We start from the raw sequence: 115,343 nt of genomic DNA, 5'->3' as shown, positions 1-115,343 counted from the left end.
CCATAATCATCCTGGGTGCCCATTTGCTTTTAGAAGGATTTAGAACACAGATGCTATTGGCCTATCTGGCTGAAGTTTTCATTTTGATAGGCTGGATACGAAGAAAATTAAAGGATCGCGAATCGCACGCCATGGGCAAGTGGAAATTATCATGCCTGGTTGTTGTAGTTATCTTATATATTGGAATTACAGTTACACTCAGTTCCCTACTCCCTGTGTTTACTTTACCTACTCCTACAGGTGAGTACCAGGTAGGGATGAAATCAGAAATGCTGGTGGATAAGGAGAGAATAGAGGGTGGCCAGCCAAGAGAATTGATGGTAAGTGTCTGGTATCCTGCAATAAGTTCGGAGAGTCAGGATAACACTTATCTTTCCTATCCTTATGAAGAAGTGGCAGGTGCCCTTTCTGTTAACTTTTTCGGTCTTCCATCCTTAGTATTCGATCATTTAAAGCAGGTCAAAACAAATACTCTCAACGAAGCGGAACTTTTGCCAAAGGAAGACGGCTATCCTGTTGTATTATTCTCCCATGGTTTCATGGGCACTCGAATGCAAAACTACTCTCAGATGGAAGAGCTGGCCAGCCAAGGATATATCGTCGTCAGTCTAGACCACACCTATGAGTCTGCCTACACCAGGTTCCCTGACGGCAGAGAAGTTAAGACAAAGTACAAAGCAACCGACTTTTCAGGAATGGATCATAGCAAAAATATTGCCACAAGAACTGCAGATGCAAGTTTTGTTCTCGATAAGCTGCAAGAATGGAATGAAAAAAGTGAAAGCAGCTTCCAGAACACATTGGATTTATCGAGAGTCGGAATGTTCGGTCATTCCTATGGAGGAGCTACAACGGCTAAAGTAATGGCAGAGGATTTCCGTTTTAAGGTGGGAGCTAATATGGATGGAGCCTTATATGGAAGCGATGTAGAGGAAGGCTTTACTCAGCCATTTATGAACCTTATCGCCAAATCGAGCTACGAATATACCCCATCAGAAGAAGAGTTAAAGATGAACGGAATGACGCTCGAAGAATACAAAGCTTTATCCGAACAGAACCTTCAGAACATCAATACTCTGTTCCAATCAGGGGTAAAAGATGATTCCTATAAAATTACCTTCCTGGAGGGAGATCACTACAGTTTTTCTGATATGCCATACTGGGTGCCCATCCTGGAAAACGGGTATGACAAAACCCAGAATCACCCCGTGATGAATAAGTATATCGTGGCCCTTTTTGACCAATATCTTAAAGGTGAAAACCAACAGATCCTTCAGGAAGAAAAAGAGGATCCTATATATACGGTAGAAGCAGAATTAAAATGATGAGTTCTTATTTAAGCGATCAACAGGTTATCCTATTAGTACAAAGCGGTGATAGAGTCTCAGAGTGGAGGGAATGGAGTGATGGCTTTCTTAGCAGATAAGCTCGGTTATGACATAAATGAACCACTGCAATTTTCGAACAAAAGATTATGTGGATTATGGTTAATTTGGATAGGCGTCGTGTTAATACTAAGTATTTATAAGGGAGGGGAATGGTTAGTTAACCCCATTATTTTTGTCACCAATTTTGGTGCAGGCTTTCTCCTTATTATGAATTCAAAATACGGAGAGCGAAAGCTTTCCTACGGACCAGAGTCGCTTTTTCAAAAGAAAATCGGCCAATTCTCCATTATCCTGATGTTTATTCTTATCTTTTTCATTGGCGGGTACTTTATCCCTTCAATGGATTTTAGAATGATTGGGGTCCTTTTGTACGGCTATCCCAATCCCTCTGTCCCATTCTATGTGATCGGTAAATTCTGGAACGTTCCTCGACAGCGTTCAATACATTGTTTTGGCTTTCCAGAACCAATAATGGACAGATCAAATCCTTGTTCGATAAAGATCTAATGAGGCTCCTTCCCCTCTGCGTTTTCCTTTACAGATTTCACTTTAAAATCAGGAGTATAGGTAATGGATCGATCTGAAACCTTAACGATGTTTGGATTGGACTCTAACTATCTTCTCTGTGACTCAGTAAAAATAATCTTAGACATGTCTATAACCTCGCTCGTATTAGTTAATTCGATTATAAATTGACATTCGAAGTCATGAAACAGAAAAACCACGAATCAGGGCACTTTTTTATCAGTGTCCATAATTCGGGATATAGTTCAAAAGATAGCATTCTTTCCATTTATCCATATAAACCTAGTGAAAGGAAAGAAGCATAATGGGGAATCCAAATGATCGGGGGACGATAAAATGGACATTAAATGGACATCTTTGATGCTTCCGGAACATGTAAAAATGGTTCAAGAGATATTTAAAAACAAGCGAAGTAAAGCTGCAACTAGATGTGCAGCAAATGCACAAGCTTTTGCTTTGGGGATGGCTTTAAAAGATCTTACTGTTATGCTGAACTATCATAACGGGGTAAAGTATGCTTCGGTGAGAGTGAAGGTAGTTGATATGAATAGATGCAAATTATCAGCTGCTACGATAATAAGGGGAAAGAAAAAATAAAAATTAAATTTGAAGATATTTCTCAAGTAACATTTGATTAAAGATGGAACAGATCTTTTTATTCGTTTATTACATTAAAGGGCAGGTTAGTTGAAGACTCAGTTTCGAGATATTAGAAAGTTTGAAACTAAATTGGACCAGAATCGTAAATGTAATAAGAGTTTTTTAATCCTAAGATTTTATGTTGTGGAGGGTTATTTATGATTGGAATTAGTGTGAAAGAAAAAAACGGAAATAATATTATTTCGTGGCAGCTTAGCAGAGTGGAAATACCAAAAAGCTTCTGACAGAGTTTGAGTATCCAAGCTATCCCTGAATTACGCTTGTAATGCAGTATTTGGAATTGCTGGCTCCTTAACTGTCCGAGGTATAGCTGTGTTAGTGGGACTTTCAGGAGGTACTTTTGGGGTAGTTGCTCTTATTGACGGTGCGCTAGTTGGAGCAGCGTCTAGCACATATATTTGTTAGTTTGTTGGAGGTGTTAAGTTGAGTTGGAAATTCTTTGTTTTTCCAATATTGTCCGGATTACTAGGGGTCTTGTTCCTTTTTCTGTTTAGCGGATTCCATATAGATTGGCCATCAAGTTTAGGAATATTCACTGGAGTATCTTTAGGGCAAGTAATTTTTATGATTATTCAAAGAAAAAAATCTGTTGCTTAGTAATCACGCGGAGGTCGTACGAGAATTAGACTTAGCTGAACATACCCTTCATAATTATTTCTCCTATAATCATTAAACTGATTTTCGTTGCACCTTTTCAATGTCATTGAATCCTTCATATAAAAGAAGAAAAATTCATCTAAGTCTTTTTTCTGTGCCTTTGGTTTCCTCTGCATTCTTGAAATCGAGACTTCAACTTAAGGGGGCATTTCTTTAATATAGCGAAAGCCAAATTTAGGATCGAATCGTACTCCCGATTTCTCCTTCTAAATGGAATAAACTGATCGAGCAAATCGAAAAGTCTCCCATTTCTTACAAGGTAGATGTGGTGGATTTACATGATTCCAAAGAAACTCTATTACAACAAGTGAAAGCAGCAGAAAAAGCGTTGGCTGCCTTTGAAAAGCTAGCTACCCTTAAATATCCGAATGATGTGGAACGCGATGCGGCGATTCAACGATTTAAATTCTCTTTCGAGGCTAGTTGGAAAGCGGCTAAGCAATATTTATATAACATAGAAGGGGTGGATGCCGGCTCTCCGAAGAGCGTCATTCGCAGTTGCAGGGAAGTTCACTTGTTGGAGGGTGAAGAGGCCGTTCTGGCTTTGGAAATGGTAAATGATCGTAATTTGACCGTCCATACCTATGATGAAGAATTGGCCATTAAAATCCACAAAAATTTGGCCCGGTATAATTGCCTTCTCCATCAATGGGTTGAACGGATGAATGATAAAGTAATGAAACAGTCATTAAAAGGTAAAGCCCCAGGTGTTAGCACTACATCTAGGGCTTTGATAATATAGAAGTTTGGCTTTATAGTTTCTGGTTCGCTGAGAAGTTGTGTTTGTCTCATCTATATGAATCCAAATTATCTATAGAAAATAGTGGTCTGGGAGTTTTTGGCTTTATTTCTTCATTTCAGTTGGTGAATCAGATATTTTAAAATGTATTAGTTACGGTTAAATGTGCATTTCTTTCAGTCTGTACTCTAGAAGATGTTTTAGTGCCTGGATAATGACTGGATTCTGTTCATAAAGTATTAATACTTATTGTGTATAATCAATTTAGTTGTTAAGGAAAACCTTGATATACAAGGTTCTACAGGGTCTGTTATGGTATATATAGCTAAGCGAGTGAATGGGCAGCATGATGTGATAGCGCCCAAAACCTCTTCACCATAGGGTTTGAGCACGATTTGACTGGATTTTGACTGGTTTTTAAAATCGTTTATTAAATCTACAGGCCTCTTAAGAGTTCATAAACTTTTGAGAGGCTTTTCTTTTAATAGGTGACCGGTCATATTCCTTTGGAAGATAATTAAGATAAGCTAGAAGTGAAACAAAATAACCTATTAGGATTGGGGGAGACATGTACCTATTTTAAAAAAATTTTGAGGAAAAGGCGGATTGTTCTACTTTTCACGGAAAAAAATATGGGAATCCAATGCCAATTTATTTCCTACAATATAACAGGGCGATGCTTCGTTTGGCGGACTCTTGTAAAAAACATCTGCCAAACAAACATCGCCCTGCTTCACCTTACTTTCATTCTAGCTGTCGTTCTCTTCAAAATATAAATACGCAACTAATTTTTCAAAATCTTTATCAGAAGAACATTCGATTTGTAAATCAATAAAGGCCATTACGACTTCTTCATCATTAAACGGAAAATGGCTGTTATCTACGTTACTCAGGATCTCTCTTTTGGATAGCCCCTTCTCACGTAACACCTCAACGGCTTCCTGCATCGAAGATACTTCTCGCATGTGCATGCCTCCTAAAGATTGTTTAGTTTCTTACCCTATAAACCTTTACGCAAGTTCTTAAAGCAACTAGGTTTGCGGGGAATCGCAGACGGAAAACAAAAAATCCTGAAAAAAGACCTTTATCTTTATTATTTACTACATGATTAAGCGATTTTCCTGCTTGGCTTAGTTCCTTTTTTCCCAAATAAAAAAGCACCTCCAATAAGCTGTTAAGTTTGTATACGGCTCCAGGGGTGCTTTTTCCTCTCTCATTTAATTAAGTGTCTTCACAACAAATAAAGTTAAAATAGTATAAAAACAAAAAAAGGCTGCCCCAATTTTCTTGACAGCCTCGCAAACTACGCTCTTACTTTAATCGATAATAGTGATTCTTTGTTTCTCGTACAATTTTTTAATATCTGGTTTTATTTGTTCTGTTATTAAGTACGTCAATTTATCAGTTGGACAAACGATATGGTTAGAAATCGTATCTAACTTATCGTTAGTTACCATTCCCAGAACTTCAGTAGAAATAGAGGCCATTTTTCGTTTTACTAAAGCTTCCGATAAACTTGGAACACTTATTCCTATTTGAAGATCAATCTTATAAATTCCCATTATATATAAATCTGCCCTCATGGTATGTAATGCTTCAAACGTATCCACTCCCAAATTAACCATTGACTGCTTGAATAAGGTCCCACCAATCATTATTACTTCCACATCCTTGTGATTATTGAGCGCCATAGCTATAGGTGGACTGTTTGTGATCACAGTAGCTTTTAAAGATAAAGGCAGCTGATGTACCAGTTGTAAGTTAGTCGTACCTCCATCGATAAGGATAACCATATCGTCTTTTATAAGGTGTAAGGCCTTTGTAGCCAAATTCAATTTAGTTTCATTGGAAATTTCTTGTCTCGTTGAAAAGTCTTCGACTGGAGGTCCTTTTCTCAAAGCCCCGCTATGCACTCTTTTTATAACACCTTGGTTATCCAACTCTTTCAAGTCTCTTCTAATCGTATCTTCTGAAACAGATAGTCGTTTGCTTAAGTCGCTTGCGATCACTTTGTGTTCCTCATTTAGAATATCAACAATGATTTGTTGGCGTTCTTGTTTAAGCATAAACGTATAACTCCTCCTATAATTTCTTGAATTATATCATATTTTATAGCTTTAAAAATATGGAAACAAGCAAAAAGGCGCAAAAAATATTTGAAAAGCGCAAAAACATGCTTTACATTTATTCAAACATGCATTAACATGAATAAAAAGGCACAAACAATTAATTGAGGAGGCGGAAACATGCAAAAAAAGATTACTATAGCTCCATCCATAATGTGTGCGGATCTCTGCAATTTAGAAAAAAGTGTTAAAGAAATTGAAAGAGCGGGTCTGGATACTTTACACATCGACATTATTGATGGCAGTTTCAGCCCAAGCATGCCACTCGGTATCTCAACCATTGAACAATTAAGAAAAATAACGGATATGAAATTTGACGTCCATATTATGTCGAATGACAATGAGTTTTTCATCCAGGAGATGCTTAACATAGGTGTCGATCAAATCACCTTCCATATTGAAACCAGTTCACACATTGATCGCTATATTAATTTGATTAAAAAGCATGACACCAAGGTAGGCGTTGCGCTAAACCCGGCAACTCCCCTATCTGTTCTGGAGTACGTGTTACCGCAATGTGACACAGTTTTACTAATGTTAATTAACCCAGGTTTTGCAACGGATAAAAACGAAGAGCAAGTCTCCTATGCTAAAGAGAAAGTGGAAGATTTATCGAACTTGATAAAATCTAAAGGATTAGATACCAAGATTGAAGTGGACGGACGGGTATCCTTGAATACCATAGCAGGGTTAGTAAACGCTGGTGCAGATATATTAGTGGCTGGAAGCACAAGCTTATACCATTCTGGAAACAGCCTGGCAGACAATAAAAAGTTGATAGAAGAACTCGTTCGTGAAGGATTACATGAGGAGGCTGAACAATATGAGCAACTATAATAATGCAACAAAAAAAATAACCGATGAAATTACAGCGACTTTAACCAATATCAAAAGCGATGATGTCGATCAATTATTAACTGAAATAAATAAAGCGGACAAAGTATTTTTCGTAGGTGTGGGCAGGGTTCTTTTATCCTTAAAAGCTATCGCCAAAAGATTAGCTCATATTGGCATTAAAACGTACGTGGTCGGCCAAATCACAGAGCCAGCCATTACGGATAAGGATTTACTAATTGTAGGATCAGGAAGCGGAGAAACACAGTTTCCTTTAATTATCGCAAACAAAGCTAAACAATTTAATGCCAGAGTTGCCCATATCGGCACAAACCCGAACAGCTCCATGAGCCAGTATTCAGATCTATTTATCAGAATTCCTATAAGTTCTAATGCTGCCACTCCTGAAGAAGTCCAATCTGAACAGCCGATGAAAAGCTTATTTGAGCAAAGTTTATTGTTATTGGGAGACACTATTGCATTGATGATGGTGAATGAAAAAAATATTGAGCTGCAATCACTTTGGGAATACCACGCGAACTTAGAATAAGTGTTAAAAAACGAGTCTCTTGGCTGTAAAGGAGGGTTAATTATGAAAGCGCTACATTTCGGTGCAGGAAATATCGGAAAAGGGTTAATCGGGTATTTGTTGAACAAAAGTGGATTCGAGATATGCTTTGTCGATGCAAACGAATATACGGTCAATAGTATGAATCGCAGCAACAGTTATTTTTTTGAATTATTAGATGAAGATCATACAGCAGAAATCATTTCCCCTGTACGTGCATTGCATAGTAGTTCACAAGAACAGGTCATCAATGAAATAGTTGAAGCTGACTTAATCACTACATCTGTAGGAGTTGATAATTTATCCAAAATTGCTCCTGTACTATCCAAAGGTCTGCTAAAGAGAATTCAGTTGGGCAGACGTAACATTGACATCATTGCAAATGAGAACATGATTAATGCTTCCTCTAAATTGAAAGAAGAAATACAAAGAAATATTCCTAACAGTGATATGGAAACTATCTGTAAGCACGTTGGATTTCCAAATTCAGCTATTGACCGACTTTCACTTTCCGAGGAAAGAAGTGAAGGGGTCGTTACCCTGGTAGAACCTTATTACGAATGGATGATTGAAAAGCCGGGATTGCTTAATTCAGATTTACCATCTATAAATAACGCCACTTATGTAGCCGAGTTAAAACCCTATATTGAACGAAAACTGTATATTGTCAATATGGGTCATGCGGCCACAGCTTATACAGCATTTTTGGAAGGTTATACTACGATTCAAAGCGCCTTAATGAACCCTGAAATTGAAAAGTTCCTAAGGGAAACACTTAAGGAATCCGCTAGTTATTTTACTCAAATTTATAATTTTGAGGATGCGGAAATTATTGGTTTTATTGACCAGACGATAAAACGTTTTAAAAATGATAATATAAGTGATGATATATTACGAGTTGGAAGATCGCCAATTAGAAAGCTGGGCTTTGATGAGAGATTAATCAAACCAACTAGAGTCCTTTTCGAATTGGGCTTACCAACAGAGAAACTCACAACTGCGGTCGCCACAGCATTCTTATTTCATAACACTCACGATGAAGAGTCCGTTACTATTCAATCCTACATTCGTGAGCAAGGAATCGAACAAGCTATTGACCATTTCACTGGCCTCGAGGATGCGACCTTAAAAAGAAAGATTAAAGATAAGTATATTCGATTAAAAGAGAATTACTCATCGAAATCATAAATGAAGGGTGATGTTGATATGTTAGCTGAGTATTTAGAAGGAAATATACGTTTTTTACCATCCGTTGATTCTTGGGAAGAAGGAATTAAAAAGGCAGCGGATCCATTATTGCATAATGGATCGATTACTCCTCAATATATTGAGGATATGATTGGAAATGTAAATACAAATGGCCCGTATATCGTCATTGTTCCAGGCATTGCGATGCCCCATGCCAAAAATGATGGCAGCGTAGTAAAAACAAGTGTATCCTATTTAAAGTTGGAAGAACCTGTGAAGTTTCCGAAAGACAAAGAAGTTCATACTTTTTTTGTTTTAGCTGCTGAGGATAGCACAGGCCACTTAGACCTAATATCTGACTTGTCTTCCATACTGATTGAGGACGAGATTAAGAATAAACTCGAAGAATCCAAAAGTGAGCAGGAGATATTAGAGGTGCTAAAAATGGTTGAATAGATCTGTTCTCGTTAAATGGTGAAACTGAACACCTTTTCTTTTACTTCTTGTCGTAGCTTTTAAAATCACTGAATTTTCAGAAAGGAATGAATGATATGGCTGATGCAGCACATGCAAAGGATAATGGTGTAGATACAAATACTCCTTCTACGCGCGCGAAGGTTCAAGCATTTGGTGGTTTTTTAACAAATATGGTTCTGCCGAATATTGGAGCTTTTATAGCCTGGGGGCTATTGACAGCTTTGTTTATACCAACTGGTTGGATTCCCAACGAAGAACTTGCCCAAATTGTCGACCCAGCTATTAATTACTTGCTGCCCTTACTTTTAGCCATAACAGGTGGACGAATGGTTGGAGGCCAAAGAGGAGCTGTGATGGGGGCTATTGGGGCGATCGGGTTGATCGTTGGAGCTGATATTCCGATGTTCTTAGGAGCTATGGTTATCGGTCCTCTAGGGGGCTTGATTATAAAGAAATTTGACAAAATCATTGAAAATAGAGTTCCTGCTGGATTTGAAATGATTGTTAACAATTTCTCGCTAGGAATTTTAGGATTCCTATTGATGATTCTTTCTTTCTACTTTATAGGACCTACAATAGAATCGGCAAATAACCTTGTAACAGCAGCTATTGAAGCTTTGGTTGCTACTGGTTTATTGCCTTTGCTATCTCTCATCAATGAGCCGGCTAAGGTATTATTCTTAAACAACGTCATCGACCAAGGGATCTATTATCCATTGGGTATGCAAGCTTCTGCCGAAGTAGGGAAGTCCATTTACTTCACGGTCGCTTCTAATCCTGGCCCAGGCCTTGGGTTGTTGCTGGCTTTCACTTTCTTCGGCAAAAAGACGGCTAGAAGAACCGCCCCAGGGGCCATGATCATTCACTTCTTAGGCGGAATTCACGAGCTATATTTCCCATACGTTTTGATGAAACCCCTTACAATAATTGGGATGATTGCCGGAGGTATGTCAGGTATAGCTGTTTTCAGTCTATTTGACGCGGGACTAACGGCTGGACCAAGCCCGGGCTCTATTATCGCCTATCTTGGATTGACCCCTAAAGGAAACTTCATCGGTATCATCGCTGGTGTACTAGTCGCTGCTGTCGTAACATTTTTAGTTACAGCGTTCATTCTGAAACTTGACAGAAGTTCTGATGAGGAAGATATTTCTGCTTCTGTAGAAAAGTCTAAAGCTATGAAGCAAGCAGGAAAAGAGGCTTCTGCAACTCGCCAGAAAAATGAAGAAATCAACACAATCTCTTTTGTATGTGATGCCGGTGCGGGAAGCAGCGCAATGGGCGCAACCACTTTTAGAAAGAAATTGCAAAAGAATGATATTGAAGGCCTCGAAGTTAAACATTACAGAATAGAAGATGCTCCTCAGCATTCAGACATCATTGTAGTTCACGAAGATTTACAGGAAAGAGCAAAAGGAGCACATCCTGATAAAGAAATTATCACCATAGAGAACTATTTAAATGATCCCGCTCTTGAACGGTTAATGGAGAGATTAAAAAAGGAGTAATAATAGCACAGAATTGATGACGGCAAGCATTCGTTCCATTGATTGTTTAGAGACTGCATGAAATGGGACGGATCCTGCTATCATCTCTGGAACAAACAGACAATGGGCTCCAACAGTTTTTGAGTGATTGGGAAGCTACGAAATAAAGAGGTGAAAACATGTCAAAAACAAATATGGCTATTGAACAGTTATCAATTAATACGATTCGAACGCTAACCATTGACGCCGTAGAAAAGGCAAATTCAGGACATCCTGGAATGCCAATGGGTGCCGCTCCTATGGCTTATACGTTATGGACCGAGTTTATGAATCATAATCCAAAAAACTCAAATTGGTTTAATAGAGATCGTTTCATTTTATCTGCGGGGCACGGTTCCATGCTTCTGTATAGTTTACTTCACTTATCAGGATATAACGTAACCATTGAGGATTTGAAGAATTTTCGTCAATGGGGCTCGAACACACCAGGTCATCCTGAATATGGACACACGGACGGAGTAGAAGCGACTACGGGTCCTTTAGGACAAGGGATTTCGATGGCGACGGGGATGGCTATGGCTGAATCCCATCTTGCTGCAAAGTATAATAGAGAAGACTTTAATGTAGTCGATCACTATACGTTTGCCATATGTGGGGATGGAGATTTAATGGAAGGCGTTTCCCAAGAGTCAGCATCTCTGGCAGGCCACCTTGGTTTAGGGAAATTAATCGTTTTATATGATTCAAACGATATCTCACTGGATGGCGATTTGGATCGATCATTTAGTGAAAGTGTAGAGAAACGTTATGAAGCTTATGGATGGCAGGTGATCCGTGTCGAAGAAGGAACGGATATCGAAAGTATTTCCAAAGCGATTGAAGCGGCGAAAGAAAATACGGATCAGCCGACGATGATTGAAGTGAAAACGGTGATCGGTTATGGTTCACCGAACAAGTCAGGAAAATCAGACGCTCACGGCGCACCACTGGGTGAAGAAGAATCCGCCGCAGCTAAGGAATATTACAAGTGGGAGCACGATCAACCATTCCACGTGCCTGAAGATGTATATCAAGATTTTAAAACTAAAGTCCAGCAAAACGGAGAGAAAAAAGAAAAAGAGTGGAACCATTTAATCCATCAATATGAAGATCAGTATCCGGAGCTGGCAGGTGAGTTAAAAGCAGCAATGGACGGGAGTCTTCCTGAAAACTGGGTAAAAGATCTTCCCGTTTATACGAGAGAAGATAAGTTAGCTACTCGAGCTTCTTCAGGTGAAGTGATTAATGCCCTGGCTCAGAAAATCCCCTATTTCTTTGGGGGAAGTGCTGATTTGGCAGGGTCAAATAAAACCACAGTAAAAGATGAAGAGGATTTCTCCCGCAACAACTATGCCGGAAGAAACATTTGGTTTGGTGTTCGAGAGTTCGCAATGGCAGCGGCATTAAACGGTATGGCTCTTCATGGAGGCTTGAAAGTATACGGTGGTACGTTCTTCGTGTTTAGTGATTATTTGCGCCCGGCTCTGCGATTATCCGCTTTAATGAACCTTCCTGTTAATTATGTATTTACACATGATTCCATTGCTGTTGGTGAAGACGGACCAACACACGAGCCTGTCGAACACCTTGCTTCATTAAGGGCAATGCCGAACCTATCAGTGATCCGACCTGCAGATGGGAATGAGACAAGCGCTGCCTGGAGAGTGGCCTTAGAGTCAAATGCAACTCCAAACGCTCTCGTATTAACCCGACAAGCGCTCCCGACCCTTGAAGGCACGAGTGAACTAGCTTATGAAGGGGTAAGACGCGGAGCTTATATTTTAAGTGATTCACAAAAGAGCAAGCCGGATGGCATTTTATTAGCTTCTGGTTCTGAAGTGCAGCTTGCTGTTCGTACTCAAGAAGTCTTGAAAACGAAGGGGTACGATGTACGTGTAGTAAGTGTTCCATCTTTTGATCGTTTCGATAAACAAAGTAACGATTATAAAGAAAGCGTATTGCCTTCTAACGTTAGAAGCCGACTGGCCATTGAGATGGGTTCTTCGTTTGGCTGGGAACGCTATGTAGGAATCGATGGGTCTATTATTGGTATTGATTCATTTGGAGCTTCGGCTCCGGGAGATACAATTATTGAGAATTACGGTTTTACCATTGATCATGTCGTGGAACATGCTCAAAATCTTTTAAAATAATATAAAGTGCTAGCTAATAATCCCTATAGAATAGACAATTAAAAAAGTCTACTCTATAGGGTACATTTTTGTATAATGGGGCAAATTCAATTCGTACGGAGATGGGAAAATGAGTAAAAGATTATTTAGCGATAAAGATATCCAAACACTACAAGGGACCCCTTACGTGAAAATTGTTTCTACTAAGGTATGGGGAAGATACGTTGCTAAAGATAAATATGGTGTCTGCCCCCCCTTCCTGCTAAGCACTAATGCAGTGGGGGTCAGGCACTTTCACTTTTCAAGAGGAGTAGGTTTTTCACAGAGCCTCACCCCTGCAATATTAATCAAATCCCCGAAATATACACTTAAAGTACGGCAATTAATAGTTATCACAATGCTATTACAGTTTTCTCGTGTATAGTTAAAGCATAATACAGGAAGAGTGACTCGAACCTGAATATAACCAAGGAGGAGATAGCATGCGAAGGATCATCTTATCGACCGAAAGCGGTGCTGACTTACCGGGGGATTTAGCTGAAAAGTACGATGTTCAAGTCGTTCCTATGCACATCATTATGGATGGAAAAGATTATTTAGACGGTTCTTTGCCGGTCCAGGATATCTATGACTACTATGAACGTACGAAGAAAATACCCTCCACTACTGCGACAAATACTCATGAGTATCAAGAGTTTTTTGCAACGATAAGAGAGAACTTCCCAGATTGCATCATTATCCATATTGGTTATACATCAAAAGCGTCTTCTTCTTTTCAAAGTGCTGTTATTGCTGCGGAAGAATTTGAAGACATTTTTCTCATTGATGCTTTGAACGTTACTGGAGGACTAGCTGCGATTGTATTGTATGCCGCTAAAGTTTTAGAAAACGAACCTGTCATTGAACCGGAACGCTTAGTTGAAAAAATAGAGGCAGTCGTTCCTAAAGCAAGGCTGACTTTCATCCCCGGCAGCCTGGAGTTTCTTAAAGCGGGAGGACGGGTAAGCAATATGGCTTCTCTAATTGGAACGCTGTTGAAAATAAAGCCATGCATAGAGTTGAAGGATGGAAAGCTGGTGTCTACAAAGAAGTATCGCGGGAAAATGAGTGGAGCTACTGAAAAACTCATGAATGATTACTTGAATGAATTCAACATCGATAGAGAACAGCTTTATTTTATCTACTCCATCGGACTCGACGAAAAAATCAAGCAGCGGATGGATGAGGTGGCCAAAGAGAACGGATTCCAAAATATAAGGTGGATCCAGGCGGGCGGTATGATTTCGACTCATTCTGGGGCCGGGGGCTTCGGGGTAGCAGGGTTAGAGGAATAGTTTTAAATTTAGTGCTGCCCCGTCCTGCTAAAGCACCAACGCAGTGGGGGCAGGCACTTTCAGTAAAGCCACTAGTATTAGAGTAATACTATAAGATATTCGTTGTTGCTTTAGTTCCTATGTTTCTGTTTAAAAACAAAATAAAATCTCAGTTTCTCAAAATAATATAAATAAGATAAATGATATACATAGTCAGAAGGATGAAACCCTCTGTTTTTCCAATTTTATAATGAGTCCTTGAAAATAAGAACAATAACAAGCTCAGTGCAATCATGATCATCACATCGATAAATATTTTTCCATTCACAGGTAAAGGCGAAATAAAAGCTGACGCCCCAAGAACAAATAAAATATTGAAGATATTGCTCCCCACCACATTCCCCAGTGCAATTCCACTTTCTTCAATGCAGCGGATATGGAGGTAACCAGTTCAGGGAGCGATGTACCAATCGCAATGATGGTTAACCCTACCAATGTATTACTCATCCCAAGATCATAAGCAATCGACGTTCCGCTATCGACCACTAGATCGCCGCCAAAAATAATAGCGGCTAAACCTGCTAGCGTTAAACCAGTGTTTTTTCCCCACTTTATGTTTGAAGGAATGGGTTCATCCATCGATTCTTTTCGACTTTTCATACCAACTTCAATCACGTAGTACATAAAAATAGACAAAAACAATAAAAAGATAATGCCGTCCCCGCGTGTTAGCAAGTTTTCACTTAATCCCTGTAATTTCGTATCACTGATAAGTACGAGTAAAGCTCCACTAGCCAGCAACACAAATGGGATTTCTTTTTTGGTGGTTTCACTCTCTACCATTAATGGATAGAGGAAGGCTGCAATACCTACCACTAAAGTGACATTAAAGATATTACTCCCCACTACATTCCCCAGTGAAACTTCAGCATTTCCTTGTAAAGCGGCAATGATGCTGACTGTGGCCTCAGGAGAGCTTGTTCCAAAAGCAACAATCGTTAACCCTATCAAAATAGGCGGGACACGGAGAAGCCTGGCAATGTTGGAAGATCCATCAACGAATAAATTCGCTCCTTTAATTAATAAACCGAAGCCGACAATTAATAATATGTAAGCCATAGTTACTCTTCAAACTCCTTTTTATTTACTAATCGTCTACCCATACCCTCTTTTGTTACTTGAAAAGCATAGGGATACAGCTTTTTAGTGGTAGTTAGTATGTTTTCTTACGGTATCTACTGCGCTGGAAGGTACCGGCCCACAGTTTTCGCAAAAATCGTCATTTATAAAAGAGCGCTTCAGTCACGAAGCGCTCTTTGGGTAGGACTGCCGGTCTGGGATAATTTCTTCCGGACGTTTTCGTTTAAAGCATCCATTTCTTCAATGAACTGTTCACTCGAAGCGATAATTCGCTCGGAGGACTGTTCTGTCGTTTTCAGTGCTTCGAATACGTTATCGAAAGACTCTTGAAGAGCTTCCATACTGATTGCTGGATTCTCCATCATTTGTGTCGTTTCTTCCGCATTCTCCTTCAGATTCCTGGAGTTCGAGACTAGCATCTGTTCGGTCGCTTTATTGACGCCGTTCACCGTATCGATTACTTTCCTCTGATTATTCAAAGCCAGCTGAATCGAAGCGGAGACAGTAATAATATTTTTCGTCAGCGTAACCGCATTACGAATCGATTCCTTCAACTTTTCATTGTTTTTCTTAATGATATCCACAGATGAAATACTCTGATGCAGCACACTCTTCATCTGCGTCATGTTTCTTGTACGCGTAATGATCTTCTCTTTTCCTTCGGTAAGCAGCGCCAGATCGTATTCGCCTGCAGATTCTTTTTCTTTCAAGAGTTCAAACAGTTTCTTCCCAAGGTAGATTTGCTTGTCCAGGTCATAAATACGCTTCTGGGCGTTTTCTTTGATCAGCTGCAGTTCGACGCTGTCTTCTTCCAGGCGGTCTTTCCCTGCAAGCAGACTGCGAACTACCGTATCAATCTTTGAGTCGACCGTTTCATACTTCTTCATGTAGCGGTCGATGGGCTGCTTTTTGCTAAGTTTATAGAAGAACCTCTGAATGCCGTTGCCTTCGGTGCGCTTCGGATCAAGGTCTGACACGATCGCCTCGAGTTCATTCAACGTTTCGGGAATCTCGTTATTGCCTTTGGTCATGAGGTCGTTTACTGGACGCTTTAACGTTTCCATCGTCTCCCCGGCGACACGCTGTTCCTTTTCTCCGAGGTCCCCGAGCTCTCTCATCACTTCTGAAAGGGAGTCGTCCCTGGAAGATTTAAATCTTTCTGCATAGGCTTCGGCCTCTTCATTCAGACGGTCGATATCTTCTTTTTCAATAAGAGTCATCGCTTCTCTTAGATCCTGATGGTTCATTTCAGCTTCTTTGTCTCTTAAGAAAGAATTTTTACTCATGTCCATGTCTCCTATCTGCGATTAGTTAGTTTCTAGAAAAACAAAACGGTTTACTTTTGCGAGAAGAAGCTCTCATCTTCCTTGTTATACTTAGAAGAAATAATTCCTTTGCTTCTGGCAAAATTCTGCGCATGACTTTCTTCTTCTTTTTGCTCAAGTGTTTCGATGAACTTACGCAGATCGTACATCGTTTCCACCAGTTCACCTTTCCGGTTTTCCTTATTAACCTCCGACAATCGTTGAAACGACTGGATAAAGTTAGGGACGTCTTTGTCCTTCAGCGTCTCAAGAGCGTATTGTTCTTCGATTTCAAGTTCTTCCATGCGTCTGAATTGTTTCAATGTACGTGTCTTTAAAGACGCCCATTCGTTTTGAAGATCAGGATGGTTCTCGAGAAACGGGAAGTTCCAGCCTTCCAGGACTGCTTCTTCGAGATGATCAGAAGGGTTTTCCTGACCTGATTTTCCCTTGCGCTTCACGTAGGAATCCAGATACGTAAACAAAACCTTCGAAAAATCACGCAATGTGTCTCCAAGCCCTTTTTTTCTCGTAAACTCTTCTTTCAAAAACGTAGGGGAAAACGATTTTTCTTCTTTTTCCATTTCAAACCGCCCAAGCAGCATTTGCGGCGGCTTCCCGTATATTTCAATGGTAGCCTTGAACGTGTTAGAAGTTGGAATAACTGCGGTAAAAAAGACACCGTTCCAAAATCCATCTAATATATATCTCATGTTCATCTCTGCCAGTTCTTTTATATCCAGATCGAAGTGGACAGGGTGTTTCCCTTTGATGACCTGCTTCATGTCTCTCATCGTGTGAAAGTCGATGTAGCGCTGGTATTCGGAGGTATGCGGCATGAATGTTCTTTCCAAATTCTCGAGCGCAGAGTAGAGGTTTTCCATGTTCGTCAGCCCCTTTGGAGTCCTTCCTTTTCCGTGACAAAACGTTTCCATTTATACTTCAAGAATACCACAAATCGGAGTTTGATATTAAGAAATGCCTATGTACTCTCTATTAGAAAAGGAGGAAACCCATTTGTATGACTTCTCTCTAATGCCGGTGCTGCTTCTTGCTCATTAATTTATAAAACAGCATTCTGAACTATGGAGAGGCTTTTTGCTTGTGTATTTTTCCATTCGTTATGTAAAAAATAGGTAATTATATAGTATTTCAAACTTTAGTTATGTTCTCAGAAACGTAACGGATAAAATGAATAAACACATTTACAAGGAATGAAAAAGTCATTTTCATGAGGGCAAACCCTGCAGTAGCGAGGGAAGTTTGAGTTACGCAGTACTTGAATAAAGGTAAACCATTCCATAAATATAAGGGCCATTCGACACATTTTTTGAAATATTCAGAAAATACATTGACTTTTGTTTATTTTTTAATGTACACTCTACGAAAGCGCTTTCGAAAGATGCGTTGTAAAAGCATGATTTCAACGTTATGAGCGAGATTACGAAGGGTGAGCCTGAATTATCAGAGATTGGTATTTATTAAGTAGATGTGTTTTCAACATCTACTTTAAATTTTTAAACAAATCGAAAGCGCTTTCGGAAGAATTTTGTAAATCAAGGGGGTGATGTTTACTGGTGCCTAGCAAAATGGACTGCCTCATTTCACTTGAATTTTAAAAAATGGAGGGTCATTATTTATGAAATTAAAGGGCTTTAGTTTATTCATGGTATTTTTACTAATGCTTCCTATGTATGTCAATGCGAATGACTACGAAACAGGGGCAACCAATTTAGTTAACTTTGACGAGGACGGCGTCTCCTATGTTGTAGACGGATTTGAAGGAGCGAATTCAGAAATTGTTGAGGATCCAACGGATAGCTCAAATCAGGTTGCTCAGTTTAACAAAATGGATGAAGCAGCACCTTGGGCTGGAACAACCTTTGGGGAAGAACCCGATAATACAATTCCTGCTGTATCCTTTACGGAAACGGATACTAAAATGTCAGTGAGAGTTTATTCACCAGATGAAGGGATTGAAGTAAGGTTAAAGGTCGAGCAGGCAGATGATCCTACTCGCTCTGTTGAGACTGGAGCAACAACGACAACAGCAGATGAATGGGAAACGTTAGAATTTGATTTTTCAAACGAGTCAGAAGGGACAGAACCGCTTAATTTAGATTATACGTTTAATATGGCTACTATCTTTTTTGATTTTGGAAACGAAGGTACTGGTAAAACCTATTATTTCGATGATTTGAAAGTCATAGGTGATGGGTCGACTACAGATGGAGATACAGATGGAGACACAAATGATAATTCCAATGTGTTTTATCTCATTGGGGGAGATGAATCAAAAGCATTATCTTTTGAACCTGGATCTTCAGCTGAGGATGATACATTGCTTGAATCCGGAGAGAAATCGACATATGTAATTGATAATGTATCAGGAGAGTATAACGGCTCTGGAAATACATTGGCTCATTTATACTTAAATGGTTTAGATATCGCATTAGACTTTGTAGCTAAAGCTTCCTACGATTTTAATGGCGATGGGAACTGGGACCGCACAGAAGAAACAACATGGTTACCAACAGACGGAAATACAGAATCAGGAGCTTATGAGGAATTTACACAGGAATTCACTCAAAATGTATCAGGCGAGGAGTATAGCGATTTTACAAATGGAACCATTCAAGTGGAAGTATCGCTTGCTATTGGCGGGAGTGATGGTGAACTGAAAGTTAATGCACCTGAAGAGGCATCACGAATCGAACTTCCATATACTTTGTCCGTGGAAGATGGAACTTCTGAAGATCCGAGTGAACCAGGAGATGTGGATGAAACACCAGATCCAACAGACCCCTCAGATCCAGTTGATGGAGATCGAGATTGGGAGTTAGTTTGGAATGACGAGTTTGATGGAAATGAATTGGATACAACGAAATGGAAATATGATATAGGAAATGGTTTTTATAGTGGCGACGAATGGGTAGGAGGCTGGGGGAATGAAGAATCCCAGTATTACTCTGAAGATAATGTGAAAGTGGAAGATGGAAAACTCATTATTGAAGCCCGGGAAGAAGCTGCAAGTGATGAGCATGGAAGCTATGATTATACGTCTGGAAAAATTCTGACGGATGAATTATTTAGTCAAGCTTATGGAAAGTTTGAGGCAAATATTAAACTTCCAGAAGGACAAGGTTTCTGGCCTGCATTTTGGATGATGCCGCAAGATGACGTTTATGGAACCTGGGCAGCTTCAGGTGAAATTGATATTATGGAAAATCGAGGCGCTGATACAGGATCCATAGGAGGAGCTATTCATTATGGTGGTGAATGGCCAAATAACTCATATTCAGCGAATGATTATCATTTCCCAGAAGGTCAATCAACGACCGATTTTAATGTTTATGGTGTAGAGTGGGAACCTGGTGAAATTCGTTATTACGTCAATGGTGAACTATATCAGACATTAAATGAATGGAATACGCCAAATGGTGAATACCCAGCGCCGTTTGATCAAGAATTCTATATGATTTTAAACTTGGCTGTTGGTGGATGGTATGGGGGAGAACCTGATGAGACTACATCTTTCCCAAGTCAAATGGAAGTTGATTATGTCAGAGTCTATGAAGATATGGCGGCTGATTATCCAGAACCTGGTGAGCCTACAGATCCAGGAGATGGAGACGAGGAAGAGCCTGGCGACGGAGACGGTGATGGAAACGAGCCCGTAGACCCATCCAAAGACTGGCAGGAAGTTGGCGACAACTTAATTGAAGATGGAACATTTGAAACGACAACTGAGTTTGGCGATGAAAATAATTCTATCGTATGGAACGTGTTCAATTTCGGTGATTATGAGACATGGGCAGGGTTAGCTGATTTCTCTATCGTAAATGAAGAATTGAAAGCAACGATTGAGCGAGTTGGTCAAGAATGGTGGCACATGCAGTTCATGCAAGATGTAACGGTGCCGAGTGGCATTTACAAGATTGCGTTTGATATGCGATCGGATCTCGACCGCAATGTGAATGTCGAGCTTACAGGAACAGATTCAGGTATTAATGAATTCGAAGTAGGAAGTACAATGGAAACGTACGAAGCCTATATCGAAGTAGAGTCTGATGGAGACTATAATTTAATGTTCGGCTTAGGAAAAGGCGAAGATGATCCTGAACTAGCCGTTCCTTATGACCTCTACCTTGACAATGTAAGGTTAGTAGAAGTTGTTGAAGGGGACGAAAATGAAGAAGAGCCAGGCGATGGAGACGGAGAAGAACCTGGAGATGGTGATGAAGAAGAACCAGTTTCTGTAGAAGAACTTTATCAAGCTATTGAAGATTTAGAGGAAAATGGAGAAATTAAAAAGTCAGCTAGTAAACAATTAACGAATACTCTTAAGACAGCTGACAAGCACTACCAAGCTGGAAGACAGAAACAAGCCACTAAACATTTGGAGAAATTCATTTCAAAGGTTGATGGAAAGCAAATGAAAAGTGCTGCTGAAGAAGTGAAAAATGATATGAAACATAGCGCAGAACAATTGATGGAAAAATGGTCTTAAACGAAACCACAGGTCTTCACCGCACTAGCAGCAATCGTTCAGTACGACATGTGATGTATTCAAGTAATTAAAATAGTCCTCCGGTAAGCATATTGAGCTTGCCGGGGGACTATTTTCGAGTTTTGATTCGAAGTACGTTCATTAACTGAACATAAAAAAGCAGTTGCTCGTCATCTTTTTTGTTCAGGAGAAAATGTTGTAGGGGAATGGATTTTCTCTCGTTGAGTAATAATTCTAATCTCCTGGGGTTGTAAAAACGAAAGTTAGTGACTTTCAAAGGGGACGGTGCTGCCCTATGTGTGGAGGCAGTTCTTTTTATATTCGTTTGTTTTACCGGCAGCTTTGGGTAGTTTATAATGAGGGGCAAAATAAGTAAAGACAGGAAGTGCCTATGAGTAAAAGAAAGAATCTTGGCTATAAGAAATCTAAAAAGAAACCCAACCGCTCTGAAAAAACATACGGGAAACAAAACTCGTCACGCTATAGACAATCTAAAGGCAAGCGTAAGGAAAGCAATGGACCTCCGCGTGGCCGGAAATCCGTAACCGCAGAGGTGACCTGTTCAGACCTGTCGTTTGAAGGCAAAGGCATTGTACAGTGGAAAGGAAAGCAGCTGGAAGTACCTCTTCTGTTGCCTGGTGAAAAGGCTGAGGTGACCGTGTTCCAAAAAGGGCAATCCGTAAACGCGGAGTTAAAGCGAGTGATCACTCCAGCAAAAGACCGGGTCGACCCGCCGTGTCCATATTATTACGAGTGCGGGGGATGTCAGCTCCAGCATATGAGTTATCAGTCACAATTACGATTCAAGCAAGAAACCATAGATGCTCTGATGAAGCCGTTTCGAAAGCCGGAGCCTATTTTGGCGATGGATCACCCTTATGACTATCGGAACAAGAGTCATACGACATTCGGCCTGGATCAAAATCGTAAAGTCATTGGCGGGCTGTATGCTCAGAATACTCATGAAATTATCCCGATGGACCGGTGTCTCATTCATGATCCGAAAGCGGACGAAATCGTGCAGAGCATTAAGGACTACATGAAGAACTCGAAAATGCAGCCGTATAACGAAGACACCGGACAGGGCTTCTTGCGGCACGTGTTAATCAAAGTTGGCAAGGTCACTGAGGAAATCATGGTGGTGCTGGTCGCAGCATCCTCTGAGTTTAAGGGTAAAAAGAATTTTTTGAAAGCTCTAAGAAAAGCTCATCCAGAAATTACGACGATGCTGCTGAATGTCAATAAACGAGACACCAGCGTAGTTTTAGGCAATCAAGAACACGTGCTGTTTGGTAAGGGAACGATTACAGACATGTTGTGCGGACTGAAGTTTGAGATCTCGGCAAAATCCTTTTATCAAATCAACCCGGTTCAGACGGAGAAGTTGTATGGAAAAGCCATTGAAATGGCCGAGTTGACTGGAAAGGAAACTGTGCTCGATGCCTACTGCGGGGTTGGTACGATAGGTCTGGTTGCCAGCCAGAAAGCCGAAAAGGTTATTGGCGTAGAGATGAATAAGGAGGCGGTCCGAGACGCCATCCAAAATTCGAAACGTAACGGCGTGAAAAATGCACGATTCTATCAAGGCGATGCTGGAGAATTCATGATAGAGATGGCTGAGCGCGGGGATCAAGCCGATGTCGTGATTATGGATCCACCGAGAAGCGGGAGTGATGAAGCGTTCTTATCAAGCGTCGTGAAGCTTAAACCTAAGCGGATCGTATATGTGTCTTGTAACCCGGAAACCCAGGTGCGGGATTTAAGGTACTTGGTAAAGAACGGATATGACGTTGAAGAGATTCAGCCGGTGGATATGTTTCCACAGACTTATCATGTAGAATCAGTGGCAAAGTTAGTTCTCAAAGTGTAACTGGCTAAAAAATTTTGACTACAATAATAAATCCTGACGAAATCGGATGATTTTTTTGAAAAAGATGTGTGAAATAGCAACGTTCATACTCACCTTGATTGATGTTGCTTTAGGAGATTCAGCTCTGCCGTTTCTGATTTTTAGTAGGAGAGTACTAAGGGAAAGTATTATGCTATGTTAATAAGGAAAAGGCGATCCACTAGTGAAATGAGGATTATAAGTATTTGTTAAATAAAGAACAAAAAAAGACTCTCCACTTCTCGCAGTGGAGAGTTTTCGTATTTTTTAAGAGGCGGGGGAGAAGCGGCTGTTTTATTCATATTCTTTCATCGCCGCTTGTATGGATTCCACATACAATTTGAACTCTTCCGTTTCATTGGAGGAGTCTCTCCTGGATGAAAAGCTGATGTCGTCGTTTTTATAAAAAGCTTCTCTCTGAGCTCTTGTTATCTCGAGCTGCACTCCTCGTTCTGTCTTCGTTTTATTGACGTAGTTTTCGGGGTGGTCGCCGTCAAGGTGTTCAGGGGCATCTGCGACGTCGAACCCATTTTCTTCTAAGTTCTTCCTGACAATTTTCTTCAGCTCTTTATCCAGCCCACCGATCATCGTTTTCGGTTCTTCTCCGGATGCACCGTGGACGGCTATGTGATACTTGGCGTTTGCAACCATCTCTAACGCCTGAGGCTCATCGAAACGAGTGGAAGTTATATGTAAGTTGCTGAAATTATTCGCCTTTAACCTTCCTTTAAATGAATAAAAGGGGTAATTTGAGCCGGCAACCGCCTCTGTTAATGAAGAGGTCGTTTCTTCAATCCCGCCGCCATGAATCGCACTTACGAGCCAACGCGCATCGCCGTCTGAGCTTTTCACAATTTCCCAATCCTCACCTTCCTTATATTCTTTTCTCAACTCGTCAAACGAGCAAAATCGGTCTTCCGAGCAGTCCTCTTGTGTCGAGTTTGTTTGTTGTTTTTTCCCCCATTCATTTTGAAACAGCAGGGTCGCCAGTACTAAAGCTACCACCATTACTGTTAGTTTCATAATTCAGACAGCCCCCTTTCTCTTCAAGGAACACGTTTCAACAGTTTTTTTTAGACAGATACGATCGTCTATTATGTTTGAGGTTTTGCAAATTAGTCGATGCCTATTTAAGGGGTGACGGTGTCGATAGAACTTCCGTTTATAGGCGGTCCAAATAAATTTCAACTTCCTCTAAACCCCGCATTTTCGTCTTTCCTTTTATCTAAGAATTTTTACTACTGTTCATTATAATAGACAAATCAAACATTTGCCAAAATCTGCTGAAATATAAAAGGGAGGGTTAAGTCTTTTTTAGTAAAGCCATTGTAAGAAGTCTAAGAGAGTAAATTATTTTGTGTCTTTATCATCTTTTTTTCAGGAGTATTATATTTGGCTGAATGCCTCAAAGTGTTCATTTACCAGGGGGGTTACCGCAATTAAATGGAGCCTGCTAAAGAGGGGGGAAATCCCTATTCATGTTTCAGCAGCATTTAAGTGAGGGCTTAACTAGTTAAATTTATTGAAGAGATTGTATTTGAAAATAGAAGTGATAAAAAAAGAAAAGTCCAAATTGAAGATGGAGATCCTAAAAAAAGGTCTCTGACTGTTGAAAAAGCTTAGATGTATATAATATGGGAGCATATGGAGTTGTTCTTTAGCCTTTTACTTTGGAACGGGTAGGCAATACTTCTTGAGGAAATATTTGAACATACGAATGGGTTTTTAGATTGATCTCTGTTGATGCCACGATGAGCGTTCGGTGGTGACACCTGGTCGATTAAAACCGGCCACGTCCTGTGGCCAACATCGACATTAGCACGTCCGGTGCGTCGCGGGAACAGCGCGAGCCGAATATCCACTTGGTCAAGTGAACTTCTTGACCAAGCTAGCTGAGGCTCGTGCCCGCGGCAAGCATCCACCGACAAGCGATTCGTGAGATTCAACTACAAACTTTAACAGCTCGTTTAGATTAGAAAGGACTTTTTCAGTGGTTTCTTGAAAATGGACTTTTCTTTTAAAAATTAATCATAACGAAGTAACTAAAATTATTCATTCATTAATTGAATGAACCATTTTTTTAAGTCAACGATCCTCATATATTCAGGAAGAGTATCTGTTCCGGTGACAACCATGGGGATCAACGAATCTGCTTTATGCAAGGAACCATGAGAGGCACCTCCCTTATGGGTGGGGCTTCCTTCAACAGCAAATTCAAACCCTGGCTTTGCATCTACAATTAAAAAATCCCCTTCATGTGAATAGAAGGCACCCATTAATCTTGCGAAAGCATCCGGGTAATTTCCATACTCAATATGTTCGTTGTGTATGGTCACACCTAATACCTCAGGCGCTCCATCCATATCCCACGATTGACCATACTTATCATTGTAATTTCTACCCTTACGAAAGGATAAGGTATCTTCTATTTCTCCGGATACTGCTTTGATATATTCTTCATCACGCCAGGCAGCAAATCCAATTCGTTCATCCTTCTTAAGCTTATCAGCTATGGAGCTTAATCGGATGCTCTTATCTAACACGTAAATATATGCCATTCGTTCATTAAGTCCAAGTACAATTTGGGCATCATTTTTTACATCAGAGTTTAATTTAGGAATATGATAACCCTTTAAAAGAGATGGTAAGTCAATTAAATGATCGCTATGTTTCCCAATAGAGGCCTGCCCGCTATCTCCCATAATCACCCATTTGGCACTATTTAAGGCTTCATCCCATGATTCGTACGTATCTAGAACTTTTTGCAGTTCGCAATCTACTTTCTTTATTCCAACAGTGGTCAAGGGTCCTTTTTTATGCACCTTTTTATCATTTGTCGGTAAATAAGCAATTGTAAACTTTGGTAAATTATTTTGTTTAATTAAATAGATGAGTTCAGCCGTACTAAATTTATCGTTAAAACCGAAAGCTTGCCAAAAATGCTGGTAGCGATTGAGTGGATTAATTTGTGCTAATGCACCATAAGAAAAAAACGAAGGAGCCTTTGTATTTATCACAGGGGGCAAAAATTTAAAGAGTGTTGTTAATTTTGGACTTATGAGCTGCTTTGTTTCGCTTCCTCTATAGATGAGAGCATTAATTGATGCAGATTTGTATTTCATTTGGTCTATCTCTTCATGTATCGTTGAAACATTTGAGCTGATATGTTTATTGTTCAAGTCACATAGCGCACTCCCTAAAACGTTTCTAATCCCTAACATCATGATTTCTTTACGGGCGCTTCCGTAGCTGATCAGTTTTTTGTTCTTCGCATCATACCAGACTAGGCCAGGAATGCTATGCTTGTCTGGATAAGTTCCTGTTAACAAAGTAGTATCGATCGTCATGGACATCGTGGGATACGCACTAACCATTTCCGGATAGTAATGTCCCTTATCCATTAGAAATTTTAAGGCGGGGGCGTTACCTTCACTTATAGCTTTTTGCAATGGTTGAGCCATGAGGGAGTCCACTACAATCACTACCACTTTCCCTGAGGTTTCGATTAGAGAAGGTTGGTAAGTTTGAATTTTCTTTCGCTTGCGTCTTATATACCAATATGCAGTGAATAGCAGGATAGCGAGCAATAGTAACAGAATAAGTCCCATAAAATCTCTGACTCCTTTTCCTTTAAATAAATCTGTCTCAAATTATGATTATAAAGCGGCGTAATTTTGCCAATGAAATTTGTTTAAAAGCCTCCTCAGGCTGAGGAGGCTTTTGAATTATTTCCCATCCATATCTGGGAGAGCTTTTTGCATGTTTTGAGCAGGTTGACTCTGTCTTGCTCTTTGAGCTAATTGCTGAACCCCGCCGTTGCGGTTCATTCGTGAAATTCCATACATAGCTGCAGCACCAATAGCCCCAGCAGTACTTAAAGCTAACCATGATCTGCCATTTTGTCTGCCATTCATCTGTGATCACCCTCTAAAGAAATTTTAAGCCCTTGTTAGGAACAGGTTTAGTTTATCAATTTAAGGGACCTTTAAACCGGCAATATATTTCTAAAAATTGAGTTTATTTCCAGTTTAATTTTAACAACGAACTTGAGGATCACCCATTCGGTTTAAAAAAAGCAGCCAGGGCGAGAACCCTGGCGAAATGGAGATTAGGGGAAATGAGCCAACACATTGAATATATTTCCTATTTATTTGAAATTTATACTAACAGGCGTGAGATTAATGATACTTCGCCTTTTTCATAAAAGTTTTAAAACTGCATGGTATCTTAACAACCCAATGAAAGTACATATATTTAGGTTATTAATGAAGAAACTCTTTTATAGGGTGTGGCGCAAAATAAGTTAGTGATACAAACAGATGTGTAAATTACCCTCGTGATCAACAGTAGCTAGAAGAATATCTTGCATGGAGACATTTTTAATTTTAATTTGGTTGGAGAGCCATTGTGCATCTTTTCCAAGTTGTTCGAGTTCACGTTGATGTATCTTTCCCTCTCTGATGATAATGCGTGGCAGATCGAAAGGTTTAGTTGATAGCCCCATATCAGAAGGGGTTAGAGGTTGATGTTTAGGATCTAAAAATATCGAGATTGTTCCACCAGGTTCCCATAAAGCCAAAGCGACTTTTTGAATATCATTATTTTTTTCTTTTCTAAGTTCTGTTAGTAGATTTTCAATTGTAATTCTTGCTTTTTTTAAGCCTTGATAATTAATCTGACCTTTTTCAATAAGCGTAATGGGAGGAGGATCAAAAAGTTTCTTTAAAAGCCCCCATCTTAATGTAAAAAAGACCCCGAGGAGATAAAGACTGACCAATACACTCATAGTCACTATGGAACCGGTTAACCCCAGTCCTTCATCTGATAATGGGTGAGCCATAATGTTTCCGATTAATAAAGCGATGACAAAATCCAGAAATCTCAATTGTGAAATTGATCGCTGGCCCATGATTTTGGCGATAAACACTAAAAAGATAAAGCCCACCAGAGCACGTAATGCCCACTGGACAATAGTTAGTGATTCCTGGCTACTGAAAAAATCCATCAAGGTCTTCACTTCCTAATCGAATCCATTTTAAAAACGAAAATCTTTCTTATCTATTTTTTACTTTTTCCTTAATATCTATGTACGCTTAAAACATAAATGGAAGAATGAAGAAACTCGATTTTATAAAAGCTTGGATCAGAATTTTCCCGAATTACCTTAATTTATATTTGCCTAAATCCCTGAATGTATTGATTTAACAGGTTACGCAATGCTGCCTAATTAGGGTGCTGCAACAGCCTTCTAAGCTGGAAAATACCTTGTTGACGAATTTGGACCGAATTCGTCAACAAGTAGCATCGGTTATCCGATCCTAAGGTTAATTTAATGAATGGAATTCTATCAATGGTTTTCAGAATTAAACGTTTAACTCCTTAATCCAAATTATTTTTTAGAAACGTTACTCATGTACCTCGTTCTAATTGAATACAATTTTCCATGTACGAACTTTAAAAAGGGGTGTAAACGATGCAGACTAAAAATATATCTGCACTGACCTTGTTTGGTAAAGGTTTGAATATTGAAACTATAAGCAGGCGAATAAAAGTTTATGATCTCCCAGAGGATGTTCCTGGATTTATGCGGAAGCTTACAAGAATAGCAGCCAAAGTGGATTGTGACAAACTGATCTTTTATGTAAAACCAGCGACTGGAGAAGAAGCAGCTGTAAAGAACTTAGCATTTCAATATGAAGGGAAAATAGAGGGTTTCTTTAGAGGGGAAGATACAAAAATTTATGCTAAATATTTAAATCCTGCAAGAAACAAGCCGGATCAGGGGAATGTAATTACTCGGGTACAGAAAAGGAATGCTATATCCCAAAGAAGAAAAGAAAGTCTGTCAGATGATTATACCATCAAGTGGGCGGAGGAAGTGGATTCAGAAGAAATGGCTGAACTATACAATTCCGTATTTTCAAAGTATCCTACCCCTATTCATGATCCTTCCTATATTGTCAAACTTATGAGGAGTAATGTTTATTTTTCGCTTATATATGAAGGTGACCTATTAGTAAGTGCATGTTCCGCAGATGTTTTACCAAAATATGATGCTGCTGAATTTACCGACTGTGCTACGTTACCTTCTCAAAGGGGAAAAAGGCTTCTTTCTTATCAGTTCTCGCGTCTTGAAGAAAGAATGAAGAAGTTAGGTATCCGCACGATGTTCTCCTACACAAGAGCTACTTCCATGGGAATGAATATTATAAATGCTCAGCAGGGTTTTACATATGGGGGTTGTATGATTCAGAATAGTTACATCGGTACAGGCTTAGAAGATATGAATATTTGGTATAAATCATTATAAAAAAATCAGGGGGGCTTTCATGGGCCTTCCTGATTTTTTTTATTATTCGACTTCAAGGACGAATTAACTAAGATGAATTCGGCAAAGATAGGAGGTGTCATAAAAATTGATGAACAACTGATAAATAGATAGGAGGATTCTTTCATTTGACTACTAAGAAACAAGACAGAAAAATAGCCCTTATAGGCTGGAGCTTGCAATCAATTGAAGCTGTTGAAGAACTACAGCGACCGTATGTAGTCGTTAGCATGCCAAGTTTTGAGGGGTATGCGAAAAAGTATGGTATCCCTTTTATTAGCTGGGACTTCGAAGAGATCATGAAAGAAACACCAATGGAGCAAGTATATGAGAAATCTAAAGAATTAGCACAAATACTTAAGGAGGCTGGTGTAGATCACGTTATTCCTATATTCGAAGATACGGTGGAATGGGCAGGAGCACTGAATGCCTTATTAAAAGAGAATAAGCGAGACTTCCATCACTCTCTTCTGTTTAGACATAAAGCAAAAATGAAAAGAAGAGCTCAGATCGGAGGCCTGAAAATAGGTGTATTCGAGGAAGCGCGAAGTAAAGATGAGGTTAGAGAATTCCTAAGGCGTGTGAACGATGTTCTTTTGAAAAATGATGGAGAGGAATATGATCCGATCCATATTAAGCCATTTTCTAAAGCTGGAGCTGTAGGGCACCATGTGATCCGTAAAGAGGATGAAATAGATAACAGTCTGACGGATGATCTATTTCCTTGTCTGATGGAAAGTCATTTAGATGGGTCGCAACTTTCGTGCGAAGTGTTTGTTCACAAAGGAAAGATTAAATTTTTAAATATCACTGAATATGTAGAGTTTGGATATTCCATGATGGTGCCGCCTTCTCCAACGATTGAAGGGAAACGCCCTTTAGTCCGCAAAGTTGTGAAGCAGCTTGTAGAAACTTTTGAAATAGAAAATGGTTTTATCCATCCGGAATTTTTTATTACGGAAGATGGAATTATTAATTTTATAGAAGTCGCTTATAGAATTCCAGGAGGGAATATATTTGATTTGATTCAAGAATCTTACGGGTTTAACCCATTCAAAGCCCATATCCTGTGCTGTGATCCGAATACGACGGAAAAAGAACTAAAAAACTTCTTCCCTAACGAAAAGAAAGTTAAAGGATATACGGGGAGCTTAATGGTGTACCCACGGGTTAACCAAATCAAAGCGCTTAATATTCCTAAAGAGCTGGAAACTCACCCAGGATTTCATAAACATACAATGTTTCCTCCAGAAGAGCGTAAGGTGCCGGAGATGGAAGGGTTTGGAACTCCTCATGGTGTCGTGTTCTTTCATCATCAAGACAGTGAGCACGTGAAACCACCGTTAATGGATTTCAATAATCATGATTTCTATATATAAAGGAGAAAATTGAAGTGGAAGTTCAAATAAATCAAGAAGATCGTTACGAACAAGCATTTAACAAGTTAAACAATGCAAAACCATATGCCAAAAGACTGTATCAGAATGATTTATTTCAAGAAACAAGCCGTCTCGCCAGATCGTTTGAGGGAGTGCAGGTGCTATATCGTTATGCTGATCAATTTGATCAGGCGGGAGTATTTGAAGGGGGACCATGGGAAGACCCTTCTAAGCTGCAGCCTAACTTAGTTAATCTTTCCTTAAGGATTGAAGGAATTGAATCCATCGTGACGCTATTAAGCGAATTACGGATGCTATCCATCGCTCAGGGAAGATATGAACATGAAAAAGTAAGTGCTGATATGGCTAAAGCCTACTTAAATGAAGTAATGGCATTAAATCTTGATTTTATTTTTCCGGAAGAATCGGAAGAAGCACGTATTGAGAGAAGTGAAGAAACAGATCGTGCGGAAAATCTGTTTAAATTGCTTGTTGAGGAAATGACATTAGTTGCTGTTTCTGGTACTCTGCTGGAAGAAATTAACCGGTTAACAGCACAGCGTCCTATTATGGTCAATCGAATATTACTCATGATTCAAAAAGCAGAACAGCTGCTGCACAGTGATGTCGATGAAGACAAGCGCAAGGAAATTCAACGTTACCATGATGCAACATCTCAATTGACACCCATTAGTCAAGAATTTCCCAAGTTTAGTGATTACCGAAACAAATTAAAAGAGATGACAGACAAGGAATTGGAAAAAGAGTCTAAGGCTTTTGGGCAATCCATGAGAGAAACAGGACTCGTTTCCCCATACCATGTAGTTTTAGTGCGTTTTCTAAATTGCTCGAAGGCTGAACTTGTTCCGGCAGCTCTTTTCTTAAATGAAAAAGGAGCAGCCAGTCTGTCGGAGAATGCTGTCCTCGTTAATGAATTAATTAAGGTGGCCATTCACCTTCCGACACGCCAGTCATTATATGGGCTTGCCCGCATGCTGGAAAGAGGTGTTTTATCCCACCACCCTGTGGCCCCTGGTTTACGCAGGCTTGTTGAATTGGATATAAAGCCGGATATGGCTCAAACTCTTTTAGAGGCGTTTACTGAACATGAGGGGATCACAGCTAATAATGTCATGGTCGCAGGTGTTCTAAGTGTGCTTGGTCAGCCTTTAGGGATCGGGCAAGGATTAAATCCAACTTGCCAAAGTGCACGGGCGCTCAGCCTCTGGTCCATACATGACCCTGGGTATCTTCTTGAACAGATTCCTCGAGCTGCCCGAGACGGAGATATTACTATGACCTTTGAGGGACAGGCTATTCATTCCAAAAATTTAACGGGTGGTTTAGCTCCTGATCTACATAAGGAGCTAGATCCAGTTTCCTTAATTTTGGTGCCGCACCTTGATCGGATTTATGCGGAAATGATAAACCGCGTACAGTTTAGAGGAGATGACCCTCATAGATGGGTGAATCCGCCTTTTTATGGTGATTGGGTACCAAGAGGATTTGGTAAAGTATTTGATCATTTGACTAGCAACATTACGGATTATGGGGGATTTGTCCGGTTGTTCTATGCTACCCACCACCCTGATTATAACGAAGGTCATGAGTTAATTTATCCGAACCCTGTAGGTATCTGTGTCACGACAGTATATGGGAAAATGCTTGGGTTTCATGCGATTACTATACAGCGTGTGGCCAAAGATCCAAAAGGGGAGTATCGCGTGTATTTCTACAACCCTAATAACGACAGTTCTCAAAATTGGGGTCAGGGGATTGAACCGAAAGTAAAGGGTAATGGTGAATACGAAGGAGAGTCTTCGCTGCCATTCCACGAATTTGTCTCCCGGCTATATGCTTTTCATTTTAATCCTTATGAACAGGGAGACGCTTCTTCTGTGGAAGATGAGGTAGTAGAAAAGATTGAAACACTCGCTCGTGAAAGTTGGGGACAAGAATATCTTTGGATTAATTAATTATGTAAAAAGGCGCTTTCCTTGTTAAGGGAAAGCGCCTTTTTATGGATAATGACTTCCTGTTTAAGTTAGTTGATAGTTGAAAATCCGTAAAGCTCCTTACAACTCATGGACTTTACAATATGAAAGTTCCTGTCCCCCGCTCTGCTAAAGCGGTAATGCTCGATGGGGGTCAATCAATTTCTTGAATTAATTTTGACAGCATGAAAAAGTCATGTTAGTGTTAAAAACGTTAAATAAATTCTTAACAAACTTAACTTACTTCAAAACTGGAGTTGATCAAATTGAACCTGAACCTCAAATTAAAACAATACATTAATGGTAAATGGGTGGACGCAAACTCAGAGAATACACGTGAAATTATTAATCCATTTAACCAGGAGATTATCGCCGTTGTTCCAGAAGGGGACGAATCGGATACAAAAGAAGCAATCGCTGCAGCGAGAGAAGCATTTGATTACGGAGAATGGCCTTCTACACCGGCAACTGAGCGCGGGGCAGTCGTCAGAAGAATTGCTGAATTAATTGAAAGAGACAAAGAAGAACTTGCTTATCTAGAGTCATTGGATACTGGTAAAACAGTAGAAGAAAGCCGCGGAGATATGGATGATATCGCTGGTGTGTTTCGTTATTATGCAGAAATTGCAGATAAAGACGGCGGCGAGCTTATCGATTCTCCAGTGCCGAATTCGATTAGTAAAGTCGTTCATGAACCAGTTGGTGTTTGTGGGCAAATTACTCCTTGGAATTATCCTTTACTACAAGCCTCCTGGAAACTAGCACCAGCGCTTGCGACTGGAAACACGTTAATTATAAAGCCAAGTGAAATCACGCCGCTTACTCATATAAAAGTATTTGAACTCATGGAAGAGGCGGGCGTACCTGCTGGTGTTGCGAACTTAGTTCTTGGTGCAGGCGACAAAGTTGGCGCAGAGCTATCTAGTAATACGGATGTAGACCTTATTTCTTTCACAGGAGGCATCGTGACAGGAAAGAAAATTATGCAGGCAGCAAGCTCAAATGTGAAGAAGCTCGCTCTTGAACTTGGCGGGAAAAACCCGAATGTGATCTTTGCTGATGCTGATTTTGATATTGCTGTCGATCAAGCGTTGAACGGCGTATTTTTCCACGCCGGACAAATCTGTTCTGCTGGTACGAGACTGATTGTGGAAGAAAGCATTCACGATGAGTTCGTGAACGCGCTTGTAGAGCGAGTGAAGAAATTCAAGCTGGGAAGTGGATTTGACGAGGATACTCAAATGGGACCGCTCATTTCAGCTGACCACCTTGCGAAAGTAGAAAAGTATGTAGAAGCAGGGGTTAAAGAAGGCGCCACCTTAGCCGTTGGCGGCAAACGCCCGGAAGATCCGGAATTGCAAAATGGCTTTTTCTACCTGCCTACGATTTTCACCGACTGCACAACAGACATGACTGTGGTGCAAGAGGAAGGTTTTGGTCCGGTTATCACGGTTGAGAAATTCAGTACAGAAAAAGAAGCCGTAAAGCTTGCGAATGACTCCATCTATGGACTTGCTGGCGGGGTTTTCACAAACGATATTGCAAAAGCTGAACGCTGTGCCGCGAAGATGCGCATGGGTACAGTTTGGATCAATGAATTCAACCTGTATTTCCCACACGCCCCGTGGGGTGGGTTTAAGCAGTCTGGTATTGGACGCGAACTAGGCCGACTAGGTATTGAAGAATATACAGAAACGAAGCATATTTTCCAAAACCTTAAGCCTGAAACGTTTAACTGGTTCTAAGCAGACGATCTATTTCTTTTCTTTATATAAAACGTGAACTGAATTTGATAAAGGTAGAAGGGTTATCATCGATAGCTTTCAACCCTTCTTTTCAAATTTAACATCAAGGAGGAACTGAATATGAGTGAGTTTTACGATATTGTAATCATTGGCGGCGGTAGTGCGGGTTCCGTACTCGGCAACCGTCTAAGTGAAGATGGGAAAAAAAGTGTTCTTGTTTTAGAGGCGGGACGCAGTGACTATTCATGGGACCTGTTGATCCAAATGCCGGCTGCTCTGCCGTTTCCTGCAGGTAAAAGCCTTTACGACTGGAAATATGAATCTGACCCTGAGCCTTATATGAATGGACGACGCATCAAGCATGCCCGAGGAAAAGTACTTGGAGGTTCCAGTTCCATCAACGGTATGATTTATCAGCGTGGAAATCCGATGGACTATGAACGCTGGGGCGCCGATTCAGGTATGGAAACATGGAATTGGGCTCACTGCCTTCCATATTTCAAACGCCTGGAAAATGCTTTAGCATCACCAGACGATGATCTTCGCGGCCATGATGGTCCGATTAAATTGGAACGCGGCCCAGCTAAAAATCCATTATTCCAGGCCTTCTTTAATGCAGGAGTAGAGGCTGGTTATTCACGAACTCCTGATGTGAATGGTTTTCGCCAGGAAGGATTCGGACCGTTTGATAAGCATGTGTACAAAGGCCAGCGAATGTCCGCTTCCCGTGCCTATCTGCATCCGGTAATGGACCGGGAGAATCTAACAGTGAAGACTCGTGCATTTGTTTCAAGTATTGACTTCGATGGTACTCGTGCGAAAGGGTTGACCTATCAGCGAAACGGAAAAACGCATCAAGTTGAAGCAGGTGAAGTCGTCCTTGCTGGTGGTGCCATTAACACACCGCAGCTGCTTCAATTGTCAGGTGTAGGAGACGCGAAACACCTTCGCTCCCTTGGCATCGAACCAGTTGTCGACCTTCCAGGTGTTGGAGAAAACCTTCAGGATCACCTTGAAGTTTATGTTCAGCACGCTTGTCCACTCCCTGTTTCCGAACAGCCCAACTTGAATAAAGCACGTATGCCATGGATTGGTTTACAATGGATGCTTGGACGCACAGGACCAGCAGCAACGAACCACTTCGAAGGCGGAGGATTCGTCCGTTCGAACGAAGAGGTTGACTATCCAAACTTGATGTTCCACTTCCTTCCAGTAGCGGTGCGTTACGATGGACAGAAAGCGCCAACGGATCACGGGTTCCAGGTACACATCGGACCTATGTACTCTGATGCACGCGGTTCATTAAAAATTCGCTCGAAAGATCCGAAAGAGCATCCGAGCATGGTATACAACTACCTTTCTACAGAACAGGATAAACGCGAGTGGGTGGAAGCGATTAGAATTACTCGTGAAATTATGTCACAGCCTGCGATGAAAACGTACAATGCAGGGGAAATCTCGCCTGGTCCTACCGTGCATACCGACGAAGAAATCCTGGACTGGGTAAAAGAGGACGCTGAGACTGCGCTTCACCCGTCTTGTACAGCCAAAATGGGACCTGCTTCAGATCCGATGTCTGTCGTAGATCCTAATACAATGAAGGTTCACGGACTTGATAACGTACGCGTAGTTGATGCATCTGCCATGCCTTACGTAACAAACGGCAACATTCATGCACCTGTATTAATGCTCGCGGAAAAAGCAGCAGACCTTATCCTTGGACGTAAACCACTGGATCCAATTGATGCTGACTTCTATCGTCATGGAGTGCATCCAGCCGATGCGGGTACAGTAACTGAATAACACTTTGATGGAGAAGGCCCCTTTCTAAATGTATTTGCTCGTGAAGCATGCATTTATGATTGAGTGCCTTCTTTTTTTGATAGCTTTACAGACGCAGGACTGTTATTTATCCTAACTTGCAAGGGGATTCTGATGTATAATGTCATTAATAGACTGAAAATTTTAAACCGGTTTCTACTCATATGTAAAAGTGGATGGTGAATAAAAATGACCAAGAAACGGATCGTTGTCAAAATAGGCAGCAGCTCCTTAACAAATACAAATGGTGGATTAAGTAGTGAAAAGCTGCGTGAGCACGTAGATGCGCTTGCGCGTTTAAAGCAGCTGGGGCATGAAGTGATTTTGATATCATCCGGAGCCGTTGCAGCTGGCTTTACAGACATTGGCTATTCCTCACGTCCTGTAACAATTGCGGGTAAACAAGCAGCCGCAGCCGTAGGTCAGGGGCAATTATTAAGAGGTTATACAGAAGAGTTTAAAAGGCATGGCGTTGTGGCAGCACAGTTACTATTATCGAGGCAAAATTTCTTGTACAAAGATCAATATCAAAATGCTCATGCCACCTTATCTGAACTTTTAAAGCGGAATGTCACACCGATTATTAATGAAAATGATTCAGTATTAGTTGAAGAATTAACCTTTGGCGATAATGACATGTTATCAGCTCTCGTTAGTGGACTTGTGCATGCAGATTTATTAATGATCCTAACGGATATCAATGGGATCTATGACCAAAATCCTCGGACACATCCAAACGCCAAAAAGTATAATTACCTTCATGAAATTGATGATGATTTAGTAAATGGTGCGTCTGGAGCTGGTTCAAAAGTTGGTACGGGCGGGATGAAATCAAAAATAGAGGCAGCACGTACAGCATTGCGTTTAGGGGTGAAAGTATTTATTGGATCGGGGACGGGCGATGAAAAGCTTGTTGATATTTTACTTGGGAAAGGGGATGGGACTTATATCGGCGGCAGTTCACAAGCCAGTATGAATCAATCTAAACAGTGGCTGGCGCTGCATTCCATTCCTAGTGGAAAAATTGAAGTTGATCACGGTGCTGAAGCTGCTATCGTAAGAAATGGTAAAAGTCTTTTACCTGCTGGTGTAACAAATATTAGTGGTAACTTTAGCGTCAATGATGTCGTTGAGGTAGTGAACCTAAAGGGGCAGCTAATTGGGAAGGGCAGTGTGAATTTTTCTTCTCATCAATTGTTAGAAATTAAGGGATTGTCAAGCACAGAGGCTATGATCAAAGCCAATAGTGATCAAAAGGTTGTTATTCATCGGGATTATTGGGTAAGTTCGAGCTAGTTAGATAAGAATAGGATTCTATCCATACAGGCTGGGACAAAACTGAATAAAGCATAAAATCATCCGAACAATTCTGTAGGAATCAGTTCGGATGATTTATGTTAAAGAGCATTCAAACCATCGCTCTGTCAAAATACTCCGCTTTCCGTGGGCGGGACCTTAGATTCCTCAGAAAACAAAGAGTGATTTCCTGCATCTTCGGCTCGCGCTGTTCCCACGGGAGTCTTAGCATTTTGACTGCACTGAGGATCTGCAGTTTATACGAATATTCGGTTTTCTCACTGCTTTACTAATGTCCCGGTCTCTCTATTTTTATTTATTCATATGCATATGTTCAAAATTCTTACTAGGTGCAGCCCCATTTGTCCCATGCACCGACTGATACATCTGCTTCATGTCTTCGTTACTCCATTCTGGATGCATGTCACTCATGAATTTCTTTACCTGGCCAAAATTCATTTCCCCATTCGAATCGATCATTTCTTGATGCATTTCACTCATTTCCATCATATGTTCATTTTCTTCAGCTGGCATTTCCATCTGTCCACTTACAGCCTGAACACTAGTAACGCCGGCAGCTGCCACCAATCCTAAGGATAATGCGCCAATCATGAATTTTTTCATAGTAATCAGCTCCTTTACTTTATACTTCTATCATGAACGTAAACTATCAAGAATTCATGGAGAAATTGTGAAGGATTATTGACAAGTGTCTTTGGTCCTTTTGAGATAGGGTGAAGATGACTACTCCCATAATGAGGTGAGGAACATTTTTTGGTTTTTATGAAAAATAAAGAAAATATAGTAAAAATGTGGTAAAATAGATTTTGTGTTCTACAATTTATTAAAGGTAAATTTGTCTCTTTGTAAGCGTTTTATCAAATTTAGAAGAGGTTGATGAAAAAGTGACAATGCAAGTAAAAGAAGCTTCAATTTTTGACCACACTGGAAACAAGATTATGACCGAAGACCGTGAGATAGCGATTATCGCAAAAATGGAAGATCCTAAAATCGCTATCCTGGGAAACGTGGTAAGTGAGGCAGAGTGTGAGGAGCTCATCCGTCTTTCGAAAGATCGCGTGAACCGATCAAAAATCGGCTCAAGACACGAGGTGAGCGATATTCGTACGAGCAGCAGCACGTTCTTGCCTGAGGATGATGTCACGAACAGAATCGAAAATCGGATCGCGCAAATTATGAACGTACCCGTAGAACATGGAGAAGGACTTCATATACTGAATTATAAACAAGGCCAGGAATATAAAGCCCATTACGATTATTTCAAATCAAAAGTCAGAGCGGCGAACAACCCAAGGATCAGCACGCTTGTCCTTTACTTAAATGATGTAGAAGAGGGAGGGGAAACTTACTTTCCACACATGAATCTATCGATCTCGCCTCATAAAGGAATGGGCGTCTATTTTGAATATTTTTATTCAGATCCTGTGATTAATGAACGTACACTCCACGGCGGATCTCCAGTTACAGCCGGTGAAAAATGGGCAGCGACGATGTGGGTACGGAGAAAACAGTATCGATAAGCTTAAGTGTATGGAACCACAGTCCAACGAACATCTCGTTTTATAATAGAAGAGATCAATTCCAACCGTTTGGATTGATCTCTTTTTACGTTTTTTAGGCTCCTTTTAATTCTTTGTTGAATTCCCCTCACATCCCTTGCTTTCCTTTTCTTCCCATAGTAATCTTGAAGTTCATTGAAGGGAGTGGAGAGACCGTGACACGAGTGGTCATCTTAGCCGAAAAACCCTCTCAGGCAAAAGCTTATGCAGAGGCTTTTACGATACAGGAAAAAACGAAAACGCATATACAGTTAAAGCCGGATGAGACATTCCCGAATGGTGCGACGATCACGTGGGGAGTCGGTCACCTGGTTGAATTAAAAGAACCTCATGATTATAAACCAGAGTGGAAGCGATGGAAGCTTGATCAGCTGCCGATCGTCCCTGATCGTTTTTTAGAAAAAGTGTCTAAAGGGAAATGGGAGCAGTTTCAAGCGGTTAAGAAGCTGTTCCAGCAGGCGGACGTGCTCGTGAATGCGGCCGACGTCGACCGGGAGGGCTCGAACATTTTTTACAGTATTCTCCGCTTAACAGGGGTAAAAGGAAAGCCGATTCAACGATTGTGGATCAATTCTCTTGAGAAGGATGAAGTGCGCAAAGGATTTAAGAATTTACAAAGTAACGACAAGGACTTGCGTTTATTTGATGAAGCGAAAGCCCGCCAAATTAGTGATTGGATGGTGGGGATCAATGCGAGCCGCCTGTTTACCTTACTTTTGCAGAAGAAAGGTTTTTCTAGCTATCTTTCAATTGGTCGCGTGCAGTCTCCGACGGTGTATTTAATCTATCAACGACACAAGGAAATAGAAAACTTTGTCTCCGAGCCTTTTTATCAGATCGAGGGGCTTTTTCAAGCGGAAACAGGTGCTTATAAAGGCCTGGCTGAAATTAAGGAAAAGGATAAGGCGAAAGTGCAGGAACTTATGGACAAGCATGGGCTGAAAGAAAAGGAAGACCTGACAGGTATTGTTGAGAAAATCGATCAAAAGACAAAATACCAAAAGTCACCGAAACTGCATTCCTTGTCCACTCTCCAAAGCGTTGCGAATCGACGGTGGAAATATACGCCGTCACAGGTGTTGAAGACGATGCAGAAACTTTATGAGAAGCGGCTGGTTTCCTATCCACGGACAGACTGCAACTTTATAACGGAAAGTGAATTTAGCTATGTAGTGAACAATTTGAATGCCTATCAGAAAGCGTTAAATGTTTCTTTTACCCCTGTGTCTTTAAAACCAAACAAACGGTTCGTCAACTCAAGTAAAGTCCAGGAGCACTATGCCATCATTCCAACGAAGACCGTACCTACCGAGAAGAAGCTGAATGGACTAAGCCGCGAGGAGCGCAACATTTACAATGAAGTGCTGGCGACAACGCTTGCGATGTTTCACGCCGACTACGTATATGAAGAGACGGTGATTTTCACTCATGTTCACGACCTGCCTTTTAAATCGACGGGCAGAAGAGAAGTGAAAAGGGGATGGAAGGAGCTTTTTCCAAAGCCGACTCCATCAAAACAGGAGAAAGAGGCTTTTCTTCCAAATGTTCAGAAAGGGGAAGAGGTAGGTGCGCGTCTTCATATTAAAGAAAGCATGACGCTGCCGCCGAAGCCTTATACCGAAGGGCAGCTCATCAACATGATGAAAACGTGCGGGAAGCTCATGAATGATGAAGAAGACGTGGAGATTTTAAAGGAAGTTGAAGGCCTGGGAACTGAAGCCACCCGCTCCAGTATTATTGAAACGATTAAGGCGCAGAAATACATTGAAGTGAATAATAACAACGTGTATGTCACAGATAAAGGGATTATGCTTTGTGAAGCAATTGAGGGAACGCTGTTATCAAGCCCTTCCCTTACAGCGAAGTGGGAAGCCTACTTAAAGAAAATCGGCAGAGGCGAAGGATCTAAACAAGTTTTTCTTAAGCAGACTGGACAGTTTATTGAAAAGTTAATTCAAGAAACTCCCGACTCCATTCAACAGGTGAACGTTCGAACCACCGGAGAGAAAAAGAAGTGGAACGAACCGATCGCTAAATGCCCGGCCTGTGCTTCTGGTTCGATTATGGATCGATACAAATTTTATGCGTGCTCCAATTATAAAGAAGGGTGTAAAGTCACCTTTCCTAAGAGGTTAGCAGGGAAAACGTTAACGAACAATATGATTAAAACGTTATGCGAGAAGAAGCGGACAAGGGTTCTAAAAGGCTTTAAAGGAAAGAAAACGTTTAGTACCGCTTTAACATTGGACGAAAACTACAAGATTACGTTTGATTTTAAAAAGAAAGCTTGAATTCTGGTGCCCGGCTTCGTATGACGAGGGTCGGGCATTTTTTAAAAAAAACATGTTACGATACCTCTAGGAACTTTGAGGAGGAAATGACAATGACGAGAAAGCTGTACTACATAGATGCCTATCAAATGGAATTCGAATCTAAGGTTACAAAAATAGATCAAGACGAGCACGGATTTTATGTCGTGCTCGAAAAAACAGCATTTTATCCGACAGGCGGCGGGCAGCCGCATGATCAAGGCACGCTGAATGAAATCGAAGTCATTGATGTGGAAGAAGTAGAAGACGAGGTGCGTCATTACATAAAAGAAGCGTTTCCATCTGAGACAGGCATGGTGCAGGGAAGAATCGATCAAGCGCGTAGAATTGACCATATGCAGCAGCACTGCGGCCAGCATATCCTTTCAGCGATATTCCATGACCAGTTCGGCATTCCAACAACGAGCTTCCATCTTGGAAAAGACACAGTGACGATCGATTTAGATACGAGTCATCTCGATGACGATCTTTTGAAGAAGGCAGAGGAACAGGTGAACAAGATCATCTGTGACAACGTTCCGGTTGAATCGAAATGGATGTCCGTTAAAGAGGCGGCAGAATATCCGCTTCGCAAGCCGATCGCCGTCGATGGGGAAGTCCGGCTTGTGATTATTCCAGGAATTGATTACAACGGCTGTGGAGGCACACACCCGAACGTCACGGGTGAAGTGATGGCTGTTAAGTTCCTCGGATGGACAAAAAACAAGAAACAGGTGCGTCTGGAGTTTGTCTGCGGTCAGCGGGTGCTGGATAAGCTTAGACAGAAGCATCAAGTAGTAACAGAAATGAAGCGGCTCGTACCAAAACCCGAACATCAGCTTGCAGAGGAAGTCGGAGAGATCATCAAGCTAAGCAAAGAGAAAGACAAGCAAATCGCTGAGCTGGAAGAACAGCTGCTTCAGCATGAGGCACGTGAAATCATTTCAGCGTCACAGGGAGATAAGGTAATTCACCGCGTGTTCAAAGACCGGCTGATCAATACGCTTCAGTCTTTAGGAAAAACCATCATCGAAGAAGCCTCTGATGCCTATCTTATTCTGATTAGTGAACAGGAACATCAGCTGCAATTCGTGCTGGCTCGTGGAGAAAATATCGGCCGGAATATGAATGAGATCGCTAAACAAATCCTCCCCCTGATTGAAGGAAAAGGCGGGGGCAAACCGAATTTCGTCCAGGGAGGCGGGAAAAAGGTCATAGACGGTGAGGATTTTGCTGAGAAAGTCAAAAAACTTTTATAAATTTAGTGCATGGTTAACTTAGCACGGGCAGGCACTCTTTATAAGTAATTTTATTTAAAACTTCCTTACATGAACAGGATCCACAGTACTGGAAAGAGGATATTTAACCCGGAACTTTCGATTGATGGCATGAATTAACTCATGCTTTGCTTCCTCTGAGGCAATTTCTCCTTCTTGAATATCTTGATGGTTCATCTTCACTTCAAAGTCAATCTGGTGATGCTTGTAATGGATCTTCCCTGAAACAATCATAGTTCTCCTCCTTATGTATCTTTAAAACTAGTCAGCAGAAAGTTAATACCCGCAGGTCTCTATACTCAAACACCCACCATTCACGAGGTTTGCTTAGAACTGTTCACTTTAGGATAGACTAACTTGTGCTTTCGCGTGTTATAATGAGAATCTTGGAATTTGGATTGGAGGCTTAGTAATGGATAATAACGATATACTAATCAGGTTAAGATATGCCCAGGATATAAAAGATCAGGATATGATTGAAATATTCAAACTTGGCGGCGTTCATTTAACAAAAGAACAAGTGTTAAAGGTCCTTACAAGATCAGACGAAAGTTACGATGATGATTATGACGATGAGGAAGTAGAAACTGAAGATCACATCAAATGTACAAACAGTATGTTAGAATCCTTTTTAAATGGCTTCATTACCTTCAAAAGAGGGCCGCAGGAGCCAAAGCCCGGGCAGCCGAACAAGCCTGATCGGTCGATAAAAAATGCTTCAAGTGTAAATAACGTCATGCTGAAAAAAGTAAAAATCGCGCTGAAATTAACGAGTGAGGATATCATCGATATTTTAGAAGAAGCAGGAGTTAAGATAACAAAAGGGGAAGTAAGCGCGTTATTAAGAAAAGAAGGACACAAGAATTATAAAGTGTTCGGCGATCAATACGCGAGAAATTTCCTGAAAGGATTGGCTATAAAATATAGAGGCTGATCAATTATAGATTATGTATAAGGAAGACAAGCGGTGCATATATTGTATGCTCGCTTGTCTTTTATGTTTATATTAATAAAAACACAATTTCTCACTTGTTATTTTAAGAAGTTAGTGATAAATTAGTTTCTAACCAACTAAATAGTAATGATTACTATTTAGTTGGTGGAATGATTTTCCTTATAAGAGTCTCTGTATGGTGAAGAAATAGAAAGAGTGTTGGAGAAGAAGAGGTTTGAGTTTAAAATTGATAAACGCTGAGGTGAAATTATGAGTGATTATTTAATTAAGATGCTAACGAATAAAATTGTAGCTTCTTTGCCTAAGGAGAAGAGAGAGATTTATGCCTACGTAATTAATATGGAGGATGAATTTGCGGAAGAGGCCGACTCTGCGGAAGAATTTATGGTTCGGCTTAAAAGTGAATCCCCGCACAAACATGCGGCCAAACACTTTGGTATGACCTTTTTTGAACTTTTGCAAACAATTAACCATATTGATCGAGAGATTGCTGGACAGCTTGAAACGAGGATCCAATTGGTCAGCTGGAAAGACTATACAGAGGTCGCTCGGGCGAAAATGGGGATTCCTCTCCACCAAAAAGTGTTTCTTTTATCACTCTAGAGCTGTTACATAATGTAATAGGTGAACGCATATTAAGGAGGATTTTCATGCTGGACGATTTATATCGCCAGGTGGTGTTAGACCACGCAAAATATAAACGAAACTACGGGGAATTATCTGAGCAGAATAATATAAGTAAGGTTTATTATAAAAATCCTACGTGTGGTGATGTAATGACCTTGTATTTACGAACAGGACCATCAGGTATTGAAGATCTATCCTTCGAAGGGGAAGGCTGTAGTATTAGTATGGCGTCTTGTTCAATGATGACAGATCTTCTTAAAAATCAATCGATGGAAGCAGTTTACAATAAGAGAGATGCTTTTGAACGTTTAATAAGAGAAGGCGAAATAGAGGAAGATATCGATTTAGGGGATGCAGCAGCTCTCCAAGGCGTGCATAAACTAAGGGCCAGACATAATTGTGCGCTGATGCCGTGGCAGGCTTTAGACAAATGGTTAAAGGAGCAGGAAAATGAAAGAGAATGAGTCAAGAATTCCTGTGACAATCGTAACAGGGTATTTAGGAGCAGGGAAGACAACGTTTCTTAACCATCTCCTCAAAAATACTGACGAGAAAGTCGCTGTCATTGTCAATGAGTTTGGAGATATTGGAATTGATGATCAGATCCTTGAGAAAACGGAAGAAGAGATTATAGAAATTAATAGTGGATGTATTTGCTGTAATGTTCGTAAAGATTTAATTGATACTTTATCGATGCTTGCAATCTCTAGAAAAGAGAAAATGATAGAGTTTGACCGTGTTGTAATAGAAACGACAGGACTTGCCGACCCGGCTCCAGTAGTTCAAACATTCTTAATGGATAAGGAAATGATTGAAGACTTTGTCATAGACAGCGTGTGCGCCTTGATCGACGCCAAACATATTTCAAATCATTTAGATCAAAAAGGTGAAGCACTAAGCCAAATTGCTTTTGCAGATATGATCCTCTTAAACAAAACAGACTTAGTGTCAAATGATCATTTGACCTGGTTAATCAAGCGTTTAGAGAAAATAAATCCTAAAGCTGTGACGTATTTATGTGAAAACAGCCAGATTGAATTGGAAAAAGTGTTAGGGATTTATTCTTTTAACCTGCAGGAAAAAGTGGAAGTAACTCCCGATTTATTAATCAACGATCACCATTCCCATGATGACGAAATATCTTCTTTATCCTTACAAGAACATAGAGCTCTCGATTTACGAAAGCTCAATCTCTGGGTTTCGTTTCTTGTTCAAATGCAAGGAGAAAGATTGTACCGTTATAAAGGTGTGCTGAACATAGAAGGAATAGAGAAGCGCTTTGTTTTTCAAGGCGTTCATATGCTTTTTGCAGGCGACGAACTGGGTCCATGGGGAAGCGATCCTCGTATGAGCGAACTCGTATTCATCGGCAAGAACTTAAACAAACAGAAACTTGAGGAACAATTCAGAAGATGTGTATAGGAATAAAAAAATTTCGCTGTTTTTAAATCGTAATGATTACATTTAAATGGGGGGGTAATTAATAATCCAGGAACATGCTTAATGAAGCGCCCCCACAGAAGAAGATAATGCAAGTACATGGTTAGTGGGAATGCTTTTATTTGATTTTTTAATTAAAGGTGGAGTGATGAAATATGAGTGAAAAAATTCCTGTTACTGTGTTAAGCGGATATTTAGGATCAGGAAAAACGACGCTGCTCAATCATATCTTAAACAATCGTGCGGGGATGAAAATTGCAGTCATCGTGAATGACATGAGTGAAATTAACATTGACGCAGATTTAATAGAGAAGGAAGGGCATTTTTCAAGAACAGAAGAGAATTTAGTGGAAATGTCTAACGGGTGTATCTGCTGTACGTTAAGAGAGGATTTACTCATTGAAGTCGAAAAGATTGTAAAAGCCGGCAATATAGATTATATCGTCATTGAATCTACAGGGATTAGTGAGCCTGTACCAGTCGCCCAGACCTTTTCTTATATAGATGAAGAAATGGGCATTGACCTTACCCAGTTCTGTCGTCTTGATACGATGGTTACTGTTGTGGATGCCTATCGTTTTTGGCATGATTACGAGTCTGGTGATCGCCTACTTGACCGAAAGCAGGCTCTTGGTGAAGATGATCAGCGAAACCTTGCCGATTTACTAATAGACCAGATCGAATTTTGTAATGTTCTCCTGCTCAATAAATGTGACATGGTGACAGAGGAGCAGGTGAATTCACTGACTCAAGTGATTCAAACCTTGCAGCCTGAAGCGGAGATCATACGCACAACTTATAGTGAAATTGATCCAGCAAAAATTTTAAATACGCATCTTTTTAATTTTGAAACAGCAAGTCAATCGGCAGGCTGGCTAAAAGAGTTGATGGCAGGGCCGGAAGAACATACCCCGGAAACTGAGGAATATGGCATTCACTCGTTTGTGTATGAAAGAAGATTGCCATTTCACTCGCAGCGATTCTATAACTGGATCAGTCAAATGCCAGCATCAATTGTCCGTGCAAAAGGAATCACGTGGTGCGCTACTAGAAATCAATTAGCCCTTTTATTATCACAGGCAGGTCCGTCTGTTTCTATTGAACCTGTCTCTTACTGGGTAGCTTCCCTCCCTAAGGAACAAAAAGATCGTACCATCAAACAGAATCCTGAGATCTTAAACGATTGGGATGTTGAATTTGGCGATCGTAAGACGAATCTAGTATTTATAGGAGTGGACCTTGAGAAAGAAACCATAATTAAAGAGCTCGATCAATGCTTATTAACTGCCGGGGAAATGGACCAGGAATGGTCTGAATTGCAAGATCCTTTTACGTGGGAAACTCAATAAGAAAATTCAAGCGTAATCACTACAATATAATGTTGAAGAATAAAAGGAGGAGAGAAATTGTTTAAAAAATTTGCAGGGTTACTTAGTTTATTTATTGTCATCTTTACCATGGCTGCGTGTGGTGATGAAGAGACAAAGAGTGATGAAAGTGAAAAAGGATCTCAAGATTCAACTGAAGAGTTAACGGTGTTTACAACGGTTTATCCTCTTCAGTTCTTTACTGAACAAATCGCAGGGGACCTAGCTTCTGTAGAGTCTATTCTGCCGCCGGGGTCAGATTCTCATACTTATGAACCAACCACGAAAGAAATGATAGAAATCGCTGAATCGGATGCTTTTATTTATAATGGAGCAGGTTTAGAACCTTATGCAGACAATATCTCTGAATCTATTGAGTCAGAAGACGTACAAATACTTGAAGCCTCAAAAGGAATTGACTTAGAAGAGCATGGAGACAGCCATGAAGAAGAGAGTCATGATGAACATGCACACGACGAAGAAGATGGTCATGAGGACGAACATGACGGGCATGACCATGGAGATCAAGACCCACACGTTTGGCTGGATCCTGTTCGAGCCATTGAAATGGCAGAACATATAAAAGAGACACTAGTTGAATTAAATCCTGAGCAGGAAGAAGGATTTAACGAAAACTTTGAAGAACTGAAATCAAGGCTTGAGAGCTTAGACGAAGAGTTCCATACACAGCTTGAAAGCTTACCTGGGAATAAAATTATCGTTTCTCATGCGGCTTATGGATATTGGGAGAAAAACTACGGAATTGAGCAGGTGGCCGTCTCTGGATTAAGCCCTGAGAATGAGCCTTCTCAAAAAGAATTGCAAAATATTGTGGAAACAGCTGAAGAGCATGGGTTAAATCATGTGCTTTTCGAACAGAATATAACCCCTAAAGTAGCAGAAGTTGTTCGAAATGAACTTGATGCCGAGACTTTACGCATACACAATTTATCTGTTCTAACAGAAGAAGATATTCAAAGTAATGAAGATTACTTTACTCTCATGCAGAGTAATTTAGAAGTACTTTCAACAGCTCTATCTGAGCCTTCCTCAGTCTCAGATGAATCTAAAGAATCAGATGAGCATAATCACGATCATAGTCATGCTCATGATGAAGAATCAGAGAAAATTTATGAGGGCTACTTTGAAGACAGCCAAGTGGAGGACCGAGAACTTTCCGATTGGGAAGGAGACTGGCAGTCCGTATATCCATACCACCAAGATGGAACGCTGGATGAAGTATATGCTCATAAAGCAGAACAGGAAGGGGACAAGACAGCAGAAGAATACAAGGAATATTATGAGGAAGGGTACCAGACAGATGTTGATCATATTGTTATAGACGGAGAGACCGTCACTTTTAATAAAGATGGAGAAGAGCGTTCGGGGGAATATGTTTCTGACGGATATGAAATTTTAACCTACGATGCAGGTAATCGAGGGGTAAGGTACATTTTTAAACTAAAGGAAGAAGTGGAGGAACTTCCGAAGTATATTCAATTTAGTGATCATAGTATCTATCCGACGAAATCCGATCACTATCACTTATATTGGGGCGACGACCGTGAGGAATTATTAGATGAAGTGAGTCACTGGCCGACTTACTATCCATCAGATATGGATGGTCATGACATTGCCCATGAAATGATGGCACACTAGAATCAACAAGTTACTGTCCCATAAAAAAAGACATGCGCCTTCTCTCTTTTTCATGAGCAATTATTAAAGAATTAATGCTTGTCTTATATAAAAGAGAACCCTAAACTTTGTGGAATTTGTTTAGGGTTCTCTCTATTAATTATGCTGAGGTTCTTTTAAGAGATTTTTCTGTTCGTGACGAATCGTCGCCTGAGCTGCTGCAAGCCGTGCAGCGGGTACGCGGAAAGGAGAGCAGCTTACATAATCGATTCCTGCATCATAGCAAAATTGGATCGATTCTTTTTCTCCTCCATGCTCCCCGCAAATCCCTGTTTTCAGTGCAGGTTTTGTTTCTCTGCCCAGTTTAACCCCAGTTTCTACAAGTTTTCCTACACCTTCCTGATCTAACGAAACAAATGGATTTTGCAGGAGGACGTCATTTTCAACATAATGCTGGAGGAACTTTCCTTCTGCATCGTCGCGGCTGAATCCAAAGGTGGTTTGCGTTAAATCATTGGTTCCGAAAGAGAAAAAGTCTGCCTCCTGGGCAATTTGGTCAGCGGTGAGTGCAGCACGCGGGGTTTCGACCATGGTCCCAATGAGGTAATCGAATACCTGACCTTTTTCTTCCTGAATCTGGTTACCGGTATTGATGACCAGCTGACGCATTTCTTTAAGTTCATGTACATGGCTGACCAAAGGGATCATGATCTCGGGTTTAACTTTAATTCCTTTTTTCATAACGTTGGACATGGCATAAAAGATAGCTTTTGCCTGCATTTCGTATATTTCAGGATGAATCATCCCCAGCCGGCAGCCGCGATGACCTAACATGGGATTGGATTCTTCTAGTAATCGTACTTTGCGTAATAGATTTTGCTTTTCTTGTAATTCGTTTGCGTTTGAGTTCGTCATTTGCAGTTTTGTCACGTCAACGAGCAGTTCTTCTTTATCCGGCAAAAACTCATGAAGCGGCGGGTCTAATAACCGCACGGTAATTGGAAGGCCCTGCATCGTTTCAAATATTTGCTCAAAATCCTGCTGCTGCATAGGAAGGAGCTGATCGAGAGCGTCTTTACGTTCCTCACGGGTTTCAGAAAGGATCATACGTTGAACCGTTGGGATACGAGATGGATCCATAAACATATGTTCTGTGCGGCAAAGTCCAATTCCTCCTGCTCCAAATTCGAGTGCTTTCGCAGCATCGGCAGGGTTATCCGCATTTGCCCTTACTCCCATTTTCGTCTCTTCATCTGCCCAGCTGAGCAGCAATTTGAATTCCTCAGAAAGCTGAGGTTCGATCATTGGAATTTCTCCTAGGAAGATCTCACCTGTGGAACCGTCTATTGTAATGATATCTCCATGACTGACAGTCGTAGACCCTGATTTAAATTGTTTGGCCTCTAAATCTATCTTTATAGAATCACAGCCGCATATGCACGCTTTGCCCATGCCTCTGGCAACCACGGCGGCATGGCTTGTCATCCCTCCCCGGCTCGTAACGGTCGCCTGGGAAGATACGATGCCATGGATATCGTCCGGTGTCGTTTCAGGGCGGACAAGAATCACTTTTTTCCCGCTTTTTGAAAGTTCTTCTGCTTCATCCGCATCAAAGACGACTTTACCTGTGGCTGCCCCCGGAGAAGCTGGCAGACCTGTGGTTAATTTCTTCTTTTTATGTGATGGATCGATGCGGTGATGGAGGAGCTGGTTAAGCTGGTCAGGATCTACGCGTAAAAGAGCCTCTCGTTTGTTTATAATGTTTTCTCTAACTAATTCAACTGCGATTCGAATGGCCGCCTGGGCGGTACGTTTCCCATTCCGCGTTTGGAGAATATATAGTTTCCCGCTTTCTACTGTAAATTCAATGTCCTGCATATCCTGGTAATGATTTTCTAACAACTGGCACGTATCCACCAATTGTTGATAGACGTCCGGCATGTCTTTTTGAAGGGCAGCAATTGGCTGCGGCGTTCGAATGCCTGCCACCACATCTTCTCCCTGGGCATTAATTAAGTATTCTCCATAAAGTTTGGACTCCCCGGTTGATGGGTTGCGGGTAAAAGCAACTCCTGTACCAGAGTCATCCCCCATATTTCCAAACACCATGCTTTGAATATTTACAGCTGTCCCAAGGTGGCCCGGTATCTGGTGAAGTCGACGATACAACACAGCTCTTTGATTATTCCAGGAGTCAAACACGGCGTTGATGGTAAGGAATAGTTGCTCCTTAGGGTCTTCGGGAAAGCTTCGTTTCGCTTGATTTAGTACAATCTCTTTGAATTCTTTAATCACTTGCTTCCATTCATCAGCTGTTATTTCTGTATCGGAATGGTATCCTTTGTCTTCGCGGATATGGTCTAACCGTTTTTCGAAATGGTAGTTGTCGACTTCCAGGACGACATCACTGAACATTTGAATAAACCTGCGGTAGGAATCATAAGCAAACCGAGGGTTATTTGTAAGCTCTGCCATTCCTTTTACGGTTTCATCATTCATTCCAAGATTCAAAACAGTATCCATCATTCCAGGCATGGAATGTACGGCGCCTGATCGCACGGAAACGAGAAGTGGATTGGATGGATTACCTAACTGTTTCCCTGTTTTTGTCTCAAGTGCTTCCAGTGCTTCCAGAACTTGAAATTCGGCTTCCGGCGGGATGACCTGTCCGGCATCGTAATAGGAATTACAAGCTGTGGTTGTAATCGTAAAACCATAAGGAACAGGTAAACCGATCCGAGTCATTTCGGCTAAATTAGCCCCTTTCCCACCTAAAAGTTCCTTTTTGCTGCTGCCGGTTTGATCAAACATGAAGACAAATTTTTTATCCATTATGCAAAACTCCCCCTTTTGTTAAACATCGCTAAGATGACATCAGCCGTCTCCTCAATAGCCTTATTGGAGACATCAATGATTGGACAGCCGATTTTTTTCATAATTTGTTCAGCACTATCTAGTTCTTCAAGAATTCTATTTAATGAGGCATAATTCGCTGGAGTCGTTAACCCCAGACTTTTTAAGCGTTCTTTGCGGATGCTGTTTAATTTTTCAGGTGTAATGATTAAGCCAACGCATTTTTTTCTTGGAATCGTAAAAAGCTCTTGAGGAGGCGGGATCTCTGGGATGAGAGGTACATTGGCTACCTTAAATTTTTTATTGGCTAAATACATGGAAAGTGGGGTCTTTGATGTTCTGGAAACTCCTACGATGACAATGTCTGCTTGTTTTAACCCCCGTGCTTCCTGCCCATCATCATACTTCACGGCAAATTCAATCGCTTCCACTCGTTTAAAATAGTTCTCATCCAGCTTTCTCATTTGTCCCGGTTGATGATTAGGTTCGATATTAAATTTTTGAGTGAACGCATCCATCAGTGGGTGCATCAAATCAACCGCAATAATGCCCTCTTCTTCTGCTCTTTGATCAAGATATTGCTTTAAAGTTGGAAGGACGATGGTGTAAGCAATGATGGAGTGAGTATACTTTGAGACAGTGATGACATTATTAATATCCTGTTGGTTCTCTACATAGGAAAAATGCTTAATGTCAACATCCTGACCAAGAAATTGACTCGTCACAGCTTTAACCATCATGTCAGCTGTTTCTCCGACTGAATCAGACACGACATATACTGTTTCTTTTTTAGACACTATTCATCTCCCTATTCTTTAAGTAATAGAAGCTGCCGTATATAACAGCATGGGTAAGTATAAGTTCATTAAATTTCCTTATGACTGCCTCCCTTTATGGAGTTGCTCTGTTGAATTAATATGACATACTATTTATTTTAATTTACGTCTAATGTGTCATACTATTTGCTTGAATAGTATATTATCATTATTTAGAATTTGTTACAACAAAAAGTTCGTTTCTGCTTGGATCAATTTGAACGAAAAAGAACCTTACACTGGTTTCTATACTTTTGTAAGGTTCTATTTTTTTATAGTTAGGCTTCTAGATATGCTGAGTTTGTCCAATCATTGATGGTGAGTCCAACTGCACCGCAATCAACCTTTTGCCGTTTTCGTGTTCGGGCACGACGTGTGCTAATGAAGTGCTTTGTTATGCTTCGGTAGAAGATTCAGGCTCATGCCCGCTCTTTTATAGAAGTTCCGCTTGTCTTTTTCGAAATTAAAAGTCCACAAATTAACCCACATGATTCTCCACCTTCTACTCATACTAGCAGTAGGAGGATGCCGGTATGAAAATTGCACTTTTATCTTTATGTTTACTCTTAGCTCAACCCGCTATTCAAGAAGATGACCTCTCCATAACGGATGAGGGGAAGGAAGTCCTTAACGTGAACCGAAAGGATTTTGAACTAGAGCTGCTTGGGAACCCCTTTGTGGATCAGGCTGAAATCCAGCAGCTCATTGATCATCTGGATGATCAAATAAGGGAGGAACCTGTAAATGCAAAAATAGATGAGTCAGGGGAAATTATACCTGGAGAGGATGGATCCCAGGTATATCAAAAGAAATTCATGGAGAAATTCTATGCGTATCTCTATGGCACTAAGACGGGTACGCTCTCTGTGCCGAAGCTTTCTGTACGTCCTAAAGTAGATAGTGAATTACTCGCCAATATCCGCACGCAGCAGATCGGTCATTATGTAACTTATTTTAATTCGAATAATAAAGCACGCTCTCATAATATTCGTCTATCTGCAGAAGCCCTTGATAGTTATGTGGTATTTCCAGGAGAGGTTTTTTCTTTTAATAAGGCCGTTGGTAAAAGAACCAAGGAAAAGGGATATAAAAATGCGCCAGAGATTGTGAAAGGGGAGGTGACCGAAGGAATTGGCGGAGGAATCTGTCAGCTTTCTTCTACGCTGTTTAACTCTGTTGATAAGGTGGGCGTAAAAATTTTGGAGCGCTTTTCTCATAGCAAGCGGGTGCCCTATGTACCTTCTGGAAGAGATGCGACCGTGAGCTGGTATGGTCCTGATTTTACGTTCAAAAACCAGTATAACCAGCCGCTTTTAATTCGGGCAAGGGTAGATGGGGGACAAGTGAGTGTAACGATTTATTCTTCAGATGTGATTAATTTTGATCCGCAAAAGGTTGCTGATGCTAAATGGAGAACAAGGGACAGATAGGTATATCAACCTAAGTGGAGCCATAGATCACCGGGGTTTTTTAATCAATACAAAGGAATGAGATCTCCTCTCTTTATTAGTGTGCTATGATATTTTATAGCCATTACTAGCAAAGGAGGACCTCCGAACATGTTCACGTTACGGAACGCTATAGGGATGCGGTTAGAGGATATACAAGAGGAGAAAAAGCATCTGCGGGAAATGATTAAGCAGCTGACCGATGAACAACATGAACTCATAGCCCGCCTCGAGCGTATGGAAAGGAATGGAGAGGGTCTTACGGATACTGAGGATGACTTAAAAAGTGTGGAGGCTGACATACCAGCAAGCCTTTCCATCGATGAAACCGAGGAGACGTTGAAAAATGACTATATCCTGCCGACTGACCCCATAGCCTTTTCAGCGGATCGATCAAAAACCATGACGTATAAGGAACTCACTCATATTTTGATTAACTATGCGAAGGAACATCATAACCAGGTCGACCACGAAGCGTTTGAGCAATTTTTGATCGATCAATACAATTTTACCCCTGCCAACTTCTCTCATATTATTTGGAGAGCACGGAAAATGGATCGGCGGTTAAGAAGCTTAATTAGTGGAAATAGGAAAATAACCATATTGGATAATGAAAGTGATTAATACAACGGTAATTCAGCCTCTCTCAGGTCTTTGAACTTGGGAGAGGCTGTTTTTTTGGCCTAAACGCTCCCCCTTTTACAACGATGCTAAAAGTAGTCAGAAGTCTACAATCTTCATCGAAGGAATTAGGTCAAATATATAGAATTTAAAAGTTAAACGAACGACATGGAGGTTGATGTATGAAAAAATATTTAGCCCTATTCGGTTTAGCTGCTCTGATCGGCTGCTCCCAGGATACCAGTGCAAGTGATAGTAATAAGGAGGAACAACCTTCTCCGCAGGATTTGGAAGACCAGCTGAGAGAAGAAGCGATTCCCCTTGAATTTGCCTTTGTCAATGCCGGGGAAGTAGAAGGGGGAGAGAAGGTATCCATTCAAGGAACGATATCCGCTGAAGAGACTTCGGATGAAGGAACCGCATTTACGGTAACAACAAAGGAAGAGAGTGGGTATGGGTCATATACGGTGGAAAAAGAGGATGAAGATGCAGAGTACACCGTTCAGGATATCGTAGAAGTGTATGGCACGTATCGAGGGACAGATGAGGCAGGCACCCCGGTTATTGAAGGTACGATCATTGAGGGCATTAAATAACTACCTGAATCCAAACGTAAACAGTGGGATATGTGTTTGTTTTTAACAGCTTTCTCTAATTGGAGAGAAGGCTGTTTTTTTATGAATAGCCAGCTTTTGGAGAAAATAATCAAAGAGGTGATTTAAATGATTTTTGGCAGTCATGTGTCCATAAGGGATGGTTATTTAGGCGCTGCAAAACGAGCCGTGTCTCTGAATGCTGATGCTTTTCAATATTTTCCGAAAAACCCGAGAAGCTTATCGGTTAAAACTCATAGTCAAGAAGATGCAGCGCTGTGTAAAGACTTCTGTGATCAGAAGGGTCTTGTATCTGTCGCTCACACGCCCTACCCGACAACGTTAACGCCTTCTGATGAACATAAAAGAGAGCAGGTCACCGAGTCGCTGTTGAATGACTTAGCGATTGCTGATGCGTGCGGCTCTCTCGGAGTCGTCGTCCATTTCGGAAAAGATATTTTCAAGGGAGATCAGCTGGCCAGCTATCGATTAATGATCGGAGTGCTGAATGAAGTGCTCAGCCAGTGGCTGGGAGAATGCAGGATCCTCTTGGAAAACATGGCAGGGAAGCCTGGAACGATGGGAACGACGTTGGAAGAGCTGGCGCAGCTTCGAAGATTATCGGATCATCCAGAAAAAATCGGTTTCTGCTTAGATACGTGCCACGCTTTTGCGAGCGGGCTGTGGAGCGGCGACAATTGGAAGGAGGTTGTAAAAAAGGGGGAGGAACTCGATTATTTTGCGCATTTAGCCGTGATTCATCTCAATAATTCCAAGTACGACACTGGTTCAGGGAAAGACCGGCATGCCAATATTTTTGATCATGGGTATATAAAAGAAAACCAGTTTGATCAGCTCATGGATTCTCCCCTTTTAGAAAATATCCCGTTTATTTTAGAGACCCCTAAGGAAATCGTTTCTCATAAAGAAGAAATCCGCCAATTACAGCAAAAATGGGGTAAAAAATAAAAGTACGCCGTTTAAGCGTACCTTCAGGTGGCCGAAAAAGCTTGGAAGGATGAAAACTTGCGATGATAAATTCCTTCATTTTAGCTCTGAATAAAGGAACTGAAAAAAGTGCCGCTTTCCGCGAAGGGTTTTGGAAACGTCGACACTCCTATGGGAGATACGAATAAGGTGTGACCCCGGAAGGCATTAGCCTGAGGAGGCACACCATTCGCCCATGGAAAGGGAGTCGTTTCCTAAAACCCTTTTCTCTTCCTAACACAAGACATGTGTGCACTGGTTAAAAAGAGATTTCATGCTTCTCTACAAGCTGAAGGCACGCCGTTACAGCGTGCCTATGAAGCATTTTAGTTTTTATTAACAGATGCATCGAATATTGAATCGACCGCATCCTTTAATGTCTCATCAAACTGATCGTCTGACTGGTCAGCCTTTAAATCAGCAGCCAGCGCACGGGAGAAGCTCGCCACCAGACCGTCGTTTTCTTTTAATTTCTCATTGGCTTCATCACGTGAATACCCTCCGGAAAGAGCAACGACGCGCACCACGCGTGGGTGATCAACAAGCTCTTTATAAGCATTTGCTTTCGTAGGAATCGTAAGCTTCAGCATAACATGCTCGTCTTCAGGTAACGCATTTAAGTGTTTCAATATTTCTTCACGCAGCATTTCCTCGCATTGTTCCTTGTTCTCACTATTAATATCCACTTCCGGCTCTATAATCGGAATGAGGTCATAGTCGATAATTCGTTTACCAATGTCAAACTGCTGGTCGACCACGTCTTTAATCCCGCTTTCATTTGGTTCATGAATCACCGATCGCATTTTAGTACCGAAAATATTTCGTTCGTTGGCACGGCGAAGCTTTTCATCCAAATCGTCAATCGGCTTCATGAGCTGGACGCCATTTTCCTGATCAGCCAGGCCTTTATCCACTTTAAGGAAAGGGACAATGTCTATTTCAGCAAGATAATCTGCCGTATATTTCCCTTCAATCTTGCGGTCCATCGTTTGCTCAAATAGAATCGCACCAATAATACGGCTGCCATCAAAAGAAGGCGACGTAATGATTCTCGTCCGCATCTCGTGCACTAAATCAAACATTTCATCCTCACCTGAATAAGAATGGGCGGGTACTCCATAGGTTGCCAGAGCTTTAGGCGTACTGCCGCCGCTTTGGTCGAGTGCGGCGATAAATCCTTGTCCGTTTTTGATTTTTTCGAACTGACGGTTATTCATGATTCCACTCCTTTTTTAATAAAGCATCCAACTATACTCTTCCCACTTTTCCTTCGAACGTAACACAAAGTGGAGGCAAAGTTCGCGAAGAGTGGTAATATGCTGGAATGATCTATTGGATGTTTCAATTTCCTAAATAAAGGATACAGTCTCATCAAGCTCATTAAATATAATTTTTTCATATAAAAGGAGAATGAAGTCATGCGAAACTACTTGAAACATTACATCAACGGTGAATGGATAGAATCTACAGGTTCAGAAACCGAAGAAGTCATCAATCCGGCGACGGAAGAAGTGATCGGAAAAATCAGCTTAGGTACGAAAGAGGATTTAGATAAAGCGGTGAAGGCAGCGCGTGATGCATTTCCGTCGTTTTCCCAAACAACGAAAGAAGAACGGGTAGAAATGCTTGAAAACATTGCAAAAGAATATGAGAATCGAAAAGATGAAATCATTGAGACCATTACGGACGAACTAGGGTCCCCGCTTGAGATCTCAGAAAATATTCATTTTATGATGGGGTACAACCATTTTTCTCAAGCCGCCGAATCACTGAAGGAATTCTCCTTTGTTGAGGAGCATGGCGGACATACCCGCATGAAGGAATCAATTGGCGTCAGCGGTCTGATCACCCCATGGAACTTCCCGACGAATCAGACCTCAACAAAAATTGCGAGTGCGTTTGCGGCAGGAAGTCCCGTAGTCTTAAAGCCGGCTGAATTAACGCCGTTTGCTGCGATTATTTTAACGGAAATTTTCGATAAAGTCGGCGTACCTAAAGGCGTGTTTAACCTCGTGAATGGGTCAGGGTCAGTGATCGGTGACGGAATCAGCTCTCACCCGGACATTGATTTTGTATCATTTACCGGATCTGGTGCTACAGGTGAGAAAATCATGAAAAATGCGTCAGAAACGATTAAGAAAGTGGCGCTTGAGCTTGGAGGTAAATCACCGCTCGTCGTGCTTGAAGACGCGGATGTTGAGGGTGCAGCGAAGGCAGCGGTCAGTCACATCGCGACGAATTCGGGTCAAGTATGTTCGGCAGCGACACGGACATTAATTCCATCCTCTATGAAGCAAGAGTTTGAGGAGGCGATGAAGAAAGCCTTAGATGACTTCCCTGTCGGTGATCCGCGTGAAGGAAATTACATCGGCCCGCTCGTTTCCAAAAAACAGTGGGATACAGTACAATCCTATATTGAAAAAGGGATTGAAGAGGGAGCGACTCTGATTGCTGGAGGCACAGGTAAACCAGAGGGACTTGATAAAGGGTACTATACGAAGCCGACAATCTTTACGGATGTCGACAATCAAATGGTGATCGCTCAAGAAGAAATCTTCGGTCCTGTTATGACGGTAATCACCTATGATTCGATCGAAGAAGCGCTTGAGATTGCAAACGAAACGATTTACGGTCTGGCAGGTTACGTTTACGGCAAAGATCCAGAGACGCTTCGAAAAGCGGCTTCAGGCATTCGCGCAGGACGTGTGAAAGTCAATGATGCCGACGCGGACTTTTCTTCACCGTTTGGCGGCTTTAAACAGTCCGGTATCGGAAGAGAATGGGGCGATTACGGAATTGAAGAATATCTAGAAGTGAAAACCATCCTAGGTTACCCATCATAAATGGGTAGCGGCCTGCTCCTTATTGTGGGATAAGGGGCAGGTGCTTTTTTTGAAACAGAAAACAAGTAATTCTGACGGGGGAGCAAGCTCTCTTTCTAGACATTATTTATCATTCCGATTTACTATAAAGATAATATTTTACTTAGAAAGGATGAAGGAAATGAAAGTTCTTGTTGTTGGAGCTAATGGTCAAATTGGAAAACATCTCGTTTCATTTATTCAGGATAGTGAGAACCTGGAAGCAAAAGCAATGATCCGTAAGCAGGAGCAAGCTTCTTATTTTGAAGAGTTAGGCGCAGAAACTGCAGTAGCCGATCTTGAAGACGATATCGAAACAATTGCAAAAGTTGCTGAAGGAGTCGATGCGATTGTATTCACAGCAGGTTCCGGGCCACATACGGGACCAGACAAAACCATTTTAATTGATTTGGATGGTGCTGTAAAAACCATTAAAGCGGCTGAAGCTGCCGGTGTGAAGCGGTTTGTCATGGTTAGCTCGTTTGATACGAGCCGTGAAGCCATTCAGGCTGCTCCTTCATCCTTCGCACCATACGTTGCTGCCAAACATTATGCAGATGAGTGGTTGAAGAGAACGGATCTGAATTATACAATTATCCATCCCGGCCGATTAACAAATGATCCAGGAACTGGACAAGTCGAGGCAGCCTACGAAGTGGAGAGAGGTGAAATTCCTCGCGAGGACGTAGCTTCTGTGATTGCGGAAACCTTGGAGGATCAATCGACGATAGGGAAAGAATTTCAAGTTGTAGGTGGAACGACTCCGATTAAAGAAGCTGTCAAATCGATTTAAGAGAAAAAGAACAATTCGCCCGCGCGGTGAATTGTTCTTTTTTTGTTGATAATAAGAGAAGGTATACTGTTTTTCCGCTGATCGATCTACACCACTCATAAGAAGGAATGATACACTCTATTTAACAACCTCATTCGATAGAGGAGAAATCTAATGAAAAATTCACGGTTTAAGCTGAGTACAATGATTATCTTTTATGTGCTCTTAGTGGTCTTATTTTCGCTATTAATTACCGACTTGCTGATCACGGAAAACACGAGTGATGATATTCGTGATCAGCTTGAAGAGAAAGCACTCATCGTTTCTCGTTCTGTTGCTGAATCTCAGGTCGTTCAAGAAGAATTAGAAAATCAATCAAATGATCAAACGATTCAGGATTATGCGATGAGAATGCAAGAGGCGGCAGATGTTCTATTTGTAGTGGTGATGGACATGGAGGGAATTCGCCAATCTCATCCGAATCCTGAACGTATAGGAAAGAGTTTTGTCGGTGGGGATGAAGAAAGGGTCTTAAATGGAGAAGAGTATATATCCATATCTGAAGGAACGTTAGGGCATTCCGTTCGAGCGTTCACTCCAATTTACGGCGCAAATGGCGAGCAAGTCGGCGCGGTTTCCATTGGTATTTCGCTCGATGCGGTGGAAGCGTCGCTGCAAAGAAGTCATCGAAACATTTTAATTGGGTCATTCATCGGGATCCTTGTTGGCGTCATCGGGGCGTTTTTACTAGCGCGATATATAAAGAAGAGTTTGTTTGGATTAGAACCCGCTGCTATCGCAAGAATCCATGAAGAGCGTAATCGGATGCTTCATTCGGTAAGAGAAGGAATTATTGCGGTGGATGCAGATGCGAAGATCACACTCGTCAACAAATCGGCGCGTGACATTTTTCAAAAAGCGGGCATACAGGTCGACGATCCTGTGGGTCTTCACATTAGTGATTATCTTCCCCATTCGATGCTGGAGAGAGTTTTACAGACAGGGGAGGCAGAGCTTGATGAGGAGCAGGTTATTAATGGTTCATCGATTATCGTGAACAGGGTGCCGTTAATTGTGAATGAAGAAGTAGTTGGTGCGATCTCGACGTTTCGTGATAAGACCGAGGTCAATCAGCTGGCTGAACAGCTGACGGGTGTTCGTTTGTACGCGGAGTCGCTGCGGGCGCAGTCGCATGAGTTTAAAAATAAGCTTCATGTCCTGCTTGGGATGATTGAAATGCAGTCCTACAAAGACGTAAGATCTTATATTAAACAGCTCGTGGATCATCAAGTTCATGAAACGGATACGATCACTAGTAAAATAAAAGATCCGGCTCTTGCTGGGTTTATGATTGGCAAATTAAGCTATGCCAGGGAACAGCAAATTCAATTATCGGTAAACTGTGAAACAATTGTGCCGGCACCAAATGATTCCAAGTTAACCCATGAATTAGTGACGATTATAGGGAATCTATTGGACAATGCGATCGAAAGCTTAGCTTCAAGTGAAGAAAAAAGAATATCGCTTCTGTTGTCTTATGTAGATGAGTTATTGACCATTGAAGTCATCGATACAGGGGCTGGAATGGATGAGGACATTCAAGAAGAAATATTTAAAAAAGGAATGTCTACTAAAGGAAATGATCGAGGGTACGGATTACACTTGGTCAAAACAAGTATTGAAGACCTGGAAGGCTCTATAGAACTGCATTCCAAGGTGAATAAAGGAACAACATTCAGTGTCATCATTCCTTATGAATCGGAGGTGGAAAAGGAATGATTCAAGTACTTATTGTAGAAGATGATCCCATGGTGGCCGATTTAAATAAAAGGTATGTAGAACAAATACAAGGTTTTGAATTAGTAGATGCTGCTGCAAATGTAGAAGAAGCGTATCAATGCTTAGAGCAAACAAAGGTAGATTTAGTATTGTTAGATGTGTATATGCCAGGAAGAAGCGGCTTGGAATTACTAAAGGAATTAAGAGAAAAAGACAAGCAATTGGATGTCATTTTAATCACAGCAGCTTCAGAGAAAGAACAAATTCAACAGTCTTTACGTCTGGGAGTCGTAGACTATCTCATTAAACCGTTTGAATTCGAGCGGCTTCAGAATGCTTTGAAAAAGTATAAAGAGAACCACTTTGTGCTGCGAGATAAGCGTAAAGTAAGTCAGAATGAGCTTGATCAGATTTTCAGTAAGCAAGAACGTCAAGAGGGTAATCGCATTCAAGTTCCTAAAGGATTAACGAAAACAACCTTAGATCACATCATCCAGGTGATCCGACTAAAAAAAGAAGCCGCCTTTTCCACGGATGAAATTGCCCAAGAAACGGACATCTCCAGAGTATCCGTTCGTAAATATTTAAAGTTTTTAAAAGAGATCGACTTCCTTGAGGAAACCCTCATCTATGGAGTAGGACGTCCGGTCTATCAATATCAATTAAAAGACACACGTGACTTGAACTTCGAATTCTATCATTAAAAAGCTTAGACAGATCAGATCTAATATAGGGTTATAAGGTAGTTCCTTCATTTTTGTCTGGAGAAAAGGAACAGCAAAAGCGCCGCTTTCCGCTGGGCATGACGGAAAGTCTCCTCTATCTGCGATCTCCGGGGCCTCTCCTGTCTGCTTATCCCGCAGGAGTCGTCACTTTTTCCGTCCCTTTATCTAGTTTGCTCTTATCCAAAGGGGTTTTAGAAACAGCGAGAATTCTAGGAGCTTTCTGGGCTGTCGACTTCTAAAGAACTGCACGGGCTGCGTTATTGTAGCTTTCATGGAAAAGAAAAAGTCAAGGAACAGACCCTGATGACAACTGCCTGTTAAGATATGAAAAAGTCTTTCGAGAGTCCTTTTCTGGCTTAAGGAACTTCCAAGGAGCCTGGCCCCTTCCACTCCTGCGGAACAGCGCGCGGCAAGCATCCACCGACCAGCGATTCGTGAGATTCAACAAAGGATTTTTTTAGTGGCCTCAAGCGTCCTTAGCTCCTTGAGGCAAGAAAAAAGCTTGTAGAAAAGAGGTTTCTCTACAAGCAAAAAGCAGCCTCTTAGGCTGCTTTTTTTAATTACAATAAGATTTTTACTTTCATATGATGGGCAAGTAAAGCGTTTGCTTATAAGATGAAACCTATAAATGAAAGCGATTTCTTTAGAGGTTGGAGGTTAAGCAAATGAGTAGAGACGATCTAAGTGCAGAAACATTAAATTTGCATCGCACGTTTAGAGGAAAGATCGAGGTGGCTAGTAAAATGCCGGTCGATACGGAAGAGGATTTAAGTTTAGTCTACACGCCTGGAGTTGCTGATATATGCAGAGCGATTGCGGCCAATCCTGATGAAGCAGACGAGCTGACATCAAAAGGAAACATGGTAGCGATTGTTACAGATGGATCGGCTGTATTAGGTTTAGGGGACATTGGTCCGAAAGCGGCTTTGCCAGTTATGGAAGGGAAGAGTCTTCTGTTTAAAAAGTTCGCAGGAATTGATGCTTTTCCTTTGTGTCTTGATACGCAGAATACAGAAGAGATCATTTCCATTGTAAAAGCCCTGGCACCGACGTTCTCAGGCATCAACCTTGAAGACATTTCAGCTCCAAGGTGTTTCGAAATTGAAGAGCGGTTAAAAAAAGACCTTGATATCCCTGTCTTTCACGATGATCAGCACGGCACAGCGATTGTCGTATTAGCGGCTTTAATGAACGCCTTAAAAATTGTGAAAAAATCAAAACTGAACACAAAGGTTGTCATCAACGGGGCCGGAGCGGCGGGGATTGCTATAGCTGATTTACTTTTGTATGCCGGTTTTACAGATGTGACGCTGGTCAGTCTAGAAGGAGTTGTGAGAAAAGGTGCGTCATGGATGAATGAAAGGCAAGCTTCTATGGCTGAAAAAACGAACCTGAACCGAGTGCATGGCGGGTTGAATGAAGTGATCGCAGGGGCAGATATTTTTATCGGGGTATCAGCTCCTGAAATCCTAAGTAAAAATCAGGTGCAGATGATGAATAGTGACCCTATTATTTTTGCCTTAGCCAATCCTGTTCCAGAAATTTATCCTGAAGATGCTTTGGAGGCTGGAGCTATTGTCGTGGGGACGGGGCGTTCAGATTATCCAAACCAAATCAATAATTTACTTGCTTTTCCTGGCATCTTTAAAGGAGCCCTTAATAAAAAAGTGAGAGACATTACGATTGATATGAAGGTAGCCGCAGCTGAAGGAATAGCTAAAGTCGTTTCGGATGAAGAACTATGTCCTGAGTATGTCATTCCTAGTGCTTTAAACGAAACCGTAGCTCAAACGGTTGCCAATGCAGTAGAGCAATCTGTAAGTGAAAAAGTAGAGTGCTTAGTGTAACGCTAAGTACTCTGAATCTATAAGCAAAGGAGAGATTTACATGTCCAGTTCAGCTGAAAGAGTCCGTACACAACAACCTGTAAAGACTAATGTTACTTCTCTAAACCACGAAAAGAAAGCGGTTACAATATTTGGTATTCCACCTATTTGGTTTTTTGCGATTACAGCTTTGACGTTAGTCAGCATGTATACAGGAAACTTACCAGGGGGGATGCTTGGCAGTCTGCTCGTTATGATGGTCCTTGGCGAGCTCTTTGGATGGATCGGTGATAAAACCCCAATTCTTAAAACCTATTTAGGAGGCGGGGCAATTTTAGCCATCTTTGGTGCTGCATATATGGTGTATGCTGGTTTAATTCCTGATTCAACCGTTACGATGATCAACGACTTCATGAAAGATGGAGGCTTCTTAAACTTCTATATTGCTGCCTTAATTACAGGTAGTATTCTAGGAATGAATAAGCAGATCTTGATAAAAGTCGGCCTCAAATACTTCTTACCGATCTTTGGTGCGGTGTTCGGAGCCATGATTGTGGCTGGTCTGTTCGGTGCCCTCGTCGGATTCTCTTTAACTGATGCTGTGCTTGTGATTACAATGCCGATCATGGGAGGCGGAATGGGAGCTGGAGCCGTTCCTATGAGTCAAATTTATAGTGAACTAATGGGGAATGATCCTAGTTACTATATTTCTATGCTCGTTCCAGCTTTAGCTTTAGGTAACGTTTTTGCTATTATTCTAGCAAGTATGCTGAATATCCTTGGAAAAAAAGTACCGTCTTTAACTGGGAATGGCCAGCTATTGAAGGGGTTCGAATATAAAGAAGAAAAATCATCGTTTGATATTCAAAAGATGGGGATTGGACTAATGGCAGCGATCCTATTCTTTTCGATCGGAACATTAGCAGCCGGATTTATCCCGCTGCATGCTTACGCCTTAATGATCATTATTGTAGCCTTGGCCAAAATCGCAGACATCATTCCGAAAAATATCTTAGATGGAGCGAACCAATGGTATAAGTTTGTGGCTAAGAACTGGACACTTGCTCTCTTGTTCGGGATTGGAATCGCCTATACCGACTTAAATACTGTACTTGAAGCCTTAACACTTCAATACATCGTCACAGTGCTTGGTGTCGTAGTGGGTGCTGTCATCGGTGCAGGACTTCTTGGTAAACTTGTCGGTTTCTATCCTATTGAATCTGCAATCACGGCAGGACTATGTATGGCTAACATGGGAGGCACAGGAGATGTAGCTGTTCTATCTTCATCAAGAAGAATGGAACTTATGCCATTCGCTCAGATTTCCTCTCGTTTAGGAGGAGCCATCATCTTGCTGCTGGCTGGTTTACTTATTCCGTTGCTAATGTAAAAGATGCAAAAGGGTCTGTCCCCCAAGGGGGACAGACCTCAGCTTGTGGAGAAACTCCTGTTTCTCCGCAAGTTTTTTTCTTGCCGCCAGGAGCGAAGGCCCCTTCCCTTTCCGCGGACGAGCGCCCGAGCTTCCTCGCGAAACCCACGCTCGGCGATCTCGGCTCACTCGTTCTTCCGCAGGAGTGGAAGGGGCCTCGCTCCTTGGAATTTCTTTAAGACAGAAAAAGACTCTCCTTCACCTAGCTCACCCTTGCTAGATGGAGGACAATCTTTTTCATGTTCTGGCAGGCAGCCGTCAGTAACGCCTGTTCTCGAACTTTTTCTCTTCCGCGCAAGCGGCAATAGCGCAGCCCATGCAGTTCTTTTGAATCTGCGAAGCTACGCTCGACTTTCTCTTTTTTCATACGGTATATCCGCTTTCCTTCCCAAGGTCTTTAGTAGGTATTAAAGAAAATGTCATCATCCTGCTCGTCACTGCTGACGACCGTAATCTAGAAGAAAGCCTTGGTCTTACTTTCTATGATAGTGCTCTAGTGCTGCAGTCACTTGGAACTGTCGAAGGAATGAATCTCGATGGCAGAGGTTGGACTACAATGGTTGTGGAGGATCAAGTCGTCAATCTATCATCTGATCCGCATTTTTCTAGTAAAGTAATCAAAGGAAAGTAGAACCATTTGATTCGCTGATCTATAAACCAAACCCCTAATAAAAATTAAAATCATTGATACCCTTATGATTCACCAGGCACGTTCTCACAGCTAATAGAAAAAAGCAAGCAGGATAAAATCCCGCTTGCTTTTTTCTATTAGCTTAGCTTCCCGTCTTTTGGTTGTCTTCATCTACAGCTTTCAGATTTTTCTTCTCTTCCGGTTTTTCATCTCCGTTCACAAGCTCGTTCGTTGCGTTTTTAAATTCTTTTAATGTGCTTCCAAATGCGCGTCCGATTTCCGGGAGTTTCGACGGTCCGAAAATGATTAAGGCGATGACGAGGACGAGAATTAAACCTGGAATTCCGATATTAGTTAACATAGGATCACCTCCACATAATTTTTTATACAATTGTCATGCCGTGACGCTGAAAGGCGGCGGCTTCTAGATCGGACATTCCCTGTACTTCAGCGAAGGCCGATAGCTTGTCTGAGACTTGCGGAGCGTATGGCTGTGGCGGAGCGGCATGCCCCATTTGTCTTCGGCGCCCAGCATTTTTCCTTGCAAAAGGTCCCCAAATGGCAAAGGTGATCCCCGGTGATTGAATATTGACGAAAAAGGTATCTCCTTGTGTAGAGAAAGTAGGTCCGGCGAGTTCTGAATCGTTGATCTTATTTTCTGCAAAGACATAGGTTTCGCCTTCAGGAGTCATGCCAATAATGCGGTCGACGCCATCACCATCTTCCGCGATCCAGAGGTCGCCCCACGGGGTAATGCAAATGTTATCTGGCATTTCTAAGTCGTTTGCAGAGCTGGATTCATAGAAAAGCTCCAGCGTATTTGTAGCAGGGATATAACGATAAACGCGTCCTAAGTCTTTGTCACCTGCCGAAGTGTCATCAAACCAGAAGACACCCCCTTCAAAGTAAGCTCCTTCTAAACGGCTGAACGCAATGCACCCTTTTTGTCCGGCTTCTAAGGTAGGTTTCTCAGGATCAACATCCTTCCAAACGACGCCGAATTGCTGCCCTGTATAGAATTTACTAGTCTCATCTGAACTCATCTCTTCAATCGCCGCGGCTTGTAGTTTGCCGCCTTTTTGCAAGGATCCGAGCTTCTGGCTGCGGTCATTTGGAATGAATCGATACAGATAGCTTGGTCCTGCATCCTCAGTCAAGTAGACGATACCTGTCGCGGGATCAATTGCCGTCGCTTCGTGAGAAAAAGCGCCCATGTCACGGATTGGCGTTTTTGATAGCTTATTTTCAGGGTCATTAGGATCGACTTCAAAGACATAGCCATGTCCTACTTCTAACGTCTCTTCACACGTCAACCACGTGCCCCATGGCATTACAAATCGTACCGGAAGAGGAGACGTATTCTTTCTGAATTTTACGGTCGGAACCAACTACTAGAGTGGTTGTACCGCCTGTATGTTCTTTACGGTAAGGGTTCTTGCCGATCACAGGATACTTTGTGTTGCCCTCCAATTCATGGTTTCGTACGAGAATCGTAGAGTTGTTAGATCCCGGAAAAGCAGCCATTCCGTCAAACTTCTCAGGAATAGGGCGCCCATCAGATAGCGAATCGCCTTCTTCAGAAATGATCCGGTATTGGAATCCGCGCGGAAGATCAAGAATGCCTCCTGGATCCTTGACTAACGGCCCATATCCTCCAATTATCCCTTTTGATTTATTTGGTGAAGCGAGTGCTTTGCTTTCACTGAATGAAAAGAGACCGGTCGTACTAAGAGCGAGGGCAGCAGTACTTACCCCGCCAGCCTTTAAAAAATCACGTCGATTCATGTTATTCTTATTCATCATCGTTTCCTCCTTGGATTACATGTTAAGCCACGGTTTTCTCCTCAGCGTTCTGGGCGGCTAATTTCCTCCTATAGACAATCGTAGACAAGCTGATGCTGATTTCGTATAAGATAAACAAGGGAACAATTACGAGAACATCAGATAAGAAATCAGGCGGTGTGATTAACACAGAGATGACCACCAATATAAAGTAAGCGATTTTTCTGGCTTTCTTCAGGCGGATCGGATTTAAAATGCCGAGCCTTGTTAAAAACATGATGACAAGAGGCATTTCAAACAACAATCCAAATGGAACGGTCAGATTTAATAAAAATCGAAAATATTTATCAGCGGTAAACATCATTTCGAACTGTCCGTCTGAAAGGGAGGTCAGGAACCCTAAGACGAGCGGGAATAACAGAAAATAACCAAATGATATACCGAAAAGAAACAGAAAGAACAGCGCCGGTATGAACTGTAAGGTGACTTTGCGCTCCTCTTGATTCAGTGCCGGCTTTACGAACAGCCATACTTGAAACGCAGCGACAGGAATGGTTGCAGCCAGAGCAATGACGGCGGCAATCATAAGGTAAACCCAAAGGATGTCACCCGGGCCAAGAACGGCAAGTTTCGCGTCCAGGTCTTTGATCAGCCATCTGTAGATCGGTCGAACAAATACAAAACCTCCAATGAGAAAAGCCACAAATGACAGTAACGTGATGATTATTCTTTTCCGGAGTTCCTCTAAATGGCCAACGAGCTGGAGATTTTTTTCTTCCATAGGTTACTCCTTTAATTCGGTTGTTTTTGTTTTTTCATCTGCTTGTTGTGAGCTCGGTTGTGCGCGTGATGACGATCTTCCTCGACTTCACTGGATGACGCTTTTCCTTCCGGTACAACGGTAGCCGATACTTCCTTCAGGCCGGACTGATCCTTTTCATAGACGAAGGAGGCACGAGTTGATACATCGGCACCAGGCTGAGATACGAAAGGGAGGACACGATAGTCTGTTTTCCAGCTCGTCGACGTAACTTCACATCTGACATAGCCTCGATAATCATTAAAAAATTGAATGTGTTCGTTCTGCTTTAGAATTCTGTCGGTATCGGCCCGCTTATCAGCACCGTTTCCACCAGATGTAATAGAGGTACCAACAAATTCAGCACCTAAAATACGAGACGTTAAGTCATCGAAGTCAGCCAGCAGGTTAGAGCTCCAATTCGCATGGACATCTCCGGTTAGTACAATCAAGTTATCCATGTCTTTTTCGTTAGCGAAGTCAATGATGCGCTGCCGGGCAGGTATGTAGCCATCCCAGCCATCCATACTGTACAGCGGTTCTTCCGGGCTGGGTCCGTAGTTTCTTTTCGCGAAAAAGATTTGCTGCGCCAGTACATTCCAATGAGAGTGAGATTGATCAAGATGATCGAGCAGCCACTGTTCCTGTTGATCCCCGAGCAGCGTGCGAGACGGGTCTAGTGATTCATGGGTTTGTGGTGAGCTTTGGTCTCCATTGGCTTGGTCGGATCGGTACTGCCGAGTGTCGAGCACATAAAAATTCGCCAGGTCGCCATAGGAGAAATGACGATACAATTGCATATCAGCTCCGTTAGGCATTGACGACTGACGAAGAGGCATGTGTTCGTAATAGGCTTGGTAAGCCGCTATCCGACGCTTTACAAATTCCTCAACCGATTGATCTTTTTCCGGAATATCATTGGCATAATTGTTTTCCACTTCATGGTCATCCCAGGTGACAATCCAAGGAAACGCTGCATGAGCGGATTGAAGGTCTTTATCGGTACGATACTGTGCATGACGGTTACGGTAATCCTCTAATGATCTTATTTCCGGACCTTTATGCGTGCGGACGTTTCCCGTACTCGCCACATATTCATCCGGTCCGTACTCATAAATATAGTCACCAAGATGAAACACCAGATCCAGGTCCTCTTTTGCCATGTGTTTATAAGCGGTATAGTAGCCATGTTCATATTGCTGACAGGAAGCAAAAGCGAATGAAAGACTGCTCACAGACGCCCCGGAAGCTGGTAATGTTTTTGTTTTACCAACAGGGGAGTAGTCTTGACCGACTTTAAATCGGAAGAAGTAAGAAGTGTCGGATTCCAGTCCGTTCGCATCGACGTGGACCGAATGAGCAAGTTCAGGGCTTGCCATTTCTGTGCCCCGTTGAACGAGCTGGCGAAAATTCTCATCCTTCGCGATTTCCCATCGTACAGAAATGGTGCGATTCGGCATTCCTCCGCCATGTAAAGGATCGATGGCCAGCCTCGTCCATAAAATGACGCTGTCAGACAGCGGATCACCAGAAGCTACACCCAGGGTAAAGGGGTAGCTGTTGAAGCTTTCCTCCTCTGCATCAACACTGACACCTCCCATGGACTGAGCGATCACCATTCCTAATGAGAGACCGGCTACTTTCCCAGCTCCCTGAAGAAAATCACGTCGATCCAGATCTTTGTGTAATGTTTCTTCGTTTAAACGGTGAATAAGGTCATTGATCGATTGTTCCTTAGCCATACAATTATGCCCCTTTCTAGATTGCTAGGTTTGAACAACTGCTATTATAGGGGCCGAGTTTTAATTAGATGTTAATTAATGTAAAGTAATAAATGGAAAAGTAAACCATGTTTCATAGGAAGATCGAAGGAGAACTGTCTAATTATGGGATAAATGATCTTCAAGTATTGCTTAAGAGAGAGTGATATGTAGTCTTTATTTCCTGAATATGTTTACAAGGATTTAATAATAAATAACAAAAAAGGATTGAACGGAAATGTTATCCGATTCAATCCTTTACAAGTAGGGCAGGTAGAGGTTATAAGAATGTTCCCTCTCCACCAATAGTCAGCTTCATTACCAATTGCTTGTCGAGTAGATAAAAAAAAAGCCTACCACCGGAGGGGGTGCTAGGGGAAGATAAACAACTTAGGTGACCCAACCATGTAAGAATCATCCACGATCTTACATTTTTTCAACTCTACCTGGAAGGATAATTCTTAAGAATTCGTTTCCTTCTGTCCTTGGTTAAGTCCAATTTTTCATCCATTTTCTAAGAAGTTTTAATAAAACTTCTTCATAAGAAATGATACCTTGTAATTTGTTTGACTACCTCTATAGGAAATCACTAACTCCTCCTATTGGGGTCATTGTCTTACAAGTAAACTCACTCTCTACAATAGATGGAGCATAGAGAGCCGTCCGGATGGCCTGAATACAGGGCTTTTCCCATTCCCTACACAGGTTTTGTGTTCCCTTTTATGACCATCATACGATTCGTTAAGAAACGAATTCACGATGGTTGAGCCACCTAAGTTGTTTAATCGATTTGTTTTTATCTTCTTTACACCTTGATTATACCACTAGAAGACCAAAAGGTATAGAGGTTTCTTTAATAATGTTAGCGTTTCCATAATTGTTGTGCCAACAAACGTCCTATTCATCCATGACATTATGCGCATTTACGAAACCGGTTTACTAGAAAATATAATAAAAGTGAAGATTTTTGTAAAAATAACTTGAAAACGGATACATATACCCTTATAATCAACTTAAGTTTACAAATCATTTGATTTTTTTTGACGATTAACGAAACCGGTTTCGTTAATGTGGCGCTTGTTTCTTGGGGTGATCATTTTGGAGGAGGAAAGACGTAATGAAAATGAAGAAAAGTTTGCTTTTAGCCTCACTGGTTAGTATGAGTGCATTTCTTTTTGCTTGTAATGGAGGGGATGATTCAGCCTCGGGTGAGGGAAATGATGTGACATTGGATTTCTGGGTGTTCGGAGCAACGAATTATGAAGATTTAGCTGAAGCGTACGAAGAAGAAAATCCCGATGTGAAAATTAATATTAAAACATCTGAATTAGAAGATCATCACAACAGTCTTTTTACTGCTATATCTGCAGGTTCAGGAGCCCCTGATTTAACGATGATCGAAGTAGATCAGCTTGATCGATACAGGGAAGCTCAAGATCGATTTACTAACTTGTATGATTTAGGTGCTGAAGAGATTCAGGATCAATACTTAGATTGGAAATGGAATATGGCTGAAAATCAGGAAGGTGATTTCCTGTTCGGACTTCCAACTGATATCGGACCAAAAGCGATGTACTACCATACTGAAGTGTTTGAAAATGCAGACCTTCCTACAGATCCTGATGAAGTAAGTGAATTAATTTCCTCGCCTGAAGCTTTTGCGGAAGCTGCTGGTGCAGTGTTAGAGGCTACAGATAAACCAATGGTAGACAGTATGGAAATGGCTTTTCGTGCAAATATGGATGCATTAGAAGTGAGCTATTTTAATCGTGATGGCGAACTAGTTATTGAAGAAGAAGATGGTGTGAAAAATGCTTATGATTATGCAGTAGAGTTACATGAGCAAGGGTACGTCAGCGACTTTGAAATGTGGACGCCTGAATGGGGAGATGCTTTGAATAAAGGAAGTTTCGGCGTTGAAATGGCTCCGGCTTGGCTGAAGGGCTATATGACGGAGAATGCACCTGAAGCTTCCGGAGACTGGCGTGTGACAACTCTTCCAAGTCAGTTTGCTGGGAACTGGGGAGGATCATACGTAGCGATTCCTGGTGAGACAGAACACAGTGAAGAAGCGTATGAGTTTTCCAAGTGGCTTCTGTCACCAGAAAATCAAATGAAGTCTTTCACTGAGAGTGGACTTTTCCCTTCTACCCCAGAAGTGTATGAAATGGAAGAATTCACGTCAAACTCTGATGAATATTTTGGTGGACAAAACACGGCGGAATACTTTGCTGAAGCAGCTGAAGAGATTCCAGAAGTTTATAAAGGACCAAAGTATGTAACGGTTAATAATGAAGTGTTAACTGCACTTAGAAACGTTCAAGAGGGCGGAGATCCGGAGCAAGAATGGGAAGAAGCTGTAGAGCGTATCGAAGGGCTACTTGATCGATAGTTTACTGTAGGGCCGGATGATTTCTTAGTCTGGCCCTTACATATGACAGGAGGTAGAAAAGTGGAAAATGTCGAAAAACAGCAGTATGTCTCCTCTTCAAAAGCCAGCCGAATGTCTGAAAAAAAGAAAGATATGCTCTCTGGTTATTTGTATGTTGCTCCTTTCTTTATCATATTTGGAATTATTGGTCTTTATCCGGCCGTATTTAGTATCGTTCTAGCTTTTCAAGAATGGAATGGACTTGGGGAAATGAATTTTGTAGGGTTGAGAAACTTTACGGTTGTCCTTCAAGATCCGTTATTTTGGAAGTCCTTGTATAACACTGTCATTATGGGGTTGATGGGAACGGCGCCCCAGCTGGTCGTCGGTCTTATTCTGGCAGTTTTCTTAAATATGGCGGCGATCCGATTTACTAATTTTTTTAGAGTAACGATCTTTATGCCTTATATCACCTCTATGGTAGCTGTGGCATTAGTGTTTGGTGTGTTCTTCAGCAGCAATGAAACGGCGCTCGCAAACTATGTGATGGGTTGGTTCGGTATTGATCCGGTAAGCTGGAAAACGTCAGAATGGGGAGCGAAATTCGCGATTTCCCTCATGGTCTTCTGGCGCTGGGTGGGCTATAACACGATTATTTACTTAGCAGGTCTGCAAAGTATTCCGAAACATTTGTATGAAGCGGCGACAATTGATGGAGCTGGTAAAGTTCAACAGTTCATTCATATTACAATTCCTTTATTGAAGCCATTCATTTTACTGACTGTATTTATGTCGACGGTAGGTGCGCTTCAGTTGTTTGCTGAACCTACTGTGTTTCTAGGCAGTTCTGCCTTTACACGTGATGAAGCGATGACAGTTGTTATGTACTTATATAGAGATGCCTTTAACTTAGGTTCATTCGGTACAGCTTCAGCGACAGCGATTTTATTACTCGTTATCATCATTGGAGCTGCAGCTCTAAACACATGGTTAACATCAGGCGGCGGCCGCAGAAAGAAGGGGGCTTAAAAAATGAGTGAACATCGAATGAAACGATTTAAGCCTGGTAACGTACCAGCCTATATTTTATTGGCTTTTGCTTCCATTTTGTCGATTTTTCCTTTTTACTGGATGTTCGTTATGGCGACACAGCCAAGTGCCGCTTATAATTCTGTTCCTCCTACCCTGCTGCCTGGCGGAATGCTGGTGGAGAATTTTTTGAAGGTACTCGATACGATTCCATTTTTTCAGGCGATGTGGAATACGATCCTGTTATGTACGAGCGTGACGATTCTTGTATTAATCATCAGTTCCCTATCCGGGTTTGCATTTGCTAAGTTCTCATTTCCCGGTAAAAACTTTTTGTTCATATGTATCCTCCTTACAATGGTCATCCCTCCTCAGTTAGGGTTGATTCCACAATACTACCTGATCTCTCAATTAGGGTGGCTCGATACATTGTTTGGTGCGGGGATCTTGTTCTTATTAAACCCATTAGGCATCTTTCTCATGCGGCAGTATATCAGTGAATCTGTCCCAGATGAATTGATCGAAGCGGCCAAATTAGATGGCTGCTCAAACTTCAGAATTTACCGCAGCATTGTGCTTCCGATTATTAAACCGGCCTTTGCTACACTAGGAATTATTGTGTTCACCCTTGTCTGGGGAGAATTCTTATGGCAGTTCACGGTGCTGCGTGATCCTTCATCTTATACTTTACAAGTGGCGCTCGCCTCCTTGAACAATGCGTTCCGTGTAGATTTCGGCATGATGCTTTCAGGTGTATTTTGGGCAACGGTACCGTTAATTGTGATTTTTCTTATTTTCAACAAATGGTTTATTTCCAGTATTACGGAAGGTTCAATTAAATAAGCGATGCTACTCTAGCCGATTGTTGATACAATAAGGTATTGAGGTTCCTTAAGGAGATGGAAAAAGATGGATTTAACAATAAAAGATATTGCAAAAATGGCTGGTGTATCTCCTGCCACTGTGTCAAAAACAATCAACAATTATGGCGGCATCAGCGAAGCAACTAGAAATAAAGTTTATAAAATCATTAATGATACTAAATACCAGCCTACTTTCTCAGCTAAATCTTTGGCCACTAAAAAATCAAATTTAATTGGCTTGATTTATGCCGGTAAAATCAATGTAGACTTTAAGCACCCTTTTTTCAATGAAGTGGTGAATACATTTAAGAAAACAGTCGGAGCACAAGGATATGACCTGCTTTTATTTTCGAACGAAAAATTTTATCAGGGAGAAAGTAAGTATTTAGAAAGGTGTAAACACTTCCACGTCGATGGCTGTTTGATTATTGCTGGGGATGAGATTGAAGAGGCTGTACATGAGATTGCTAAAAGCGAAATTCCGTGTATCGGCATCGACCTTGAACTGGAAGGTCCAAATTCCAGCTATATTATGACAGATAACGCGAAAATCGGATTAAAAGTAGTGGAGTATTTCTACTTAAATCAAATAAGAAACATCGCCTACATAGGCGGGAAGCAGGATTCGCTTGTGGCGGGGATCCGTAATCAAGGGTTTGTTGACGCGATGGAGCAATTTGGACTGCCTGTAAAAGAAGATTGGGTGAAATTTGGCGATTTCTTCGAGGAAAGCGGCTATGAAGCCATGAAAGAAATCTTGCAAACGAAAGAATTACCTCAAGCTGTCTTTGCCGCTTCAGACATGATGGCGCTTGGAGCACTCAAAGCCATCAAGGAAAAAGGACTGTCTGTTCCAGAGGACATTCAACTCATTGGGTGTGACGATATTGAGGCTTGTCGATATAGTGACCCGCCGCTCACAACGGTCAAACAAGATAAACAGAAATTAGGGAAACTGGCTGCTACTATGCTGAATGATCTTATTTTAGACAATAATAACATTCACCCGGTGAAAGTGGATCCAGAACTTGTGATTCGGTCATCTAGTATAGAAGGTTAGGTCCCTCTTACACGATAGTAATGGAGGTTATCATATGACAACTATAGAATTTTCGAAAGCATTGAAGTGGGGAGCAGCAACAGCTTCCTACCAAATTGAAGGAGCGGCTCATGAAGATGGAAGAAGCCCATCGATCTGGGATACTTTCTCACACGCTCCGGGAAACATTAAAAATGGGGATCATGGCGACCATGCCTGTAACAGTTACCATTTATATAAAGAGGATGTCCAGCATTTAAAAGAGCTGGGAGTCGATCTCTATCGTTTTTCGATTTCCTGGTCGAGGGTTATGCCGGAAGGGACAGGCAGCTTGAATCCAAAGGGGGTCGCCTATTACCGTAACTTGATCGAGGAGCTGCTCAATCATGATATTGAACCGATGATTACGCTTTATCACTGGGATCTGCCTCAAGTCCTGCAGGATAAGGGAGGGTGGGAAAACCGTGCGACGATTGATGCTTTCCACGAATATGCGGTGGCTATGTTTAAGGAATTCGGTGATCAAGTAAAGAGCTGGATTACTATCAATGAACCATGGTGTGCGTCCTTTTTATCCAATTACTTAGGGATTCACGCTCCCGGAAAAACAGACTTACAGGCAGCTGTGGATGTATCTCATCATCTTCTTACAGCACATGGAAAGGCTGTTCAGTCGTTTAGAGAGCTCGTGCCAGATGGCGAAATTGGCTATGCGCCAAACATTGGCTGGCTTGAACCATTCAGTCCAGCTGCTGAGGATCAAGATGCATGCCGCCGGGGAATGCTGTGGCAGAAAGAATGGTTTATGGATCCAGTGTTTAAAGGAACTTATCCAGAGGAACTTATTCAGCTTTTTGAAAAGCATAACGCCATTTTGAAAATAGAAGAAGGGGACCTGGACCTGATTTCTCAGCCGATTGATTTTATGGGCATCAATTATTATACGGGGAGCCTTGGACGTTACAAGGAGGATGCCGGGTTGTTTCAAGTGGAGGAAATTCCTCTGGATAATCGAAGGACAGACATTGGATGGCCGATTTACGCGGATGGTTTTTATAAAGCATTAACGAATTTGAAAGAAAGCTATGGGGACGTTCCTATTTATATTACGGAAAATGGCGCCTGCTATAATCATGGTGTAGAAGATGGAAAAGTAAATGACCAAGAACGCATTGACTACTTAAAACAGCATATAACTTCTCTGCACAGAGCCATCAAAGCAGGGGTGCCGATTAAAGGCTATATCGTTTGGTCACTGCTTGATAACTTTGAATGGGCAGAAGGGTACGAGAAAAGGTTTGGCATTATCCATGTCAACTTTGACACATTCGAACGAACGAGGAAAGAAAGCTACTATTGGTATAAGAACACGGTCGAAAATAAGAGGTTTGAGATTACCTAAATTTTTTTTGACCTTTTACGAAACCGGTTTCCTTAATGCAGGTTATTATCTAATTCTAAGGAGGAGTATTTTGAAAAAATTCTTAACTGTCCTTTTAACGTTAGCTGTCGTTTTTCAAGTCATGTCACTGTCTGTTCTTGCCGAGAAGGACAAGGGGGACGAACGGGTTGAATATTGGGAAGAGAGAGGATTACTGACAGGGCTGAATCTAAAAAAGAATGAAAATGCTTCCCTGTCTTTTTCAGATTATGCAATGCTGGTCGGCAACTTACTTAACATAAGCAGCGAGCGCGTGCTGGAAGATTTTAAAGAGGCCGGATATGTAACAGGAAATGAAAAATCTGCTGTAAAACAGGCAGATGCGCTCAACATTCTTCAACATGTATTACCGGATTCATTAATGAGCGATTTTGAGGAAGGTTCGAATCAACCATTAAAGCGTAACGATGCTATTCTTATGATTGACTCTCTTATCCAAGGTTACTTTTATAAGGAAGGAACATACAATGACGAGCAGATTAAAGGAAATGCCTGGATCAATCATTCGGATGTCGCTCTTATAGACTCTACGATTGACGGAGACCTTTATATTAGCGAAGGGGCTGACCCGGGGAATATTCAACTAGAGAATACGACGGTCAGCGGAAGTATCTATATTGATGAAAAGCTTCAAAATAAAGTACAGGCCATTGACTCGGACTTAAACAATGTCGTTATCGTGGATGTGGACCAAAAGGAATCAGACTGGTCTCTCGTATGGTCCGATGAATTCATATCCAGCGAAATTGATCAATCGAAGTGGTCGCATGATACTGGAAACTGGCTCGTAGACGAAAATGGCGAGGGAATCTCTCCGGGGTGGGGTAACAATGAATTGCAGTATTACACTGATTCATCTGAAAACTCCTATATCGATGATGGTAAGCTGGTCATCGAGGCTAAAGAAGAAGAGGTTAGTGACCCATTCGGAAGTTACGACTATACTTCAGCTAAATTAACATCCAAAGGGCTTTTCAGCCAAAAGTATGGAAAGTTCGAAGCAAGAATGAAACTGCCTGAAGGTCAAGGATACTGGCCGGCCTTCTGGATGATGCCTGAAGATGAAGTTTATGGTGACTGGCCGGTTTCCGGTGAGATCGATATTATGGAAGCAGCTGGAAAAGATACGAGTAAAATCGGCGGTACGATTCATTATGGTGAGGAATACCCGAATAATACGTATAAAGGAACCGAGTATCATTTTCCTGAAGGAGAAGAATATACCGACTTCCATACGTACTCTGTTGAATGGGAACCAGGAGAGATCCGCTGGTACGTTGATGGAGAATTATATCAAACATTAGACAATTGGTTTGGTAAAGGGAAGAACCAGTCTGATAAATATGCTTTCCCTGCTCCATTTGACCAGGAATTCTATTTAATTATGAATCTAGCGGTGGGCGGCTGGTATGGCGGCAATCCGGATGAATCTACTGAGTTTCCTGGAAAAATGGAAGTAGACTATGTGAGAGCCTATGAGCTTACAGGCCGTGATTATAAAGAACCAGTAGAACCTGTTGTTGAAAAAGATGAGCTGCCTGAAGATGCGAAACAGCCATTAGAAGATGGAAACCTCATTTATGATAACGAGTATAATGAACCTTTTACAATCATTGATCAACATGAAGATGAGTTTGACGCGAATTATTGGAATCTCGTTCAGCTCCCAGATTTTCAAGGAAGTGGAACGATAGAGAAGGAAGAGGTTGACGGCCAGTCTTTTGCAAAAACCAGTGTGACAAACCCCGGTAATGCATTATGGTCCCTGCAGCTTATTCAAAAGCTCGCGATTCTGGAAGGAAATACGTATAAAGTAACCTTTGATGCAAAATCTGATACCAACCGTAATATGATGACAAAGGTTTCCGGTGGAGAAGAAAGAGGATTTGCTAACTATTCCGGAGAGAAAACGATTGAGCTTAGTGATCAAGTTCAGTCCTATGAATATACTTTTACCCTAAACCAAGATACAGATCTGGGTGCACGAATCGAGTTTAATATGGGAAGCAACGGAAAGGCCCCTGTCTGGATTGGGAATGTACGAGTGGAGAATATCACGGGTGAAAATGAGGAGAATAACTCAAAACCTCCTTTAGCGGATGGAAATCTTATTTATAATGGAACGTTTGATCAGGGGGATATGACAAGAACCAGCTACTGGGAACTTGTGACATCAGAGCAGTCTTCCGCTGAAATGAGCGTTTCTGAAGTGCAGCGAGAAATGCAAGTTGATCTTCTAAAGGAAGGTGCAAATCCTGAAGATGTTCAGTTAAAACAATCAGGGATTCCATTGGAAAAAGGGGAAGATTATGAACTGACATTTAACGCAAGAGCTGAGCAAAACAAACCCATCGAAGTAGAATTAGTCAGTGAAGATGGCAGTGAAAGCTATATGAGCGAAACGGTCACATTAACCGAAGAAATGGAGGGGCATACTGTTGAATTTACCATGCCGGAATCGGATTCAAACGGACAGTTGACGTTTATGATCGGCGGCCAGCCTGAAGACGTCTATTTAGATAATGTAAGAATGATTCAAACCTCCAGCAACATTGAGCTTTATCCATTAAAAAATGGTGATTTTTCATCAGGCCTTGACCATTGGACTGAATATATTCACTTCGATGCGCAAGCGAATGTTTCAGCTGATGAAGGAGTGTTGAATGTAGACATTCAAGAAGGCGGAAACGAAGACTGGAGTGTTCTTATGGAACAGAAAGATCTTTCGTTAACGAAAGGAATCACTTATGTTCTCTCTTTTGTTGCCAGTTCCAGTGTGGCAAGAGATATAGAAGTTACCCTTGAAAATGCGGATTATCACCGCTATTTCAATGAAGTAGTTGCTGTAAATGAAGAAGAACAGCGCTTTGATTTTGAGTTTGATATGACGTCTGATGATCAAGCTTCGCTTAAATTTCTGATGGGCAACGTAAGTGAAGAACATAATATTTCTATTGACGATGTCGTGCTTGAAGTAAATAATGCAAGTGAATATGAGGTTGAATAACCACAAAAAACGTACTAAGCTCTGAGAAAAAGTCAGTCCTAAAAAAGGTTACCCTTGAATCAAGAGGGTAGCCTTTTTATTTTTCTTAAGTCTTGGGCATGCACCTCCACCTATACCATAAATTTACCTTTTTCATAGACTATAGGAAGACAGGTTCAATGTCTTGAATATAGACTAGCTTACTGGTCTATTATTCATCTTACCGGCTGCCAAAGTCAGCAGCTGGAAAACACGGAGGTCATGATTCATGACAAGCTTTACTGAAGTTGTCTCAGTCTTAGATTTTCAAGGGAGTGATACAGAAAAAATACAAAAAGCCATTCAATTTGCATCCTTAAAAGAAAATCCTAGTACGGTCTATGTGCCAAAAGGAGATTATGTGATCACTTCTACGATTTTATTGAGAGAAGGCGTCCACCTTACTTTCGCCTATGATGCTAGATTTGTTGTGTATGGAAATCAAGATGTAGTGCATATTGAAAGAAACACCAGTATTACAGGAGCCTATATCGCGATCGATGACAGTAACTTTAATAAAAACGTCCTCGTATTCAATGGGAAAAATAAATACTATAACTCGTGGCACCGTTCTACATTCAAACATATCAACATTGTAAACTGGGCTGGCAACCATAACGGCAAGGGGATCTATATGTACTCAGGCGGGATAGGCCATGAAATTTCCTTCCTCCAATTTGATGACATTAAATTGGTAGGTCTTCATACCGCTATGGAACTGAGAGTCACAAAACCTTCCAGTGGATATAGCTGGATTAATGCGAACAGCTTTAACAACGTTACCATCGATGATTGCGTTCGCGGCATTTGGATGAATTCCGCAAAAACCATCCCAAATGAAGCCAGCGGAAATAACTTTACGAACCTTCAAATTCAACTATCACCTTCTACTCAAAGTGCCATTCGTGTGACAGGAGAATTCAATGCATTCGATGGAGTACTATGGGATGATCACTTAGTTCAAAATCCTTCAGCGCTTCTTCACCTCACCGTTAACAGTCAAGCCACAGTATTCCGCATCAGAGGGAATTATAGAGTGCTAGATGATGGAACGAGAAACAATTACTAAACGGAATTGAAAAAGTCCTCGGTAGTTTAACCGAGGACTTTTCGCATTTACTTAGAAGCTGTTTTAGTCCTGCGTGAATTCCATTCATTAAAGCAACGAGGCCGCTCCATCCACATATAACTCCGTGCCAGAAATATGACGGGATGCATCAGATCCGAGAAATACAATAAGATCAGCCACTTCTTCCGGGTGGCCCGGGCGGTTTTGTAATGGCTGGTTGCCTTCAGGAAATTCAACGGGAATCTTGATTTTTTCCAGGTTATCTTGTTCAGGGTGAGTGTTCTCTTCAATATTCGTTTCGATCGCCCCCGGACAGATGACATTCACGCGAATGTGATATTTCGCTAATTCAAGAGCAGCCATTTTACCAAGTGCCATTTGTCCGGCTTTTGACGAGCTGTAGGCGGAGAAACCAAAGTTGGAAAAGGTTCGGTTTCCGTTAACGGAGCTCGTGATAATGATGCTGCCGCCCTCCTGCTTCATATGCGGAATAGCGTGTTTCACCGTTAAGAACGTGCTCTTTAAATTGGTATCGATCGTTTGCTGCCATTCTTCCACAGCCATATCCTCAATCGGAGTGATTTTTCCGTTCACGCCCGCGTTGGCAAAGATCACATCCAACCTTCCGAAGCGGTCGATGAGCTGTTTATAACATTGCTCAATCTCCTCCTCCTTCGAAACATCCGTTTCTATGATAAAAGCTTCACCGCCATTGGCTTCGATTTCTTCTTTTGTTTCCTGTGCGTCTCTTTCATTAATATCGGCGAGAGCAACATTAGCTCCTTCTTTCGCAAGCTGAACGGCGGAAGCTTTACCAATTCCTGATCCGCCTCCAGTCACTAAAGCTACTTTTCCTTCTAACGTTTTGGCCATGAGTATCGATCTCCTTTTTAACTGTGAAAGTTTAGTTGACTTATTCCCTAGTCGGTGAAAATGTAACTTATAATTTAAAGACTTTTATACACATTGATGTTTGAACCTTTAAAAACTTTTTTGCAGGCAGGTATTTCATAGCTGAATGATGGAAGTTTTTGTTACAGTAATAATTAGATAGTCTCTTCTATACTTAGCAGCAATGGTTAGATCACGAAAACCAGGAGGTTTTACATAATGGAATTAAACAGCAATACAAGGATGCTTAAGCTGCGAGATATATTATTTGAGGAAACGGACGAATATCATGAATTAAGCATGCAAGAAATTACCGATAAAATGAAGCTGACGTTTGGTCCGGACGCTTCATTCGATTCCAGAACGTTGAAACGGGATATGGAAGTACTCGAAGATACAGGATTTGAAGTGATCAAGAACACGGGACGGTTCGGGAAGGTGTACTATAGCTATCAGGACCGCGTGTTTGAAACGTATCAGCTCCGCCTCATTAATGATGCGCTTTTATCTGCCAAGTTCATTACGGAAAAAGAAAAGAAAGAACTCATCGAGAAGACGAAGCAGCTGACGAGTAAACACATCGCCAAAACATTGCCGGACCCTATGTTGTTCTCCCAGTCAGCCAATGATGACTACCAGCTGGTTAAGTTGAGCATAGATCATGTTCACCGCGCGATTTCTGAGCGAAAAGTGCTCCATTATCAATATGGAAAATACAATATGAAGAAAGAATTTGAATTCCATCGAGATGGAAGTACGTATGAAGTGGAGCCGTATGCGCTCATTTGGCAAAACGATTTTTATTATCTGATCGGACGCTTCAAGGAAACGGATGAGATGCGTCACTACCGTCTTGACCGCATGCGGAACATTCGACTATCCGAAGAGAGATTTCAGCGACGTAAAGACTTTAATACTCAGGACTATGTGAGCCAGAGCTTTCACATGTTTGCGGGGGAGAATGTGTGGGTGAAGATTGAGTTCGACCAGTCCTTAATCAACGTAGTGCTCGATCGATTCGGACACGATGCTCACATCACCCCTTCAAGCGACGATCACTTTATCCTTTCAACCAAAGCAAAAATGAGCACAGGCCTCGTCAACTGGATCCTCACCTGGGGAAGAAAAGCGAAAGTTCTCTCACCAGACGGTTTAGTAGAAGAAGTTCAGGAAGAAATCGAAGCCATGTATGCGAGATACAAAAGTGAATAGAGAACATGCGTTGGGTGCACAAATTTTTGTGCACCTTTTTGTTTATTCTATAGATAACAAGAAATCAAGGGGGAGTAAACGATGCGAATCAGTAATTCATCGCTAATTACAAAGAAAGGAGGAAAGTCATCATTTATTAAATTGGCAGGAGTTTTACTATTATCATTAGTAGTAATCGCAGGATGCGGAGGAGATGATTCAGAAACTCAAGGAGCAGAGAACTCCGAGGAGAAACAAGAAGAACCACAGAATCCGGTGGATGAATCAAAAGTCGAAACATCTGAGCAGTATCTTCAGTATTTTTACAAGGAAGACGGGGAAGAAGCGGCTGACGCTGAAGAGAAAGAAAGTTTCATTGAAGAGCATGTGCATGAAGATATGAAAGACTTTATGTCATTTCTAATGCTGGCCGGAGATGAAGAATCTGACCAAGTCAAGAGTATGGAAGCAGCTCAACAGGTTTCGATTGAAGAAGAAGGAGAAACCATGGAAGTCGTACAAGTGAAAGTAACAAACACTGAGGATGAAAAACAAAATGTTTACGTCCTATATGTTGAAGATAAAATCATGATGTTTCCGTTGAATGCGGAAGAGATCAGGAAGTACGACTCTTCAGAAGACACGGAGGAAGAACAACTATTTAACGAAGAAGATATGGAAGAAATGAAAGACTTGATCGATCAGATTGAATCTGAATTTGAATTTGAATAATTATTAGGGGGAGTTATATATGAATAAATTTGCAAAAGCGTTAGGAATTACTGTACTGGCAGCGAGTGTTTTGGGGGCTTGTAGTTCAGAAGAGAGTACGATGAGTAGTGGAGATGAACAAGAAGAACAGCAAGACGGTCAAGAAGAAGCAGAGGCAGCAGAGAAAGAGGATGAGGAAGAAGAAAAGGCGGAAGCAGTTGTTGAAGTTAAATCAGAAACATTTGGTTCTTGGGAAGATAGCATTGATAACGTGTATGCAAGTTATTCGGCAGAAGTTACGAATACAGGAGATCAACCTGCTTCCGTTGGAGATATCCAAGTAAACTTTGAAGGGGAAGACGGCTCAATTCTTGGTACAGCATCAATGTTATTAGCTGTTCCGGAAGTAATTATGCCTGGGGAGACAGCATATATTGGGGAGTCCACGATCATTGAAAGTGTTTCATCAGCTGACGAAATTGCAAACGCCAATGCCAATATCGATTTTAGTTCTACAGAGGAAGAACCAATGATGCTTGACACAGAGAACGTCAATTTCAGTGAAGGGAAAGATGAATACTCAAGTCCTTATCAAGTTACTGGAACGGTAATTAACCAAAATGAGGAGAAGGCAGATGATATTCGTTTAGCTGCTGGTCTGTATGACGAAGGTGGGGAGTTTCTAGGAACGTTGAATGGTTCTATTGAGGTGAGTTTGAATCAAGATGGCAAGGCAGGGTTTGAATTGGAGTATCCCGAGCTTCCTGAAGATGTTAAAGGTAAAGTGGCTGAAGTAAAGGTTAAGGCGTATAATTGGTCGTTTTAATTTTAGTAAGTGATACTCTTAAATTTAAGAAAGACAGCAGCGTGAAGTTTCGCTGCTGTCTTTCTGAATATAAAGCTTCCTCAAAAAAAAATGAGTATAAAAAAGTGACAACATTTTCATAAACTGGTTTGATTTTATGAGTTCTTTATAAAGTTATATCTATTAAATATTACACACTGGGTGGTCCAAATGATAAAACAAAATAGTGCTCATTCGGTCGAGTTCCAACTTATCGATAGAAAAAAGAATGAAGTGGCTAGATGGTCAGACGAAAAGTATCAATGCCTCATTTATCACGATTCTTCAGGATCAAGCCAATTAAAGTTTGAAGTGTATTATAAGCGAACCAATCAACTTACAAAAGTAGTATTAGGTGAGGTCAAATATACTCGATGTAATAACTATGCCATAAAAAGGTTGGAAGAGTTATTAGAATACATGAAAATTGGCCAAATAAAAGCGCAGAACTATTTAACAGAAGATGATACTATAAAGGTGAAAGGACTTTTATTTTTGGATCAGCTCAAGCTAAATAAAAAAGAGTTCTCAGATGTTAAGTAAATATATTATGGTGAAGTTAAAACGCTTAAAATATAGAAAATAAGCAGGAGGACTATGTATGCCGGTTTATAATAAGCTTGTCCGAGACAGAATTCCTGAAATTATCGAAAAAACCGGAAAAATCTATGAAACTCTCATACTAGATGAAGAGGAATACATAAAGTCACTTGAAACAAAACTCCAAGAAGAACTTCAAGAATATTTAACCTCAAAGAATGATCAACAAGCTACAGAGGAATTATCAGATCTATTAGAATTAATACTTGTGCTATCGCAAATACATGGGAGCTCTATTGAGGAAGTAGAAGAAATTCGTAAACAGAAAGCTGACGAGCGAGGCTCATTTAAAGAAAAAATATTCTTAATAAGTGTCGAAGACTGAGTGGTGCTATTGGAGTGATTAGATGAGTCACAAATTAAGAGTTGGAGAGTTAAAAGCTCTCTACTTAACTGAGGAAGAAGTCTGGCGTATCTTTACTATTGTGTTGACCACAAAATCAAAAAAGTCCGCGACGTATAAGTTTGGGTTGTTAAAAGCCATGATCGAAAATCTTTATCAAGTAAATGAAGATGCTGAAGTAACCTACGATCAACTAGCTTATTCTTTTACGAAAATATATTGGAACCTGGTAATCCACCACGAACTCGAGCAGGGAACAAGAGGGTCTGCCGTTGTAACTAAGTTAATAGAGATTAAGCAATCTTATAATATTCCTAAAGAAATGACTTTTGATAAATTAGACGCTACGATTCAACTGGCGGCAACCAAACGTGTGAAAGCTGTAATGAAGACAAATGTGTTTGGCGCTCTGTATGGAGATACACAAGGATCATTTTATGCTTTTGACCATAAAACGGAACAATTTAAGTTTCATAAGGTTGTATTGACTTTCATGAGAAAATATCAACGGTTGTTAATAGATTTAGTAAATTATCATATGGCAAAAATGATTGAGCAATTAAATGACGTACCTCATATTAATTACTTACTTGATAAAGTTGAAAGTATTGCAAAACGATCGACGTTGAAGCCATTTGAGAAAGTGTTAGTGCAGTATTTTGAACAAAAATGTTTTTATTGTGGAAGAGAACTTCACAAAAGCACGATTCAAACCCATGTGGATCACTTTATACCCTGGTCATTTGTACAGTCCGACCAACTCTGGAATCTAGTATTAACCTGCAGCAAATGTAATATTTCTAAGAATGATAAGCTGGCTGTTCGTAGTTTTCTTGATGAGATGGTTAATCGAAATGAACGTATGGTAAATCTTTCAGGGCTTATTGCTAACAAAAATGAGTTGGCAACTTATAACAAAGAAAAAATAATTCATTTGTACGATTATTCAATTCAGAACGGCTATGAAAATATTTGGGTTCCGAGTTACAGATGAGTAAACGAGAAAAAGACAGAATCACTCTAGGTGGTTCTGTCTTTTTTGTTTAAAAGAATTATCAAAAACTTTTAGTAGTAAAGCCTAGATTCGCTCTAGAGTAATAAGGGGAATTGGCTATTTATGCATAATAAGACTATTTTTAAAAAGGAGAGAAAACACAACATGCCAGCAAAATTACTTGCTTATCCAGTTTTCGCAGCACTAATAGGTTTTACAATAGGAGGCTGTCAGGAACAAACGAGGGAAACAGGAGCCCCTGAAGAAGAGCAGAACGACAGTGAAAGAAACGAAGAGGCGGTGGAATGGTCTTATGAAGGGGGAACTGGTCCTGATCATTGGGGTGAATTGGATGATGCCTATGCAGCATGTGCTAATGGAAAAGAGCAATCGCCTGTGAATATAGACTCCGCTCAAGTGGAGGAAGATGAAGAAAAGTATGACGTAGAAGTTAATTATCAGTCCTCGTCTTTTTCTTTAGCGAACAACGGCCATAGTATTCAGGCAAACTCGGCAGCTTCTGAGAATCATCTAGTTATTAATGATGAGGAATATGAGCTCGCGCAATTCCATTTCCATCAACCTAGTGAACACTTGGTTAATGAACAACGCTATGAAATGGAACTTCATCTTGTCCATGAAACGGAAAATGGAGATGCTGCTGTGTTAGGAGTGATGATTGAAGAGGGGGAAGAAAATAATACACTATCTGACTTATGGGACCAATTGCCTTCGGAAGAAACGGAGGAGGATGTGAACATAGAGGAGCCGGTGGATCTGCAAGCACTTCTACCAGAGGATCAAACAACCTTTCAATATGAAGGTTCCCTTACTACACCCCCTTGTACAGAAGAAGTGAAATGGATGCTTTTTGAAGAACCTATTGAAATGTCAGAAGATCAAATTCAAGATTTCAAAAAGATCTATCATGAGAACCATCGACCTGAGCAGTCTTTAGAAGATCGTGAAATTATAAAAAATTAATTTTAAAATAAGCCTTCCCTAGTCGCAGAAGGCTTATTTTTGTCAGCTTTTAACTCTGATTTTTTACCAGTAATAACGGAATACAGGATGAAAGTGGTATGGTGGTCCCGCATAAGGATGGTGTCCGAACGTACGAGTTTGCCCTTGGCCTTCTCCGAATCCCGGGAACCCCGGCATACCTCCTTGCCCGTTGCCTTGGCCGGGTAAGCCCGGCATTCCGCCCTGTCCATTGCCATTGCCCTGCCCGGGAAATCCTGGCATGCCGCCATTCCCATTTCCGCTCCCCTGACCCGGGAATGGTAGATCGGGCAGCCCTTCCAGGTCAGGCATACCTCCCTGCCCGTTTTGCCCATTTCCGTTGCCGCCATTACCGCCATTTCCATTGCCGCCGTTTCCATCTTCCTCTTCCTGTGGCGCTCCTGGTTGTCCGGCTCCTTGTGGAATGGGAAAGCATACGACTGCAACTTCTTCATCATCTGATGTAGTAATCGTGCCTTCCATCCCTCCTTCGAATTCGTACTGATCCTCTGGAATACATATATAGCCTTCCTGCTGACGGGGGTACCGATAAGGGTGGTAAGGATTGTAATAATACATGAATCATTCGCCTCCTTGATATACACCCTCATCCTATTCATTTATATTATTTTGGGCACAAACATCCACAAATTAGTTTATCTGCCTATATAGTATTTCAGGTCAGACGAATGATTGGTGCACTGGTGGAATAAAATTGCTGATTTGCAGAGCATGTTTTAGCTGTAGTCTCTCGGGTATATACACACCAACACATTTACTTGGAGGGTGAGTATCTATGGCAGATCAAAACGGCATGAGCGATAAAGTGAAAGGAAACGTTAATAAAGCAAAGGGAGAAGTTAAGGATCAAGTGGGAAATGCGAAAAATGATCCAAAAATGCAATCAAAAGGAAAGAAAGATCGAGCCAAAGGGTCAACTCAAAAAGGAATTGGGAATGCAAAGAAGAATCTTTAAGTATTAGTCCTCCTTCACTGAAGTACAGTCGAGGGGGTATTTTCAATTTACGTAAAATAAGATCAATCTCTGTTAAGAGTCTGTCTGAAATGGCAGGCTCTTTATTTTTAGTCATTTTAAAGACTAAGCCTTTCGCTTGTTGGTTCATTCATGAACAATGGAAAGGCTTTTTGTTTTGCTTAAAAACGCATTCATTATAAAAATTTTCAAAAAATTATTGTGTTCACCTTCAGCTTTTGATAGTATGATTAATAACATACAATGTTAGAAAATATGACATGAAGGAGAAGGACTTAAATGGATGCAACTTTTTTGATGAATAACTTATGGATTATCGTGTGTACGGTTCTTGTTTTGTTGATGCAGGGTGGATTTATTTTGCTTGAAGCTGGATCGACGAGAATGAAGAACGCGGGACACATTGCAGGTAAGACAGTATTTACAGTTGGTATTGTTTCACTTGTGTTCTGGGCAGTAGGTTATGGAATTATTTATGGTGAAGGAAATGCAATTATTGGTTTTTCTGATTTCTTTTATGGAGATGCATCGACGATGGGGGAAGGGCTGGCTGGCTCTGTTGATTTCATGTTCCAGCTTGCGTTTGCTGCGATTGCGATGACGATTGCGTTTGGCGGATTTGCTGAACGTGCGAAGTTAATTGCTTATGTGATCTTTGCGGTTCTGTTTTCGATTGTGATTTATCCAGTTATAGCACACTGGATTTGGGGTGCTGGCTGGCTAGCTGACCATGGGAAACAGGACTTTGCGGGATCTACGGTGGTGCACTTAACAGGTGCAATGGCTGCTCTTGCAGCGACAATGATTTTAAAACCGCGTATTGGGAAGTACAATAAAGATGGGTCTTCCAATGAAATTGCGGGTCACAACCAGGTGTTTACGGCTTTAGGGGTCCTGCTTTTATGGGTCGGCTGGTTTGGTTTTAACGCAGGAAGTACATTTGGTGTAGAAAATGCGTTCTTTGGTTATGTAGCGCTGAATACACAGCTTGCTGCTGGTGCTGGTGCGATTGGTGCGATGCTGATGGTATGGGCAGTCACTGGTAAAGCGGATGTGCCGACGACGTTAAATGGGGCGCTGGCTGGTCTCGTTGCGATTACGGCATCCTGTGCATTCGTTGAGCCCTGGGCAGCTGTACTTATTGGTTTAATTGGTGGAGCGTTCGTATTCTTCAGTATGAAATTCTTTGATAAGAAGAAAATTGATGATCCGATCTTTGCACTTTCTGTTCACGGTACGGTTGGTGTATGGGGAACGTTGTCTAATGGATTATTTGCTACACCAGAATTAGCAACTGTTGGTCGTCCGGGATTGTTTTACGGCGGCGGTTTTGAACAGCTTGGTGTTCAGTTGATGGGGGTTGTGGCATGTGGTCTTTACGCCTTTATCGTTTCCTGGATCATTTTGAAGGTGATGGAAAAAGCTATGGGAAGCCTGCGTGTTACGGAAGAAGAGGAAATTATGGGTCTTGATATCAGTGAGCACGGAGGGTATGGTTACCCAGAGAACTTTACTTCAACTACCAAATCTGGAGCGTAAACACGCTAAAGGAATGGTTTCTAATGTTTCAAACCTATGAAGAAATTAAGCGATGGCGGCATGATACGATGCCTTCCGTTGCAGATGATCATTTTCAATTAAATGCTTTTCACGATCAGGTGATGTATCAAACGGTCGGGATTGCTAAGACAAAAGTAGAAAGTGAGCAGGGGACAACGCCTGCTCCTTTTGCGTTTTTTTTAATGGGGAGTGCTGGACGGTTTGAACAATCGGTGTGGAGTGATCAGGATCATGGGATTGTTTTTGATGGGGTTGATCAAAAGTACTTTTTAAAACTCGGTGAAGAAATTAGTCATGGCCTGGCGATCGTCGGCTATGAGTTGTGTGAAGGCAAAGTTATGGCTTCAAACTCATTGTGGTGCCAGTCGGTTGATTCGTTTAAGGAACAAATTGTGGGCTGGCTGGAGGAAGCCAGTTGGCAGTCGTTGCGTAATTTTTCGATCCTTTTTGACTCTCGGGTCTTGAATGGTGATGAAGAGCTGCTGCTTCAGTTGAAACGTGAAGCTTTTTCTGTGTTAGAGAAAGAACCGCACTTGTATGCTCGTCTAATGGAGAACTTCGAGTTTATTAAAAAAGGTGTCGGCGTTTTCGGGCAGCTGCTTCCTGAACAACGGCAAGGAATGAAGGGTGAGATCCATCTAAAGGAAACAGCCTATTTTCCATATGTCAATGCGATACGCATCTTAGCTTTACGTAACGGCGTAAGCGCTGCACCTACGTTAGAAAGGCTCGTATCGCTGGCCGATACGCATCCTTTTGTTAATGAATACGAACAGGATTTCCGTAAACTGCTTGATTTTCGTCTGCGTTTTAGAAAAGAAGCAACGAACTACGAGAAGGTTCACTTGCTCCCGATTGCACAATTATCAAAACAGGATAAGCAGGCACTTAAATACTTGATTAAACGAGGGAATCAGCTTTTTTCTAAAGCGAAATCTGTCCTTAAAGAAGAGGGAGCGTTATGAATCCATTTATCCAATTTGTAAAGGATTTATCTGATCGGCTTGGCAGTGGATTTTCCTCTTTAAATCAGAATGACCCATCTAAAGTAGCTTACATGCGTAACCTGGAGCGGGAAATGAAAAATAGGGATGTGCTTGATATCCCTTTTGACGAATTAAACGTGGTTGTCTTTGATTTAGAAACGACAGGTTTCTATCCGTATAAGGGAGATCAAATTTTATCAATAGGCGCCGTAAAGGTGCAAGGATTGAACATTCTTGAACAAGAAACGTTCTACTCACTCGTATATAGCGATACGGCCCCATCAAAAGAAATTGAGGATTTAACCGGGATTACTCAGGAAATGCTTTCTGAGGCTGACCCTCTTCGCGATGTACTTAAAGATTTTTATTCCTTCATTAAAAGCGATGTATTGGTCGCCCACCATGCGAATCATGAGAAGCAATTCATGAATCATGCCACATGGCTGGCGTTAAGGAAAAACTTTCAGCATCGGATCGTAGATACCATGTTTTTAACTAAAATCGCACATCAGGACTTAGTAAGTCTTGATGAATGCTGTGCGCATTACGATATCTCGATTGAACAGCGTCACCATGCGTTAGACGATGCGAAAGCGACCGCCAAGCTGTGGGTCGAAAGTATTCAGGAAATTAAGAAACTGAACTATACGACTTTACAGGATGTCTATACGTATCTTGCGACTTCTGGGTAGACGTGCAAGGTTCGAGGAAAGTCGATAATAAATGATTTCCCGGGAAATATTAATCTATTTCTCGACAATAAAACCGCCTTCCTATAGAGGAAAGGCGATTTTATCCAGGATGTTGAAAAAGCTTAGACAGAGAAATAATAGGGTGGGATCCTTCCATTTTGTCTGCAGAAAAGCAACCAGAAAAAGTTACGCTTTCCGTCTTGCCCCGCGGAAAGCGTAACTTTTTCTGGTGATCTATTATCGGAAAAGGGTTTTAGGGAACGGCGAGACTCCTATGGGAGATACGAATAAGGTGTGACCCCGGAGGGCTTAAAGCCCGAGGAGGCACACCATTCGCCCATGGAAAAGGAGTCGTTTCCTAGAACCCTTTACTCTATCAAACGATAGAAACCTTCCCCTGCATAAAAATTAAAGAAAATCAAGGTTTCTCTACAAGCTGAATAAAACTGCCTTCCTATAAAGGGAAGGCAGTTTTATCGTTAGCTTGATTTCTTTAATACTAGATCTTGCTGTGTGGTATGGGATGTTACTAGACTTACAATCCCCATCACTGCAAAAGCAGTGGCTGAACTGATGAACATCGCAATGAAAATGTTGCCGATCAGTTCCTGCGTAGTAAAGAGGACATATAATGATGCGCCTGTAATAAGGGACGCAATAGCGCCATAGTTATTTGCTTTGTTCCAGAAGTACCCGAGCGTAATAGGAGCGATAATTCCCGAAATAATCGCGGAATAGCTGAACTGGATCAGGAAGGCCAGGGAGTCTGGACGTTCTAACGAGAGATAAAGAGACAGCAGGCCGACTCCGATAAGGGACCACTTCGCTACTTTTAATGATTGGTTTTCTAAGTCTTTTTCGCTTATCTTTTTCGATGCAAAGAAAGGGGCGACGACGCGATACAGGTCATTTCCAATGCTTGTTGTTACTCCGAGGTACAAGCTGTCTGTACTCGATAGGATGGCTGAAATAATACCGACGATCATAATGGCAGCAATAATACTTGGGAATGCTTCAATGACATACATTGGAATCGCGGAGTCTGCACTTTGCAAACTTGGGAATAGCACGCGTGCTGCGAGTCCGCCCAGCACCATTAACGTAGAAATGATGCAAAGCACTAGCCCTGCTGATAGTGTAAACGGTGCTAGATCCTCTTCATTTTCAAGAGAAAGTACTTTGTTCATCAAGTGTGGCATTAAGATGAAACTGAATAGCATAAATTGTACGGCCATGATTGCTAAAGCACTGTTATATGGGCCTCCGTTTGCGACTGCTGCAGTTAAATTAGGGTCGATTGCATGTAAGCGATCAGTTAATACACCGAATACATTTAACCCACCACCAACGGTCCACAAGAAAGATACGACAATTAAGATAGAGGTAATCGCCATGAGAATACCTTGGATTCCGTCGGTAATCATTTGAGCAAAAGCACCGCCAAGACCGATATAAACAATCGTAATGGCAACGCCTATGATAATACCCCATAAATAAGGGATGCCGATGACGGTTTCAAAAATAGTGGCTAGTCCGACATTTTGACCGACAATATAATACACGTTGAATAAAATTAATAATGATACCAGTACTTGCAGAGCTTTTGAGTTGTATCGCTTACCGAGCCACTCAGGAAGGGTGGAGACACGGCCGAACTTTTTCCCGTATCGCCAGAAGGTCTTAGCGAAAAGCAGCAGGCCGACCCAGGAAACACCGAAACAACCAAGTGTGTACCAAAGGACGGCTGTTCCATACTCATACGCTAAACCTGGAACGCCGATAAATAAGTTCGCACTGGCGTAAGATGTGGCAAAACTCGCGCCGACAAGCCACGGACTGACTTTCCCGCGTGCCGTGGCAAATCCTGCCATCGACTGACTGTGGGCGCGTCCTTTTTTACCTACCCACGTTACAGCGCCAAAGTACGCGGCCAGTAAAATAATAACGGTCCATAATAAGACACTAGATTCCGTAAGCATTTATTGTCCTCCTTTCTTTCCTGCATAAAAAGATTTCCATAAGAGCAGTCCGCCTGCCCAGAATAAAGCGATACATAAGAAATAGGTGAGTATCATGTTGTTTCCTCCTCTTTTTGTTTGAAAAATGGCAGTGGGTGGGGGCCAATTTCTTGAATGTCCATCTCCACGTCCATATTGTGAGTTAGCTCTTCCTCATTTAGAAGCAGGTGGGTCAGCAAAGAAGGTCCTTCTATCAGCTCTACGATCCCAACAACGTATGGGGTGCGTTCCTGCCAGGCCGGATGTCCTGCCCGGTGAATGACACTCCATGTTTTCAACTTTCCGCAGCCAGTCGCTTCTTTCCACGTGAGTGAATGGTGAAAGCAGTGGGGGCAGTGTTCGCGGGGATAGAAAATCCATTCCTTACATGAATCGCACTTCTGAAGAACTAGTTTACCTTCCTTAATGCCGTCCCAGAATGGCTGGCTTACTGGAGTAATGGTTGGTGCTGGCAGGGATATATTCGGCTGTTGGCTCATAGTTCTCCTCCTAACACAAGTGCATTTGTTTCACTAAGGGTGGCTCCGTTCCCAGTAACGAGCGCGTACTTGGCGTTTGGAATTTGTCGTTCTTCTGCTTCGCCGCGCAGTTGGCGGACCGCTTCTACGACGTGTGACATTCCGCCTGCTAGGTCTGCTTGTCCGAATCCTAATTGCCCGCCGTGCGTATTTAAAGGATAATCACCGTCTGGACCGAATGTGTGGTTCCTGACAAATGCTCCGAATTGTCCTGGCTCACATAATCCTGCACTTTCGAGCTGAACAGCTACTACGCTCGTATAGCAGTCATATAAGGAGAAAAGGTCGATGTCTTCGATGGTTTTTCCTGCCTGTTCGAGTGCTTTTGGGATACAGTAGGTGAATGGGAGCTTGTCGATCGCTGGAGCCTGACTTACGGCTCGGTGAGTAATTTTTTCACCTGCTCCTTTTAAAAGTACCGGCTTATGCTGGTCAATACGTGCTGCTTTTTCTTCTGATGTAACGATAACAGCAGCACCGCCCGCTACAGGCATAACGATTTCTAACAGGTGGAGCGGATCTGAAATAAGTGGGGAAGCGAGAATGTCTTCCACCTCCGCTGGTTTGCCGTGAAAAATCGCGTCTGGATTTTGCTGGGCATTTTTTCTGGCCCAATAAGCGATATGTGCGAAGTCTTCCTGTGAGGAACCGTATTCCTCCATGTGCTGTCGTTTCAAGAGCGCGTAGGACGTATTGGCACCCGATGCGCCGTATGGAACATCAAATTCGCGTATCGGGTTGCGATTCGGCGATCTTAACGTTTCGCCTTTTTCATTCTTATTCGCGAGTACACAGACGACGGTTTCACACATGCCGGCTTCAATAGCAGCGGCAGCCCGCCAAATCATTCCTGGACCGGACGCGCCGCCAAGATCGACCGTATTGGACATCGTGGGATCGATTCCTAAATACTCTGATACCGTAGCCGGGACGTGCTGTGGTGTTTCTCCGACCTGCGGGCCGACAAGAAGGCCGTCGACCTCGTGTTTAGAAATACCTGCATCTTGAATCGCCAGACGGACCGACTCTGCGATTAAGCTCAATGTTGTTTTTCCTGTTGAATAGCGTTCGGGCTTTAATTCACCGATGCCAATGATGGCTCCTTTAGGTCTACGAGTCATTACAAGTACTCCTTTTCTGTCAGCTGACGGAAAGACTGAAGGCTTGAAGGATTTCTTAAAGACGCTTCATTTTTGACAAAGTCTCCTAAAGCAGCTGTCTTAGCAGCTCCTTCCACTTTCTTTCCGTTGATTGTATGAGGGATTTCATCTACTTGATAAATGCGTTTCGGGACGTGCCGTGGAGAAGCTTGGGAACGGATTTGCCGGCGAATGTTCTTCGCTAGTTCTTCGTTAAAATGCTTCGTCACGACACAAAGTACGATTTCCTCATCATGATCTTTCGGTAAACCGAATACGACCGAGTCCTCAACTTCCTGAACATGTTCCACGACGCGGTAGATTTCTGCTGTGCCGATTCGGACACCTCCAGGATTCAAAGTCGTATCCGCACGGCCATAAATGATAAAAGCTTCCTCAATCGTCTGTTCTGCTAAGTCTCCGTGGGTCCAAATGCCAGGACGTTTTGAGAAATAACTGTTGCGATACCGTTCATCTCCGCCTTCTCCTAAAAAGGTGATCGGCATACTCGGAAATGGCTGCGTACAAACTAAGTCCGCTTTTTCTTTGTAAACCGAAGCGCCTCGTTCATCTAACACGTCGACAGCCATACCCAGTGCTTTACAGGCAATCTCTCCGCGTTTGACAGGGTGGACCGGCGATCCCATAACAAAGCAGCCAATGATTTCAGTTCCTCCTGAGATTGAAGCGAGGAGAAGGTCTTCTTTTAACGTTTCATATACCCAGTCATACTGCTCGGGAGCGAGAGGGGCGCCGCAAGACAGGATGCTCTTTAAGGTAGTAAGCGAATGGGTGTTTTTTAATTGAACGTCTGCTTTAGCCAGTGTTTCTAAATACTTTGGACTTGTACCAAAATGAGTAACGCCTACTTCATCTGCGACATCCCAAAGGTGAGGGAGGTTGTCTGATTGGACAGGTGATCCATCATATAAAAGTAAAGCGGCTTCGCTCGCTAATCCGGAAACTAACCATGGATACATCATCCACGCTGTATTGGTGTACCAGAATAAAACGTCGTCTTGCTGTACGTCACAATGGAGTTGATGTTCTTTCACATGCTGCAAAAGCGTCCCTCCGACAGAGTGAACAATGGCTTTAGGCAATCCCGTTGTTCCAGAGGTATAAAGGATATATAGTGGGTCGTTAAACGCTGTTTGCGTAAAGTCGGGTACATCAGCGTCATTGGCGCAGAGTTCTTCCCACGTTTGAGTTTTAATTCCTGGAAGATCGGCTTCTCCGTTTAACGTAATCACAGCAGATAGACCTTCGAGGTTTTCTGTCGTTTCTTGAATTTTTTTTTCAATGTGAAACGGCTTTTCTTTGTATTGGTAAGCCAGTGTGGCAATCAACACCTTAGGTCTTACTTGTCCGATCCGGTCAACGATGCCTTTTGTACCAAAATCAGGGGAACAGGAGGTCCAAATCGCTCCTAAAGATGCCGTCGCGATTAAGGCGACCAGTCCCTGAATATTGTTCGTCGTAATGCCGGCGACGCAGTCGCCTTTTTGGACGCCTAAGTCTTTTAATCCCTGCTGGGCTTTAGCGACCTCCATTTTCAATTCTCTTAACGTAATGCTGTGGTGGACGCCTGTTTCACTGGCTTCATACGCAGCAATGCGATCAAGGGAGCCTCTTAGTAGATTCTCTGCAAAGTTTAATCGTGCATTTGGAAACCATTCGGCATCTGGCATGGAAAAAGAGGGCACATACGCCTGGTCCCCTTTGTCACCAATGACTCCTGCATAGTCCCAAACGCTGGACCAGAAATCTCCCAAATGAGAAGTAGACCAGAGATGGAGGCGTTCGTATGGAAAAAGCGGCTGATCAGTGAAATCAGCAAAAGCTTTGATGTGAGAGTTTTCAATGCGTTCCTTTGAAGGCTCCCATAAAAAGGAGGAACGCTTCGGTGTAGTCAATATCGTCATGAATGATTATCCTTTCTTTTTACGATTTAGGCACTTCAATAAGGACCGCCATACCTTGCCCGCCGCCACCGCATAGGGAGGCGATGCCTTTTCCTCCACCGCGTCTTTTCAGTTCATGGGCGAGCGTGAGAACAAGGCGGAATCCTGTGCCGCCAAGCGGGTGGCCTAGAGCAATGGCGCCGCCGTTTACGTTTACGCGGCTGTAATCGATCTCCAGCTCCCGGCAGCTTGCAATGACGACGCTGGAGAAGGCTTCATTGATTTCATATAAATCGATATCCTCTGTTGTGAGGTTATGTTTATCTAAAACTTGCTTAATCGCCTTGGAAGGCTTTGTCTGTAAGCTCGTATCCGGACCGGCGACTTCGGCCCAGTCCACGATTTCAGCTAATGGTGAGCGGCCAAGCTCCTTGGCCTTTTGTTCCGTTGTTACGATTCCTATGCTTGCTCCATCCGTCATTTGTGAAGCATTTCCTGCTGTGATTGTTCCATCTTGTGAAAAAGCAGGGGATAAAGATTCAAGCTTTTCAGCAGTTGTATTGGCGCGGACACCTTCGTCTTGATCCAATATGTTGGATAGAGGGCTGATTTCATCGTTTAGTGATCCGTTCTTTTGCGCTTCAGCAGCCCTTTGCTGAGAAAGAGCGGCGAATTCATCCTGATCCTCACGATTGATGTCAAAGCTGCGGTTTTTCTCATCGGTCAGGGCACCCATTGAAACATCCGTCAGTGAGCACCATAAGCCGTCATTGAGCAGCGTATCTTTAAGCTGGGCATGCCCAATACTTGAGGACATTCGCACGGGAGCCGTGTGAGGAGCATTCGTCATGGAATCGAAACCGCCTACTATGTAGAGTTCACCTTCGTTTAGTTGTAAGCGCCGGGAAGCATCAGCAATCGTTGCAATTCCCCCCAGACAAACATTATTTAGCGTAATGGCCGGTGTAGCAGGATCTATCCCCGCCTTAAAAGCGACCTGACGGGCAGGGTTTTGCCCCTGTCCTGCCTGGATCACTTGAGCGAGCAGTACCCCGTCGGCCTGCTTAGCCTCTGGGTGTTTTTCGACTAATGAAGTTAGTGCTTCTTTTCCTAAATCAGTTGCTGACAGTTTTCTTAACGCACCCTTCCACTTTCCAAAAGGGGTACGGGTTCCATCTAAAAGAACAGTTTTCATTTGATTTCTCTCCTTTTCATAGAAAAAGCTCTCTTCAAAGATAAGAAGAGAGCTTCATTCTCTTCTTATCTTCCAGGATCTCTCCTGCAGGAATTAGCACCTTTTCAAGCGGTTGCCTGATGGTTGCCGGGCATCAACGGGCCAGTCCCTCTGCCTCTCTAGATAAGAACATCGTATGTAATTAAAAAACCTCTCTATTTTTTAAAAAATAGAGAGGTTCAAGAGATGTATTATTCTCTTATCTTCCTGAGCAATTGCTCAGTAGGATTTGGCACCGTGCTATATAAATAGCGGTTGCCGGGCTTCGCAGGGCCAGTCCCTCCACCTCTCTGGATAAGAATTCGTCGTTTATTAAGTTACCTGTGATCTTAGCAATTAAACTCGTACGTGTCAATGCATTTTCATGAAATATCCGAAAATTAGTTTAATTGTCCTCTCAAAGAGGACGGTAAGAATCCTTTCACGTTATCAGTGGACAGAGTGGTTCAAAAGTATGAAAATAAAAGTAAAACCTACAGGAAGGATCGATTCATACAATGAGCAGTGAAACGGGCAGAGGATATGTTGAAGTCACAAAAATAGAAGAGATCGGTGAAGGGATGAGAGTCTGTTTGGATTTTATCGATATTTTACATCCTTCAGACGGACTATATCTTGGAAACACAGGACACGGCTATCTAAAGGTCCTGGCCGAAAACCGCGAATCTAAAGATTATCCCGCTCGTCCTTTTCGCATCAATTGCGGAGCGTTTCACCAATACTTGCATCAATCCGAGAAGACCTATTACCTTCATGAATTAACACCAGGTGAGAAGTTAGTACTTTCGGGTAAAGAAGTAGAGCGTGAAATTGCGATTGGACGAGTGAAAATTGAGAAACGTCCATTTGTAAGAGTAGAGTGTAGAAACGGAGATGGAACGATTTCAGCCACTTTGCAAAAATCCTCCAGCGTTTATTTGATGGAAGAAAGCGAAGGGGAACTATCGATATTGGATCTAAAAGAAGGACAAAAAGTGCTGGGGCTGATGGACAAGCCAGGACGTCACTTAGGTCAGCAAATTGATGAAGAGATTGTTGAAAAATAGGTGAAGGTGCCTCTCCTTTGATGCTTTTCTGTGAATGTGCGAGGATTTAGGGTAAATAATAGGGACAGAGTAAAATGAGGTGATCATGATGAAGAAACCAAATGTAGATGAATATTTGCAAGAAGGAATATACGGCAGTCGACAAACAAAACCAGGCGAACGAAAAAGGTATCTGGGTACTCTCCGTGAGCGTGTAATTCTCGTATTAACGAAAGGCCAAGTAATGCAGGAAGTCGGGATTGAAGAATTATCTCAGGAAATGAAACAGCATAAGGATGCCCAGTTGTTGTTGAATGGAGAAGTCAGCTATCGTTTTCGTAAACCCTATCGACAATTGGCTGACCAACACTCTATTCATCACACCGAAGTTTCCAATCAGGAGTCGGAGACTGATATAGGAGCTATCCTTTACGTGGATTATGCGATAGAAAAAGAAAACATCCACGTGGAAACGAAGGAAGAACCTAAAGAAGAAAATGAGGAAAGCAGCGGAGTGAAAGGGTTTCTGAAGTCGCTGTTTAAAAATTCAAATTGATGTAAGGTTTGGCCAGGATTTTTTTGAAGGGTATAGTCCTTAAGTATCAATAGGTGAAAAATTGAAGTTTTTAATAGACTGAGGATGACAAATAAGGTAAAGTAAATACCAAATCATTTCCAAAATTTAATAGTGATTCACTAGGGGTGCCTTTACTTAAGGGCTGAGATCAAAGTACAACTTTGGGACTCTTTGAACCTGAACTGGCTTTAATACCAGCGGAGGAAAGTGACCGAACGACTGACGTAATATAGAGCGATCTATATTCTACATGCATTTCCATCAAAGACATGCCACTTTCCTATCCAGGAGAGTGGCATTTTTTATGTCTAAATTGAAGGAGGAATGTGATGAGACTTACTGCAGTGACTAATGGTCAATTGGACGAAACTCGCTTAAGAAAGGTGTTGAAAGAGATTACGCCGTTTGTTGATGCCATTTTAGTAAGGGAAAAGCAAAAACCTCCTCAAGAATACCTGGCGTTAGTAAAAGCATTAATAGCTGATGGGATCCCCAAGGAGAAACTATGGATTCACAGTCGCACAGATATTGCCTGTATGACGGGTGTTCATCATCTTCACCTCCCTGAAAAAGGTGTGACGGTCAGGGAGGTGAAGGAGTCCTATCCATTTTTAAAAGTAGGACAGGCTGTCCATTCTTTATCGGCCGCGAAACAAGCGGAGGAAGAGGGAGCAGATTATGTCATGTTCGGTCACATTTTTCCTACGGATAGTAAAAAAGGGAGGAAGGCGAGAGGAGTGGAAGAACTGAAGGAGGTGACTTCTACTCTTTGCATCCCGGTGATCGCCATTGGAGGCATTACGATTGAGAGAATGAAGGATTTACATGCAGCACATGCGAAAGGAGCGGCTGTGATGTCTGGAATTATCAATGCAGCTGCCCCTGCTGAAGCGGTTCGACAGTATCAAAAGGAGGCTAAGGCTTGAAGAACAACCACTACGATGTGTTGATTATTGGCGGAGGTATTATCGGTCATTCGATTTCTTATTATTTAAATAAAAGCGGCGTTCACGCAGCTGTTGTTGAGAAACAGGCGAGCGGAGGAAAAGCCACACGGGCTGCAGCGGGTATGCTGGGGGTTCATACGGAAAACGAAGGAGTCGGAGAGTACCACCAATTTTGTGAAAAGAGCAGAGATATGTACGCTGGTTTAGATCAAGAATTACGGAAACTTACGTCTATTGATATCGGTCTTTCACACTTTGGAATGTTGGAAATCGCTGTTCAAGACGAGGAGAAGGAAGCGTTACTTTTGAAAAAATCGGCTTTTCCAAACCTGGAATGGCTGGACACTCCAAGAGATCGAATCTCTTCTCTTTCGAACAAAGCATTAGGCGCGCTTTTTATGAAAGATGATGGTCACGTCGAGCCGCGTCAAGTTTGCGAAGCTTTTAAACGAGCGGCGTTACTGTGTGGCGGGAACTTGCTGGAGGACCGTACCGTCTTAGGTTTTGAAAATAATCAAGGAAGCTTCATGGTTAAACTAGATAGCCGCTCACTTACAGCCGAGCATGTTGTCGTCGCTTCAGGCGCGGAAAGCGGACGGTGGTTTGAAACGACAGGCCTGCAAAATCCTATCGTTCCAACGAAAGGCGAATGCTTTTCAATAAAATTACGAGAAAACTACTTTAATGAAGTTTTATTTTTCCGCGATTTCTATGTCGTTCCGAAGCCGGATGGACGCTGCATCATTGGGGCTACCTCGAAGCTTGACGACCAAACTACAGATACGTCAGTGGGTGGTCTATCCGATCTAATGAACCGTCTGTTTTCCTTTTTCCCGGAGTGGAAGGATGCTGCTCTTCAAGACTTCTGGTCTGGGGTCCGACCAGGGACGAAAGACGGTGTTCCGGTTATAGGGGAGCATCCTTCCATTTCGAAGCTTTATTTTGCGACGGGACACTACCGAAATGGCATCTTATTAGCTCCGGCTACAGGACAACTGATCGAAAACCTGATCGCAAAGAAACAGGTCGAGCCTTCGATTCAGGAGCTGTTTTCCCCAAGCCGGTTAGCTGAGGAAGGAGAGGTGACCTATGAATATTCAACTTAACGGCCGTTCGATTGATTTTCCAAAAGAAGAGGCGACGATTGCTGAGCTGCTGGAAAGCTATCGCATTCAGAAGAAGATTTCCGTCGTGGAGCATAACAAAGAAATAGTGAAAAAAACAGACTATGAACGGACGAAACTAGCCGACGGTGACCATTTGGAAATCGTCCACTTTGTAGGAGGAGGATAAGAAATGTTGAAAATTGGAGAGCACATCTTTCAGTCACGCTTAATGCTGGGGACAGGCAAATACCCGAGTTTCGCCAGTCAAAAAGAAGCGGTGAATATATCTGGCACTGAGGTTTTAACGTTTGCGGTCCGAAGAATGGATATTTTTGATTCGAATGAACCGAATTTGTTAGAAGAGCTTGATCTGCAAAAATATTCCCTGCTCCCAAATACAGCAGGAGCGAAAACGGCGGAGGAAGCGGTTAGAATTGCCCGTTTAGCCAAAGCTTCGGAACTATGCGACATGATTAAAGTGGAGGTGATCGGCTGTGATAAGACGCTGCTGCCGGATCCTTTTGAAACGATGAAAGCGTCAGTTCAGCTGCTGGAAGAAGGGTTCACCGTCCTTACGTATACGTCCGATGATGTGGTCCTCGCGAGACGTTTAGAAGAGGAGGGCGTCCATGCAATTATGCCGGGAGCTTCTCCAATCGGTTCCGGGCAGGGGATTGTAAACCCGCTGAATCTTCAGTTTATTATAGAGCAATCGAACATCCCTGTGATTGTAGATGCGGGAATCGGCTCGCCTAGTGATGCTTCCTATGCGATGGAACTTGGCGCCGACGGAATTTTATTAAATACGGCAGTTTCCGGAGCTGAGGATCCTGTAAAAATGGCTGAAGCGATGAAGTTAGCAATTGAGTCCGGCCGCTTAGGCTATGAAGCGGGCCGAATTCCAAGGAAAACATACGCGTCCAAAAGCAGTCCGGAAAGCGGGGTGATCGGCTGATGTCAGATCGCTATTCCCGCCAGGAACGCTTTGCTCCAATCGGCCGTGAAGGCCAGGATCAACTTTCTCAAAAACACGTATTCATTGTCGGCGCGGGAGCCTTAGGAAGTGCAAATGCCGAAATGCTGGCGCGAGCCGGTGCCGGGAAAATCACCATCATCGACCGTGATTACATCGAATGGAGCAACCTTGGCCGCCAGCAGCTTTATACAGAAGAAGATGCGGCATCTTTACGAACGAAAGCGTCAGCAGCTGAACAACACTTGCGCGCGATCAACTCCGAGATTGAAATTCACGGCATTGCTCAGGAATTTGAAGCGGAAACGGCTGAGACATTGGTCGAGGGGGCGGATTTTCTAATCGACGGTACCGATAATTTTCAGACGCGTTTCGTCATTAATGACGTTGCAGCAAAATTAAAGGTGCCGTGGGTGTATGGCGGATGTTTGAAAAGCTATGGGATTGTTCTTCCTATTGTTCCAGGAAAAACACCCTGTTTACACTGTCTTATCGACCACTTGCCGCAGGAAGGAGGCACGTGCGATACCGTAGGAATCATTGGACCGGCTGTCCAAATGACAGCCGCTTATCAAACAGCAGAATGCTTGAAGTTTCTCACTGGTCACGCGATGTCTGAAGAGATGATTTATGTAGATGTGTGGGGACGTGAGTATTCTTCCATTAATGTAAGCAAGCTACTCGATGCAGAATGTTCTTCCTGCTCAAGTGATGCAATCTATCCTTATTTAAAAAAGGAAAAAGGTTTAAGGACAGCCATGCTCTGCGGAAGAAATACCGTTCAAGTTAGACCCGATCAATTATCGAGACTGTCTCTATCGGAATTAAGAAGTCACTTAAAACCTTTGACTGAAAGGATTAAAGAAAATGGTGAATTGCTCATGTTTCATGTCGAGGACGTACGGTTTGTTGTGTTCAAAGACGGACGAACGTTGATTCATGGAACGGAAGATGTGCAGGAAGCGAAGAAGTTGTACCAGCGATACATCGGTGCTTGACTTTTGGCGTTTAAGAAAAACATTAGAACCACTTTTCCACTTTATTTTTAGTTATAGATAGGGAGAAGGGTTTATAGGGGGTACGGGTGAACAATCAACTTTGGATCAATAGATCACGGATTCTGGTATTCTAGTGTTAAAACAAGTGAAGGAAGTGGTCCTATGGCTGCTAAGAAAGTTGTAATGATCGGTGACAGCATTACAGACGCTCATAGATTAAATGACCCAGAAGGAATAGGAGAAGGTTACGTGCGAACCCTGCGGGACTATTACATCACGGATCATCCCGAAGCAGAGGTTCAGTTCGTGAATAAGGGAGTATCCGGAGACCGCATCACAGATCTTGAAGAACGGTGGGACCGAGACATCATTAAGGAAAAACCGGACTGGGTTTCGATATCCATTGGCATCAATGACGTGTGGCGGCAGCTGGATCATCCGGGGATGGAGCAGGTGGACCCTGACCAGTTTTCATCCATTTATCGCAGGCTGTTGGAGCGGACTGTCGAGGAAACAGGAAGTAATCTCATCTTGATGCAGCCGACAATTATTGAAGAAGACCTGGTGTCTCGGGGGAATCAAATGCTCACGCATTATGTCAAAATTGTTAATCAGCTGGCTGAGAAATATCAAGCGATTCTCGTGCCGGCTCATGAAGCTTTTATTGAGCATTTGGAAAGAAATCAACAACCAAGCTTAACGACGGATGGCGTCCATATGACATCGACTGGGAATATGCTGATGGCTAAGGCTTGGATTCAAGCAGTTAGGGACACCATTGTTTAACCTTGTCTAAATAACCTCTCTTAAACAGTATATCCATTTGTTTAGGAGGGGATGTTTTTATGCAATAAAGCTAGAGGGAATCTATAGTGCATAAAGAATATGTAAATTAAGGAAGTGATTGAGTTTATAACCTGAAAAGCGAGGGTGATACTTTTGATAACAAAGGCGAAAGCGTATGGATCATTTGTTAAAGAGGGAGACCATGTTCATCGAAAGTCGGCTTATTTGCAGTGGGGTAAGTCCGAACAGTCATTAGGGGCATGCTTGTTGTTAAACCCCGGGGCTGCTGGGCTTGAAACAGAAGTAGAAGTGTCTTTGGGAGAAGCGGAAGCGGCAGATGGTCCTATTCGTGCTGAGGATCCTACCATCAGGCAGCTTGTTAAAATAGTAGAAAAGATTTATGAGAATAAGAGTGATTTATCGGGAAGATTCCACATATATAACCTCTTTAGCCTACGAAATTCATCCGCTCCTCATGCTGTAAGTTTATTTGAAGAGCTTGTAAACAACGGAGAGTATGATTATACTCGTTCACTTGTTTCTAAAAGTGAACTGCAGCTCCATCCTTGGCTGCTACTAGGCTGGGGACTTAATCAAAACAAGAATTGGAAGAACCTGAAGCTGGTGAAAAACGAATGGTTCCATTTAATTGAAGCATCTGGTATCCCTACGGTCGGTATTCAACACGAAAAAAGCGGCGAGTACTACCATCCATGTCCCCGGCTTTATGAGAAAAGACATGAAATGGTTAATAAGATAGTGAAACAGTATCGGAAACGTGTTTCAAAGAAAAAGGGAAGTCAGCTATTAATAGAGAAGTATGTGAACTATCAGGAGAATACCCTTAATGAACATATTCTCACGAGTTCTCCTTCACTCCTCTCCTACATGAACAAAGGAGGGAGAATACAGTGGCATTCTCCCTTAAAAGAGAAGTTCCACGAATACCGCAATGATTTTCTTGAATTAGATGATGAATGGAAAAAGAATGTAGATCAACTCGGAAAGTACTGGCCCAACCGGGGGCCGAGCTGGGATGCCGCTGCTACAATCCAGGGGGACAAAAAGGGGTTGCTATTAGTGGAAGCCAAGGCTCATATACATGAGATGAAATCTAAAATCCAAGCAAAAGACCCGTCAAGCATCGATTTAATCAAGCGAACGCTCGAAGATACACAGGTGAGCATAGACTCTCATGCCTCTCAGGATATTTGGTTGAACAAATATTATCAATTATCAAACAGGATGGCTTATTTGTATATTTTAAACGAGAAGCTACAAATCCCCACCTGGCTGGTACTTGTAAATTTTGTAGATGACTACACGCATAAATCTACTTCGATTGAGAAGTGGATTCAACATTATCAGTGCGTCTTTGCTGAAATGGATATTAAGCCTTCAACTCGTTTATTGAACCGTCTGATCACTATCTTTCCTCGTCCGAATAAGCTTTAACGTTAATTTTTAATTGTGTATCGTCCTTCTTGTTTAAACCAACGATGCTTTGATTTTTACACGTATTCCCTTGCTTAATCGCCTGCGATCTCCACCAGATAAATTTAAGGTGAGTGGGGTGAAACAGGTATAACTGTTTGGCTGGTTGAACAAACCTTAAATGATCATTTCGGTTCGCTACAGCCTCACCTCTTGTTACTCCATTAGAAGTATATTTCTTACCAAAAAAATCAACGTAGATTAGTATGAATTCTGCCCCTTCATCCCAGTAGGTTCCTTTATTAATCGTGAACTCAATAATGTCATTGACATCAATTTCCCGAACGGGCCTTGAGAGGAAGTAGTTTTGTCTTCCAGATTCATCTTTTTCACGGAGTAATAGAAAAGCATCATTACACCTTCCATTACCAATGTTTTTAACCGTGACTTTAAATGTGTTTTTCTCTTTTGTAACACGGTATTTTCTGTTTTGAACAGCGATTATCGGGGCATGACTTGCTCGGTAATTCAGTCTGGATAACATAAAGGTGATCACGGAAATTATTAGTAGCAGTAAACTAATAATATCTGAGGGACCGAGTGTAAAGTTCATATAAGTCCTCCTCCATTTCTATTATTTAACACCTTCCACATTTAAAACAAAAATCCTTTAATTTTTATATAGTTATACCTTCCTATAATCGCTTGAGCGCTCGCGTTGGGACGCTCTATTTCTATGAATACAGAAACCATTCCGATCCTTCAAATTAACTAATTGTGAAAAATTTCAGAAAATATATTGTAATCGCTTTCACGATTCGCTATAATTTTTGTTGAAACGTTTCAATAAACTATTAATAGTAGCCGTGAGGTCAGAGAAGAGGGAAAAGCTTGTCCACGTTAAAAGATGTTGCAAAGAAAGCGAAAGTAAGCGTAGCCACCGCCTCCTATGTCATGAATGGGAGTGAGTTGATTACTAAACCGACAAAGGATAAGGTGCTGTTGGCTGCTAAAGAACTTGGCTATCGTCCAAATGGAAATGCCAAAAACTTAAAGAAAAACAAGACGAATATTATTGGCCTCTTCTTGAGTGGGTTTACGGGTCCTTTCTTTAATGAGCTGTTGGAAGGTATTCAAGATACGGTCATTAAGAGAGGGTACGAGATGGTCGTATGTGCGTCGGATGATAAGCATCGTTTACTGTTGGAGCGTTATGTGGATGGGGCCATTATTCTTAACTTCCATATCAGCAATGAATTGTTGAATGGTCTGGCCAGTGACAAGTTTCCGATTGTTGTATTAGACCGGGAATTAGTGAATCCGCATGTAAAGCAGATGTTGTTACCGAATAAGCTTGGTATGGACTATACGGTTAACCATTTAGTGGAAAAAGGGCATAAGCGGATAGGGTTTATCGCCGGTTCTAAGGAGTCCTTTGATGGAGAGAGCCGCTTAGAGGGATTTAAAGAATCGCTCGCTGATCATGGGTTGAGTTTTAATGAGTCAGATTTGATACGTGCGGACTTCACGGAAATTAGCGCCCTGCTCAGTATGAACAAGTTCCTCGAAGCAAATGAAGAATTCCCTACGGCTTTTGTATCGGCTAACGATGAAATGGCGATGGGGGCGATCAAGGCTGTCCAGCAGAGGGGATTAAAGGTTCCGGAGGATATTGCATTTGTTGGATTTGATGATATTGATTTATCTCGATACGTCCAGCCGGCCTTAACAACAGTACGCGTGGAGAAAAAACGGTGGGGGCAAATGGCAGCAGAAACACTATTCGATATGTTGGAAAAGAACACCGATCCAAAAGAGCTGGAGATCCCTATTGAATTTGTTCCACGTCAATCAAGCTAGGGGGAATGAAAAAATTCAAGTAAAAGATGAAAAGGTTATCATTAATGGTAAAGAAACCGTGCTTTTTGGTGCAGAGCTGCATTATTTTCGTATTCCTAGAGATGATTGGAGAGCACGTATCCGCCAGGTGAAGGATGCGGGCATTAATATGATCAGCACCTATGTACCGTGGATGTTTCATGAATACGAGGAAGGATCCATCGATTTGACAGGAGAGACGAGGGGTGAGCGTGATTTTCAAGGCTTCTTACAGTTGGTGGCTGAAGAGGACATGTACTGTTTAGTCCGACCCGGCCCTTATGTGATGGCAGAGATTGTTGATCATGGGGTGCCGCCCTGGTTAATTGACGATTATCCGGAAGTCCTGGCGCTAACGGAGAAGGGGCAGAGCCACCCGACGAGAGTAGTCAGCTACATGCACCCGACTTTTTTAGAAAAAGTGGAGAGCTGGTATCACTCGGTCTGCGCTGTGATTGAGCCGTTTCAAATCGCTCACGGCGGTCCTGTTATTATGTTTCAGCTCGATAATGAAGTTGGAATGTTTCACTGGGTGACCAATGAAGGTGATTATAATAACGTAACAAAGCAGCAATTTGAGCAATACTTAGAAGAAAAAGAGGTCGGCATCGAGGATCCTATAAGGTACATGAAAGAGCACGCGGGAGAACCGCCGGCGGAAGAGTTGAAACACGAATACTACCTGTTTATGCGTAAGCATTATCGCTTTTATCTCGAGCATTTAAAAGAATTGGCTCAGCGAAAAGGGATTTCGGTTCCTTTTATTATTAATATTCACGGCTTTCATACGATAGACTTTTTAAAAAGAGGAACGCGTTACCCTATCGGCATCGCGCAGCTGATGGAAGCGGCAAAAATGGATGACACGCTTGTCGCAGGAGACTACTACATTGGCAATATTGAATTCGATAACTACGTCGATATCGTCCTCGCCAATTCGTTTACAAAAGCCATTCAATCACCGGACCATCCCTTGTTTTCAGCTGAATTCCAAGGAGGATCGGCTTCCGATAAGCCCAGACTTCAGCCAAGTACATTCGACTTGACGACACGTCTCTGTTTCGCGAATGGAATGAATGCTGTGAACTACTACATGTTTGTTGGTGGGGAAAACTATGAAAATATTGGCTTAAATGGCAGAAGGCATGAGTGGCAGGCGCCGTTGACTGCTTCTGGTGAAAAGAAGCCCCACTTTGATGTGATTCAGCATTTAGGACAAATGTATCGAACTTTTGAAGAACCCCTTATGAATGCTAAGCAGACGACCCAGACGTGTGTTGCTTTTTACCCGGATTACTACACAACGGAATATAGTAACCTTTTTTCTTCACCTTTAATTGAAACGTTTCAATTTGAAAGGGATTTAAACATCTATAATGGCGTTGCTAAAGGGTTAAGAGTGAATCGAATCGTTTATGACAGCTTAAATATTCAAGACCACAACCGGATCAATGTGGAGGAAGTTCCGACACTGTGGATGTTTTCTATGAAATGGATGGACAGGCACGTTCAGCAAAAGCTGGTTGATTATTTAGAAGACGGGGGTCAACTTGTACTATTCCCTTCGATTCCAACAAAGGATCTAAATGATAACGAATGCACCCTGCTGAAAGATTACATTGGTGTGGGCTTAAATGGAAGAAAGCAAGGTTTTGTAACGGTTGGGGACATAGACAGTGTTCAGACGAAATACATGGAAACATTTGATGTAAAAGACGGGGCGTTCGCCTGGTCGGAAGACGAACGAAAAGATGTTGCAGCCTTTGAAAAAAGACTTGGTCAAGGGAAGTTGATTGTTTTTGGTGTCGGACTGGAGCTTGATTTTAATTATAAATATGAGGTGATTCGCCATCTGGCTGAGAAGGCTGGTGTATATAGTGAGTTTACCTTACAACAGGAATTAGACGTTTCCGTACGAGCGGTTAATGAGAACAGTTACTTTCTTTTTCTTCACAATTTTGATGAATATGAGAAGGTGACTCCAGTTGCGAGGGACAAACAGCTATTGTTTGATGGAACATCCATCACGGTGCCGGGAAAAAGCGGCCTAATGCTGCCGGTTAACATTCCGATTGCAGATGGGGTAATGATCTCGTATGCAACGGCTGAAATCTACGGGTTAGAAGAATCTGCTGATTCTTTATCTATGACAGTGAAACTAAAACAGGCAAAAGACGTGCTTGTTATTGAAACGTTTAAATGGAAGCCTGTTGAATCTCCGGGTGTGAAAGTTGAAAGAGTCTCGGACGAACGGTATAAGGTGGATTTGCTTCGCTCTTTAGAAAATGAAATAACGATAGACTTTGTGAAATGTAATTAACCGTCCTTGATTTTAAAAAATAATAGAAGAGGTGTATGTGATGAAAAAATGGTTGGCTGTAGTTACGTTGTTTGCGATCTTTTCCCTTCTGGCTGCTTGCTCGAATGACTCGTCCTCAGAGGGAGAAGAAGACTCTGGCAGTAATGAAGATGGTGACGGAGTAACCATCACCATTGCGAGCTGGGCTTTTGGTTCAGAAGGGGAAACGAACCTGGACCGAATGATGATTGATGCTTTTATGGAAGAGCATCCTGACATCAATGTTGAGATTGATGAATCGATTAGTGATCCATGGGAGGAATCACTGGCTTCAGCAGCGAGCGGAGGAGAAATGCCGGATGTATTTTCAATCGCTCACGTTCCAACAGGTATTGCCAATGACTGGATGATGGATGTCAGCGAATTTGTAGAAGAAGATGAGGAATATGACCTTCTGCCTGAAACGGTAAGAGAAGCCATCACTTACAGCGATAGTGTGTATTCTGTTCCTTCTTCCCAGAATATCCTTGGCTATTTCGTGAATGAAGATCTATACGAACAGGCTAACCTTGATGTTCCGAGTCTTGGAATGAGTATTGATGAATTTGAAACAGCTGTCAGCGATATTACCAACGTAAATCAGGGAGTGATTGGCCTGAACGAGGCGAATGCGATTCCTGAATGGTACCCGGCTTCTGCAAGTGACGAGCTGGGCTGGTATACCTTTAATGATGGATTCTCTTTAGATAGCAATGAGTTTATTAGTGGAATCGATCTGGCTAATAACATCAATACAAATGGATATGCATACGCAACGTTATCAGAAGATGAAATGGCTAATTTCAATGGAGAAGATGCGAATGAAGTGTGGATGAACAATGGAATTGGAATCAGATGGGACGGCACATGGGCGATTGGCGGTTATGAGCAAAATGCGGACTTTGAATGGGACTTTATCGGCATCCCTGGAGATCGCACGGTTATTACTCATGACTTCTATGGTCTTTCCAGCTCGACTGACCATCCTGAAGAAGCGTATGAACTAGCTAAATGGATGGGATTCGGTAAGGACGGCTATATGAAACGTATGGAACTTGCTGATGAAGAGGAAGATGTCAGCTTATCCGGCGTACCGTTAATTACGGATGAAGAAGTTTTGGATGCCTACTTTGAAAGAGTGGATGTTCCAGGTCTCGAGGAAGCGTACGAAAATATTGAAAATGCGGTGGTAGAACCATTTAAGACCACTCCGGGATATGGACAAGCCCGCTGGGAAGCGCCTACTGGCGTATCAGTTGGTGACGAGTCCAATGCCACAATGGGACAGCTGATCGATGCCAGTGTATCAGGTCAGGAGAATATTGAAAACTACGCGAGTCAAATTAATGATCTAGCCAATCAGAAGTATGAAGAAGAGCTTGAAGCAATCGGAGAGTAAAGTTTGAAAAAGTTGAGGAGGTAACATCATGAATTCTAAAGTGCTGTTATGGTCGCTAATAATCCTATTTCTTATTCCTCAGCCGGCTGCTCAAGCAAACGGTGATGATGAAGTGGATGTTGATGAGCGGATCGAAGAACAGAGTTATCACCTCGAACTCAACGAATGGAAGGAGCAAGGTCTGGACAGCCCTGCTGATTTTAAGCAGGCTGTCCCGCCTTCTTCATTTACAGAAAGTAATGATGATGAATTATTGTCTTCATCGGAGAGCCAGGGTTATGGGGATCGCGTATTCTATTGGCGTAATCAAGAGTCATTAACGGTTGAAGTCGAGGTCGAAGAAGAAGGTTTATATGAAATTGGGTTTGATTATTTGCCTCAAGGTGATTTGATCATGCCAATAGAGGGTGCAATTCAAGTAAACGGTGAGTATCCTTATGCAGAAAGTAGACAAATTGAATTCCCGAGCAAATGGAAGAATGAATCAGAAGATTTTGAAACGGATCGTTCTGGAAATGAAATCATACCAGAACAAGAGCCGATTGAAGAATGGTCGCATGTAAAAGCTGAAGATTCTACATATATGTACAAGCGTCCGCTTCAATTCCATTTAGAGGAAGGGCAAAATACGATTACGCTGCAAAATTTAAGAGGGGAAATGCTGGTGGGAGATTTACACGTTACGTCTCCGGCACAAATCCCAGAATATGAAAGCTATGTAGGGGAATATCCAGATGCAGAGCAGCAAGACGAGCTTAAGACGTTTGAAGCCGAACATCCTTCGGAGAAAAACAGTTCTTATATAAGACCTTCCGCTACGGAAGACCCTTCTGTTCATCCCTACGATCGAAAGCAACTTCTGTTAAATACGTTAGGCGGTGATTCATGGAGTGAACCAGGTCAAACGGTCAGCTGGGAGGTCGAAGCAGAAGAAGCCGGATTTTACCAATTAACCTTTAAAACGATGCAGGATAATGAGTCGGAATCTCCTGTGTATCGGAAGGTGTTGATTAACGATCGTGTTCCATTTGAAGAAGTGGAGCAGTATCAGTTTGGTTTTAGTAAGGAATGGACGAACGAGACACTAAGCAGCGGTGAAGGAGATCCGTATCTCTTTTATTTAGAGGAAGGTAAAAACAAAGTAAGTTTGAAGGCAGACCCATCCCCTCACGCCAATGTATTATTTACGATTGATGAGGTCATGCAGGAGATTGATGAACTTTCTCTGTCGATTCGAAAGCTGGTCGGGAACCAACAAGGGTCCCGGGACTGGGATATTGAGGAATATATCCCAGGGATCGATGAACAGGTTCTTGCCTGGTCTGACAAACTGAATGAAGAAGTGGAGTATTTGCTGGATTTAAACGATGGGGAAGAGTCTACTGAAATCGCATCATTAAAAATCGCGATTGATAAATTAGAGAACTTAGCAGCCAACCCTGATGAAATTCCCAACCGACTTACGCAATTATCTACAGGATCTAACTCAGCTGCACAATTGCTTGGGGATATCTCAATGGATTTATCCGCTCAGCCGCTGTCACTCGACCGGTTCTATGTACACGGTGATACTGCTTTACCTGATGCGGAGGCAGGACTTTTTACGAAAACGAAAGATTCTGTGGCTAACTTCTTTCAATCCTTTACCCAGGATAACTTGGCAACAGCTGATGTGGATGATGACACGATCGAAGTCTGGGTGAATCGCCCGCGGCAATATGTGGAGCTTCTTCAGAATATGACCGATCAGAATTTCACTCCAGAAACAGGGATTAAAGTGAAATACTCGTTAATGCCGGATGAGCAGAAGCTGGTGTTAGCAAGTGCAGCTGATACACAGCCTGATTTAGCACTTGGAATAAGCAACTGGGTTCCTTACGAGTTAGCGATTCGAGGATCAGCTGTTGATTTAAGAGAATTCGATGATTTCGGTGAAGTAGGTCAGCAGTTCTCACCTGGAGCTTTCTTACCGTTAGTGATCGAAGATGGCGTATACGCGCTGCCTGAAACGCAGGATTTCTTCGTACAATTCTATCGGAAGGACATTGTAGAAGAGCTGGATATTCCTGTTCCAGATACGTGGGATGAAGTAACCGGCATTTTACCTGAACTGCAAAGGTATGGAATGAACTATTATACGCCGTTAGCCGAGGAATCTGCGTTTAAGCCGTTTCAGACGACTTCACCATTCATTTACCAGTTTGGCGGAAGTCTCTATGAAGAAGATGGCATTGGAACTACGATTGATGAAGAACAAGCTTTGGAAGGCATTCAATTTATGGCGGATTTAAGTACGATTTACAGCATGCCGCTTCAGGTTCCTAGATTTTATAACCACTTTAGGTATTCTACACTGCCGATTGGTGTTGCACCTTTTAGTACGTATGTCGAGCTTACTACAGCTGCACCTGAGATCTCAGGGTGGTGGGATATCACTCCTCAGCCTGGAGTCGAACAAGAAGATGGCACGGTGGAAAGGTGGGCCCCAGGATCCGGTCAGGCTTCAATGATTTTTGATAAAAGCGGTAAAAAGGACGACTCGTGGGAGCTGTTGAAATGGTGGATGTCCTCAGAAACGCAGACAGACTTCGCTGTTACGCTGCAAACCTTATTTGGTCCTGAATACATGTGGAACACGGCGAACCTGGATTCGTTTGAGCAGCTGCCTTTGCCGGAAGAACATAAAGAAGTCGTGCTTGAGCAGTGGGAGTATATGAAGGAAGTTCCGAAAACCCCTTACTCCTATATGGTCGAACGTGAGATTAGTAACGTGTGGAATAAGGTTGTATTTGATGGAGAAAATGCCCGAGCCTCTGTTGATGATAGTGTGATTTTAATTAACCGTGAAATGCGGAGAAAGCTTGAAGAATTCGATTACATGGATAACGGAGAAGTGGTCAAACCATACGAAATTCCAACGATCGAAAAGGTGGAAAGGTGGATGGAATCTAATGAATAACAGAGAACATTTAAGTACATCCATATTTCTCGCGCCTTATTTATTATTGTTCT

The 115,343-nt window shown here is 42.0% G+C and carries 97 protein-coding genes, 2 pseudogenes and 3 riboswitches (2 of these 102 only partly in view); of the genes and pseudogenes, 71 read left to right on the top strand and 28 right to left on the bottom strand.

Going from position 1 to position 115,343, the window contains the following annotated elements; translation table 11 throughout:
* The 4 genes from IEV27_RS14505 to IEV27_RS14490 all read left to right on the top strand — a co-directional run.
* A protein-coding gene (locus IEV27_RS14505) for an alpha/beta hydrolase family protein (RefSeq protein WP_188378199.1) crosses the window boundary here: on the top strand, nt 1-1,325 show its 3' portion. 103 nt of this gene lie to the left of the window's left edge; only the last 1,325 of its 1,428 coding nucleotides appear in the window; its start codon lies beyond the left edge, outside the window; the stop codon is at nt 1,323-1,325.
* 81 nt (nt 1,326-1,406) lie between these two features.
* On the top strand, nt 1,407-1,895 hold the full coding sequence (locus tag IEV27_RS14500; RefSeq protein ID WP_308808335.1) for a DUF6609 family protein: 489 nt from the start codon (nt 1,407-1,409) through the stop codon (nt 1,893-1,895).
* 354 nt (nt 1,896-2,249) lie between these two features.
* Nucleotides 2,250-2,510, top strand: a complete 261-nt coding sequence (locus tag IEV27_RS14495; RefSeq protein ID WP_188378197.1) for a hypothetical protein — start codon at nt 2,250-2,252, stop codon at nt 2,508-2,510.
* A gap of 988 nt (nt 2,511-3,498) precedes the next feature.
* A complete protein-coding gene (locus IEV27_RS14490; protein ID WP_188378196.1) occupies nt 3,499-3,972 on the top strand; it encodes an HI0074 family nucleotidyltransferase substrate-binding subunit in 474 nt (157 codons plus the stop codon).
* Nucleotides 3,973-4,718: 746 nt separating this feature from the next.
* On the opposite strand, the gene IEV27_RS14485 is transcribed toward IEV27_RS14490, so the two are convergent.
* Entirely contained in the window at nt 4,719-4,934 is a 216-nt protein-coding gene (locus IEV27_RS14485; RefSeq protein WP_188378195.1) for a hypothetical protein, read from the bottom strand.
* A gap of 351 nt (nt 4,935-5,285) precedes the next feature.
* Nucleotides 5,286-6,035, bottom strand: coding sequence for a DeoR/GlpR family DNA-binding transcription regulator (locus IEV27_RS14480; protein WP_188378194.1), 750 nt, complete (start codon nt 6,033-6,035; stop codon nt 5,286-5,288).
* A 180-nt stretch (nt 6,036-6,215) separates the two neighbouring features.
* On the opposite strand from IEV27_RS14480, the gene IEV27_RS14475 reads away from it, so the two are divergent.
* The 7 genes from IEV27_RS14475 to IEV27_RS14445 all read left to right on the top strand — a co-directional run bounded on the left by IEV27_RS14475 (nt 6,216) and on the right by IEV27_RS14445 (nt 14,154).
* Nucleotides 6,216-6,932: a ribulose-phosphate 3-epimerase gene (locus IEV27_RS14475; RefSeq protein WP_188378193.1), complete on the top strand. Its 717-nt coding sequence runs from the start codon at nt 6,216-6,218 to the stop codon at nt 6,930-6,932.
* Nucleotides 6,919-7,479 carry a 6-phospho-3-hexuloisomerase gene (gene hxlB, locus IEV27_RS14470; protein ID WP_188378192.1) on the top strand — a complete coding sequence of 187 codons (561 nt, stop codon included), beginning with the start codon at nt 6,919-6,921 and terminating at the stop codon, nt 7,477-7,479. The genes IEV27_RS14475 and hxlB overlap by 14 nt, the downstream gene beginning before the upstream one ends.
* Before the next feature lie 42 nt (nt 7,480-7,521).
* Complete coding sequence (locus IEV27_RS14465) at nt 7,522-8,685, top strand: mannitol-1-phosphate 5-dehydrogenase (RefSeq protein WP_188378191.1); 1,164 nt, start codon at nt 7,522-7,524, stop codon at nt 8,683-8,685.
* Nucleotides 8,686-8,703: 18 nt separating this feature from the next.
* Nucleotides 8,704-9,141, top strand: a complete 438-nt coding sequence (locus IEV27_RS14460) for a PTS sugar transporter subunit IIA (RefSeq protein ID WP_188378190.1) — start codon at nt 8,704-8,706, stop codon at nt 9,139-9,141.
* Nucleotides 9,142-9,236: 95 nt separating this feature from the next.
* The gene (locus tag IEV27_RS14455) at nt 9,237-10,670 is read left to right on the top strand and encodes a PTS mannitol transporter subunit IIBC (RefSeq protein ID WP_188378189.1); all 1,434 of its coding nucleotides are present in this window, start codon (nt 9,237-9,239) and stop codon (nt 10,668-10,670) included.
* Between the two features lie 158 nt (nt 10,671-10,828).
* The gene (tkt, locus tag IEV27_RS14450) at nt 10,829-12,841 is read left to right on the top strand and encodes a transketolase (RefSeq protein ID WP_373868105.1); all 2,013 of its coding nucleotides are present in this window, start codon (nt 10,829-10,831) and stop codon (nt 12,839-12,841) included.
* A 461-nt stretch (nt 12,842-13,302) separates the two neighbouring features.
* Entirely contained in the window at nt 13,303-14,154 is an 852-nt protein-coding gene (locus IEV27_RS14445; RefSeq protein ID WP_188378188.1) for a DegV family protein, read from the top strand.
* Nucleotides 14,155-14,302: 148 nt separating this feature from the next.
* Here the strand turns inward: IEV27_RS14445 and IEV27_RS14440 are convergent.
* The 3 genes and pseudogenes from IEV27_RS14440 to IEV27_RS14430 form a co-directional block, all read right to left on the bottom strand.
* Nucleotides 14,303-15,252, bottom strand: a pseudogene (locus tag IEV27_RS14440) (calcium/sodium antiporter).
* Between the two features lie 179 nt (nt 15,253-15,431).
* Entirely contained in the window at nt 15,432-16,559 is a 1,128-nt protein-coding gene (locus IEV27_RS14435; RefSeq protein WP_229735360.1) for a toxic anion resistance protein, read from the bottom strand.
* A 50-nt stretch (nt 16,560-16,609) separates the two neighbouring features.
* Complete coding sequence (locus IEV27_RS14430; RefSeq protein WP_188378187.1) at nt 16,610-17,461, bottom strand: hypothetical protein; 852 nt, start codon at nt 17,459-17,461, stop codon at nt 16,610-16,612.
* 755 nt (nt 17,462-18,216) lie between these two features.
* Here IEV27_RS14430 and IEV27_RS14425 point away from each other — a divergent pair.
* Together IEV27_RS14425 and rlmD are read left to right on the top strand one after the other, a co-directional pair.
* On the top strand, nt 18,217-21,087 hold the full coding sequence (locus tag IEV27_RS14425) for a glycoside hydrolase family 16 protein (RefSeq protein WP_229735359.1): 2,871 nt from the start codon (nt 18,217-18,219) through the stop codon (nt 21,085-21,087).
* A gap of 391 nt (nt 21,088-21,478) precedes the next feature.
* Nucleotides 21,479-22,957, top strand: a complete 1,479-nt coding sequence (gene rlmD, locus IEV27_RS14420) for a 23S rRNA (uracil(1939)-C(5))-methyltransferase RlmD (RefSeq protein ID WP_188378186.1) — start codon at nt 21,479-21,481, stop codon at nt 22,955-22,957.
* A gap of 312 nt (nt 22,958-23,269) precedes the next feature.
* Here rlmD and IEV27_RS14415 read toward each other — a convergent pair whose 3' ends face one another.
* The 4 genes from IEV27_RS14415 to IEV27_RS14400 all read right to left on the bottom strand — a co-directional run bounded on the left by IEV27_RS14415 (nt 23,270) and on the right by IEV27_RS14400 (nt 27,980).
* Nucleotides 23,270-23,998: a poly-gamma-glutamate hydrolase family protein gene (locus tag IEV27_RS14415; protein WP_188378185.1), complete on the bottom strand. Its 729-nt coding sequence runs from the start codon at nt 23,996-23,998 to the stop codon at nt 23,270-23,272.
* A gap of 1,025 nt (nt 23,999-25,023) precedes the next feature.
* Nucleotides 25,024-26,583, bottom strand: coding sequence for an alkaline phosphatase family protein (locus tag IEV27_RS14410; RefSeq protein WP_188378184.1), 1,560 nt, complete (start codon nt 26,581-26,583; stop codon nt 25,024-25,026).
* Nucleotides 26,584-26,700: 117 nt separating this feature from the next.
* Complete coding sequence (locus tag IEV27_RS14405) at nt 26,701-26,889, bottom strand: hypothetical protein (protein ID WP_188378183.1); 189 nt, start codon at nt 26,887-26,889, stop codon at nt 26,701-26,703.
* 389 nt (nt 26,890-27,278) lie between these two features.
* Nucleotides 27,279-27,980, bottom strand: a complete 702-nt coding sequence (locus IEV27_RS14400; protein WP_188378182.1) for a DUF421 domain-containing protein — start codon at nt 27,978-27,980, stop codon at nt 27,279-27,281.
* A gap of 468 nt (nt 27,981-28,448) precedes the next feature.
* On the opposite strand from IEV27_RS14400, the gene ablB reads away from it, so the two are divergent.
* The 6 genes from ablB to proB all read left to right on the top strand — a co-directional run bounded on the left by ablB (nt 28,449) and on the right by proB (nt 37,538).
* Nucleotides 28,449-29,285 (top strand): putative beta-lysine N-acetyltransferase, encoded by an 837-nt coding sequence (ablB, locus tag IEV27_RS14395; protein WP_188378181.1) that lies wholly within the window; start codon nt 28,449-28,451, stop codon nt 29,283-29,285.
* Between the two features lie 146 nt (nt 29,286-29,431).
* A complete protein-coding gene (locus tag IEV27_RS14390) occupies nt 29,432-30,682 on the top strand; it encodes an ATP-grasp domain-containing protein (protein WP_188378180.1) in 1,251 nt (416 codons plus the stop codon).
* 14 nt (nt 30,683-30,696) lie between these two features.
* Nucleotides 30,697-32,658 carry a hypothetical protein gene (locus IEV27_RS14385; protein WP_229735358.1) on the top strand — a complete coding sequence of 654 codons (1,962 nt, stop codon included), beginning with the start codon at nt 30,697-30,699 and terminating at the stop codon, nt 32,656-32,658.
* Between the two features lie 290 nt (nt 32,659-32,948).
* Nucleotides 32,949-34,421, top strand: a complete 1,473-nt coding sequence (gene betB, locus IEV27_RS14380) for a betaine-aldehyde dehydrogenase (protein ID WP_188378275.1) — start codon at nt 32,949-32,951, stop codon at nt 34,419-34,421.
* A gap of 120 nt (nt 34,422-34,541) precedes the next feature.
* The gene (gene betA, locus IEV27_RS14375) at nt 34,542-36,224 is read left to right on the top strand and encodes a choline dehydrogenase (protein ID WP_188378179.1); all 1,683 of its coding nucleotides are present in this window, start codon (nt 34,542-34,544) and stop codon (nt 36,222-36,224) included.
* Between the two features lie 207 nt (nt 36,225-36,431).
* Nucleotides 36,432-37,538 carry a glutamate 5-kinase gene (proB, locus tag IEV27_RS14370; protein ID WP_188378178.1) on the top strand — a complete coding sequence of 369 codons (1,107 nt, stop codon included), beginning with the start codon at nt 36,432-36,434 and terminating at the stop codon, nt 37,536-37,538.
* 312 nt (nt 37,539-37,850) lie between these two features.
* Here the strand turns inward: proB and IEV27_RS14365 are convergent, their stop codons facing one another.
* A complete protein-coding gene (locus IEV27_RS14365; RefSeq protein WP_188378177.1) occupies nt 37,851-38,162 on the bottom strand; it encodes a hypothetical protein in 312 nt (103 codons plus the stop codon).
* A 287-nt stretch (nt 38,163-38,449) separates the two neighbouring features.
* On the opposite strand from IEV27_RS14365, the gene IEV27_RS14360 reads away from it, so the two are divergent.
* From IEV27_RS14360 to IEV27_RS14350, 3 genes are all read left to right on the top strand, one after another.
* A complete protein-coding gene (locus IEV27_RS14360; RefSeq protein WP_188378274.1) occupies nt 38,450-39,079 on the top strand; it encodes a 2OG-Fe(II) oxygenase in 630 nt (209 codons plus the stop codon).
* A gap of 194 nt (nt 39,080-39,273) precedes the next feature.
* Nucleotides 39,274-41,409 carry a type IA DNA topoisomerase gene (locus IEV27_RS14355; RefSeq protein WP_188378176.1) on the top strand — a complete coding sequence of 712 codons (2,136 nt, stop codon included), beginning with the start codon at nt 39,274-39,276 and terminating at the stop codon, nt 41,407-41,409.
* 20 nt (nt 41,410-41,429) lie between these two features.
* Nucleotides 41,430-42,686 carry an alanyl-tRNA editing protein gene (locus IEV27_RS14350; RefSeq protein WP_308808330.1) on the top strand — a complete coding sequence of 419 codons (1,257 nt, stop codon included), beginning with the start codon at nt 41,430-41,432 and terminating at the stop codon, nt 42,684-42,686.
* Nucleotides 42,687-42,740: 54 nt separating this feature from the next.
* Here the strand turns inward: IEV27_RS14350 and IEV27_RS14345 are convergent, their stop codons facing one another.
* The gene (locus tag IEV27_RS14345) at nt 42,741-42,938 is read right to left on the bottom strand and encodes a hypothetical protein (protein WP_188378174.1); all 198 of its coding nucleotides are present in this window, start codon (nt 42,936-42,938) and stop codon (nt 42,741-42,743) included.
* Nucleotides 42,939-43,116: 178 nt separating this feature from the next.
* Here IEV27_RS14345 and IEV27_RS14340 point away from each other — a divergent pair, with 178 nt between their 5' ends.
* The 6 genes from IEV27_RS14340 (at nt 43,117) to IEV27_RS14315 (ending at nt 48,752) form a co-directional block, all read left to right on the top strand.
* The gene (locus IEV27_RS14340; protein WP_188378173.1) at nt 43,117-43,638 is read left to right on the top strand and encodes a YehS family protein; all 522 of its coding nucleotides are present in this window, start codon (nt 43,117-43,119) and stop codon (nt 43,636-43,638) included.
* A 270-nt stretch (nt 43,639-43,908) separates the two neighbouring features.
* Nucleotides 43,909-44,262, top strand: a complete 354-nt coding sequence (locus tag IEV27_RS14335; protein ID WP_188378172.1) for a hypothetical protein — start codon at nt 43,909-43,911, stop codon at nt 44,260-44,262.
* Between the two features lie 47 nt (nt 44,263-44,309).
* Entirely contained in the window at nt 44,310-44,750 is a 441-nt protein-coding gene (gene sufU, locus IEV27_RS14330; RefSeq protein ID WP_188378171.1) for a Fe-S cluster assembly sulfur transfer protein SufU, read from the top strand.
* Nucleotides 44,737-45,708: a CobW family GTP-binding protein gene (locus tag IEV27_RS14325; RefSeq protein WP_188378170.1), complete on the top strand. Its 972-nt coding sequence runs from the start codon at nt 44,737-44,739 to the stop codon at nt 45,706-45,708. The genes sufU and IEV27_RS14325 overlap by 14 nt, the downstream gene beginning before the upstream one ends.
* A gap of 173 nt (nt 45,709-45,881) precedes the next feature.
* Entirely contained in the window at nt 45,882-47,075 is a 1,194-nt protein-coding gene (locus IEV27_RS14320) for a GTP-binding protein (protein WP_188378169.1), read from the top strand.
* A 57-nt stretch (nt 47,076-47,132) separates the two neighbouring features.
* A complete protein-coding gene (locus tag IEV27_RS14315; protein WP_188378168.1) occupies nt 47,133-48,752 on the top strand; it encodes a metal ABC transporter solute-binding protein, Zn/Mn family in 1,620 nt (539 codons plus the stop codon).
* Between the two features lie 135 nt (nt 48,753-48,887).
* On the opposite strand, the gene ppdK is transcribed toward IEV27_RS14315, so the two are convergent.
* Together ppdK and IEV27_RS14305 are read right to left on the bottom strand one after the other, a co-directional pair.
* Nucleotides 48,888-51,563: a pyruvate, phosphate dikinase gene (gene ppdK / locus IEV27_RS14310; RefSeq protein WP_188378167.1), complete on the bottom strand. Its 2,676-nt coding sequence runs from the start codon at nt 51,561-51,563 to the stop codon at nt 48,888-48,890.
* Entirely contained in the window at nt 51,563-52,381 is an 819-nt protein-coding gene (locus IEV27_RS14305) for a pyruvate, water dikinase regulatory protein (RefSeq protein ID WP_188378166.1), read from the bottom strand. Before IEV27_RS14305 ends, ppdK begins: the two co-directional genes overlap by 1 nt.
* A gap of 551 nt (nt 52,382-52,932) precedes the next feature.
* Here IEV27_RS14305 and IEV27_RS14300 point away from each other — a divergent pair.
* The 4 genes from IEV27_RS14300 to IEV27_RS14285 all read left to right on the top strand — a co-directional run bounded on the left by IEV27_RS14300 (nt 52,933) and on the right by IEV27_RS14285 (nt 56,030).
* The gene (locus IEV27_RS14300) at nt 52,933-53,829 is read left to right on the top strand and encodes a VanW family protein (RefSeq protein WP_188378165.1); all 897 of its coding nucleotides are present in this window, start codon (nt 52,933-52,935) and stop codon (nt 53,827-53,829) included.
* A gap of 129 nt (nt 53,830-53,958) precedes the next feature.
* On the top strand, nt 53,959-54,471 hold the full coding sequence (locus tag IEV27_RS14295) for a hypothetical protein (protein ID WP_188378164.1): 513 nt from the start codon (nt 53,959-53,961) through the stop codon (nt 54,469-54,471).
* Between the two features lie 179 nt (nt 54,472-54,650).
* Nucleotides 54,651-55,064: a hypothetical protein gene (locus IEV27_RS14290; RefSeq protein ID WP_188378163.1), complete on the top strand. Its 414-nt coding sequence runs from the start codon at nt 54,651-54,653 to the stop codon at nt 55,062-55,064.
* 126 nt (nt 55,065-55,190) lie between these two features.
* Nucleotides 55,191-56,030, top strand: a complete 840-nt coding sequence (locus IEV27_RS14285; protein ID WP_188378162.1) for a deoxyribonuclease IV — start codon at nt 55,191-55,193, stop codon at nt 56,028-56,030.
* Nucleotides 56,031-56,374: 344 nt separating this feature from the next.
* Here IEV27_RS14285 and IEV27_RS14280 read toward each other — a convergent pair whose 3' ends face one another.
* Nucleotides 56,375-57,265: a fructose bisphosphate aldolase gene (locus IEV27_RS14280; RefSeq protein WP_188378161.1), complete on the bottom strand. Its 891-nt coding sequence runs from the start codon at nt 57,263-57,265 to the stop codon at nt 56,375-56,377.
* A gap of 201 nt (nt 57,266-57,466) precedes the next feature.
* Here IEV27_RS14280 and IEV27_RS14275 point away from each other — a divergent pair, with 201 nt between their 5' ends.
* From IEV27_RS14275 to IEV27_RS14250, 6 genes are all read left to right on the top strand, one after another.
* Nucleotides 57,467-58,891, top strand: coding sequence for an aldehyde dehydrogenase family protein (locus IEV27_RS14275; RefSeq protein ID WP_188378160.1), 1,425 nt, complete (start codon nt 57,467-57,469; stop codon nt 58,889-58,891).
* Between the two features lie 160 nt (nt 58,892-59,051).
* The gene (locus tag IEV27_RS14270; protein ID WP_188378159.1) at nt 59,052-59,702 is read left to right on the top strand and encodes an SDR family oxidoreductase; all 651 of its coding nucleotides are present in this window, start codon (nt 59,052-59,054) and stop codon (nt 59,700-59,702) included.
* A gap of 153 nt (nt 59,703-59,855) precedes the next feature.
* The gene (dcuS, locus tag IEV27_RS14265) at nt 59,856-61,460 is read left to right on the top strand and encodes a DcuS/MalK family sensor histidine kinase (protein WP_188378158.1); all 1,605 of its coding nucleotides are present in this window, start codon (nt 59,856-59,858) and stop codon (nt 61,458-61,460) included.
* Entirely contained in the window at nt 61,457-62,164 is a 708-nt protein-coding gene (locus IEV27_RS14260) for a response regulator (protein WP_188378157.1), read from the top strand. The genes dcuS and IEV27_RS14260 overlap by 4 nt, the downstream gene beginning before the upstream one ends.
* Before the next feature lie 686 nt (nt 62,165-62,850).
* Complete coding sequence (locus tag IEV27_RS14255; RefSeq protein ID WP_188378156.1) at nt 62,851-64,032, top strand: NAD(P)-dependent malic enzyme; 1,182 nt, start codon at nt 62,851-62,853, stop codon at nt 64,030-64,032.
* Between the two features lie 40 nt (nt 64,033-64,072).
* Complete coding sequence (locus tag IEV27_RS14250; RefSeq protein WP_188378155.1) at nt 64,073-65,401, top strand: 2-hydroxycarboxylate transporter family protein; 1,329 nt, start codon at nt 64,073-64,075, stop codon at nt 65,399-65,401.
* A 241-nt stretch (nt 65,402-65,642) separates the two neighbouring features.
* On the opposite strand, the pseudogene IEV27_RS14245 reads toward IEV27_RS14250, so the two are convergent.
* A pseudogene (locus IEV27_RS14245) lies at nt 65,643-65,828 on the bottom strand (transposase); the annotation flags it as partial.
* On the opposite strand from IEV27_RS14245, the gene IEV27_RS20135 reads away from it, so the two are divergent.
* Entirely contained in the window at nt 65,772-66,071 is a 300-nt protein-coding gene (locus tag IEV27_RS20135) for a phosphodiester glycosidase family protein (RefSeq protein ID WP_188378273.1), read from the top strand. The pseudogene IEV27_RS14245 and the gene IEV27_RS20135 overlap by 57 nt on opposite strands.
* A 142-nt stretch (nt 66,072-66,213) precedes the next feature.
* Here the strand turns inward: IEV27_RS20135 and tatAD are convergent, their stop codons facing one another.
* The 5 genes from tatAD to phoD are packed head-to-tail and all read right to left on the bottom strand — an operon-like array spanning nt 66,214 to nt 70,394.
* Nucleotides 66,214-66,432 carry a sec-independent protein translocase protein TatAD gene (gene tatAD / locus IEV27_RS14235; protein ID WP_188378154.1) on the bottom strand — a complete coding sequence of 73 codons (219 nt, stop codon included), beginning with the start codon at nt 66,430-66,432 and terminating at the stop codon, nt 66,214-66,216.
* Between the two features lie 22 nt (nt 66,433-66,454).
* Entirely contained in the window at nt 66,455-67,384 is a 930-nt protein-coding gene (locus IEV27_RS14230) for an alkaline phosphatase PhoX (RefSeq protein WP_229735356.1), read from the bottom strand.
* A complete protein-coding gene (locus IEV27_RS19890; protein WP_229735355.1) occupies nt 67,374-67,871 on the bottom strand; it encodes a twin-arginine translocation signal domain-containing protein in 498 nt (165 codons plus the stop codon). The genes IEV27_RS14230 and IEV27_RS19890 overlap by 11 nt, the downstream gene beginning before the upstream one ends.
* A 25-nt stretch (nt 67,872-67,896) precedes the next feature.
* On the bottom strand, nt 67,897-68,634 hold the full coding sequence (gene tatC, locus IEV27_RS14225; RefSeq protein WP_188378153.1) for a twin-arginine translocase subunit TatC: 738 nt from the start codon (nt 68,632-68,634) through the stop codon (nt 67,897-67,899).
* Between the two features lie 11 nt (nt 68,635-68,645).
* Nucleotides 68,646-70,394 carry an alkaline phosphatase PhoD gene (gene phoD, locus IEV27_RS14220; protein ID WP_188378152.1) on the bottom strand — a complete coding sequence of 583 codons (1,749 nt, stop codon included), beginning with the start codon at nt 70,392-70,394 and terminating at the stop codon, nt 68,646-68,648.
* 1,135 nt (nt 70,395-71,529) lie between these two features.
* Between phoD and IEV27_RS14215 the strand changes: the two genes are divergently transcribed.
* From IEV27_RS14215 to IEV27_RS14185, 7 genes are all read left to right on the top strand, one after another.
* Entirely contained in the window at nt 71,530-72,804 is a 1,275-nt protein-coding gene (locus IEV27_RS14215) for an ABC transporter substrate-binding protein (protein WP_188378151.1), read from the top strand.
* Nucleotides 72,805-72,915: 111 nt separating this feature from the next.
* Entirely contained in the window at nt 72,916-73,812 is an 897-nt protein-coding gene (locus IEV27_RS14210) for a carbohydrate ABC transporter permease (protein WP_245345483.1), read from the top strand.
* 3 nt (nt 73,813-73,815) lie between these two features.
* Nucleotides 73,816-74,655, top strand: coding sequence for a carbohydrate ABC transporter permease (locus tag IEV27_RS14205; protein ID WP_188378149.1), 840 nt, complete (start codon nt 73,816-73,818; stop codon nt 74,653-74,655).
* A gap of 66 nt (nt 74,656-74,721) precedes the next feature.
* Complete coding sequence (locus tag IEV27_RS14200; protein ID WP_188378148.1) at nt 74,722-75,735, top strand: LacI family DNA-binding transcriptional regulator; 1,014 nt, start codon at nt 74,722-74,724, stop codon at nt 75,733-75,735.
* A gap of 34 nt (nt 75,736-75,769) precedes the next feature.
* A complete protein-coding gene (locus IEV27_RS14195; protein WP_188378147.1) occupies nt 75,770-77,116 on the top strand; it encodes a GH1 family beta-glucosidase in 1,347 nt (448 codons plus the stop codon).
* A gap of 70 nt (nt 77,117-77,186) precedes the next feature.
* A complete protein-coding gene (locus tag IEV27_RS14190; protein WP_229735353.1) occupies nt 77,187-80,162 on the top strand; it encodes a carbohydrate binding domain-containing protein in 2,976 nt (991 codons plus the stop codon).
* A gap of 247 nt (nt 80,163-80,409) precedes the next feature.
* Entirely contained in the window at nt 80,410-81,249 is an 840-nt protein-coding gene (locus IEV27_RS14185; RefSeq protein WP_188378146.1) for a glycosyl hydrolase family 28-related protein, read from the top strand.
* A gap of 87 nt (nt 81,250-81,336) precedes the next feature.
* On the opposite strand, the gene IEV27_RS14180 is transcribed toward IEV27_RS14185, so the two are convergent.
* On the bottom strand, nt 81,337-82,122 hold the full coding sequence (locus tag IEV27_RS14180; RefSeq protein ID WP_188378145.1) for an SDR family oxidoreductase: 786 nt from the start codon (nt 82,120-82,122) through the stop codon (nt 81,337-81,339).
* Nucleotides 82,123-82,359: 237 nt separating this feature from the next.
* Here IEV27_RS14180 and IEV27_RS14175 point away from each other — a divergent pair, with 237 nt between their 5' ends.
* From IEV27_RS14175 to IEV27_RS14145, 7 genes are all read left to right on the top strand, one after another.
* Complete coding sequence (locus IEV27_RS14175; RefSeq protein WP_188378144.1) at nt 82,360-83,352, top strand: helix-turn-helix transcriptional regulator; 993 nt, start codon at nt 82,360-82,362, stop codon at nt 83,350-83,352.
* An 81-nt stretch (nt 83,353-83,433) separates the two neighbouring features.
* The gene (locus tag IEV27_RS14170; protein WP_188378143.1) at nt 83,434-84,063 is read left to right on the top strand and encodes a hypothetical protein; all 630 of its coding nucleotides are present in this window, start codon (nt 83,434-83,436) and stop codon (nt 84,061-84,063) included.
* Between the two features lie 19 nt (nt 84,064-84,082).
* Nucleotides 84,083-84,868: an FxLYD domain-containing protein gene (locus tag IEV27_RS14165; protein WP_188378142.1), complete on the top strand. Its 786-nt coding sequence runs from the start codon at nt 84,083-84,085 to the stop codon at nt 84,866-84,868.
* 189 nt (nt 84,869-85,057) lie between these two features.
* Nucleotides 85,058-85,429 carry a hypothetical protein gene (locus IEV27_RS14160; RefSeq protein ID WP_188378141.1) on the top strand — a complete coding sequence of 124 codons (372 nt, stop codon included), beginning with the start codon at nt 85,058-85,060 and terminating at the stop codon, nt 85,427-85,429.
* Nucleotides 85,430-85,487: 58 nt separating this feature from the next.
* Nucleotides 85,488-85,811: a nucleoside triphosphate pyrophosphohydrolase gene (locus IEV27_RS14155; protein ID WP_188378140.1), complete on the top strand. Its 324-nt coding sequence runs from the start codon at nt 85,488-85,490 to the stop codon at nt 85,809-85,811.
* A gap of 22 nt (nt 85,812-85,833) precedes the next feature.
* Entirely contained in the window at nt 85,834-86,823 is a 990-nt protein-coding gene (locus IEV27_RS14150; RefSeq protein ID WP_188378139.1) for an HNH endonuclease domain-containing protein, read from the top strand.
* Nucleotides 86,824-86,988: 165 nt separating this feature from the next.
* Complete coding sequence (locus IEV27_RS14145; RefSeq protein ID WP_188378138.1) at nt 86,989-87,807, top strand: carbonic anhydrase; 819 nt, start codon at nt 86,989-86,991, stop codon at nt 87,805-87,807.
* Between the two features lie 63 nt (nt 87,808-87,870).
* Here the strand turns inward: IEV27_RS14145 and IEV27_RS14140 are convergent, their stop codons facing one another.
* Nucleotides 87,871-88,404 carry a hypothetical protein gene (locus IEV27_RS14140; RefSeq protein ID WP_188378137.1) on the bottom strand — a complete coding sequence of 178 codons (534 nt, stop codon included), beginning with the start codon at nt 88,402-88,404 and terminating at the stop codon, nt 87,871-87,873.
* Nucleotides 88,405-88,621: 217 nt separating this feature from the next.
* Between IEV27_RS14140 and IEV27_RS14135 the strand changes: the two genes are divergently transcribed.
* From IEV27_RS14135 to IEV27_RS14120, 4 genes are all read left to right on the top strand, one after another.
* A complete protein-coding gene (locus IEV27_RS14135) occupies nt 88,622-88,801 on the top strand; it encodes a CsbD family protein (protein WP_188378136.1) in 180 nt (59 codons plus the stop codon).
* Between the two features lie 297 nt (nt 88,802-89,098).
* Entirely contained in the window at nt 89,099-90,358 is a 1,260-nt protein-coding gene (locus IEV27_RS14130) for an ammonium transporter (protein ID WP_188378135.1), read from the top strand.
* Between the two features lie 23 nt (nt 90,359-90,381).
* Nucleotides 90,382-91,344, top strand: coding sequence for a DUF294 nucleotidyltransferase-like domain-containing protein (locus tag IEV27_RS14125; protein ID WP_188378134.1), 963 nt, complete (start codon nt 90,382-90,384; stop codon nt 91,342-91,344).
* Nucleotides 91,341-92,057 carry an exonuclease domain-containing protein gene (locus IEV27_RS14120; RefSeq protein ID WP_188378133.1) on the top strand — a complete coding sequence of 239 codons (717 nt, stop codon included), beginning with the start codon at nt 91,341-91,343 and terminating at the stop codon, nt 92,055-92,057. Before IEV27_RS14125 ends, IEV27_RS14120 begins: the two co-directional genes overlap by 4 nt.
* Nucleotides 92,058-92,536: 479 nt before the next feature.
* Here IEV27_RS14120 and IEV27_RS14115 read toward each other — a convergent pair whose 3' ends face one another.
* From IEV27_RS14115 to IEV27_RS14095, 5 genes are all read right to left on the bottom strand, one after another.
* A complete protein-coding gene (locus IEV27_RS14115; protein WP_188378132.1) occupies nt 92,537-94,036 on the bottom strand; it encodes a sodium:solute symporter family protein in 1,500 nt (499 codons plus the stop codon).
* A gap of 92 nt (nt 94,037-94,128) precedes the next feature.
* Nucleotides 94,129-94,554, bottom strand: coding sequence for a Zn-ribbon domain-containing OB-fold protein (locus IEV27_RS14110; protein WP_188378131.1), 426 nt, complete (start codon nt 94,552-94,554; stop codon nt 94,129-94,131).
* Complete coding sequence (locus tag IEV27_RS14105) at nt 94,551-95,714, bottom strand: thiolase family protein (protein WP_188378130.1); 1,164 nt, start codon at nt 95,712-95,714, stop codon at nt 94,551-94,553. The genes IEV27_RS14110 and IEV27_RS14105 overlap by 4 nt, the downstream gene beginning before the upstream one ends.
* The gene (locus IEV27_RS14100) at nt 95,714-97,657 is read right to left on the bottom strand and encodes an acetoacetate--CoA ligase (RefSeq protein WP_188378129.1); all 1,944 of its coding nucleotides are present in this window, start codon (nt 97,655-97,657) and stop codon (nt 95,714-95,716) included. Before IEV27_RS14100 ends, IEV27_RS14105 begins: the two co-directional genes overlap by 1 nt.
* 19 nt (nt 97,658-97,676) lie before the next feature.
* Nucleotides 97,677-98,831, bottom strand: a complete 1,155-nt coding sequence (locus tag IEV27_RS14095) for an acetyl-CoA C-acyltransferase (protein WP_188378128.1) — start codon at nt 98,829-98,831, stop codon at nt 97,677-97,679.
* Between the two features lie 62 nt (nt 98,832-98,893).
* A riboswitch (SAM riboswitch) is annotated at nt 98,894-99,000 on the bottom strand.
* A 66-nt stretch (nt 99,001-99,066) separates the two neighbouring features.
* A riboswitch (SAM riboswitch) is annotated at nt 99,067-99,171 on the bottom strand.
* A gap of 196 nt (nt 99,172-99,367) precedes the next feature.
* Between IEV27_RS14095 and IEV27_RS14090 the strand changes: the two genes are divergently transcribed.
* From IEV27_RS14090 to IEV27_RS14050, 9 genes are all read left to right on the top strand, one after another.
* Complete coding sequence (locus tag IEV27_RS14090) at nt 99,368-99,916, top strand: 3-dehydroquinate synthase II domain-containing protein (protein ID WP_188378127.1); 549 nt, start codon at nt 99,368-99,370, stop codon at nt 99,914-99,916.
* Nucleotides 99,917-100,004: 88 nt separating this feature from the next.
* Nucleotides 100,005-100,451: a YueI family protein gene (locus IEV27_RS14085; RefSeq protein WP_188378126.1), complete on the top strand. Its 447-nt coding sequence runs from the start codon at nt 100,005-100,007 to the stop codon at nt 100,449-100,451.
* 132 nt (nt 100,452-100,583) lie between these two features.
* A riboswitch (TPP riboswitch) is annotated at nt 100,584-100,695 on the top strand.
* A gap of 106 nt (nt 100,696-100,801) precedes the next feature.
* On the top strand, nt 100,802-101,398 hold the full coding sequence (locus tag IEV27_RS14080; RefSeq protein WP_188378125.1) for a thiamine phosphate synthase: 597 nt from the start codon (nt 100,802-100,804) through the stop codon (nt 101,396-101,398).
* Nucleotides 101,395-102,525, top strand: a complete 1,131-nt coding sequence (thiO, locus tag IEV27_RS14075; protein ID WP_188378124.1) for a glycine oxidase ThiO — start codon at nt 101,395-101,397, stop codon at nt 102,523-102,525. Before IEV27_RS14080 ends, thiO begins: the two co-directional genes overlap by 4 nt.
* On the top strand, nt 102,509-102,712 hold the full coding sequence (gene thiS, locus IEV27_RS14070; RefSeq protein ID WP_188378123.1) for a sulfur carrier protein ThiS: 204 nt from the start codon (nt 102,509-102,511) through the stop codon (nt 102,710-102,712). Before thiO ends, thiS begins: the two co-directional genes overlap by 17 nt.
* A gap of 3 nt (nt 102,713-102,715) precedes the next feature.
* Entirely contained in the window at nt 102,716-103,480 is a 765-nt protein-coding gene (locus IEV27_RS14065; RefSeq protein ID WP_188378122.1) for a thiazole synthase, read from the top strand.
* On the top strand, nt 103,480-104,496 hold the full coding sequence (locus tag IEV27_RS14060) for a ThiF family adenylyltransferase (protein ID WP_188378121.1): 1,017 nt from the start codon (nt 103,480-103,482) through the stop codon (nt 104,494-104,496). The genes IEV27_RS14065 and IEV27_RS14060 overlap by 1 nt, the downstream gene beginning before the upstream one ends.
* Before the next feature lie 162 nt (nt 104,497-104,658).
* The gene (locus IEV27_RS14055; RefSeq protein ID WP_188378120.1) at nt 104,659-105,282 is read left to right on the top strand and encodes an SGNH/GDSL hydrolase family protein; all 624 of its coding nucleotides are present in this window, start codon (nt 104,659-104,661) and stop codon (nt 105,280-105,282) included.
* Between the two features lie 153 nt (nt 105,283-105,435).
* Nucleotides 105,436-106,737 carry a DUF1643 domain-containing protein gene (locus tag IEV27_RS14050; protein ID WP_188378119.1) on the top strand — a complete coding sequence of 434 codons (1,302 nt, stop codon included), beginning with the start codon at nt 105,436-105,438 and terminating at the stop codon, nt 106,735-106,737.
* Here IEV27_RS14050 and IEV27_RS14045 read toward each other — a convergent pair.
* A complete protein-coding gene (locus IEV27_RS14045) occupies nt 106,709-107,329 on the bottom strand; it encodes a hypothetical protein (RefSeq protein WP_188378118.1) in 621 nt (206 codons plus the stop codon). The two genes, IEV27_RS14050 and IEV27_RS14045, sit on opposite strands and share 29 nt — an antisense overlap.
* A gap of 278 nt (nt 107,330-107,607) precedes the next feature.
* Here IEV27_RS14045 and IEV27_RS14040 point away from each other — a divergent pair, with 278 nt between their 5' ends.
* The 5 genes in view from IEV27_RS14040 to IEV27_RS14020 are tightly spaced (at most 40 nt apart) and all read left to right on the top strand, a layout consistent with a single transcriptional unit that may run on beyond the window.
* Nucleotides 107,608-108,576 (top strand): LacI family DNA-binding transcriptional regulator, encoded by a 969-nt coding sequence (locus tag IEV27_RS14040; protein ID WP_188378117.1) that lies wholly within the window; start codon nt 107,608-107,610, stop codon nt 108,574-108,576.
* Entirely contained in the window at nt 108,548-110,914 is a 2,367-nt protein-coding gene (locus IEV27_RS14035) for a beta-galactosidase (RefSeq protein WP_188378116.1), read from the top strand. The genes IEV27_RS14040 and IEV27_RS14035 overlap by 29 nt, the downstream gene beginning before the upstream one ends.
* Before the next feature lie 40 nt (nt 110,915-110,954).
* Entirely contained in the window at nt 110,955-112,331 is a 1,377-nt protein-coding gene (locus IEV27_RS14030) for an ABC transporter substrate-binding protein (RefSeq protein WP_188378115.1), read from the top strand.
* A 28-nt stretch (nt 112,332-112,359) separates the two neighbouring features.
* Entirely contained in the window at nt 112,360-115,290 is a 2,931-nt protein-coding gene (locus tag IEV27_RS14025; RefSeq protein ID WP_229735352.1) for an extracellular solute-binding protein, read from the top strand.
* Nucleotides 115,283-115,343, top strand: the start of a protein-coding gene (locus IEV27_RS14020; RefSeq protein ID WP_188378114.1) for a carbohydrate ABC transporter permease. Its footprint extends 827 nt past the window's final position; 61 of the gene's 888 nt are visible here — the first part of the coding sequence; the start codon lies at nt 115,283-115,285; its stop codon lies off the right edge, out of view. The genes IEV27_RS14025 and IEV27_RS14020 overlap by 8 nt, the downstream gene beginning before the upstream one ends.

This window comes from Halobacillus andaensis, assembly GCF_014636475.1.
Taxonomy (GTDB): domain Bacteria; phylum Bacillota; class Bacilli; order Bacillales; family Halobacillaceae; genus Halobacillus_A; species Halobacillus_A andaensis.
The sequence above is the reverse complement of the archived record's forward strand: the minus strand, read 5'-3'. Positions and strand labels throughout refer to the sequence as shown.

Bases quoted from the DNA above. Each gene is read 5' to 3' on its own strand.
- IEV27_RS14500 (WP_308808335.1), top strand. From the start codon at position 1,407: ATGGCTTTCTTAGCAGATAAGCTCGGTTATGACATAAATGAACCACTG.
- IEV27_RS14495 (WP_188378197.1), top strand. From the start codon at position 2,250: ATGGACATTAAATGGACATCTTTGATGCTTCCGGAACATGTAAAAATG.
- IEV27_RS14485 (WP_188378195.1), bottom strand. From the start codon at position 4,934: ATGCGAGAAGTATCTTCGATGCAGGAAGCCGTTGAGGTGTTACGTGAG.
- IEV27_RS14480 (WP_188378194.1), bottom strand. From the start codon at position 6,035: ATGCTTAAACAAGAACGCCAACAAATCATTGTTGATATTCTAAATGAG.
- IEV27_RS14475 (WP_188378193.1), top strand. From the start codon at position 6,216: ATGCAAAAAAAGATTACTATAGCTCCATCCATAATGTGTGCGGATCTC.
- hxlB (WP_188378192.1), top strand. From the start codon at position 6,919: ATGAGCAACTATAATAATGCAACAAAAAAAATAACCGATGAAATTACA.
- IEV27_RS14465 (WP_188378191.1), top strand. From the start codon at position 7,522: ATGAAAGCGCTACATTTCGGTGCAGGAAATATCGGAAAAGGGTTAATC.
- IEV27_RS14460 (WP_188378190.1), top strand. From the start codon at position 8,704: ATGTTAGCTGAGTATTTAGAAGGAAATATACGTTTTTTACCATCCGTT.
- IEV27_RS14455 (WP_188378189.1), top strand. From the start codon at position 9,237: ATGGCTGATGCAGCACATGCAAAGGATAATGGTGTAGATACAAATACT.
- tkt (WP_373868105.1), top strand. From the start codon at position 10,829: ATGTCAAAAACAAATATGGCTATTGAACAGTTATCAATTAATACGATT.
- IEV27_RS14445 (WP_188378188.1), top strand. From the start codon at position 13,303: ATGCGAAGGATCATCTTATCGACCGAAAGCGGTGCTGACTTACCGGGG.
- IEV27_RS14435 (WP_229735360.1), bottom strand. From the start codon at position 16,559: ATGAGTAAAAATTCTTTCTTAAGAGACAAAGAAGCTGAAATGAACCAT.
- IEV27_RS14430 (WP_188378187.1), bottom strand. From the start codon at position 17,461: ATGGAAAACCTCTACTCTGCGCTCGAGAATTTGGAAAGAACATTCATG.
- IEV27_RS14425 (WP_229735359.1), top strand. From the start codon at position 18,217: ATGAAATTAAAGGGCTTTAGTTTATTCATGGTATTTTTACTAATGCTT.
- rlmD (WP_188378186.1), top strand. From the start codon at position 21,479: ATGAGTAAAAGAAAGAATCTTGGCTATAAGAAATCTAAAAAGAAACCC.
- IEV27_RS14415 (WP_188378185.1), bottom strand. From the start codon at position 23,998: ATGAAACTAACAGTAATGGTGGTAGCTTTAGTACTGGCGACCCTGCTG.
- IEV27_RS14410 (WP_188378184.1), bottom strand. From the start codon at position 26,583: ATGGGACTTATTCTGTTACTATTGCTCGCTATCCTGCTATTCACTGCA.
- IEV27_RS14405 (WP_188378183.1), bottom strand. From the start codon at position 26,889: ATGAATGGCAGACAAAATGGCAGATCATGGTTAGCTTTAAGTACTGCT.
- IEV27_RS14400 (WP_188378182.1), bottom strand. From the start codon at position 27,980: ATGGATTTTTTCAGTAGCCAGGAATCACTAACTATTGTCCAGTGGGCA.
- ablB (WP_188378181.1), top strand. From the start codon at position 28,449: ATGCAGACTAAAAATATATCTGCACTGACCTTGTTTGGTAAAGGTTTG.
- betA (WP_188378179.1), top strand. From the start codon at position 34,542: ATGAGTGAGTTTTACGATATTGTAATCATTGGCGGCGGTAGTGCGGGT.
- proB (WP_188378178.1), top strand. From the start codon at position 36,432: ATGACCAAGAAACGGATCGTTGTCAAAATAGGCAGCAGCTCCTTAACA.
- IEV27_RS14365 (WP_188378177.1), bottom strand. From the start codon at position 38,162: ATGAAAAAATTCATGATTGGCGCATTATCCTTAGGATTGGTGGCAGCT.
- IEV27_RS14360 (WP_188378274.1), top strand. From the start codon at position 38,450: ATGCAAGTAAAAGAAGCTTCAATTTTTGACCACACTGGAAACAAGATT.
- IEV27_RS14350 (WP_308808330.1), top strand. From the start codon at position 41,430: ATGACGAGGGTCGGGCATTTTTTAAAAAAAACATGTTACGATACCTCT.
- IEV27_RS14345 (WP_188378174.1), bottom strand. From the start codon at position 42,938: ATGATTGTTTCAGGGAAGATCCATTACAAGCATCACCAGATTGACTTT.
- IEV27_RS14340 (WP_188378173.1), top strand. From the start codon at position 43,117: ATGGATAATAACGATATACTAATCAGGTTAAGATATGCCCAGGATATA.
- IEV27_RS14335 (WP_188378172.1), top strand. From the start codon at position 43,909: ATGAGTGATTATTTAATTAAGATGCTAACGAATAAAATTGTAGCTTCT.
- sufU (WP_188378171.1), top strand. From the start codon at position 44,310: ATGCTGGACGATTTATATCGCCAGGTGGTGTTAGACCACGCAAAATAT.
- IEV27_RS14325 (WP_188378170.1), top strand. From the start codon at position 44,737: ATGAAAGAGAATGAGTCAAGAATTCCTGTGACAATCGTAACAGGGTAT.
- IEV27_RS14320 (WP_188378169.1), top strand. From the start codon at position 45,882: ATGAGTGAAAAAATTCCTGTTACTGTGTTAAGCGGATATTTAGGATCA.
- ppdK (WP_188378167.1), bottom strand. From the start codon at position 51,563: ATGGATAAAAAATTTGTCTTCATGTTTGATCAAACCGGCAGCAGCAAA.
- IEV27_RS14300 (WP_188378165.1), top strand. From the start codon at position 52,933: ATGAAAATTGCACTTTTATCTTTATGTTTACTCTTAGCTCAACCCGCT.
- IEV27_RS14295 (WP_188378164.1), top strand. From the start codon at position 53,959: ATGTTCACGTTACGGAACGCTATAGGGATGCGGTTAGAGGATATACAA.
- IEV27_RS14290 (WP_188378163.1), top strand. From the start codon at position 54,651: ATGAAAAAATATTTAGCCCTATTCGGTTTAGCTGCTCTGATCGGCTGC.
- IEV27_RS14285 (WP_188378162.1), top strand. From the start codon at position 55,191: ATGATTTTTGGCAGTCATGTGTCCATAAGGGATGGTTATTTAGGCGCT.
- IEV27_RS14280 (WP_188378161.1), bottom strand. From the start codon at position 57,265: ATGAATAACCGTCAGTTCGAAAAAATCAAAAACGGACAAGGATTTATC.
- IEV27_RS14275 (WP_188378160.1), top strand. From the start codon at position 57,467: ATGCGAAACTACTTGAAACATTACATCAACGGTGAATGGATAGAATCT.
- IEV27_RS14270 (WP_188378159.1), top strand. From the start codon at position 59,052: ATGAAAGTTCTTGTTGTTGGAGCTAATGGTCAAATTGGAAAACATCTC.
- dcuS (WP_188378158.1), top strand. From the start codon at position 59,856: ATGAAAAATTCACGGTTTAAGCTGAGTACAATGATTATCTTTTATGTG.
- IEV27_RS14260 (WP_188378157.1), top strand. From the start codon at position 61,457: ATGATTCAAGTACTTATTGTAGAAGATGATCCCATGGTGGCCGATTTA.
- IEV27_RS14255 (WP_188378156.1), top strand. From the start codon at position 62,851: ATGAGTAGAGACGATCTAAGTGCAGAAACATTAAATTTGCATCGCACG.
- IEV27_RS14250 (WP_188378155.1), top strand. From the start codon at position 64,073: ATGTCCAGTTCAGCTGAAAGAGTCCGTACACAACAACCTGTAAAGACT.
- tatAD (WP_188378154.1), bottom strand. From the start codon at position 66,432: ATGTTAACTAATATCGGAATTCCAGGTTTAATTCTCGTCCTCGTCATC.
- IEV27_RS19890 (WP_229735355.1), bottom strand. From the start codon at position 67,871: ATGAATAAGAATAACATGAATCGACGTGATTTTTTAAAGGCTGGCGGG.
- tatC (WP_188378153.1), bottom strand. From the start codon at position 68,634: ATGGAAGAAAAAAATCTCCAGCTCGTTGGCCATTTAGAGGAACTCCGG.
- phoD (WP_188378152.1), bottom strand. From the start codon at position 70,394: ATGGCTAAGGAACAATCGATCAATGACCTTATTCACCGTTTAAACGAA.
- IEV27_RS14215 (WP_188378151.1), top strand. From the start codon at position 71,530: ATGAAAATGAAGAAAAGTTTGCTTTTAGCCTCACTGGTTAGTATGAGT.
- IEV27_RS14210 (WP_245345483.1), top strand. From the start codon at position 72,916: ATGTCTGAAAAAAAGAAAGATATGCTCTCTGGTTATTTGTATGTTGCT.
- IEV27_RS14205 (WP_188378149.1), top strand. From the start codon at position 73,816: ATGAGTGAACATCGAATGAAACGATTTAAGCCTGGTAACGTACCAGCC.
- IEV27_RS14200 (WP_188378148.1), top strand. From the start codon at position 74,722: ATGGATTTAACAATAAAAGATATTGCAAAAATGGCTGGTGTATCTCCT.
- IEV27_RS14195 (WP_188378147.1), top strand. From the start codon at position 75,770: ATGACAACTATAGAATTTTCGAAAGCATTGAAGTGGGGAGCAGCAACA.
- IEV27_RS14185 (WP_188378146.1), top strand. From the start codon at position 80,410: ATGACAAGCTTTACTGAAGTTGTCTCAGTCTTAGATTTTCAAGGGAGT.
- IEV27_RS14180 (WP_188378145.1), bottom strand. From the start codon at position 82,122: ATGGCCAAAACGTTAGAAGGAAAAGTAGCTTTAGTGACTGGAGGCGGA.
- IEV27_RS14175 (WP_188378144.1), top strand. From the start codon at position 82,360: ATGGAATTAAACAGCAATACAAGGATGCTTAAGCTGCGAGATATATTA.
- IEV27_RS14170 (WP_188378143.1), top strand. From the start codon at position 83,434: ATGCGAATCAGTAATTCATCGCTAATTACAAAGAAAGGAGGAAAGTCA.
- IEV27_RS14165 (WP_188378142.1), top strand. From the start codon at position 84,083: ATGAATAAATTTGCAAAAGCGTTAGGAATTACTGTACTGGCAGCGAGT.
- IEV27_RS14160 (WP_188378141.1), top strand. From the start codon at position 85,058: ATGATAAAACAAAATAGTGCTCATTCGGTCGAGTTCCAACTTATCGAT.
- IEV27_RS14155 (WP_188378140.1), top strand. From the start codon at position 85,488: ATGCCGGTTTATAATAAGCTTGTCCGAGACAGAATTCCTGAAATTATC.
- IEV27_RS14150 (WP_188378139.1), top strand. From the start codon at position 85,834: ATGAGTCACAAATTAAGAGTTGGAGAGTTAAAAGCTCTCTACTTAACT.
- IEV27_RS14145 (WP_188378138.1), top strand. From the start codon at position 86,989: ATGCCAGCAAAATTACTTGCTTATCCAGTTTTCGCAGCACTAATAGGT.
- IEV27_RS14140 (WP_188378137.1), bottom strand. From the start codon at position 88,404: ATGTATTATTACAATCCTTACCACCCTTATCGGTACCCCCGTCAGCAG.
- IEV27_RS14135 (WP_188378136.1), top strand. From the start codon at position 88,622: ATGGCAGATCAAAACGGCATGAGCGATAAAGTGAAAGGAAACGTTAAT.
- IEV27_RS14130 (WP_188378135.1), top strand. From the start codon at position 89,099: ATGGATGCAACTTTTTTGATGAATAACTTATGGATTATCGTGTGTACG.
- IEV27_RS14125 (WP_188378134.1), top strand. From the start codon at position 90,382: ATGTTTCAAACCTATGAAGAAATTAAGCGATGGCGGCATGATACGATG.
- IEV27_RS14120 (WP_188378133.1), top strand. From the start codon at position 91,341: ATGAATCCATTTATCCAATTTGTAAAGGATTTATCTGATCGGCTTGGC.
- IEV27_RS14115 (WP_188378132.1), bottom strand. From the start codon at position 94,036: ATGCTTACGGAATCTAGTGTCTTATTATGGACCGTTATTATTTTACTG.
- IEV27_RS14110 (WP_188378131.1), bottom strand. From the start codon at position 94,554: ATGAGCCAACAGCCGAATATATCCCTGCCAGCACCAACCATTACTCCA.
- IEV27_RS14105 (WP_188378130.1), bottom strand. From the start codon at position 95,714: ATGACTCGTAGACCTAAAGGAGCCATCATTGGCATCGGTGAATTAAAG.
- IEV27_RS14100 (WP_188378129.1), bottom strand. From the start codon at position 97,657: ATGACGATATTGACTACACCGAAGCGTTCCTCCTTTTTATGGGAGCCT.
- IEV27_RS14095 (WP_188378128.1), bottom strand. From the start codon at position 98,831: ATGAAAACTGTTCTTTTAGATGGAACCCGTACCCCTTTTGGAAAGTGG.
- IEV27_RS14090 (WP_188378127.1), top strand. From the start codon at position 99,368: ATGAGCAGTGAAACGGGCAGAGGATATGTTGAAGTCACAAAAATAGAA.
- IEV27_RS14085 (WP_188378126.1), top strand. From the start codon at position 100,005: ATGAAGAAACCAAATGTAGATGAATATTTGCAAGAAGGAATATACGGC.
- IEV27_RS14080 (WP_188378125.1), top strand. From the start codon at position 100,802: ATGAGACTTACTGCAGTGACTAATGGTCAATTGGACGAAACTCGCTTA.
- thiS (WP_188378123.1), top strand. From the start codon at position 102,509: ATGAATATTCAACTTAACGGCCGTTCGATTGATTTTCCAAAAGAAGAG.
- IEV27_RS14065 (WP_188378122.1), top strand. From the start codon at position 102,716: ATGTTGAAAATTGGAGAGCACATCTTTCAGTCACGCTTAATGCTGGGG.
- IEV27_RS14060 (WP_188378121.1), top strand. From the start codon at position 103,480: ATGTCAGATCGCTATTCCCGCCAGGAACGCTTTGCTCCAATCGGCCGT.
- IEV27_RS14055 (WP_188378120.1), top strand. From the start codon at position 104,659: ATGGCTGCTAAGAAAGTTGTAATGATCGGTGACAGCATTACAGACGCT.
- IEV27_RS14045 (WP_188378118.1), bottom strand. From the start codon at position 107,329: ATGAACTTTACACTCGGTCCCTCAGATATTATTAGTTTACTGCTACTA.
- IEV27_RS14030 (WP_188378115.1), top strand. From the start codon at position 110,955: ATGAAAAAATGGTTGGCTGTAGTTACGTTGTTTGCGATCTTTTCCCTT.
- IEV27_RS14025 (WP_229735352.1), top strand. From the start codon at position 112,360: ATGAATTCTAAAGTGCTGTTATGGTCGCTAATAATCCTATTTCTTATT.